Raw genomic sequence first — 115,343 nt, 5'->3', positions numbered from 1 at the left:
ATCGGATGGGGCGGCGGATCGTACTTCCATGCTGCCAATGTTCTGCCGCGGCAGTACGAAGGCGTTCAGAGCGTGATCTCATTCAGCTATCTCGGGTACTTTGTCCCCATCGTCGTCGGTTTTCTGCTCGGCCCCTGGCTGGATATCCAGCAATGGCAGCGCGCCATCCAGATCCGACGCGAGCACACCAACATCGGCATCTCGTACACGGTCGGTGGGATCATCTTCTTCGGAATCCTCCTCTTCCACGGAACGCTCGCGTTGGCGATCTGGGGCGAAGGCCTTCGCCTCGGCATTCCATTGGCCCAGATTAGCCCCGACGGCCTCTTCCATGCGAAGGATGCCATCGTGCGCTTCCTGTTCCTGAGTGGCGTCGACACACCGGTCCTGTTCCGCGTGATGTACGTCACGTTCCTGTGCCTCTGCATCGTCGCCACGCTGGACAGCGGCTACGTGGCGTTGCGTTGGTTCCAGGCCGACGCCGTGAAGAAGAGCGATCACATCCTGATGGCTCTGATCCCGAACAGCCTGCTCAATTCCCCGCTGCCCCCGTTCCTTCTGGCTGCCGCGGTTGCCTTCATCGCCATTCCGCTCGGGTTCGAGCTCGAGTACTTCATGGCCCTCTACGGCTCGTTCCTGGTGGGCTACGCGATGGTCTTCCTGTTCCGGACGACTTTCAAACCGCGCTTTACGGCCTTTACGCAGACAACCCTGCTCTCTCTCGCCGCGCTATCCATTGGCATTTTCGGGCTGGGGTATTTTGAGAGTCTCCCGCTGCTGATGATTGTCGGTTCATTGATCCCACTGACCCACGCGATCGTCACGATCATGAGCCGCAAAGCCGTGGAAGAAATTAAGCGCAGCGGTGTCATGGATCGTATTGCGGAAGGTGAGATTGGCAAGGCGGTCAGCAATCGGTTCAGACCGAAGGAAGGTCCGCAAAGCGAACGGGAGACCGCCGAGCGTGACGCGCAGGCTCGCGAGATGGAGCCCGCGCCGGATCTTTCGCCGCACGTTTCCTCCATTTCGAAGGGCGCGTCGTCCTGGATCGAAGGCAAGTGGTTCGTCCATTCGCTCACTGCGACTTACCAGGATACCAACTCCGTCGGGAACGTCTACTTCGCCCAGTATGGTATGTGGGTTGGCAAGACGCGCGAGCTTTTCTTCGCGCACGCCTTGCCGGACTTCGACTTGAAGACCTCCCCGTGGTACATCCTGACCCGCGCGTTCGAACACAAATTCCTGAAGGAAACCAAGGAGTTCGAACAGATCGAGGTCTGGGTTCGGATCCAGAGTGTGAACCGCAAGTTCGTGACTATGGAGCACCAGATCTTCGACTCCGCCCGAACGCTTCTCGGAAAGGGCAAACAGGTGCTTCTCTTCGTATCATCGAAGGACTACCACATTATCGACGTTCCAGGCGAACTGCACACGGCCTTCCTGCCTTACCTGTAACCGCGATGGCCTGCCCCATTGGCACTACCCCTGCTCCCCAATGGACTAATCGGGGCTGTCGGCTGATCTGCTCGGCCGTGCCGAAACTTGAGGAGAACCGCCTGTGAATCCCCCCATCGCGCCCGCCACGGAAGACTTCGCCCTGGATGAACGCCAGCAGGCTATCTTCAATTCTCTCAAAGTTGTGACGTTCTTCATTACGACCGTCTGCAATGCGCGATGCGAGACGTGTTTCTACTGGCAGCACCTCAACGATCCCGACGCGAATAACCTGACGCTCGATGAAATCACCCGGATTGCCCGCGGGATGCCCAACTTCCCGCACCTGCTGATCAGCGGCGGCGAGCCCATCATGCGCAAGGAGATGCCGGAGATTGTCGACATCTTCGTCCGCGAAGCCGGTGTCCAGACGCTCGACATGCCGACCAACGGACTGCTCGGTCGCAAGGTCGTCGAAGGCGTCGAGCGCTTGCTCGACCTGCACCCCCAACTGCTCATTACCGTAGGTCTTTCACTCGACGGCTTCGAAGAAACCCACGACCGCTTGCGCGCTGTCCCTGGCAACTTCCAGAAGCTCTGGCAAACGCTCGATGCGCTGAACGAGATGCGCTATCGACGGGTCAAGGCCGCGGAAGCGGGGGAGGGCCCGTACCCGATGCTTCGCGTTCTGACGTTGACCTGCGTGAACAACCAGAACCTGGACGAAGTCGAGGCGCTGGCCGATTGGGTCAGTGCGAACAAGGATGTCGACGGCATGATGTTCGAATGCCTGCGCGGCGAGCCGAAAGACCCAGACCTTGCGCCGCCCTCTCCTGCGCAGTTCGATCGCATCATCCAGAAATCCATGGAAGTGAACAGCGACCTGATGGGGCGCCGTTTTCCCGATGATCGTCCCGCGCGCCTCGCGTATGTTCGTGGCGTTTACCGCATGCAGCGCGAACACCTCGTCGGCGGCAAGATCCCGACGACTTGCCAGGCCGGAGTGAATCTCGCCGTCCTGGAGCCCGACGGGCGCGTTCGCCTTTGCGAACTGCTCGACGAAGTCGGCGACTTGCGTCAGAACGGGCTGGACTGGAAACGGGTGTTCTTCTCAGAGGAAGCCAACCGCCAACGGCGCTGGATCACAGAGGCCCGTTGTTCCTGCACCCACTGCGTGAACCTCGGACACTCAATCGATGCCGGAAAGAACACCCGGCTGCAGCGCCAGGTGGATCAGAAGATCTTCGATAAGACGCGTCTGTGAGCTGCCGCGGCAAAAGATTTGTCATAAATCCCATTAAATAGTAGTGAAGGTCCCGAACTCAGGAGCGTAGAATCTCCAAGTTACGGCCCAGACTTGTTCTGGGCAGTTGGCATTTTTTAGCCGCACATCATTGAAGCGGCAAGGTTTCGGAGGCATTGCATGAAGCGGTTTCAACGAACTGGAGCGTGGGGAGTAGTTGCGGCACTGGCCGTCCTGCTCAGCGCCTGTGCCGGGCTTGGGAAGTCCGGAGGCGGCGCCGACAAGCCGTTCGACTACGAGGTCATCACCCTCAAGAACGGAATGAACGTCATCACACTGGAAGACCACTCCACCCCCATCGCGGCCGTCCAGGTCTGGTACCACGTCGGCTCCAAGAACGAGCAGCCGGACCGTCGCGGTTTTGCTCACATGTTCGAGCACATGATGTTCCGCGGCACGGATCACCTTGGTCCGGAAGATCACTTCAAGTACATCCAGGCCAGCGGCGGAAATAACAACGCCTACACTGCCTTCGACCAGACGGTTTACGTCCAGGAAGTCCCCTCCAACCAGGTTGAGCTCGTCCTTTGGCTGGAAGCCGAGCGCATGGGCTTCCTGCGGATCGACGAGGAGGGCTTCAACACCGAGCGCGAAGTCGTGAAAGAAGAGTACCGCATGGGCGCCGAGCAGCCCTACGGCACCGTCGCCGACAAGCTTCTGGCGGAACTCTTCCAGGGCGGAGCGTATTCCTGGACTCCCATTGGCAAGATGGACGAGTTGGACGCCGCCACGGCCGCCGAACTTCAGGAATTTTGGAACACCTATTACGTCCCGAACAATGCGACTCTCGTCGTTGCAGGCGACATCAAGCACGATGAAGTCCAGGATCTAGCCGAGAAGTACTTCGGCTGGATGCCTCGCTACGATGATCCCCCCGCACTGGCAGTTCCCCGCGGACCGATCAACACGGAAGAGCTGAAGATCAAGATCAAGGAGAAGAACGGCCCCGCGCCGATCGTCGGTATCGCCTATCGCACCGTTTCGGCCGGCAGCCCAGACGAGCTTCCGCTCGAGCTGATGGGAACGATTCTCGGCGGAAACGAATCCAGCCGCATCTATCGTCGTCTCGTCACCGAAGATGCACTCGCCACTGTTGCAATGGGCGCTGCGTTCTCTCTCGAAATCGATGGCCTCGCAGCCGTCGGTGCTGTCCTGAGCCCATTCGGTGCGGACAAGGATGGCGCTCTCACCGCACTCCGCGAGGAAATCGAGCGCCTGCGCGCTGAAGGCCCGACTGAGGAAGAACTCGAGAAGGCCAAGAACAACGCCCTTCGCGACGCCGTCAAATCGCAGATGTCAATCTCCAGCAAGGCGCAGGTCCTCGGCAGTGCCGCCGTCGTCGAGCATGATCTCGAAGGCGTGAACCGGCGCTTCGATCGGATCCGCGCCGTCACGACTGACGACATCCAGCGCGTCGCCCAGGAATACCTCCTTCCCGAGCGCCAGATGGAAGTTATCATCGAGCCGAGCATGCTGGGCTTCCTGATGAACCAGATTTCAAAGACCGCACCCGAAGAGGAAGAAGAGACCGAAAGCGCCACCTCGACGACTTCCGAAGGCCAGGTTGGCAAGCCCGGCCTCGTTCGTCCCGACTACCTGCCGGACACGCCGCCGATGGCGGACATGCTGCAGGCGGAACTCGACGTCGAAACCTACGAGATCACGCTGCCGAATGGCCTTCGCGTTGTCGCGATTCCGAATCACGAAGTCCCCTACGTCACCGCAACTCTTGGGATGCAGGCAGGCGCCTTCACGGATCCCCCGGAAATGCCCGGTGCAGCGTCGATTGCCTACCAGATGCTGACGCGCGGCACCGATCTGCACACGTACGAAGAGCTGACCGATGAACTTGATCGTTACGCGATCTCCATCGCTGGTTCTGCCAGCATGGACACGGCCGACATCAACATGGGCGCCGTGACCGATCAACTTGATCGCGGCATGGAATTCCTGGCGGAAGTCGCGATGATGCCGACCTTCCCGAAAGAGGAACTGGAGGACTTGATCACCCAGACGCGCACCGGCAAGGCGATCGAGGAGAAGAACCCCGACTACCTGGCCGACCGCGAGGTGCGTCGCCGCCTGTATGGCGATCATCCATACTCGCGCAGCGCCGATCCCGAGCTGGCCGATCTGGACAATATCACTGCCGAAGGCCTTCGTTCCTGGTATGGCGAGTACGCTCGCCCCGACCTGTCAACGCTCTACATCGCCGGCGACGTCAGCAAAGCCAAGGCCTTCGCGCTTGCCACGAAGTACTTCGCCAAGTGGACTACCGAGGGTGAAGCCCCCGAGCTTTCTGTGCCGGATGTCCCCGCGTCACAGCCCACGCACATCTACCTCGTGGACAAGTCGGGCGATCAGTCTCAGATCCGCATCGCACAGCGCGGCATCACGCGTCGCGATCCACTCTACTTCCCGACGCGCATTCTGAACCAGGTGCTCGGAGGTGGATTCGGCTCGCGCCTCAATAAGTCCATCCGCGTCGACAAGGGCCTGACCTACGCAGTCTTTGGCGGCTTCTGGGCACAGCGCTTCGCCGGTTCGTTCTACGTCACAACCTTCAGCAAGAACGAATCCGTGGCGGAAGCCATCGTTGGCATTCTAGAAGAGATGGACAGTATGAAGACGAAGGCGCCGACCGACGAGGAACTCGATATGGCCAAGAAGTACCTGGCCGGCAACTTCGTGATCTCTCGCGAGACTCCTCAATCGATCGTCGGAGATCTCTGGATGATCCAGACGCAGAATCTGCCCGACGATTACCTGCGCAACTATCTCGCCGGCATCGGCTCCACCACTTCCGAAGATGTGAAGAGCGCCGCCAACAAGCTGATGAACGACGATGAGCTTGTCATTGTCGTCGTCGGACCGGCGGATGATCTGAAGGCCGATCTGGAGAAGATCGCGCCGGTCACCGTCGTCAAATGACCTCCTGCACATAACAAGTAGCAGCAACGGGCCCGGAGCGCACTCTGCTCCGGGCCCATTTTGTCGCTATTCAGTTTGCCAATCGCTCCTGCAATCCGCAATGATCGCTCTACTGTGTCGGGAGAGAAGACCAAACCTCTCGGGAGGCCGCACCATGACGCCGAGCAAGACAGCAAAACCGTCGAAAGCTAAGCCCGCTCGCAAAGCGACGAAGAAGGCTGCAGCAAGGGCTCGCAAACTTGTTGGCGCACGGGATCTGCAGGCCATGATCAAGGCGATGGCCGAAGACATCTGCGCCGAGTTTGAAACCAGCGAGAGCTTGATGCTCCTCGGCATTCGCACGCGTGGAATCATGGTGGCCGAGCGGCTGAAGGAAGTCCTCGACAAGCAGATGAAGAGACCGATCCCATTGGGGATTCTCGACATCACGCTTTATCGTGACGATCTTCCGGTTCTTGGTCCGCAGCCAGTCGTCGGCGAGTCAGAGATTCCCTTCGACGTCACCGCCGCAGACATCGTTCTCGTCGACGACGTGCTCTACACCGGGCGTACAATCCGCGCCGCATTGGATGAGATCGTCGACTTCGGTCGCCCCAGCGTCATTCGCCTTGCCGTCCTCGTCGATCGAGGCCATCGCGAGTATCCCATTCAGGCCGACTACATTGGCAAGGAAGTCGACGTCGCGGAAGACGAAGTCGTGCGCGTGCATCTGAAAGAAGTCGATGATGTGGACGAGGTGATAGCGAAGAAACGCGAAGTCTGAATCACTTCACAGACGACGGAATATTCAGCAGCCGGCGCGCGAGTTCCAACTCCTCCGCGCCGGTTTCGCTTTGCATATCGATGCTGCGCAGATTCGTCGTCAGATCATGAAGGACGGACCGCAGCAGGCTGTCCGAGTAGCGATCCAGCCATTCCGCTTCATCCGGTGAAACACGCTTTGCCTGCTTTTCCATGTGCTCGAGACGGATCGTCTCTACACGGCGTCGCAACGAGTCCACCGCCCGTGCGGTGTCCTGATTCACGAGCCAATGGGCGAAGCGCTGAATCTCTTCCTCGACGATTTCTTCCACCCGGGCGACCTCGGCTTCGCGCTGCGAGCGATTGTCATCTGCGACCGACTCGAGGTCTTCGATTCCGTAAAGGAACACCATCGGCAAATCGCCCACAGCCGGATCGATGTTTCGAGGCAGTGACAGGTCGATCAGTACCTGGAAGTCGCTTCGGCTCTTCTTTAGCATCTCCGCCGTCAGCAGGTATTCCTCGGAATTTGTTGCCGTCACGATGATGTCGGCATTGGCAAGCGCGCCGTTCAAATCGTCCAGCGCGACGGCTTTGCCATCGACGGCTGCGGCGAGTTGTTCCGCCCGAGACATCGTCCGATTCGCGATCGTGATCGACCGAACGCCTTGTCCTCGGAAGTGCATCGCCGCCAGCTTGCCCGTTTGACCGGCGCCAATCACCAGGACACGCTTGGGCGTCAGATCGCTGAAGACCTTCCGCGTGATGTTCACCCCGATCGATGCGACCGAGATATTTCCCCGGCCAATCTGCGTCTCGCGATGAGCGCGCCGACCAACGTGCAGCGCCTTCGTGAAGAGCTTATTCAAGACGCGGTGGCAAGTCCCTGCCGTACGCGCTGTGTCCAGCGCGCCGCGCAACTGGCCGAGAATCTGGCGCTCTCCGATCACCAACGAATCCACGCCGCTGGCGACGCGAAACAGGTGACGCGCTGCCGCTGCGCCGACCTTCGTGTAGCTGTGTTCCACCTGCAGCGACAGGCTCTGATTCGCTGTCGCTGCCAGGCAGTTGAGCAATTCCCGCCGTGCTTCTTCCGGCTGTTCGCCCGCGATGTAGAACTCCGTGCGATTGCACGTCGATACACCGATTGCTTCGCGAACGGCGTCGGATTTGCACAGCGATGCCAGGAACTCCGCCATCTGCTCGCTATCGAAGCTAACCGCTTCGATCAACGCCAGAGGCGCACATTGATGACTGAGTCCGAAGCAAAGAACGCTCATCGTCGTTTCCCCTTCTTGGGATCCTCCGTCGGGCTAGATCAAACGTAGCTGTGCAGGCCCGGGAGCAAGTAGTTCACACCCAGGTACGTGAACAGCATGGCAGCAAAGCCGATCAGTGCCAGCACGGCCGCGCGCCGTCCCTTCCATCCTGCCAGATAGCGCACATGCAGATAAATCGCGTAGATCAGCCACGTAATGGCCGACCAGGTTTCCTTCGGGTCGAAGCCCCACGGACGTCCCCACGCCGTTGCCGCCCAAACCGCTCCGAGCACAATGCCCAACGTCAGCAGGGGGAACCCCACCGCGATGATGCGGTAGTTGAACACGTCTAGCGCATTCATCGATGGCAGGCGCTTGATCAGCGCATTCTGCGACCGATCGCCATGGAACAGAAGATCCTTCAACAGGTAGATCACCGACACGAAGAAGGACAGCGTGAAGGCCGAGTAGCTGAGCATGATCGTAACGACGTGATAGGTCAGCCAACTCGATTGCAGAGCAGGCATCAACGGACGGATCTGGCTGTGGAAGATCGGTGCCTTGTGAGCCAGCACCATGAAGACGAAGCCGAGGAATGCTGCGCCAAGCCCAAAGAGCCGCGTTCGATTGATGGCCTCGAAGACCAACGCCACCAGAACCATTCCGCCGATGGCGAATGTGAAGGACTCGAACATATTCGACAGTGGCGCCCGGCCGGAAAGAATCCAGCGGGCCGTCACGCCGATGATCTGTTCGATGAATCCGATGCTCAGCAGGCTGAATCCAACCCAACCAACCTTCGGGCGGCCAAGGATGTACGAGGCGGCGTAGGCAATCATCGCCAGTACGTACCAGAAGGCTGACTTCTTGAAAGGCTCGTGGTTGTGATAGAACACGTCCAGGCCGAGGTTGGGCAATTCATAGCCATCCGCTTCGGCTGTCGCCTTCACGGAAGCAGACAGTTCATCAGCCGCCTTCTTGGTGGCCTCCGCATCGCTCGCATTCATCGCTGTCTTGAGAGCTTTCCACTCGCCGGCGATCTTCTTGCCGCTCTCGTTCAGCTTCGATGCCGGCGTGTTCGCCGCCATCCACTCGCCACCTTCTTGTGGGATGATGGCAAAATCGGACTCCAGGCCTTCCAGCAGACGCGCCTTACTTTCGAGTTCGTTGATCGGTTTCGTCCACTTGTCGGAATCCTGCTGAATCAGCTTGATGAGCTTGGGACGAACCTCCGGCTTGCGGTATTCGGCCAAACTGATCCGGCTCGAGCCAAACGTCTTCGCCAGTTCCGGATGGCCAACCTTCAGCAGCGGAAGGTTACGAACCTTATCCGGAGAGACCATGATCTGCAGAACCGTCTCGAAAGCGTCCGCGCCTTCGAACGACTTCTTGCGAGAGATCTCCATCAACTGGTTGTCGCCAAACGTGAAAGCGCTGCGGATAAAACCGTAGTACTGCACCGGCATGCCGCGCAGCGGCGCGATGGCTTCCCGCATCTCCGGCGACAGGCCCAGGCTGTCCTTTTCCTGCGCCGGGGCGACGTTCGCCAATCCGATCAGCACGATCAGAATCGCCAGGATGTCCTCCCATCCTCTACGGCGAATCACTCGCGTCCATGCATTCATTTCTCGAATCCTTTCAAAGTGGCCGCATTTGCCGCGGCCTTCAAAGACCGTCCGTTGAATCTTCAACCAATCCTCAGGGAGTTACCGAAAGGTGTTTCACAACGCTGTTCGTTTGCGGATCCAGTTCTTCCCGTGGGTGCCGGTAGACGGCCGCAACGCTCAGTTGTTTCGCGTTCGGGTCCACCATGAACCAGACATCCTTGCGACGAATGAAGAAGGCCACCAGCAGCCCAACCATCATCAGCCCGCAGCCGAAGTAAATCGGGTGAATCGCCGGGTTGCGTGTCACACTCAGCACCGTGGCGTACATCGGACCGGTTCCTGCCAGCGTTACATTCCATTCGTCAGCCGGCTTCTCTTCTTCGTCCGAAGAGGTCGCGCCGACGGCGATTGCGCGCGTATCTCCAACGCCGAAGTGCACCGTGCCGAGCGGCACGCCGGAGGAGTTCTGCGTGATAGCCACATTGAAGTGCCACTTCCCGCCTTCTTTGTGGATGTCGCTCAGATCCATCGCGTATGCGCCGCCCTGGCTGTGCGAGAATGCCTTCATGTCCTCGCGACCGAACAGCCACTGACTGGCGATGACCTGAGTTCCATCGCGCAGCGTGACCTTCAGCGCCGGATTCTCCAACTCTTCGGAGCGACTTGTCGCAACCCCGTCGGGGCCGATCACGAAATGCGGTTCGAACTGCTCGGCCGTCACCATCAGGTGACCGGATGAACTGCCAGCGCCCAGCGACCCTGTCTCGATTGTCTCGCCACCCTTGGTGATGTACCAGTTGGGTGGCATGCCGGTGTGCAGGCCGATTTCCATCCCATCCAACCCCGGGATCGAGCGCGACTGGCCCATCGAAAGTTCGATGGACGCGGGTTCAGCCAGATCCGGATGCTCAACAGCCAACGTGTAGCGCGTGTATTGCTCGTAAGTCTGGTAGCTGGTCTGGTGGAAGATCCACCCGTCGATCACCGGCGAGTTGTTGACCTCAACGTTCTCCGTACGAGGCGCTTTGCCATCTTCAAGGAAGGTCACCGTCGAAATGAAATGGGAGGGAATCCGTGTCTGTGGGAAGAAGTCCGTGTCGAAATCATCAATGCGAACGGTGAAGCCAAGATCGTACTTCTCATTTTCCTCGTCGCCGCCGACGGTCAGCATGAGTTGATTCGTTTCGCCGCCCTCGAACTGCTGAACGACCCCTTCCTTCGCCACGAAGCTTGAAGCGAAACCGCCCAGCAGGACAATGATCAGCCCTGCGTGCGAAATCGGCGCGCCGAAGCGGCTAAAGAAGCCGCGCCGCGCAAATCCGAAGTTGCCCTCGACGAATGTCTTATAGCCTTTCCGGCGGAACGCCGCGGCGACGCCTTCGGCGTTTCCTTCGTAGGCGACAGATGCGCTTGTCTTTGCAGTCTTGTAGAAGCCAGGAGCTTTCTGAAAACGCGGCTTCAGCAGGGGAACAATGCGCTGCACAATGTTCAAGCATGTTGCGCATCCCATGTTGAGCGCCAGGGCCAGCAGCAGCCCCTTGTACCACCACGAGTAATAGACCTTTGCCTGCGCCTCAGCCAGTTCCGGGATCAACGTTCCATAGATCGAAGCGATCGTCAGGAGGATCAGAATGGAAATGCCGATGTGGAGTGAGAAGAAGTACTTAAAGGGGGGACGATTGTACCACGGAATCTTGACGGCCATCGTAGCCTTTCTTGCGGGTGGGAGTTCGCGGTCCTTGGCGGTCGAAACCGGACCCTTCAGGGCCGATGCAGGGGACGAGCTCTTCATGACTAGGCATGCCTTCCCAGTGTAATGCCTCCTCTCCCCGTCGGGCTTGGATTTGAGCAAGTCCTACACCCAGAATCCGCGCCGCAGGGGGAGTACAAGGGCATCTGGCATGGCATGGCAAGACAAATCCGACACGAGTTATCTAATTTGTCGCATTATATCCAGCCGGGCATTATCGACCCGTATGGGTATATCCGATTTGTAGCACTGAAAATAGAGAGGTTATGCCTACCGTTTGTAGGTCTTCTCGTCGTGACAGGGAGTATTGCAGCTTCCGCCGGTTTCGCTCGGTTTCCAGACCAGCGGGGCCTCCCATTGACCGTAAATGAAGCTCTTTCGGATCAAGTGATCTTGGTCCGATCCGTGCGCAGCGTGACACAGGTGGCACGCTCTGCCCTTTCGCATTTCCACTGTGTGCGTCCGGTGCAGATTCCTCTGCCCATCCCGGAACTCAGTCAGCCCCACGCCATTCGAGCTTTCAGCCAGTCGGGCATCATGACATTGCCAACAAAGGGCATAGTTATTTGTGTCGTACTCCCCATAGGTCCCCGCCGGGTAGCCCTCCGTTAAGAGGGCCGGCTGCTGCGATCCATGCGGAGTGTGACAGGTGGGGCACGATCCCTTCTTCAGCGGATCGTGCACGACTTTGGCCTTCTCGATTGTGCGTGCAATGTTCTCCAGCTTTCTCCCCCGATGCTCGATCGCCAGATCGTGACAGGTCAGACAAGTCTCCGCGACGTTCTCCCGCAAATAGACGTTTTGTTCGCCATGATGTGCATAGTGGCACGTTCCGCACTGTGTTTGCGGGTCGAAGTATTCGTGGCGATAGGGGGCCGTCTGCCCTTCTTCCAGAAACTCCGCATGGCATTCTGCGCACGCATGCAGATCGTCTTGCTCGCGCAGGAAGTGTCGCACCTGGCTTTCATGAGGATTGTGGCAATCCGTGCAGGCCTGTTCGCCGGGGGGATGAATCAGCGTTTCCGAACCTTCCAGCGTTGAGACATCAGTGTGACAGTCGAGGCACATGCCATTCCCGCGGTCGTCGAGCAACTGGGGTGCGGATGAACTGTGATCGACGTGGCAGGAGAGGCATGCTCCCTCAAGGTAGGGCGAATGCTGAAGGACGTTGTGGGAGATTTCCACGGGATGGCATTCGCTGTTCAAACACGTCTTGTTATAGTGCGAATCCATATCGGGAGAGAGGGACGCATTCAGTTCAACGGCCACGGCGATCGATCCGCAGCTCATGCAAAATGCAAACGCGAGGGCCAGACTTGCTCGGCCCATAGAAGTCATCCAGCTTGTCTTCACGGCGGCGTTTTCTCCCGTGGGAACTCTTCTTGCTCGAATCGGAATACTACTGCAGCGTCCTTATTGTAGCGGTTCTCCTGCCAATACGCTGACGACGCAGTCTCCATTCCCGCCAACAGAGACTTCCCACATGGCGACTTCACCCTCTGATTCGGAATCCGAGCGCACCGAGAAACCGGCCGAGAAGAACGGCACCAAGGGGACTCCACCACCGCTCTCCCGCAATGTGATCAGCTACTTCGGGTACGCCGTCACGACGGTTGTCTTCATCGTGCTCGTCGTCCTTGTGATCTACGATCTGTTCTACCATCACGAGAACCCCTACAATAGTGTCGTCACCTACCTGGTCCTGCCCGGCATTCTGACCGGCGGTGTGGGGCTTGTGTTCTTTGGAATCTGGAGAGAGTGGCGCCGGCGTCACAAACTGGAGCCGGACGAGTATCCGACTCTTCCAATCGTGAACCTCAATCAAGGCTGGCAGCGTCGCCGCATCTTCATCGGCGTCGTGCTGTTCACCCTTTTCTTCACGCTGTCCGCAGTGGGAACCTACCAAGCCTACCACTTCACAGAATCGCCCGTCTTCTGCGGCAAGGTCTGCCACATGGTGATGGAGCCTGAGTACACTGCCTATCAGTACTCTCCCCATGCGCGAGTCACCTGCGTCGAGTGCCACATTGGATCAGGAGCCAATTGGTACGTGAAGTCGAAGATGTCCGGCCTTCGCCAGGTTTGGGCTGTGGCGACGGACACCTACCATACGCCGATCGAAACCCCAGTGCACAATCTGCGGCCCGCGCGTGAAACCTGCGAGCACTGCCACTGGCCCGGGAAGTTCTCCGGCTCAAAAGAGAAGGAGATCTGGCACTTCTCTCCGGATCAGGCCAACACCCCGATGCGCTACAACATGCTGCTGAAGGTCGGCGGCGGCGAACCGGAGGTCGGTCTTGGCCAGGGGATTCACTGGCACATCAACGAGAACGTCGAAGTCAAGTATTGGGCACGCGACGAAGATCGTCTGGACATTCCGTACGTCGAGATGACCGTCTCCGGCAGCAAACCGCAGATCTTCCGCACGGATGATTGCCCCGATCCGCTGCCCGAGGGCGCCGAGCTGCGCACGATGGATTGTATCGATTGCCACAACCGGCCGTCGCACATCTATCGCTCCCCGCGACAACTGATCGACCTCTCGCTCTCAACGGGTCAGCTCGACCCCTCGTTGCCTTACTTCAAGCGCTTCGCATCGGATCTCCTCGAGCGGAAGTACGAGTCGACGGATGAAGCTCTGAAGACGATCGAGACAGTCTTGAAGAAGGAATACGCCGATCACATCCAGGGGCCGCGCCGCAAGGAACTCGTCGAGCGCAACATCAAGTGGTTGCAGGAACTCTATCAGCGCAATTTCTTCCCCGAGCAGGGGGTTGACTGGCGCGAGTACCCGAACCACATCGGGCACTTCGAGTGGCCGGGCTGTTATCGCTGCCACGACGGCAACCACAAGACTCGCGACGACGTTGCGGTCTCGCACGAATGCAAGAACTGCCACGACTTCCTCGACCAGGCCGAAGGCGAAGCCGCGTACGAGGAGCCGGTCTACACCGGCGGCGAGTTCAACCACCCGCGCAACCTGGGCGACATCTGGAAGGGCCACAACTGCACGGAATGCCACGGCATCGAGGCGGGTGAAGGCGACGAGCCGGCGCTAGAAACAGCCGACGCGAATTAGTCAGAGGAAACTGACAGCAACTTGACCGGCTGGAGCCACGGCCCGTTCAGCCGGGCCAGGCTTGCCGGTGGGCGACTTGGCGGCGCGGGGATGTACTTCGCGACCGCGACGGCATCCTTCCCTGGCGGACACAAGAAGCACAAGTCATCGACCTTTGCTGAGGGCGACTCCGCATCCAGTTCCACCATCGGCGCCGGAATCGCCTGGCCGCGATGAATCCACTCTTCGGCACCGGCGTTCAGGTAGAACAGCGGCCAACTCGTCAGCCCGTCGACCATCGGCAGGACATGCTCTTCCATCCCATCGTGCCCGTCTGCCTCGAGCTTGTCCAACGTCACGGCCTCGCTCAGATCGAAATCCCCGACCCTGGTACGCCGCAGCGACGACACAAGCGCCCCACAGCCGGTCTTCTGGCCCAACTCATGGACGAGCGATCGCACGTAGGTTCCGGACGAGCAGGCAATCCGAAAACGCAGTTCCCCATCGCCGTTCCCCAGGATGTCGAACGAGTCTACCCTGACCTCTCGGGGTTTGGCCTCCACCTTTTCGCCGGCCCGGGCGTACTCGTACAGCTTGCGCCCCCGCACTTTCACGGCACTGTAAGGGGGCGGCGTCTGGAGAATCGTCCCCGTGAACTCCGCGGCCAACTCCTGCAGCCGAGCTGTCTCTGGCACGGCACCTCCCGGGCCGGATTCCACGTTGCCCTGGGAATCGTACGTATCGGACTGCACGCCGAGGCGCATCGTGCCTTCGTAGGTCTTGTCGAAACCGACAAGGTACTCGGACAGCTTGGTGGCTTCGCCGAGCAGAACGATCAAAAGGCCGGTTGCCAGGGGATCGAGCGTTCCGCTATGGCCAACGCGCCGAGTGGCCGCGACCCGGCGAATGACGTCGACAACACCCTGCGACGTCAGGCCGCTGGGCTTATCGACCGCCAGAATACCATGATAACGGGACTGCTTCTTTGAGCGCTTCGGCGTCATCTTCACCCTCGATAGAATCAGGCGCGCCCCGCCCGGAGCGCGTCGAACTCGACAATTCGGTCTTCGTTCTTTCGGGATCCATGGCCCTGGCTTTCGCCATGATCGGCCTCTATTTCCCGATGTTTCCCCTTTATTTTCGAAGCATCGGTCTGAGTCCAAGCCAAATTGCGATCCTGATGGCAGTTCCCGGCGTCAGCACCCTCCTGGCCAACCAAATCTGGGGCTACCTGACCGACGTTCAACTGAACCGGCGGACAGTCATCGCGCTGATGTGCCTGGTCGCATCGGTCACCGCCGTCCTCTTCCCGCGATTCGAGACATTCGGCGCCCTCCTGATCATGATGGGCGTCAATTCGTTCTTCTCCGACGGGCGAATCCCCATGGTCAACGCGATGGTCTTGGCCAATCGCAAGGGCGAGGAGCGCTTCGGCCCAATTCGGTTGTGTGGATCGATGGCTTTTGTCCTCTCGACAATCCTTGCGGGCAGACTGAGCGACATGGAGGGCGGCCCCGGCATCCGCGTCATTTTCCCGATGCTCGTGGTCGTAAACCTCTCCTGGGCAGCGATGATGTACTTCGTGAAGGACTTCCCGCTCGGCCAGGGCCGGAAGGTCGCTCCCGACCGCCGTGTCAGTATTCTCCAGGTTCAGCGCATCCTGCTGCGCAAGCCCGTGGTGCGCTCCTTCCTGATCTTCGTTCTGATCTTCCAACTGGCGCATCACATCTCGCTCATATTCCAGGGCCTCCTCATCAAGGACGTTGGCGGTTCCACGACCGATGTTGCCATCGCCTATTCGATCGGTGCCGTTGCCGAGATGATCATCTTCATCTTCAGTCGAAAACTGCTGGCGAGCGTCCGCCTGATGCCTCTCCTTCTGGCGGCGGCGCTTGCCCAGATCATTCGCTGGGCGCTTGTTTTCACGTTCCCGACCGTGCCGGTCATCTTCGCGACGAACTGTTTGCACATGTTCACATTCGGCCTGATGTACCTGACGGCCGTTGTCTTCATGAATCGCGAAGTCCCCCCGGAAGTCCGTTCTTCTGGCCAGACGATCCTGGCCATTGTCTATGGCTCCTTCGGAATGATCCTGGGGCCCCTGTTGGGCTCGATCATCTTCCAATTCCTCTCAATCCGCTGGTGGTACGCGTTTGCCACGATTGTTGCGTGCCTGGCCTTGCCATTGTGGTACCGCGTCCGCACAGGATACGAGCGCGAGCACAACGTCAGCGGTTTCTGGGTCCGATAGCATCATGACTGAGTTCCTCTTCATCGTTCATCCCATCTGGTACCTGATCCTGCTCGGATTGTGGGTCTACTGCCTCGTGGACGCCCTGCGTTTCCATCGAACCTGGTTCTGGGTGCTGTTTGTTCTGTGCCTCGGCCCACTGGCCGCGATCGTCTACATTCCGAACTTCAAACTGAAGCGCCACCGCCGCGAAGGCCTCCTGGACGAGTATGTTGCCGATGCGGTGCAGTTGAAGGACCTGCAGCAGCAGGCCGCGGAGAGCAACATCCCTGCGCTCCATCTGCAAGTTGCCGAGATCCACGTTCGTCGCCAGCGCTGGCAGGAAGCCCTGGAAGAACTCGACAAGGCCCTGGCCAATGACGACGAGGACTTGCGCGCCCATCATCTGGCGGGCGTCTGCTTCCGCGAACTTGGGCGCCCCGAAGGAGCATTGGCGCATCTCGAGTACGTTCTCGGCGAAGATCCTCGCGCAGGTTACGGACACGCTCGGCTTGTCTACGCGAATGCGCTGCTTGATCTGGGGCGCAAAGAAGAAGCGGCCGAGCAATACGATCGCGTGCTGTCCGCCTACAGCATCCCCGAGGCCGCCGTCCGGCGCGCCCGATTGCTGGAAGAATTCGGAGAGCGCTCCGCCGCGATGGAAACGCTCGAGGATTCCATCGACCGCGCCAAAGACTTCCCCGCAGATCGCAAGGCCGACGAAGGCCGCTGGATTCGCACCGCTCGCGAAGAACTTGATCGAATGCGGAAAGCACCCAACGCATGACTCCCAACATCGCAGCGCATGACGAGGAGCCGGGAGCCTATCGCCGAGGCGTGTTCTTTGTCGTGCTGGCTGCGTGCCTTTGGAGCACCGGCGGCGTCGTCGTCAAAGCAGTCGAACTCTCGCCCATGGCGACCAGCGCGGCCCGTTCGATCTTTGCAGCGCTTGTTTTCCTTGTCGCCGCCCGCGGTCGTGTACTTCCGCCGCGAGCCGGAAGACGCTGGTTTCTCCTCGGCGCATTTTCCTACGCTTACGTCGTGACCACGTTCGTTATTTCGACGCGTTGGACCACGGCCGCGAACGCCATTATCCTGCAGGACACCGCACCCCTTTGGGTGATGTTGTTCAGCCCCGTGCTGCTGGGCGAACGAACCCGTCCGCGGGACATCGTGGCGATTCTGATCGGCGGCATCGGCGTCGCCTTCTGTATGCGCCAGGGCCTCAGCCTGCCCCGCGGCGATTCGCTCTTCACGAAGCAGACGCTCGGCGACCTGATGGCGATTTCCAGCGGCATTGCCTTCGCTGCCCAGATGATCGTGTTGCGCAAGATGAATCGCTCGACGCCGGGCCGTACAGCCTCGCCCGGCGATGCATATCGTATGCTCTTCACCGGCAATCTGATTGCGGCCGTCGTTGGTCTGCCTGCGCTCTCGGGAGACCTTCACCTGATCTCGGGAGCGATCCCGTTCATGCTTCTCGTGTGGCTGGGAATTGGCCAACTGGGCTTCGGCTACTTCTGCTTCCAACGAGGTGTGCGCCATGTGCCGGCGGTGCAGGCCTCGATCCTCTCACTCACCGAGCCCATCCTGAATCCGATCTGGGTCGCGCTGGCCGTCGGCGAAATCCCCTCACTCTCAACCATCGGTGGGGGAGGGCTGGTTCTGGCTGCTGTCATTGTCGGTGTCTGGCCGAGGAAGTAACTTCCGTCACTTCACTTGCGTGATCATCAGCGTCAGATCATCCGCCTGATCGAGCGCCGCGCGCCACTTATCGACGTGCGAGGCGATTTCGGAGCACGCGCGTTTCGGCGGCAGATCGACCGATTTGCGCACGGCTTCGCGGAGACGCGGAATGCCGAATTCCTCGCCCGAGGAATCCTGCTGCTCCACAATACCATCCGTGAACAGGCAGATGCGATCACCGGGCTGCAAATCCACGCTGGCCGTTTCCGAGAACGCGAAATCTCCCGCCAGCCCCAAAGCCACTCCACCCGGCGGCAGCGAGATGAACTCGTCCGTCGAGTTGCGGTACAGCAGCGGCGGCTCGTGTCCGGCTGCCACGTAGCGCATTCGTCGCGCGTCCTCTTCCAGGCGCAGCAGCAACATCGTCACAAACAGCCCCGGCTCGACATCCGCTGCCAGCAACGAATTGAGTCTGCCCATCAGGGACTCCAGCGGCGGATCCGAAGAGGCGAGGCTTCCGACAAGGTACGCGCGAGCGGTACTCATGATCATGGCGGCGCCGATCCCGTGTCCTGTGCTGTCGCCGATGGCCAGCATCGGTCCGCGCGGCGACTCGAAAATGCCGAGATAATCGCCACCGACGGAACTGCTCGGACGATTCCAGCCGAACACGGAAAGGCGGTTCGTCTCGAGACCTTGATCCGGCAACAGGCGGTCGTGAATTCGTCGCGCCATCACGAGCTGCATTTCGATCTCGCGCCGGCCCAATTCCTCGCGGTGGTGCAATGCATTCGCCAGCGCCATGGCCGCCTGGTTCGCGATTCCTGTCGCCAACTCCAGATCGTGCTGACTGAACTCACGCATGCGGCCGATCGTATCGAGATAAACCACGCCGAATGCATCATCGCCACTGACCAGCGGGCAACAAACGGCGGAAACGATACCGCTCATGATGATGCTGTCCGAGTCGGAGAAACGGGCATCCGTCCGCGCGTTCAAGACCGTCAGCGAGACGCGCTCATTCAGACAACGTCGAACAATGGAATCGCTGATGCGAATGCGCTCATCGCCTTCCGGTGGATTCAGCAGACGCGATGCGATGGGTTCCAGGGGCCCTTCGCGTTCCATGCGCAACAGCACCGCACCGCGGTCCGGCTCGAACACCTGGAACAAGGCATCGAGCGTCAGATTCACCAGCGTATGCAGATCGAAGCACCGCCGCATCTGGTCGGCGTAATGATAGATCACGCGAAGCCGCGTCAGCGGATCAGTCAGATCCTCGCGCCGCGGTTCTTCAACGCGGAACGATGCCAGCGTTCCGCCATCTCCCACCGGCATGTGAGACAACGGGACGTCGCCTTCGTCGCGCGCGACCAAGTCGATGTTGCTCGCATTCAGCGGATCGAAAATCAGGATCGTCTTCCCGACGACAATTCGATCGCCCGACAGCAGACGCCGCGGCGCCTCGATCCGCCCGCCGTTCACGAACGTGCCGTTGCTGCTGCCAAGATCTTCGATCAGGAAATGCCCGTTCTCCGGGCTGACGCGCGCATGGTGGCGAGACGCGTGATGGTCGTCCAGAAAGACCGCGTTGTCCGGCTGGCGTCCGATCGTCGCCGGATCCGCGCGCAGACTAAACTCCCGCCCGGCAGCCGCCCCCGATTCCACAATGAGCTTCGGCATCAGACTGCTCCTGCTTCTGTCAGCGTGGGATCAACCTGCCACAAAAGCCGAGCAGGTGTCGAGGCCGGATATTGCCTCGTCTATTCTCCCAAGAGGGCCTCGGCCAGCGCCCAATCCTCTGTCGCCAGTCGCCATCCATTGTGCAACGGAACGAATCGGCAGGCATTCCGGTCCAGGCCGGAAAGGTCAAGGCTCTCCTCCTTCCTGAAGAGGACGACTCGGAAGTTCAAATGCTCCCGCAGATCCGGCTCCTTCCGCAGCCGATCACCAAACCATTCCCCGGCCATCAACGTGATCTTCGGCTCGTTGCAGGCGCGGAAGAACTGCAGGTCGTACTCCGCCTCGGCTGAATCGCCAAAATCATAGATCATCGCAGCCTCCCCCTTGCGCAATTCCTCCGCGATTCGCTTTGCCCGGCGATGCGCTTCGCGGTCGTGGGTCGGGGGAGGATCGAACGAGCTCAGAAGAATGGCCAGGACAGCGCCTGCGACGGGAACGCACCACCAGACGTCCAATCGCCTCCGGCTGAGGGCTTTGCCGATGGCTTCGTACCCTGCGATCCCAAATGGCAACAGCGCGACCAGGATCGGCAATGCGAAGCGCTCCGGATAAACGCATCCCACTTGATTGGAGAGCATCATGTACAAGTAGGGGAGCGATAGACACAACAGGGGCAGCGCCATCACGTATCGACGCTTTCTTTCCACCTTCAGAAATCCCCAAATCGCAAGAGGGAGGAGAATCATCGCTCCGCCGGCAATCGACCGGAATGCCAGCATCAACCGATCGGCGACGCTGAGCGCCAATGCCCGTTCCTCAGCCAACTCAAACGGATGATGCCAAGACCCTTGAGCGTAATGATTTACCGCCAACCATCCCAATGGCAGGAGTAACAGCAGGACCATTCCGCCAATTCCGATCGGCAACACGTTGCCCTGTTTTCTCCGCAAGAGGAGAATGAAGAGCACCGCCCACAGCGCGATGGAACTGATCCACGACTCGTAGCGGGATAGCTCTAATCCCGCCAGCACAACGAGCAGCAGTGCGGCGCGTCCGAGAGAGAATTCCTCCAGCAGCGCGAAGAACAATCGCAGAGCGGCGCAAAGCAACAGCAGGCAGAGAGGCTCGGCGAGGAACGAAGTCGTGAATCCAAACACCATCGGAATCGTCAGAAGAAGGCAACTCCCCGCCGGTCCCCAGTCCCATGTGTCCGCCCGAGACTTCGACGGAATCCCCACAATCAACAGCGCCAGGATGATCGCAACCAGTGAAGATACCGCCTGCAATGCCGGACCACCGAACGGGATCGACTTCATGAACGCCGCTTGCCAGAAAAGCGGCAAAGGCAGCCAGAATGTATCCGGGGTCAGAATGTAGTCGCCCGCCACGATGCCCCGTGCCATGACAAACCGCACGAGACCATCCGTCGAGATCCACACGATGTCGTGTGAGATCCGAAAGGCCCAGGCCGCCACCACAAGAACAGCGGCTGCCAAAACAAGCAACCGATCGCGTCTTTGCATGGTTGGACGCAAACTCCGACAGATTTGAACGTAGCGCTCATCTATCGAAGTGCGAGCCTCGCGTCGAGGGGGAATGAGGTAGCGAGTTCAGGCCACTCCCTACCTCACCCAAAGCGTCACTTCCTCCAACTCGCCGACCGAGTTCCATTCCATCACGAGTTCATACTTGTCTTCGGGGAAATACGACAGGCTGCGCTCGCCGCCATGGATTACCTCGTTGACTTCGGGTTTCCCCAGAAGATCGGTGACTTGCTCGAAGGTCGTCGCTGCCGACAGCGCCAGCTCCTCGGGCCCGACCTGCAGCATGGCCTCGGCGGGGGAGATGTCGGGGATGTGCGCCTGGGGCGTAAAGTAGAGGTCGATGCTCTCCAGCCCATCCCGGCCGAATCCCAAAACCAGTCCGTGTTGGGCGAACTGGAGTTCGGTTTCCTGCGTCGCGGCGAATCCCCCGGTGGGCCTGCCAAAAGCCCGCGCCATCGAGAGTGGCGAGCCGAATTCCATCCGATTCACCTTTGGCGGAGATACGGTCAGCGTCAGCGGACATTGCCGTGTCTCCGGCCAATCCTTGAACCGCCGCATGAAAAGCCATTGCCTCAAACCCATGGGACACGTCCTCCGTGCGCTTATTCCATCGTGCGATATCACCGGGCGTCAATGTTTTGGCGTCCACTCAGCAATGGGAAAACCATTGACCTCTGCCGCCGGATTGGAGCGGGATAGGAGGCGAAAGCCAGTCGCAAGGATTGGGATCAAATGGCGCCTGAAAAACCAAAGATTCTGGCAGTGGATGACGAGAACGACGTTCTCCTCATTCTCAAAACGGCTCTTAAAGAAGAGTACGACGTTTCGACGGCCACCAATGGCCCCGACGCGCTCGCTCAGGCACAGGAAAATGTGCCTGATCTCGTCATTCTCGACATGATGATGCCGGAGATGGACGGCTTCGAGGTCCTGGCAGAGCTCAAGAACAACGAGCGCACTGCTGCCGTCCCGGTCGTGTTTCTGACCGGCATCTCGGATAAGTCGAAGATCCGCAAGGCTTTGGATATGGGAACCCAGTACTATATCGTAAAGCCCTTCGACTACAATGACTTGCTGACCAAGGTGCAACTTGCACTACGCGATTCGGAGACAACACTCCCCTGAACGGGGAGTGACGGAACACCGCTTGGTCCGATAACTCCCCCGCGCTAAAGGGTTCATCCCGGCGCGGGGTTTTTCGTGGTCCGGCGGGAACAATCGACCAGTCCAACACGCAGAGGGGACACACGCAAAAATGAGTTCTCAAGAAACGCTTTCCAAGGTGGTGATTACGCTCCCGGATGGGAAGACCATCGAGTTCGATCACGCGCCGACTGGCCGTGAGGTCGCCGAGGCCATCGGCCCCGGCCTGGCCAAGGCTGCGCTTGCCATCCAGGTCAACGGCGAGGCCCGGGATCTCAATGCTCCGATCGCGGAAGACTCCGAAGTCGCCATCCTGACGGCCCGCCAGCCGGAAGGACTCGAGGTCCTGCGTCACTCCTGCACGCACCTGATGGCTCAGGCGGTCAAGCGCCTGTGGCCCGATGCGATGCTGGAAGACGGTCCGCCCACCGACGAAGGCTACTTCTACGATATCCGAATGCTGCCGCCTGCCACGACCGAGGACTTCCCGCGGATCGAGGCGGAGATGGAGAAGATCGTGAAGGAGAACCTTCCGATCGAGCGCAGCGAGCTGTCGCGCGAAGAGGCCATCGAGCTCTTTCAGAAGCGTGGCGAGAAGTACAAAGTCCACATCCTCCAGGCCATCCCCGAGGGCGATACGATCTCGGTCTACCAGCAGGGCGAGTTCATCGACCTGTGCCGCGGGCCGCACGTCCCGAGCACCGGAGTGTTCCAGGCGTTCAAGCTTCTCACGACCGCCGGCGCCTACTGGAAGGGCGACGCCCGCAACGATCAGTTGACCCGAATCCGAGGAACCGCCTTCGCCAACAAGAAGGAACTGAAGCAGTACATCAACTTCCTCGAGGAAGCGCGCAAGCGCGACCACCGGCGAATCGGTCGCGAGCTTGGCCTGTTCATGCACCACGAATGGACTCCCGGCGAGACCATCTGGCTTCCGAAGGGGAAGATCCTCTACGATGTGCTGAAGAACATGAGCACCGAACTGCACGTCCGCGAAGGCTACGATGAAGTCTTCACGCCGATGCTTTTCCGCAAGGATCTCTTCGAGTGTTCCGGTCACTGGAAGCACTTCCGCGATGACATGTTCATCGTCCCTGGCCAGGAGCATCACATCCTCGACGATGCGGAGATCGCCGAGTGGGCAGAGAAGCTCGAAGCCGAAGCGCGCGAGGACGAGAAGGATTGGGCCCGCATCGAGCCACATCTTGAGGGCAAGTCGGCCCCCGGCGAGCGTCTTTCCGTGATGCTCGACAAGAGCGCCGTCTTCAAGGATCGCTACTGGAACCTGTTCGAGAAGCGCGCCGGCATTTTCGTGACGCTTCGCAGCCAGGAAGGCGACATCTACGCCCTGAAGCCAATGAACTGCCCATCGCACATGCTGATCTTCCGCGACCGTCGGCGTAGCTATCGTGAGCTGCCGTTGCGGATCTCCGACCAGGGCGTGCTGCATCGCAACGAGCCCTCCGGAACGCTCTCCGGCCTGACTCGCGTGCGTCAGTTCTGTCAGGACGACGCGCACATCTTCGTCGAGGAAGAACAGATCGCCGAAGAGATCAAGCGCGTCATCGGCATGGTGCGCGCCGTCTATGGCACCTTCGAGATGGAGTTCGCCCACGTCTTCCTTTCCACCCGCCCGGAAAAGGCGATGGGCACCAAGGAGCAATGGGATCACGCCGAGGCCGCCCTCAAGGAAGCCATCGAAGCGAACGGCCTCGACTACACCGTCAACGAAGGTGACGGCGCGTTCTATGGCCCGAAGATCGACTTCATTGTCCGCGATGTTCTTCGCCGCGAACACCAGGTTGCAACCATTCAGCTCGATTACCAACTGCCGGCGCGTTTCGAACTGCATTACACTGCTGCGGACGGCTCGGAGAAGACGCCAGTCGTCGTGCACCGTGCGCTGTACGGTTCGTTCGAGCGCTTCATGGGAATGATGATCGAGCACTACGCCGGCGCGTTCCCCGTCTGGCTGGCACCGGAACAGGTTCGCGTCCTGACCATCAGCGAGAAGTATCTCGACTACGGCCGTGAAGTGTACGACATCCTGCGGAAGGAAGGCGTTCGTGCGCAGGGCGATTGGCGCGATGACAAGATCGGTGCAAAGATCCGCGATGCGCGCATGGACAAAGTGCCCTACATGCTCATTGTCGGGGAGCAGGAAGAGGCGAATCGCGCCGTCGCAGTGCGTTCACGCAAAGGCGACGAAGGCTCCACGCCGTTGCAGGAATTCCTCGATCGCATCAATAGCGAGAAGCAGAAACTCTTCGAGTCCCAGTAATCCCGCAGGCGATTTCATCGCCTCGGAAGACAAGCCGACAATTGGAACGCGAATCGCTCCGGACATTCCGGGGCGATTCGTTCTTGCTGGGTGTTCCGAGGTTGCAATTGACACCCGCTGACGGCGAATGCGCTCTGGACAGAGCATCGGGCGGTTCCAAACTTCAGACGGTCCAATCCGGTCCATCTTCAACGGGATCCGCCCATCACATTCTGGGAGAGTGAACATGCAGATTTCACCGAGGGCTTGGAGGCCTGCAGCAGCCATTGGGGTACTGCTGCTGAGCATGGCAATCTTCGCGGTCGGTTGCGCAACCAGCTCGGCAGAGCTGACCCGCGTCGAGCGCGCGCAACTCGAGAATGCCGTCGATCACGTCAAACCATCGCTGGTTCGTATTCAGGTTGTCGAACCCGCCTACTACGAAGGGCGCGAGTTCAAGAGCGTCGCATTCGGCAGTGGCACGATCATCACGCCGGACGGCTACGTGATGACGAATCATCATGTCGCAGGAAACGCCGTGCGTCTCCTCTGCACGATGCCGAATCGCGAAGAGGTCCCGGCCATTTTGATCGGGACCGATCCCGCGACGGATATCGCAATCATCAAGTTGCAGCCCGACACACCGCAGACCTTTCCAGTCGCGCGATTCGGCAACTCTGATGAACTCGAAGTCGGCGACCGCGTGCTGGCGCTCGGCAGTCCGCTCGGCCTTTCGCAGTCCGTGACGCTCGGCGTGATCAGCAACGCCGAAATGATCATCCCTTCGATCTTCGCCAACTCGGCCTTTCGACTCGACGGCGAAAACGTCGGCGAACTCGTTCGCTGGATCGGTCACGACGCCGCGATCTACGGAGGCAACTCCGGCGGTCCGCTCGTGAACATGAACGGCGAGATCATCGGCGTGAATGAACTCAGCTGGGGCCTTGCGGGAGCCATTCCGGGCAACCTTGCAAAGAAGGTCGCCTTTGAACTGATTGAGAACGAATACGTTCGTCGCGCCTACATCGGTTTGAACTTCCAGCCGCAATTGAAAGACGCACCGATTCGCGAAGGAGTCCTGGTCGCCGGCGTGCAAAGCGATTCCCCCGCCGAGAAAGCCGGATTCCAGAGCGGCGACATTGTGCTGTCGATCGCCGGCCAGCCCGTTGAGGCGCGCTTCCTCGAAGACATGCCGACGTTGAACAACGTGATCGCAAACTTGCCAATTGGCAAAGCCGTTCCCGTTGTCATTCTGCGCGATGGAAACGAGATGACGATTGATCTGACTGCGATCGAACGCGAGCCGGCGCTTCCTCCAACGGAGGAATTCCGGGCATGGGGTCTGACTGGACGCGACTTGTCCTTGTGGACACAGCTTTCCCTCGCCCGCGACAGCCGCCAGGGCGTCATCGTGACTTCAACACGACCGGGCGGTCCGGTTGCGAAGGCCGAACCCGAAATTCGCGGCGGCGATGTGATCGTGCGCGTCGGCGATCGCGAAATCAACAGCGCCGACGATTTGATTTCCTGGACGGAGGAAAATGTCGGCGATTCGGAAGAGACAGTACCGACGCTCGTTGAGTACGAACGCAAGGGTGAGAACTTCCTCACCGTCGTGGACGTCGGCATCGATGAACTCGACGATCCTGGCGTGGAAGTGCGCAAGGCCTGGCTGCCGATCGAGACGCAGGTACTGACGAAAGACCTTGCCGAGAAGCTCGACCTGAAAGGCAAGAAGGGCGTTCGTGTCACGCGCGTCTATGGCGACATTCCAGAGGACTTCCCGCTCGAAGTCGGTGATGTGATCACGCAACTGGATGGGACCGTGATCGAAGCCAGTCAGGCACATGACACGGAAGTTTTCCGCACGATGATTCGCGAATATCGCATCGGCACCGAAGCCGAATTCACCGTGCTGCGCGATGGCGAGAAGATGAATGTCACGTGGAAGCTTGGCCCCTCGCCGGAAACCGTTCGCGAGATGGCCCGCTTCCGGGACTTGGATTTTGAATTCATCGTTCGCGAGACGACATACTATGATCGCCAAGACCCGCAAAATGGGGACGCAGACGTGAACATCCTCGTCGACTCCGTTACGCGCGGGGGATGGGCCTCACTGGCTGGTCTGCATGTGGGCGATGTTCTGCTGGCGATTGACGCCCACAAGGTCACAACACTGAAGGACGTGGAAGAGCAGATGGACCGTGTGCACGAGACAGAGCCGAACTCCGTCGTCTTCGAAATCCGTCGCGGCACGCAGCAGGCGTTCATCGAAATCGAACCGAGTTGGGATCGCACAGCCGGCTCATCGAAGTAACCCGTGGGGGAGGGAGAAACTCCGCGGCACCTCAAATCCGGAAAGGGACTTTCCATGATGATTCGCAAGGCAAGTACGACAGCTCTCTGGCTGCTGGCTGCAGTCCTGACCCTCACCTCAGTTGCCTCCGCCGAAGTTCACGACGCGGCGCGCAAGGCCCTGAAGGAAAAGGGGGACGCAGTCATTACGGTCGAGGTTGTCCTGAGCGTGAAGTACAGCTACGGCGGCAACCAGCAGGAACAGGAAAACAAGGACGAGGTGTTCGGTGTCGTGATCGGCGACGATGGCCTTGTCATCACGTCGCTGTCATCGGTCGATCCAGGCGCAACCTACGAGCGCATGATGGGCTCCCGCACCGAGGACATGAGCTACACGAGCACCGTGAAGTCCATCAAGTACATCATGCCGAACAACGATGAGATCGATGCAACGGTCGTCCTGCGCGATCGCGATCTCGACATGGCGTTCCTGCGACCGATCGAAAAGCAGGACGAGCCATTCAGCTTCATCGACCTCTCGAAGCATGCCGAAGCCGATGTCATGGAACCCATCTTCACGATCGCGCGCATGGGAAAAACGGCCAAGCGCATCGCCATCGGAATGACCGGCGAGATTCAGGGCGTGATCGAGAAGCCGCGCAAGTTCTACATCACGGACTCTGAGATTGTGACCGGCGGTCCTGGCGTTCCTGTTTTCCGGGAAAACGGCGATCTGCTTGGCATCGTCCTGCTCCACGTTCTGCCGGGAGCCGCAAAGGACGACACCAATGATGACCCGGTGATCCCGGTTGTGATTCCTGCTCTCGACGTCGAAGAAGTCGCTGCCCAGGCACCGGAAGAGGCGCCGAAGGAATCCGCTCCCGCACCGGAGGAGAACGAACCGGCTGCCGAAGAAGATACCGGCGACATGTAATCCCTGTGAGCCAGTTAGGAAATGAAAACGCGCCCCGTCGATCAGTGACGGGGCGCGTTGCGTTCTAGTCTATTGGTGTCATTCCCGCGTGAATCGGTTGATGATCTCTTGGCACTCCGGATAGCTGAGCGTCAGTTCCTTCCGGCTCGCCATCGAGAAATCGGCAAACTCAAATCCCGGTGCAACCGTGCAGCCGCACAGAACCCACTCCACATTGGGAGCGGGGCACGCTGCCTGCCAGACATTTGCGTCGACTGTTGTCTGAGGCGAGAATCCGGCGCCCAGGTCCCGACGCAGGATCCGCTGCTCATATTCACCATGCTGGTGAATCAGGTGCAGTTCCAATGGTCCGCCGCCGTAGAGGTGCCATGTCTCCTCAGACCGCACTCGATGGAACGCCGAGAAGTCCTTCGCTTCCAGCAGGAAGTAGATCAGCGTGCTGGCTGCGCGCTCTCGTTCCTCGCCCGGCGGCACATTCGGGTGTTGCACGCGCACGTCGGAACGAAAGATCTCCCGATAGAACCCGCCTTCCGGATGCGGGATCAGCTGGAGTGTCTTGATGACTTCCTCTGCTGACAATCGGAGCACCTTTGCCTGTCTCTAGCCTCTTTTGGGTGACTTCCGACCCCTTGCCGAGCCTCTTCGGCCTCCTGCACGCCTCGCCCGGCGCCGCCCCGCCTCCTCTACATCGCTTGGAACCGGTTCCTGCTCGTTGCGCGTCGTGCGCAGGCGAGCCAGAACGCTTTCATTGTCGATCCAGGGGAACTGCTGCAAGGCTGCTCGATCGTCGAAGTCCTTGATCTCCAGCTTCAACAGCCCCTTCATCTGGTCGATCATGTCCAGGGCAACCTTGGTGGGAGCAGGCTTCGTGCCGTGCGCCAGCACAAGATGGCGTCGCTCCTGCAGCACCTCGCTCAAACGCTGATTCTTGATGAATGCGTTGCCCACGGGATTATCCAGGATCGCGAGCAGTTCGTACGATTTCCGCAAGCCCAGCTTGATCTTTACGTCATCCATTCGGCGCAGAGCCTCGAAGACCACGCGGTCGCGCGGGGGCACCTTGCGGATGTCCACATCGTCTGTCCGAATCTTGTGATGCGCCAGCAGAACGTTCTGGGCGAACAATTCTGCAGCACGGTAAAGGCGCGTCAGTGCATCATCAGTGCGACGTTCCATCAACCGGCGGATCGCGTTATTGTAGAGATCGAAAATCAGCTCGACCGGATAAACGCCGACCGACTGTTCTACTCGAGCGACCTTGTCCAGCGCACCAATCGCTTCTTGAGAGAGCTCAAATTCACCCGCTGCCCGGCCCTTTGTCCGAGCCGCGCGATAGTGCCGCAGGAACGTGCGAACGCGGAAGTTGTCCCAAGCCGCATAACCCGGCGCCAGATCGGTCAGTGCCCGGTAGAGATTCGCATCGTCCTTCGTCAGAAGCTCCGGATCGAAGCGCTGCAGAATCTCCGAGGCGGCGCGGAAACGCAACTCGCGCATCAGCATTCGCGCCATGCGCAGATCGCCCTCGGCGCGAACGGCCTTTGCAGTTGTGATCACCGGCTCCGAACCCGCCCCCGGGCCACGCGAATACAGGTAACGCAGCGACTGGCACCCGCTGCTGGCCGCGGCCAGCACCATGCCCGACGCCATGACCTTTGTTCCTGCCGTGTAATGCACAACGAGGTGCCCAGCGTCGTAGCCCAATTCTTCCAGTCGATTAATATAGGCGCTGGTCGCCGTGTATGCCTCGTTCAGGCTCTGGGCGCTCTCCAGCTCAATAATCTCTGTTCGCCGACGATTGATTCCGACGCCCTTGATCAGGCGCTCCGCATTGTCGTGGCTATCGGCCGTCGCCAGCACACCCAGGCGCTCCGGCTTCATCGACTTGATATCCGCGATCAGCGTATCTACCAGATCGCCCTCGCGCGGTGCGCTGAAAGAGGTTCCGATCGAGACCAGGTGGGCTGTGCCATCGGCCTTGGAGCGGCCAGTTTGCTTCTTTGCCATATTACGTCTTCTTCCTTTCTCATCCAATCCCACACGCTGACAAGACTCCCCCCCCGAGCGCAAGTGCCTTTCGTCTTCGTATATGATGAGGTTCCCGTTACCCCGTGCCATTCGAGTCGCCCACGGTTCCGCCTACAGTGACATCTCTGTCCCACTTTTTGGAACGCTTCCCTTGACTCCAGTTCGGACAATCCGGAGGATAAATATCGTGATATGCGCAAGGAGCAACAGCGAGGCAACGATGTCACACTGACTTGCGCTTGCATTCGCCGCCTACTTGGTAATATACGCACTGAAGCATAGGTGGCTCTGCCCGCGCTGGGTTCCCGGATAACGATGGCAACAATCGACCCCTCGATTAGAGAAAACTATTCCTTTGGTCTCCTCCAAGCCTATTGGAGCGCGCAGCCTCGTGCCGTGCGCATCTTCGATGTGCGCCTGAACGTCATCTGGGACAACACGCCCGACCGCCGGGAAGCCTATCCGGCCTATCGAGATGAGAACAGGAAGATTCTGGATATGCCACCGGACGGAGCCGAGCGGGTCGTTTGGCCGGTCGGCCAGGTCTTGCGTGGCCACTCTCGGGCACAGCGATTCTACCGCGCCCCACACGAGTTCGATGGCGCGAATTTCTTCCATGTTCGCGCGTGGCCGATGCGCGACCCCCAGGACAACAGCCTGCTGATCGTCGAAGAGATGGAGCCTGTCCCTACGGACGAGGGATGCCAGGGTGCAGTGAAGATGCTCGATCGAGAGGTCGAGAACCTGGTCGGCAAGGTCATCCAGTATCTCGAGACAGGTCCGAACGGAAACATCCTTCGGCTTCGACTGACGAACGATAACCTTAAGCCATGTCAGGACGTGAAGGACTGCACCCGGCCCGAATGTCCGGCCTTCAACGGCGAGAGCCTGCGGTGTTGGGAATTGCCCAATACCCTCTGCCCCGATCATGCGGACGAGAAGGATCCGATTTCGAAGTTCCGCTACTGCAGCAAGTGTGAAGTCTTCCTGCTTGCCTGCCCGGACCCGCTGACGCGAGTGGCCGAGAACTTCAACCGTTTGATTTCTTTGCTGCAACTCAAGTACCAGGAGAACCTGGAGGCGCAGCGCCAAGTCCAGCAAGCTGACAAGCTTGCCGTGCTCGGCGAGTTGCTCGCCAGTGTCGCGCACGAGATCAAGAACCCGCTGGGGATCATCACGGGCCGGCTGGAACTGATAAATATGGAGATCGGCAGTCTCTCCGAAGAGGAGCTGACCGAAGATTTCGAGGTCGTCCACACGCAGGCCAGTCGGCTGCGGCATATCATCGACCACCTGCTTAATATGGCGCGTCCCCAGCCGCTGAATCGTACCGAGGTGCGGATCCCCGATATCATCCGAGAAACGCTTGGGATGGTCCGTAAAGCATTGAAAAGAGAAGAGATAGAGACCGAAGTTCGGATTCTGCAGGATCTTCCTACCGTTCAGGGCGATTCGATCCAGTTGCAGCAGGTCCTGCTGAATCTGGTGCTCAACGCGCGTGACGCCATGGAGCAGGGCGGCACCCTGACGATCACGGCGTATGAACAGAATGACGGCGTCCTGCTCAGCGTTTCCGACACCGGGTGCGGCATGTCGGATGAAGACGTCAGCCGCATCTTCTCGCCGTTTTTCTCCACGAAATTCCACAAGGGCGGAACCGGACTGGGCCTGGCGGTCTGCCAGCGCCTTGTGCGAGCGCACGACGGACGGATCGAGGTCCGAAGCAAGCCGGGCAAGGGGAGTGAAGTCTCCGTATGGCTGCCGGTGAGGAAGACCAGGAAATGAACAAGAACGGCAATCGAACCAACGGAAAGAACGCGGCCGGCGCGACTCACATCCTCGTGGTCGATGACGAAGTCGAGATGCTTAACAACTACCGGCGCCTGTTGAGCCGCGCTGGTCACGAGTGCGTCACGACCGACGATCCGACCCGCATCGAATCGATTCTGACGGACTTCCGGCCCGATCTGGTTATCACCGACCTGATGATGCCGAACGGGTCGGGGATGGAAGTGCTCGAATCCGTCCATCGGTTCGACAAGGACATCCCGGTCATTCTCGTGACGGCGTTTGGATCGATCGAGAGCGCCGTCGAGGCCATGAAACACCACGCGGCCGATTACCTGACCAAGCCGTTCTCGATGAACGAGTTGATGACGAAGATCCAGGAGGCGCTGTCCCGCCGCCTGTTCAGCCAGGAAGAAGCGGCGACGCCCGTTCCCGAGGATGAGGAATCGAAGGGATGGCGCCAAGGGATCATCGGCATCAGTCCGGCCATGGAGCGCGTTCTGGAACTCGTTCGCAAGGTCTCGCGGACCGACGTCAACGTGCTGGTGACCGGCGAAAGCGGCACTGGCAAGGAAGTCATCGCTCGTGCCATTCACCGCCTCAGCGCGCGCCGGAACGAGATCTTCGTCCCCGTCGATTGCGCCAGCCTCCCCGAAAATCTACTGGAAAGCGAGCTGTTCGGCTACACGAAGGGCGCCTTCACAGGGGCCATTTCGGAGAAGAAAGGCCTCTTTGAGTTTGCCCACAAGGGCACGCTCTTCCTCGACGAGATCGGCGAAATGCCCATTTCGCTGCAATCCAAGCTGCTTCGCGTCCTCCAGGAACGCCGGTTCCGGCGCATCGGCGGGCGAGAGGAAATCGATGTCAACGTTCGCGTGATCGCAGCCACAAATCGCGATCTTGTCGAGGCCGTGAGCGAGAAGACCTTCCGCGGCGATCTCTACTATCGATTGAACGTCGTGACACTGCATCTGCCTCCGCTGCGCGACCGCATCGAGGACGTCCCGCTGCTGGCCAACCACTTCCTGCGCCAGTTCACCCGCGACAATCATCTGCCATCGATCAATATCTCCGTCGAATCGCTCGAGAAACTGCGAGCCTATCGCTGGCCGGGCAATGTGCGCGAGCTTCAGAACGTCGTCGAGCATGCGGCCACACTGACCGGCGCGGCGGAGATTCAACCCGGCGATCTCCCCCTCGAAGTCCGCGATATTCAGGGCATCCCGGGGGCACAGCCTCAGGATCCCGGCAGCGATTCGATGTTCGACATCAAGGATCGCATGGTTGGCAGCTTCGAGCGCGAGTACCTGATCTCGCTGCTGGTCGACAATAACTTCAACATCTCGCGGGCGGCCGAGGCTGCCGGCTGTCACCGTCGCACACTCTATCGCATGATTCATCGCCACAATATCGACCTGGAAGTCATTCAGGAGCAGCGCAAAGCAGCCCGGACGGGCACAGAGACAGGGGAGTAGGCGGTATTCGCGGGACGGGGCTGTCACACTTTTTGGCACGAAACCCTTTTATCTCGCGTTGCGCCTCTTTCTATTCCGCAACGGCCATAATAGAAATCTCCAAATAAACGACTTAGAGTAATAGCCTTACCCCTCTCTACTGGAGGGGTTTCTTTTTGCTATATTCTTGATACGGAAAATAATGTCCGTTCGTACGGATGTTGAAGTTTGCAAGACGACTCCATTTAGTGGGAGGGCGCGCTGGTGAAAAGCCGCAAGAATTTGCTCCAAGCACTAGTAACCGCGGGAGCCGCCGGGCTGTTGAGCAGCCTGCTGGTTTCCGCAGCCCCCGCGCAACCGTTGGCAGACATTGAACTGCTGGCGGTTTCGCCGCGTGACATCGCTGCCGCACCCGATGACGAGTTCACGGAGGTCTACTCAGGCCTGCCGATCGTCGGTATCGGGCAGCTAGTCTACCTGGAGGCCGATCCGGCTTCCGGGGCAACAATCTCCGGCTATGAGTGGGCCCTGACGCCCTCCATGGTCGGCTCGTCCGCTGCCCTGAGCAGCAATACGGGCGATATGGTGACCTTCCGTCCCGACATGCGAGGGGACTTCACGGTGACCCTGACCCCGTTGGACGGGAGCGCAAACCCGACCGAATCGGTCAATGTGCTCATTCGGGCGGGCGAGTGGATGGGCGCAGGTGTTTTTAACACTTGGGAACCCCCGGCACCTTATCCCCCCAATTGCGGCACCAGTTGCTGTCACGATGACAACGCCAACGATCGGCTGAACAAGCTGGGCGATTGGATCACATCGGGACACGCCGTCAAGTTCCAGCGGGACCTGAACGGCGAGACAACCAACCATTATTCGGAATCGTGCCTCGAGTGTCACACCGTCGGCTTCAATCTGAACCCGGCGGCCGTGAACAACGGCTTCGACGACATCGCGGACATGCTCAGCTATCCGCTGTCGAACATTCCGGACCTGGTCAACGATGCCTACAACAACAACGATCCCCACTGGGCCGACCTTCCCGCCGAACTTCAGGGCCATGGCTCGATTCAGTGCGAGAACTGCCACGGTCCGGGTTCTCAGCACCTCGGCAACATCCGTGAAGATGACTCGGGCATCGCCGGCGTGGACTTCGGTCTCGGCCAGTGCGCACAGTGCCACGATTCCGCTTCCGGCCACCAGCAGGGCTTCTATCAGTGGGGCACTTCGGCTCACATGATTTCTGCCGAAGCCGCGGGCGGACACGCCGGCGAGACCGGCAGTTGCACGGCCTGTCACACAGCCGAAGGCTTCAAGAACATCCAGGTCGACGGCGATGCGCCGGTCGATCTGCACGGTGCTCTTGGCGTGACCTGTACCGGCTGCCACGATCCCCATAACTCGGACAACCCGCATCAGCTTCGCCTGGCCGGCGACTTCGATCTGCCCTCCGGCGATACGTTCGAAGATCCGGGCCTGGGCGGCCTTTGCGGCCGTTGCCACAACTCGCGCGTCGAAGACGTGGACGCGACGGCGCTCGGCAGCTTCCGTGGTGCCCACCACGGCCCGCAGGCTGACATGCTGCTCGGCAAGAACGCCGCGGACTTCGGGCTGGACTTCGTTGGAAACTCGGCCCACACGACGATCGTCGAAGACACCTGCGTTGCCTGCCACATGGCGGACGGCGTGGGCAGCGGCCTGACACCGCCGCTTGTGGGTGAGCACACCTACTCGATGCGTGACACCAATGGCACAGCCGACGAAGGCGACGACACGCTCAACGTCGTGAACGCCTGCGGCGAGTGCCACTCCGAACTCGCGACCACCTATGACCGTGAAGCTCGTGGCGATTACGATGGCGACGGCACGGTCGAAGGCATTCAGTCCGAAGTCGAAGGCCTGCTCGAGATCATCGCCGACGGTCTGTTGAACGACCCGACCCATGGTTCGAAGTTCTCCCTGGGCAGCGACGGCACCATTGGCATCAGCCAAGGCGACTTCGCCACGCTTCCCGACGGTCTCAAGTACGCTCGCTACAACTACAACTACGTCGTCGACGACGGCAGCCGTGGTATTCACAACACGTCTTACGCTGTCCAGTCACTGCAGCGTGCCTACTTCGGCATCTTCAACCGCCCGATCACTGACGACTATCCCGAGATGGACCTTCGCGGCCCGGTGCAGCCCACGACGCTGCCTCCGACCCCGACTCCGACTCCGAGCCCGACTCCGACTGCGACCCCAACTCCGGCGCCCGAATCGCTGGCCCACATCGTTATCGAAGGTGTGTCCCCGCGTGACCTCGCTCTGGATCAGAGCGGCAACTACACCGAAGCCTCTTCTGGCCTCGATACAGTTGGTATCGGCAACCTGATCTACATGCACGCCGTGGAGGCTGGTGGCACCGTCCACCGCGCCATCACCGGCTACACGTGGAGCATCGCTGAAGCGCCCGCTGACTCGGTTGCCACACTGACCGAGATCGACAACACCTTCGTGACGTTCCGTCCAGACAAGAAGGGCACTTACAAGATCCACCTCGAGATCCACACGGACGTCCGCGAGGGCCTGTCCGAGACGCTCTATGAGCAGGTCATCTACGCCGCCAACTGGCAGGGCGCAGGCGTCTTCGAAGACGACGGCGCTCACCTGCCCGAGTGCGCCACTGGCTTCTGCCACGGCGACAGCGCTGGCCAGGATCGCCTGAAGGTTGCGAGCGACTGGGTGCAGTCTAACCACGCACAGAAGCTACAGAAGCACCTCAATGGCGAATACGGCTCGCACTACGACGTGTCCTGCCTCGAGTGCCACAGTGTCGGCTTCGACCAGAATCCGCTGGCTGACAACAATGGCTTCGACGACATCGCCGAAGACATCAAGTTCGACCTCAATCAGATCCCGCAGATGGTTCATGATGCCGTCACATCGGGCATCCCGCAGTTTGACAATCTGCCCGAAGAACTCAAGAGCCACGCCTCGATCCAGTGCGAAAACTGCCACGGTCCCGGCGAGATTCACCCCTACGTGCTCCGTGCTGGAAACGAAAAGGGTGTTGATGGCGTGAACCTGAACGTCGAGCAGTGCGCGCGCTGCCACGACTCGAACAATGGCTACCAGCAGCTCGTCTGGCAGTGGGAGAACAGCGGTCACAGTGCGGCTACCCCGGGCCATGCGTCCACCGGTAGCGGCTGTATCAAGTGCCACTCTGGCGACGGCTTCGTCGACGTCCAGGTCAAGGGACTTCCCGCCAACCCGATCGATAATCCGATCGGCCAGACCTGCTCGACCTGCCACGATCCGCACTTCAGCGACATTCCGCATCAGCTGCGTCTCGAAGGCGACCTGGAACTCCCGAACGGGACCGACACCTACGGCGTCGGCCTGGGCGGTCTGTGCATGCGCTGCCACAACTCGCGTCGCGGCGATGCCGATGACGTTTATCCGACAGAGTCTCACGGCCCGCACCGCGGACCGCAGGGCGAAGTCCTCATTGGAACGTCCGCAGTCTCCTTCGGCCTTGATTGGGCTCCCAGCTCACCGCACTACGTGGCCGTTGAAGACACCTGCGTTGCCTGCCACATGGCCCCGCCGTCTGAGTCAGGCCCGGGCGTCACCACACCGCCGCTTGTTGGCTCTCACACCTTCAGTCTTCGTGACACGATGGGTACCGAGGACCTCAGCGACGACGTTACCAACCACGAGAACGCCTGTAAGCGTTGCCACCTGGACATCCAGTCTCTCGACTATCCGTCCCACGGCGACTACGACGGCAACGGTCTCGTGGAGGGAACACAGACCGAAGTTCGTGGCCTGATGCTGATCCTTCGCGACGAGTTCATCGCGGACGTGCCAGGCACGACCTACGATGAGGAGTACGGACCGCTTCACGCGCCGGACTTCAACGCTCTGACCGATACACAGAAGGCAGTTCTGTGGAACTATAACCTGGCCGCCCAGGACGGAAGCTTCGGCGTCCATAACACCTCCTTCACCGTCCAGTCCCTGCAGCGGGCTTACTATCCGCTCACTGGAAACGTCATCACCAACGACTTCCCGAGCATGGACCTTCGCGGTCCGGTTCAGGACGGCTTCGGTGGTGTGATCACGGAGACGTGGTTGGTGCGCTAAGCACCAGGAACGGTAAACGGAGGATAGCAAACCCTCCACGATAGCAACAACGTGCACGCGGAGGTTGCGCAAGATGATGATCGGTGGGGACGGTGGAACGGTCTGGATTGTCAGCCAGGATAACGACCTGGTTCAGATGATCGAGCCGCTCCTCCGTCCCCTCGCCGATTCTGTGACCGAGGTAAATCCCGAGCAGCTCATGACTGAGCGGTTCTGGTCTCCTCGGCCGGAAGTCCCGGGCCTTGTAGTTCTCGATGTTGGGAGCGATCTGGACGGTGGCCTTCGGGCGATTCGGCGAATTCGAAAGGCACGCTTCCGCATGCCAATCGTGGTCTTCACCTGCGACTTCTCTCGCGAGTTCGGTGTCAAGATTGTCTCAGAGGGTGTCCGGTACTACTTCGCAAGGGATTTCTGCCAGAGCGAGTTTTGCGAAGTGGCAGAGAGCTTGCTCAAGAATCGTCAGAGTTCAGTCTGATTCGGGCATGTCCCGATATACGAAATGGATAGAAATTCCTACTATAAAGCAAGGAGTGAGGTGGACCCCATGATTCAATCTTCACGCAATGTTATCCGCAGACTTCTGGGCATTCGCCCCTGGTTAGGTGCAGCGGCCATTGGCGCCGTCGCCGGCTTCCTGGCGATGACAACGACAACAAATGCAACGATTCAGGGGTCGGCTCACGACTTCTCGACGCTCGACGCAACCGGCCAGATCTGCATCTTCTGCCACACCACGCACGGTGCCGATACCACCGTCACCGATGCTCCACTGTGGAACCACGCACTGACCAACAAGACCTATCAACTCTACAACAGCCCGACCATGGATGCCACCACTTCGCAGCCCAACGGCCAGTCTCGACTGTGCCTCAGCTGTCACGATGGTACTGTGGCCGTGGACAGCTACGGCGGCGACACCGGCATCATCACGATCGGCCTTCCATCGGCCATCGGCGCAGATGAATTGACCAACGATCACCCGATCGCATTCACCTACGACGACCCCCTGGCGACCCAGGACGGCGAGTTGTTTATGCCAAGTTCCAGCGCATCCGGCCTCGGCAGCACGATCGCCGACGACTTGTTGTTCAACGACCAGTTGGAATGCAGCTCCTGCCACGACGTGCACAACGGCCCTGCCGCTGCCGCCGTCAATGACAGCCTGCTGGTAATCACCCGGACAAACAGCCAACTGTGCCTGACCTGTCACAATAAGTAAGATTGACCGTCCGCCTGGCGAAGCAGGTGGAGACAGGGGAGCGTCGAAAGACGTGCTGTTTCGCCAGAAAACGGGGGCAAACCCGGGAGTTTACTGGCTCCGGGTTTGCCCCCGATTCTTTTTGCCCCCGTCGGGCATGATCCTTTCAATACGAGGACCGAATGCTCTCGGGGGGCACACTTGGCGATGAGATACTTTCACCACAGTTCTTTCAAAGATTTCACCCGAGGACGAGCCCGCGCCGCGCTTTGCTTGCTGGCTGCGCTTTCCTCGCTGATTTTGAGCGGCTGTGCCCCGACTAAGAACGAATCGGAACAGATCCTCGTTCTCTTTCCGCCGCCCCCGGAAATCGCCCGCGTGCAATACCTCGGGCAGATTTCCTCCCAACTCGACATTCCGAAGCAGCGCGGCGGTTTCGCCAGCTTCATCCTCGGCGATGAGCCGGCCAACTTCCCGCTCGTCAAGCCGTACACAACTCTCTTGGTCGATACGCGGCTCTACATCTGCGACACGGTCCTCAATACCATCACGGTGTATGATTTGAAGACCGGCGAGGCTCGGCTCTTCGGCGGTGACCAGGGCGTTGGCAAGATCAGCCAGCCCAACAACATCACCATTGACCGCCAGGGGCGCTTCTACATCGCGGACAAAGTCCGCGGCGCCGTGCTCGTCTACGATGCGGACGAGAACTTCCTGGCCGCCTTCGGTCGGCCCGGCGAGGTCAAGCCCGTCGATGTTGCCGTCGGGGACGGTGTTCTCTTCGTCTGCGATTTCCCCGAGAACGAAATCGAGGTCTGGGACCAGGAGAACGGGTCTCTGATCCGCACCATCGGTGAACTCGGCGACCAGCCGGGTCAGTTCTTCATGCCGACTCAGGTCGAAACTGACGAGTACGGCAACCTGTGCGTTGTGGATACCGGCAACTTCCGCGTTCAGAAGCTCTCTCCGACGGGCGAGCCGCTGCTGGTCTTCGGCGGCCACGGTCAGGAACTTGGCCGCTTCGCATGGCCCAAGGGCATGGCCCTGGATAATCACGGGAGAATCTACGTGGCGGACTCACGGTTTGCGAACGTGCAGATCTTCGACCCGCTCGGTCGCCTGTTGCTGTTCTTCGGCGGCCCGGGGCCGAATCGCGGGAATATTGAGCTCCCCGCCGGTGTCAGCGTCGGGCCCTGGCCCAAGGATATTCCGTGGCTGAACGAGCGCCTGGAAGAGGGATTCGATCCCGAGTCGCTCGTAATCGTCGTGAATCAGTCCGGACAGGCGCTGATCAACTTCTTCGCGGTCGCTCGCGACACCAAGGAGGGGATGTGACTCGGCTGCCTCACACGCGGTCTGCCTGGTTGGCGGGTCTTGTGATGTCGCTTTCGGTGTTGTTGGTGGCTTGTGCGCCTACAACGCGATATCGCGTGTTGAGCTTTTTCTTTGACGGGGTTCCCGTGCCCGAAGGTGTCGAGAATGGACGGCCGGGAGATATGGAGTACGCCTCGACATCGCTGACGCCATTCGAGGTTTCGATGCGTGCGATGCGCGAGCAACGGGGCCCGATCGAATCGCCGCAGCCGGTCTTTCTCTCGATCCATCAGCCCGTAGCGGAGAATAAGTGCATTCAGTGCCACGACCCGCGCCAGAGTTTTGAGGAAATGCCGCGCGACGCATCGTTGTGCGATCGATGCCACGAGGATCAGCGCCGCGAGGAGGGATGGGATCACGGACCGATCAATATCGGAACCTGCGTTCCCTGTCACAATCCGCACCAGTCACAGTACGAGCATCTGCTGCAGGAGCCGATCCCCGATCTGTGCCTGTATTGTCACCGAGCCGATTTGGCCGATGATGAAGAATACCACGACGTGCCCAATTTGGACGATTGCACGGCATGTCACGACCCCCACCGGATGTACTAGGCGGAAAACACAGTGAACGAAATGACAAGACACACCTCACACTTCTTGACCCAAAATCGGACAAACATCCTCCGGCTTGTAGCCGTTGTTCTCTTGCTCGCGCTCAGCCATCCCGGCTGGGCCGCGGGATTCGAGGACAAGGAGTGCATGAAGTGCCACGGGCAGAGTTGGATCGCCCAGACAAGCCCGAGTGGCCTGGCCGGCATGGTTCGCATCCGCGAGGGTGAAACCCGCGTGATGCGCCCCGAGGATGAGATCGCGGCGCTCTACATCTCCGACGAATCGCTGAAGCACTCGGCGCACGCCGGGCTGAACTGCACCGACTGCCACTCCGGCATCGAGTCGCTTCCCCACAGCCAGCGCCTTGCCGCGCTGAACTGCTCCGACTGTCACGTCGAGACGCAGGATGCCGTGGCCGCCGGTCCGCACGGAAGCAAGGTAGACGACGGGCTTCGCCGACCGAACTGCAACGACTGCCACGGTGATCCGCACGAGATTACCCTGTTCTCCGATCCTCGAACGTACACCGAGGCTTTGCAATCGGTCGAAAACTGCATGACCTGCCACGATGAAGAGGCCATACACCCGTTCAATCCGGGCGAGTCTTATCGTGACAACGCCCACGGCGAGGCGCTCTACCTCAAGGGCCTCCCACTGACAGCGACCTGCGTCGACTGCCATGGTCACCATGAGATGCTGCCAGCGGAGGATCCCGAGAGCCCGCTGAATGCGTTCAATGTTCCCGATACGTGCGGCAAGTGCCACGAGGGTGTTGAGGACGTCTACTACACCAGCGTCCACGGCCAGCATCTGGCGGACGGCGATGAAGAAGCCGCCACCTGCACGAAGTGTCACCACAGCCACGGGATCAAGCCGATCGGCGAGCCGTTCCTGATGGATGTGGCGCAGGAGTGTTCGCACTGCCACATCGATCTCGGCCGCACGTACATGCTGAGCTATCACGGCAAGGCCGTTGAGCTTGGCTACGGCAACGCGGCGGTCTGTTCGAGTTGCCACGGCGCTCACGACATTCTTCCGCCGGACGATCCCCGCTCTCATGTTGCTGCGGAGAACCTCCAGGAAACGTGCAGTAAGTGCCACGACAACGTGAACGCGAACTTCGTCAAGTACATCGCGCACGTCGACTTCACCGATCGCGAGAAGAACCCGATTGTGTTCTGGACGTTCGTCGTGATGACGACGTTGCTTCTCGGAACGCTCTCGGTCTTCATCCCCCACACGTTCTTGTGGTTCCAGCGCACACTGGTCGGTCGCCTGAAGAACCCGCGCGGTCCGCATGGCCAGTCGAACGGCGAACGCATGATCGAGCGCTTCAGTTGGATTCACCGCTTCACGCACGCGTTGATCATCATCAGCTTCATGGGCCTGGTGGCGACCGGCTTCCCGCTCAAGTACAGCTACACCGAGTGGGCGCATCAGTTCGCCAACCTGTTCGGCGGCATCCCCGTGATGGGAATGATCCACCGCGTTCTGGCGGTCATCACGTTCATGTACGCCGGCACGCACGCGGCTTTCCTGGTCTACTTCTTCTGGAAGAAGTGTCCGCGTCCAATCTGGCGCTATATCATCGGGCCGGATTCAATGCTCTTCTCCTTGCGCGACCTCAAGGACTTCATCGCGATGGTTCGTTGGTTCTTCTGGCTTGGGCCGCGCCCGAAATTCGATCGTTGGACCTACTTCGAGAAGTTCGACTACTTCGGTGAAATCTGGGGCGTGTTCGTGATTGGCGGCACCGGACTGATGCTCTGGTTCCCGATGCTGTTTACGCGTTGGCTGCCCGGCTGGGTACTGAATTGCGCGATGGTGGTCCACAGCATCGAAGCTCTGCTCGCCGCATCGGTTATCTTCCTCGTGCACTTCTTCAATACGCACCTTCGGCCAGAGAAGTTCCCTGTCGATATGGTGATGTTCACCGGCCAGATGTCAGAAGAAGAAATGAAGGAAGAGCGCGGTCAGGAGTACGACCGGCTTGTCAAAGAAGGTATACTCGAGTCTCGCATCGTCGAGCCGATGGCGCTGAAATGGCGCATTCTCGGTGCGATCCTCGGCATCATCGCATTCGTCAGTGGTATTGTTTTGATCTATCTCGCAATTCGCACCGAGTTTACACAGTTCTTCGGATGATCCTACTCAGGGGAGAAACACCAATGACAACCTCTGCTGCACACCACACTCTTCGATTCCCGGTCATGGCGCTTGTTGCGCTACTTCTGGCGGTCGGCGCATTTGCTGCCGATGCGCCGAAGATGCTCCCCGCGGACAAGAGCTGCTCGGCGTCGGAATGCCACCAGGACTTGACGGCATTTGAGTTCAATCACGGTCCCGTGAACATGAACCAGTGCGAGCCTTGCCACATTCCGATCAATGGCGAGCACCGCTTCGAGGCCGCCGGCGAAGGCCGCGACCTTTGCCTGGTCTGTCACGATGCGGAAGCTGCCATGCCGGTGCAGCACGCACCATTCGAGACGGACTGCGCGGTTTGTCACGATCCTCACGGCTCGGATAATCGTTACTTCGTTCGCGGCGGCGCCGGTGCCGAAGGTTGCATGCGCTGCCACACGGACGTTCGTGAAGGTCTCTCGCACCTGCACGGCCCGGTGGCGCTCGGCGAATGCCTCGCCTGTCACACGCCGCACCAGTCGGAATACGAAGGACTCCTGGTCGAGCAGCGCACGGCTCTCTGCACCGGCTGTCACGTCGACATGGAGCAGCGCATTGAAGGCGCCGTGTCCGTTCACCCGCCCGTCGAAGAGCAGTGCGCCGGCTGTCACCTTCCTCACGGCGGCGACCGCGAGTACTTCCTCGTCGATGAAGGCCGCGCGCTCTGCAACGAATGCCACGGCGATTTCCTGAAAGAGACCGAGACCTTCAAGTTCACGCACCAGGCGATGGTCGAAGGCGAAGCCTGCCAGAATTGCCATGACTCCCACGCGTCGAACCAGGAGCGACTGCTCGCTGCGAAGTCCGAGGATCTTTGCCTGAACTGCCACAACGAGCCCATCGATGGCCCGCACGGCATGATCGATAACATCGCCGAGCAGGTTGAGAACTTCGAATACCTGCACGGCCCCGTTCGCCAGGGCAATTGCTCCGCCTGTCACGATGCGCACGGTTCCGATAATTCGTTCATTCTCGACAAGGCCTTCCCGGAGGACTTCTACGATTCCTACTCGGAAGACAAGTACCAGCTCTGCTTCGATTGTCACGATCAGCGACTGGTGCTGGACGAGATGTCCGAAGAAACCGGGTTCCGGAACGGCAAGGTCAACCTGCACTACCTGCACGTGAATCGCGAAAAGGGCCGCACGTGCCGCGCTTGCCATCACGAGCACGGCAGCAATCAGCCGAAACACATTCGTTCCGTCGTTCCGTTCGGTCGCTGGGAAATGCAGTTGGAATACACGATGACCGATACGGGCGGCGGCTGTGCCACGGGCTGCCACGTGCCGTATAGTTACGATCGAGAAGACGCGGTCGATAATGCTGAATCAAGCGCTCCCTGAAGAGGCCAACCATGGACTTCAGCAGCAAGAGCAGACTACCGATTCTGATCCTGGCAATTGTGCTGCTGGGAATCGGATCGGCATCGGCAGGCACGGAGACACTGGCTCTCATCAAGGTCGGTATGAAGGCGCCTCCTCTGCTCGTTGAAGGAACTGACGGCGAGGTCGATCTCTGCGATCAGGCGACTACCAGCCCCCTGCTGTTGCTGTTCCTGAAGCCGGAAGACCGCTACGCCGCCCAGACCGTTCAGGCCATCGAGGACCTCTTCACACGGTTTCCGATGGTGAGAGAAGGATATCGGCGGGCAGTGATCTATTCGCGCTTCACGCGCGAGAACAAGAGCGAGATTCCCGAGACTATGGGTCCCGACTGGCCAGTCTATCGTGACATCGATGATAAGGCCTATCACGACTACAACATCATCGCGACGCCTTCGATCGTGATCGTCGACGAGACGCAGCACATCGCCGCCGTCCAACCGGGCTACGATCACTCTATGCCCGAGTGGCTGCTGACGTCGTTGGCCGGCGTCCTGGATGTGCAACTTCCCGAAGCCGTCACCAAGAAGCCCGAGCGGCCGAACATGGCGCTGCAGATGGGACGCCGAATGGCGGAGCGCGGTTTGTGGCAGCGCGCCGCGAAGTACTACGCGAAGGCGGCCGAGGAGCAGGCGCTGTCAACTGAAGCACAGATTGAACTCGCTGGGATTCACCTGGAACTGGGAGAGAAAGCGGAAGCGCTGGCGATCATTGACGCCCTTCCGGAAGAAGCGAAGGGAAGCGATGAGGTCGCCGCATTGCGCCAACGCGCAACGAAGCAGGAGCCGCGGCAAGAGGAACTCGGGGCGCCACCGAAAGTCAATCGGTAGCTCCAAAGCAGTAGGCGGCGGGGGAGAACTTGCCTCGCCACAAGAACCGGGAAGGCATTCGCCAATTGGTCGCTGCGACTCGACATAAGAGACTGCTCGTTCTGTGTGGGATCTTCCTGGCATTGGGACTCGTCTCGACCGCATATGCCCAGCGCGTTCGCCGGGAGTATCCCGTCGCGCCGATCCGCGTTCTTGAGCACGGCGGCGAGGTTGGCGTCGAGTACAACTACTGGGGCGAGAATCAGCGCCGCGACAATGGTAGCCCTTCACGATTCCGCAACCACACTTTCCAAGAGTACTTCCTCTATCGCGCCAAGGGCTACATCTACCACCCCCGCTTCCTTGACTATCGTGCAAAAGTGAAAATGGGGTTCGCGCAACAGCGCATTCGCCGCTCTTCCGGTGGCGATACGGACCGTTTCAGCGACGACAGCTTCCTGAGCGAATACGATCTGTTCGTGACGTTGCTGAAAGAGCACCCTGTGTCCTTCACGCTGTTTGCAACGCGAAAGGAAAGCCCAATCTTTGGTCTTTTCACCGATCGCTACATGGTCCAATCGGAGACATACGGCGGTGGCATTCATTGGGCGAACGACTACGTCCCGATGAACCTGAACTATACGCGCAGCAAGTTCAAGGAATGGGGCGTCGACAGTCGCAGCGAGACGACCATGGATACCGTCGAATACAATGCCAGCAATCGTGTCGGCGACTGGATGCGAAGCGAGTTGCGCTATCGCTATCAGGACTACACGCAAGACTTCCGCGCGAGCAATGGCATCACCAACATCGACCGCGAGACGGACTTCAAGTCTCACGATGTCAGCTTCACAAACACGATTTTCTTGAACGAATCGAAGCGCAGCAACCTGACCAGTATCGGCCGCTACTTCCATCAGCGCGGTTCCCAGGATTTGGACACCTACTCCTGGCAGGAGCGCCTGCAACTGCAGCACACGGATAATCTGCGCTCATACTACCTTGCCAGCTTCCACAGAAACGAGTTCGCCAACAACAAGGTCGATACGTACCGAGCCGAAGCGGGAATCGATCATCAGCTTTACCGCAGTCTGGAGTCGCACCTGGATGTGCACTGGCGTCGGACGGACTTCGATCCGATCGTCGAGGACGTCTACGGTGTAACCGGACGTCTGGATTATCGCAAGCAGACCGGCTGGGGCTTCCTGTCTGCCGGCTACGCGCATACACTTGATCGAGTCGAGCGCACTGGACAAACTGGAACGCGCTTCATCATCGACGAGCCGATGAATATCTTTCTCGGCGTCACGACCTATCTGTCGAATCCGGATGTGATTCCTACTTCCATCGTCGTGACGAACCCCGCCGGGACGACCACCTTCACAGAGGGATTCGACTACGTCGTCATCAAGACCGGCAATAGAACAGGTCTGCGAGTACTTGCCGGCGGTCTGATCGCAGACGGCGATCCGGTTCTGGTCGATTACTCGTTCACGTTTGACAGCGACTTCGATTATCTCACCAGCGACCAGAACTTCCACATTCGCCACGACTTCCAGAAGATCATCAAGGGCCTCGCCGTCTACTATCATTGGCGCGACGTGACAAACTACAACGTCCCGAGCGATCGTAACTTGAACCTGCTCGAGTACACGGATCAGATGGCCGGATTCGAGTATCGTTGGAGGGACCTGACCTGGACCGAAGAGTACCAGAAGTACAGATCCACCTACACGGATTACGATCAATTCCGTAGCCGCCTGGAGGGCAGTCATCGCTTACGCCCCGACCTTCGATTCACCTGGAATGCCGGGCTGACGTTGACGGATTACGATGACAACATTCCGAATTCAGGCGGCAACAGGGATCGGTTCTACTACGGCGGCCTTGGCCTGGATGGCCGCATCAAGTCTAACGGCTACTGGAGTCTCGAAGGTCGCGCGCAGCACGAATCTGGACGCACCGACCGAACGATCTATGGAGCGGTTGCAAGACTTGGTTGGCACTGGCGCAAGGTCCGTCTCGAAGCCGGCGCGCGTTACGAAGAGTACGATATCTACGACAGCAATCGCGATCGCACTCACGTCTACGTTCAGATCGCGCGCATTTTCTGAGGTCTGCGATGAGAACGCCCACACACATCGCTCGACGCATCGCGGCAGTCGGCTTACTGGCCGGCGCTATGATGATGTGCGCGTGCGCATCGGCACCCTGGGAGGGCTTTCCTCCGGCGGGCGCATCGGAACTCGTCTATCCGCCCGCGCCATTGCCCCCGCGCGTTGAATACGTGCAGTCCATTCGCTCGCACGAAGACCTCTACCAAACGCCCACAGGTTTCGCCGGCATCAAGACCTTCCTTGCCGGGGCGAAGGACTCGCAGATTGCACGACCGTACGCCATCGCAATGCATCCCGATGGCGGCCTGCTCGTGACTGATCCCGCGCGGCAAGGCGTGCATTACTTCGAATGGGCGAAGTCAGACTATCGGTTCATCGGCGACGACTTGGAAGGTGGGCTGCCGTCTCCCGTAGGCGTTGCGGCGTTGCCCAACGGGGACATCCTCGTCAGCGACTCACGCCTCGAGGCGATTGAACGGTTTGCTCCGGACGGCGAATGGAAGGGTGTGTTCGCCGATGGCTTTGGGCGACCGGCCGGGCTTGCCATCGATGCACAGCGCGGACGCGTCTATGTCGTCGACGTTACTAATCACCAGGTCGACGTCCTGGACCTGCAAGGGAATACCCTGCAGACCTGGGGCGAACGCGGCGGGGCTCCGGAACAATTTAACTACCCGACGCACATCGCCGTCGCGCCGAATGGGAATGTAGCGGTGACGGACTCGATGAACTTCCGCGTGCAACTCTTCACTCCTGGCGGCGACTACCTCGAATCGTTCGGCGAGATCGGAAATTCGCAGGGCCAGTTCTCAAAGCCCAAAGGCGTAGCAGTCGACGGCAGCGGGAACGTAATCGTCGTTGAAGGCCTTTACGATGCGCTGCAGTTCTTCAGTCCCAACGGAGACCTGCTTTTGAGCATCGGCGGCCCAGGGCCGGAACCGGGAGAGTTCTGGTTGCCCGCGGGTTTGGCATTTGACGCGAGCGATGGACTCCTCTTCGTGGCCGACAGCTACAACAATCGTGTGCAGGTATTTCGACTTCTCGAAACGGGTTCGCCGGCCTTCTCCGGCGAGGAAGCGACGCAACAATGAGACGGTTTCTAGCGATCACAGCCCTGAGTCTGCTGGCCGGCGCGGCGCTTGCCCAGTCGCACAGCATCATCGGCACGAAGCACAATCTCTCCGTCTCCGGCCCCGGACCCGTGCGCGCCGTCTCGGAGGATCGCGTCTGCGTATTCTGTCACACGCCGCACGGCGCACGTGACGTCGCTCCGCTTTGGAATCGGCTTGATTCGAACGCTTCCTACATCCCCTACGACAGCCCGACACTGAACGCGCAGCCGGGACAACCGACTGGGTCTTCCAAGCTCTGCCTGAGCTGCCACGACGGGACGATCGCACTCGGCGACCTGGTTTCGGAGGACATGCCGATCACGATGTCCGGCACGACGAACATGCCCGCCGGTGGGGGATTGATCGGTACGGATCTTCGCGACGATCATCCGATTTCCTTCGATTACATGGATTCGTGGGGACAATCAGGCGGAGAGTTGACCGCGCCCGGCTCTTGGGATCCGCACGTCGAACTGGACGACCAGGGGATGCTGCAGTGCACCACTTGCCACGATCCGCACCATGACGATTGGGGCGATTTCCTGGTGCTCGATAATGCCCAGTCGCTGCTTTGCCGCCAGTGCCATCAGCCGTTCGGTTTCGACCAGACGCCTCATGCGATGTCGCCGCGCACGTGGAACGGCAGTGGCGACGATCCGTGGCCGCACACGGAATACGGCGATGTGGCAACGAACGCATGCTTGAACTGTCACCAATCCCATCACGCCGGTGGGCAGGAAGAACTGGTGACCAGCGATGAGGAAGAGCAGGTCTGCTTCGTCTGCCACAATGGCAGCGTTGCGACCGGCGATCTTGAGTCTGTCTTCAACAAGACCTACAGCCATCCTGTGACGATGACGAAGGGCGTTCACGAAGCGGGCGAGGACCCGCTCAACATGTCGAGCCACGTCGAGTGCGTCGATTGCCACAATCCTCACCGGGCCCGCAATGGAGCGGCACAGGCTCCGTTCGTCTCCGGTGTGCTCGAAGGCGTCAGCGGTATCGACGCCGGCGGCCAGGCCGTTGATGAAGCGGCCTACGAATACGAGATTTGTTTCAAGTGCCACACGGGCACAGTGACGCCGCCGCTCGGAACGATCACACGCAAGATTCCGTCGACTGACCTTTCGCGCGAATTCTCAACGGCCAGCCCCTCCTTCCATCCCGTGGAGACGACAGGGAAGAACGCCTTCGTGCCAAGCCTGATCTCGCCGATGACGCCTGCATCGATGATCTACTGCAGCGATTGCCACGGCAACGACACGCCGGGTTCCGGCCCCGGTTCGCTTCGCGGTCCGCACGGGTCGAGCTACGAATTTATGCTCGTGCGCGAGTATCAGACCGGCACCGAGGCCACTTACAATCCGCAATCCTACGCGCTCTGCTATCAGTGCCACGACGAATCGAGCATCCTGAATAACGAGAGCTTCTCCCTGCATTACAAGCACATCGTCGAGCAGCGCACGCCCTGCTCCGTTTGCCACGATCCACATGGTATCGACTACGGCGAAGGCAACGCTACGAACAACGCTGCGCTGATCAACTTCGACGTCGACGCCGTGGACCAGGAGCCCTCGACGCTGCTGCTGGAGTATCAGTCGAGCGGCCCCGGCGCCGGAACGTGCACGCTGCGATGCCACCAGAAGGATCACGTCGGATTGACGTATCCCTAGCGATTGACATGCGCGCGCCCGCTGCGTGTTCATCACCGTATGAGTACGCCGCCCGACAGCCTCGGCCTCTACATTCACGTGCCCTTCTGCAAGCACGCCTGCCCGTACTGCGACTTCTACAAGTTGGAGCTGCGTGACAGGCCCGCGCGTGCTCGGCTCGATTTTCCGGAGTGCGTTGAGCGCGAACACGCCCTCCTTCTTGAGGTCCATCCTGAATTGCTGGACCACCCGCTGGAGTCGATCTACTTCGGCGGCGGTACTCCGAGCGTTCTGGTTCCAGCGGCCGTTGGGGAGTTAGTGCGGCGGCTGCGCTCCCGGCATCCCGACTCGGATCCGGAAGTTACGCTCGAGGCCAATCCGGAGAACCTGACCGCCGGGCGCGCACAGAAGTGGTTCGGTGCCGGAATCAACCGTCTTTCGATTGGTGTGCAGTCCTTCGCCGAGGAAGACTTGAAACGCCTTGAACGCCTGCACGAGCGCGACACGATTTACGAGGCCGTTCGCCATTCGCGCGATGCCGGATTCCGGAATCTCTCGCTCGATCTCATGTTCGCACTGCCGGGACAATCGTTGGCGAACTGGATGGAGAATCTGAGACTGGCAGTTGAACTGGAGCCAGAGCACATCTCCTTCTACGGTCTGACGATTCACGAACGAACGCCCTTCTTCGACGATGCAGAGCGGGGTTCATTGATTCTTCCGACCGATGACGAACTGGCCGAGATGTACTTGCAAGGCGCGGCGTATCTCTGTGCGCACGGCTTCGAGCACTACGAGATCAGCAACTTTGCCCGTCCCGACTTCCGCAGTCGCCACAACCAGCGCTACTGGTCGGCTCGCGATGTGGTCGGCATGGGGCCGGGAGCGCACAGCTCGATGGGCGCGCTCCGATGGGACAATCCGGACGATCTCGATGGATGGGCGGCTGCCGTGGACGAAGGGCGCCTTCCGCGGAGCGAGGCGGAAGAACTGGCCCCCGATATCCAACTCGAGGAGGAACTCTTCCGCCGCCTGCGCCGGGCGGAGGGATTTGCCCTCAACGGGGCGCGAGGCAGTGCCGACGAGATTTTTCAGGATTGGCTGGAAACAAGTTCCGGTCGCGGCGCCGCCGAGGAGGGCTGGGTGGCGCGGGATGACGAACGCGTGTGGCTGACGCGCGAGGGATGGCTTGTCTCCGATGCGCTGTTGCTGCGCGTGATCGAGTTTGCCCGCAGCCGGTGAGCTCATCTCAGGCGCGAATCTTTCTAAGCATCTTCCGAAGATGAGAGGAAGAGTACCCGACTATGAAGATTTTGACCCGCCCGAACGACAAAGCCGTGTTCCTGATCGCTGCATTCGGCGTGCTGATGGCCGGTATGGCGCTATTCCTCGTGCCCCCCAAGGCTGTCAGCGCCGGGGGAGAGGATGAGCCCGCCACAACTATCACGGAGGCTACCACTCGTCCGACGAGCCGGCCGACCAGTGGTCCAACCAGCGGACCCACGAGCCGCACATCTTCGGATCAGCCCGTGCGGCGGAAGGCGCATCAGTCACCTGGATTGCTGGCACCGGCGGGCTTCCCGACTCGAACCTACGCCGACCTGTTGAGCAAATACCTCGCTGATGGTCGTGTCGACTACGCCGGATTGAAGGACGATCCGGTCGAATTGAAGGCCCTGATTCGCGCGATCGAGACCACCGATCCGGCCGCGTTAGACAAGCTCGACGATGCCGCGAAGATGGCCTGGTACGCCAATGCGTACAACATCCTGACGATCGATCTGATCGTTCGACACTATCCCATCGACAGCATCATGGACATCGAAAAGGCCTGGGACACGTCGATGATCGTGGCCGGCCAACCGATGACACTGAACGAAATCGAGCACGACGTGCTGCGTTTGCGGGATGAGCCCGAGGCAAAACGGCGCGCCTTCGTCGATCCGCGGATCCACTTTGCGCTGAATTGCGCCAGCGTCGGGTGCCCGGATCTTGCGCCGGCGCCTTTCGAGGCCGGCAAACTCGAAACGCAACTCGATAAGGCAACACGCCGCTTCGTACAGACGCCGTCGAAGTTCCGCTTTGAAGATGGCACTCTGTATCTCAGCCAGTTGCTCGACTGGTACGGCGAAGACTTCCAACTGCTTTACACGGACGCGACGAAAGAGCAGGCTCTCGGCAGGTTCTTCGCCGACTACGTCGCTGACGACGCGACAGCCGAAGCTCTTCGCAACGGTGACTTCACGATCCAGTGGCTGGACTACGATTGGGCCCTGAACGCAGCGCAGTAAACGAAACGGGCCCGCGGACATCTCAGCCGCGGGCCCATCTTCTTCGGAACCACTTCGACCTCAGCGCGTCAGAACCTTCTCGATCCGTTCCAGTGCCCAGTCGATCGTCTCGCGGTCGATCACCAGCGGGGGAGCAAAGCGGATTGTTTGCGCGTGCGTTTCCTTCGCCAGAATGCCGAGTTCCATCAGCGCCTCGCAGAAGGGTCGTGCCGTGCCGGACTCGCGCTTGATTTCTACGCCAATCATCAGGCCCTTGCCGCGCACTTCTCTGACGTGCGGCGAATCGATCGCCAGCAGGCGTTCCTGGAAGTAGTTCCCGAGGAGGAGTGACTGCCCCGGCAGGTCTTCCTCGATCACAACGCGCAACGATGCCAGGCCCACCGCCGAGCCGAGCGGATTTCCGCCGAACGTCGAGCCGTGATCGCCCGGATTGAACACACCGAGGTACTCGTTCGAACCGAGTACTGCGCTGACCGGGTAGACGCCGCCGCCGAGGGCTTTGCCGATGACGACAAGGTCCGCCTTTACGTTCTCGTGGTCACAGCAGAACATCGCTCCCGTGCGACCAAAACCGGTCTGGATTTCATCTGCAACGAACAAGACGTTGTTCTCGCGACAGGCATCGTAGCACGCCCGCAGGTAACCGCGCGGAGGAATCACCACGCCGCCCTCGCCTTGGATCGGCTCCACGAGAAACGCGACCGTGTTCGGTGTAATTGCAGCCGCCAAAGCTTCTGCATCGCCGTAGGGAACGACGTTGAAACCCGGAGTGAACGGACCGAATCCGTCGCGGTATTGGTGCTCGGTTGAGAACCCAACAATCGTTGTCGTGCGGCCGTGGAAGTTGTTTGCCGCCACGATGATCTCGGCTTGGCCCTCGGGCACTCCCTTGATTTTGTAGCCCCACTTCCGGGCAGTCTTGATTGCGGTCTCCACGGCCTCCGCGCCGGTATTCATCGGCAGCGCTTTTTCGTAGCCGGTGGCGTTACAAAGCTCCTCGATGAACTCGCCCATCTGATCGTTGTGGAACGCGCGCGAAGTCAGCGTGATCTGCTCGGCCTGGGCCAGCAGCGCAGCAATGATCTGCGGGTGGCGATGTCCCTGGTTCACGGCGGAGTAAGCCGCCAGGCAATCCAGGTACTTCTTTCCCTCAATATCCCAAACCCACACTCCTTCGCCGCGGGTCAACACGACCGGCAGAGGATGGTAATTGTGTGCGCTGAATTTCTCCGCTTTCGCGATAATGTCCGACGAACAGGCATGAGCGAGCATTGTGTGCCACCCCAAAATGAAATTGCGGCCCCCCGGGATCGCCGGATGGGACCGCTGGGTTTATGACACAACTTCAATCTGCTCGGCAACCCAATTTGGACGGAAAAAAACGCGATTTCAGCTCATCTTGTCGGCGTAGTTTCGCTCGTAGTAATCCCGATAGGCGCCTGTAACGCAGGCCTCCAACCATTCGGAGTGATCCAGGTACCAGCGAATCGTCGAACGCAGTCCTTCTTCGAACGTGAAGCGCGGCTCCCAATTCAATTCCCGGGCGATTTTCGAAGCATCGATTGCGTACCGGCGATCGTGCCCGGGGCGATCCTTGACAAACGTGATCAGGCGCCGGCGAGCACCTTCCGCGTCCAAGCCGAGGGCCTCATCGACCAGGTCGCAGATCTTCTCGACGACATCCAGATTCTTCCACTCGTTGTTGCCTCCAACGTTGTATGTCTCGCCGGCAACGCCCTGGCGGAAAACCAGGTCCAGCGCTTCGACATGGTCCTGGACGTAGAGCCAATCTCGCACGTTCGCACCATCGCCATAGACAGGCAGCGGCTCGCCGCCGCGCGCGTTCAAGATAATCAGCGGGATCAGCTTTTCCGGGAACTGGTATGGGCCGTAGTTGTTCGAGCAATTCGTCGTAACGACGTTCATTCCGTACGTGTGGTGGTAGGCTCGCACGAGCATGTCGCTGCCGGCCTTGCTGGCGCTGTAGGGCGAGTTTGGTGCGTAGGCGGTTGTTTCCGTGAACGCGCCCGTCTCGCCGAGAGAACCGTACACCTCGTCGGTCGAGACGTGATGGAAGCGTCCTTTGCGCCCACCAGACCACGCAGCGCGAGCCGCTTCCAGCAACTCGAACGTGCCCGTGACGTTTGTGCGAATGAACTCCTTCGGCCCCAGGATCGAACGATCCACGTGGGACTCCGCCGCCAGGTGAATGATTCCGTCGAGTTGTTCTTCTTCGAACAACGCCGCCAGCAGTTTTCCGTCGCAGATATCGCCGGCGACGAAGCGGTAATTCGGAGCGTTTTCGATATCCGCCAGCGACGTCAGGTTGCCCGCATAAGTCAGCGCATCCAGATTCACGATCCGGTTGTTGGGATAGGTCTGTACCAGGTGTCGGACGAGATTGGAACCGATGAATCCGGCGCCACCCGTGACGAGGATATTCATGTCGGATGACTACTCCTCACTCAGATCTTGATGGTGCCGTCCTTCATCAGGACCACCAGCACCGCATGAATCGATGCGGGAAGCCAAAAGAGCAAGCACAGGATGATATTCAGCCAGAAGTGAAGACCGAACCCCTTGGTCAGAGCGACGGCAACGGGCGGAATGACGATAGCGACGATGATCATCAGGATCTTGTTCATGGAGGAGCCTCCAGGGGAATGTTCGGCCACCTTCTGCCTCGTCAAACTGCTGAAGGGCAAGCCATTCCCTCTGCCAAACCTCTGCACCCCCAGAACAACCAGTCGTGCCCGCTCGGTGTAATCTAGTTTCTTGACCACTGGAGCATGAGTACGATGGGGCTCCTACCCGACCAACGGTACAGTCAGCCCCGAAAGACCTTCTGCCAAACCTGCAGCATTGCGAATGGGTCTTGTCAAATGGAAGGGAACGGGTACATACTTCCATCGATATCGCCCCATGGAGGGCTTTGAAAATGCGTAAGTTTGCACTCTTGTTCACAATCCTGGTTGGTCTCGCGTTTGTTGCCCCGCCGGTTTCGGCGGGGGATTGGGGAATCTCCGTCAGTTCTCCCGGTATCGGCGCCTACTACAGCAGCCGCGATCGCGACCACCATCGCCCGCACTCGTCACATTGGAATCGTTCCCCGCGGCATCACTGGAGGCCCGTGTACTACCGCCCGACGGTCCGCCACTACTACCCACGCTATCGCTCGTGCTATCCGTCCTACAGCCGTGTCCGGATCGGTCTGGGTTACTGGGGCAGCCACGGTAGCATCGGGATCTCTACGACGTTCCCCCACGACTACTTCTGGTACAATCGTTCGCGCGTAACTCCGACCTATTACGCCGAAGATTACCCGTTGCAGACCCGGCAGATCGACGAGGGCGATTACTACGATTCGCAGTACCGCGCCCCCCGCGGCCGCACGGTTTATGAGCACCAATCGAATCAAGATGATCGGACCATCCAGCAGCGCGCCGTCTACAAGGGCGACAAGCTGTTGCGCTCCGAGACCTACGTGGATGATCGCCGGCCATCAGGCGACGAGCTTCAGCCCGGGACCAATTACACGCGCGACGGACGGTTGCGTTACCGGCCCGAGCAGCCGCAGCAACAGGAAGAGAAGGAGCAGGAGAAGGCGGCCGAGACGGAGGCCCAGCAGACCTCGACGGTCTCGCCCCGCGCCACCATCCCGACTCGCACCGTCGCCGTGCCTTCGTACTTCAGGAATCGCATGGTGAACGTCCAGGTTCCGCAGGGACAGCAGGAAAGCAAGTCCACGAGCCGGATTCAGGCGGTTCGGTTTGGCCAGAACCCCCGCGAAGAGATGAACTCGCCGCAGATGCGAGTGATCCCGGCGATCCAACCCGCCGGCGTGGGCAGTCGCTCCGTCCGGACGATCGAGTTCTGACCATGTTGCAGTACTGATTTGTGCGCCGGTGGTTGATCTGGCCGATGAACCTAAGCGCCCCTTAAGGCGCCCCGCCGCATACCCGAGGGCCCGCTCCGGCGGGCCCTTCCTGTTGGTTCCCCAGCACTCAGAAATCCATCTTCCTTCTTGCCACCCAGCCTCAATCCTACCTAGCATCACGGATTGTTCGTCATAAGCGAACGGCATTTCTTCCACCGAGGTTACAAGCCGTGTTCGAAGACTCTCCATTTTATCAACAGTCGCTCCGCCAGTTGGAATCGGTCGCCGATCGAGTTGGCGTCGAGAAAGGCATCATCGATCGCCTGAAGTATCCCAAGCGCAGCATTGTGGTGACCGTCCCCGTCCGCATGGATAGCGGGGAGACCAAGGTCTTTCACGGCTACCGCGTTCAGCACTCGCTGACTGCCGGCCCGGGCAAAGGCGGTCTGCGTTTCAGCCCCGAAGTGAACCTGGGCGAAGTCGCCGCTCTGGCCATGATGATGTCCTGGAAGTGCGGTCTGACAAACTTGCCCTTTGGCGGCGCCAAGGGCGGCATCAACTGCGATCCGAGCAAACTCAGCACCGGGGAAATGGAACGTATCACGCGCCGTTTCACACAGGAAATCCTACCCTTCATCGGCCCGAATACCGATGTCATGGCGCCGGATATGGGTACCGGAGAGCAGGTGATGGCGTGGATCTACGACACGTACTCGGCCCACACGGGCACGAACTGTCCGCAGATCGTCACCGGCAAGAGCACGGCCCTCTATGGAACCCTGGGACGTCGCGAGGCCACTGGCCGCGGCACAGTCTACTGCATTGAAGAAGCCGCCCGAGTGCAGGGAATCAACCTCTCCGAATCGTCCGCGATCGTGCAGGGCTTCGGCAACGTGGGTTCCGTCGCAGCCATCGAGTTGGCCATGCGCGGCGTGAAGATCAAAGGCGTCGCCGACGTCAGCGGCCACTACGTCCGCGAGGAAGGCTTCGACCCCGTCGATCTGACGACCTACTGCGAAGCCAATAAGACGCTCGAAGGCTATCCCGGAATCGATCGCGTTACGAAGGAAGAGTTCTTTGCGACGCCTGCGGAAATCGTGGTGCCTGCCGCCATGGAACGCCAGATCGACGAGAAGATCGCCAAGAACCTGAAGTGCCGCATCATCGCTGAAGGCGCCAACGGCCCGACTACCAACGAGGCTGACGAAGTGCTGGCGGAGAATCCGGATATCCTGATGATCCCGGACATTCTGTGCAACTCCGGCGGCGTGATTGTGTCGTACTTCGAGTGGGTTCAGGACATCCAGATGTTCTTCTGGTCGGCGCAGGAAGTCGACAGCCGCCTGCAGCAATTGATCCGGCGCGCGTTCATTGGATGCCACCACTATGCAAGGAACAACAACGTCTCGATGCGTACTGCCGCACTGACGCTCGGCATTCGCGAAGTGGCCATAGAAAAGCAGGTTCGGGGACTCTATCCCTGATTCGAGACGAGGGCTGGGTCCTGCGGCATCTACCGCCGGACGTGCAGATTGTCTCGATGGACAAGTTCTTCATACGGCGGAGGCGCGCCGGATTCGTCGCGGAGTTCTCGGACTCTGCAGCCCATCAGGCGCCTGACCTCCGCCGTATTGTAATTCGTGATGCCGCGTGCGATCTCCTGCTCCTGACCATCTCGGATGGAGATGACGTCGCCGCGCTCGAAATCTCCTTCTACAGCCACAACGCCGACCGGCAGGAGGCTTTTCCCCGCCGTGAGGAGCATCTTCGCCGCACCGTCATCGACCTGCACCGACCCACGCGGGCGGTGCGTCGAAATCCAATGCAGCCGAGCCCGGCCTTTTCCTCTGCGGGTGGACTGTGCGAGGAACAATGTCCCGCGGAACTGACCGGAGGCCACTTCGTCCAGGATCGAGTCGCAACGCCCGTTCGCGATAACCGTTGGGATGCCGAACCGCGTCGCGTGGCGAGCGGCGGACAGCTTAGACGCCATCCCGCCGCGCCCGAGTCGGGATCCCGGTCCGGCACCGAGGGCCTCGATCTCCGACGTCACTTTCTGAACAACCTCGATCAAGTGCGCGTCGGGCGACTTCTGCGGGTTGGCGGAGTAGAGTCCATCGATGTCCGTCAAGAGTACCAGCAATTCGGCAGAACTCTTCACGGCGATGAAGGCGGACAGGAGATCGTTGTCGCCAAAAGTCAACTCGTCCGTCGTCACCGTGTCGTTTTCGTTGATGACCGGAACGGCTCCCATCTCGAGGAGCGCTTCGATCGTCTCGTGCGCATTCAGGTAGCGCCGCCTGTCTTCCAGGTCCCCCCGCGTAAGGAGGATCTGCGCCGTCGGGACCCCATACTGATGGAAAGCGTCGCTGTAGGTCCGCATCAGCCGGCTTTGGCCGACCGAGGCGAGCGCCTGCAGGCGTGGGAGTTGTCGGGGGCGTTCCTTCAGCCCGAGGCGTCCCATGCCGGCTGCCACGGCTCCGGAGGAGACGATAATCACCTGTGCACCGGACTCGTGCAGTCGCCCGACGGCGGCAGCCAGGGTCTCGATACGGGTCGCGTCGAGAGTCCCTTCCGGCGTCGAGAGGATGTTTGACCCCAGTTTAACCACGAGTCGCCGCGGGCGTTCCGTAAAAGGCCAGGCTTCGGCGATAGTCTGGGGAGCATGAGTCATGGGTTGCGCGGTCACCTCCGGCAAGTCGTTGCTAGGAGCCGTACCCACCTGTCCGCTCGCCGTCCAGCCCAGAGGTTGTCATTGATCGTTTTTTTCCTGCAAGATTCGGCGATTCGGGTTTTTTGGCTCGACACTCCCGCCCGCGGTTTTGCCAATAGGCCGTTTGACAGCAGAGCCCTGGTGGGGGCCGGAATTCTTCGGATTTGGGAGGATTCTCGCTGTTTTCCGATCCACATCGGCCCGCCAGAAGAAACACTCGTCATTTTTCCTTCGCCCTCACAAGGGATTGCGAAGTCTTCATAAGGAGAACATTGGACCCATGAATGTTTGCGTGATTGGAACCGGCTACGTCGGTCTCGTGACCGGGGCGGTCTTCGCCGACCTTGGCAACGACGTAATCTGCGTCGACAAGATCCAGAAGAAAGTCGACATGCTGCGCCGCAACCAGATGCCCATCTACGAACCGGGCCTCGAGGAAATGGTGCGCAAGAACCAGGAAGACGGCCGGCTCAACTTCACCACCGACATCGAGGAAGGCGTCAAGAAGTCGAAGGTGATCTTCATCGCCGTGGGCACGCCGCCCGCCGCCGATGGTTCCACCGATCTCTCCCAGGTCGAGGGCGTGGCCGCCGAGATCGCCAAGTCCATGGACGAGTACAAGATCATCGTCAACAAGTCCACCGTCCCCGTTGGAACCGGCAACCTGGTCCGCCGCGTGATCGAGTCCACGAACGCAAATGGCATCCCGTTCGACGTGGTCTCGAATCCCGAGTTCCTTAAAGAAGGCGACGCCATCAGCGACAGCCTCGAGCCGGACCGTATCGTGATCGGCGCACCGACCCAGAACGTTGCCATGGCGCTGCTTGAGCTCTACGCACCGCTCGAGCGCCCGATGCTGATCACCGACGTCCCGAGCGCCGAGTTGATCAAGTACGCAAGCAATGCATTCCTGGCCACAAAGATCTCCTTCATCAACCAGATCGCCAACATCTGCGAACGCACCGGCGCCGACGTGACCCTCGTCGCGAAGGGCATGGGCTACGACCACCGAATCGGCCTCGAGTTCCTGAACGCCGGTCTCGGCTACGGCGGCTCCTGCTTCCCGAAGGACGTCGATTCGCTGAATCACAAGGCGAAGGAACTGGGCGAAGACCTGGGTCTGTTCGATGCCGTCACGCACGTCAATGAACTGCGTACCCCGCGGTTCATCGCCCGCATCAAGGAGACGATGGGCGAAGTTGCCGGCAAGCGCGTCGCCGTGCTCGGCCTGGCCTTCAAGCCGAACACCGATGACATGCGCGAAGCCAAGAGTGTTGAAGTCATCCACGCACTGCACAAGGACGGCGCCAAGATCGTGACCTACGATCCGATTGCGATGGAAAAGGCCAAGGAAGAGGCCCAGCCGCCGCTGCCCGCTGACATCGAATACGTCGACAATGCCTACGCCGCCGCCGAAGGTGCCGACGCCCTGGTCATCATGACCGAGTGGAATGAGTTCAAGCTCCTGAATCTGGAGCGCATTCGCGACACGATGAAGCGTCCGCTGATCTTCGATGGTCGCAACATTCACTCGCTGGAGCGCATGAAGCGCCTGGGCTTCGACTACGTCAGCATCGGTCGTCCGACCTCGCTACGCGAAGGCGCCTGATCCTGGATCGGCCATTTCGAAGACAATCCAAGGCGCCCCCTTCTCGGGGGCGCCTTTTTTCCTGGTGGCGAAAGTGCCATTGCAGCCCTAACCGATCTTCCGGCAACCTTTTGGGCATCCGGTCGGCGGTTATGCCTCAGGTTCCGGTTGCCGCCCGGCGACGGGTGTACACATAGTTTTCACTGGCGCCCATCCCTAGCGGGACGCACCTAGAGAGACGATCGCCATCCCTCATCACGACCGAGGTCCCATGCGTCGCTGGATTTCTCACCTGCTCTTCTGGATTCTGCTTCCCATTTCCGTGGCTGCGGCATGGGTCATCTGGCGGTATTTCCACGATCCCGAATTCTACGACCTGATCCTGGACAAGTATGCCTGGAAGGACGAGATGTTCGCCCTTCGGTTCTTCTACGTCGCAGGTGCCGAGGCGATTGTTGCCCTGATCGCCTACGGCCTGGGGCTGGATGCCCGGCGCGGGCGCCCTTGGCTGTCCATGATCGTGGGTGGGCTCGCACCTGGCATCACAGCCGGAGCAGCGCTGGTCACCTTTGTGCAAATGGACGAGGCACCGCTTCCCTGGTATATCACGGCAGCCGCGGGTGGCGCCATTTTGTCCGTCCTGGTTCTGCTCGCGATCGAGTTTTTCAATCGCTGGCTGTGGGGTCGTGTGATGGAGACGCTGGATCGCAAGGACATGGGCGGCGCTGCTTTGGCCGTCAGCCGCCTCGCATTGCTGTGGCGCCCTGGCCAGACGCAACTGCTTCGGTCGGTCGCCATGGAGCGCTTCCGCCGCGGATCCAGGGGCGAAGTCGCCACCGAACTTCGCGCTTTGCACGCGGGCGGCGATCGCTCGCCGGAGCTGTTGGAACTACTCTGCCAGTTGTCGAATGAGGAAGAGAAGCCCGCGGAGTTCCTGGTTTATCTCCGCGATCTGTTCGAGCAATTTCCCGACGACGAGCAACTTCGCAGCGCCTACAGCGAGGAGTTGCTTTCTCAAGGCCATCGCGCTGAAGCCCTCGAAATCATGCGCCGCCACGGCATTCCCGAGACCGAGGAAGCCCTGGGCGTATACGCGACGCTGCTCGCCGAATCGGGCGATCTGGACGAGGCCGTCTCTCTGGCTGAGAAGCTCGGCGAGTTGGAGGGCATTCCGATGCAACGCTCCGACAAGGTCCTGCGCGAGGTTATCGCGAAGTCACCCGAGCACCTGGAAGCAGTCAACCTGCTGGCTGCACATTCGGAGAGGATGGCTCGACGGGATCAGCAGATGCGCTGGCTGGAAAAGTCGCTCTCGATCAAGCGCCGCCAGCCTGCGGTGCGCCGCAAGCTCTTGAAACTCTACGAAGCAATGGACCAGACCACAAAGGTCGAGGACATGCTCTCTGAGATGGTCGCGGATCAGCCGGCGGACTTCGCGCTGGGGCTCCGTTACGCGAATGTGTTGTTCTCGAATGGCAAGTTGGACGAGGCCGCCGAATACCTGGGCCAGATGGGCGAGCGCGGGTGCACGGACCCCATGCTGTACGTCCTGCGTTCGCGCGCGCTGCTTGAGCTTCAACGTCTCGATGAGGCGCGGGAAATTGCAGCCAAGGGTCTTGAGGCAAAGCCCGACGAAGAAGTGGGCGCGAAGCTGGAGAGCATCCTGAAGCAGGTTGAGCGGGCCGCGCTGACGGCTGAGCTGGCGCAACTCGTCGAGGAATCGCGAGAGAACCCGCAAGACCTGCCGCTGGTGTTGCGGGTGCTGGATCGGCTGGCCGGAGCCGGACACAGCGATCGCGCTGTTGGCCATGCCGACTTGATTCTGAATCACCATCCCGACGCGCGCACAGAAGTCATCCGTGTGCTCACCGAAGCCACGGGTCGCATCGAAGGCGGCTTCCCGATGCTCAACTACCTGGCGGACTTGCAGGTGGCCGAGGGCAAGTACGACGATGCCCTGGCGACTATCAAACGAATGGCCGAGAGGTCGCTCGATCGGCTGTCCGCCATGCGCGAAGGGTCGCAGAAGATCCTGCGGCGAAGCCCGCATCATCTGAATACGCTAAGGACGCTCGGCGAATTGTACGAAGAGCATGGACAGTTCACCGAGATGGTGCATTCGTACTCGTTGTATCTCGGCAATGGCGGCGAAGGCGATGCGCAGATCGATCGGGCATTGGTGCGCGCCTACATCTCACTTGATGATTACGAGAATGCTGCGAAGTTCCTTCCGAAGTTGCTCGAAGAGAGCGAGGAGTTAGAAGAGCATCAGGAGCTTCTTGAGAACTTCATTCGCCTCGCAATCGATGCTGGACACGCCGAGACGGCGGCCGAGTTCCACGAGAAGCTCACAGCCATCGCGCCGACCAGCGAAACGGCTCAAGGCCTCCAGAAAGAAATCGACAGCGCCCGGTCGGATCAGCGCCTGGCTTTCCTGAAGAACGAAGTCGACCAAGGCAAAGGCGACTCGAAGATGCTCGAGGAAATGGGAGACATCTGCCGTGAGCAGAAGGATCTAAATCAGGCCATCGCCTTCTATCAACGCGCAGCGCGCCAAAGCGGGGCCACACGGATCCCCACTGTCAAGCTCGCGTGGTGCTTCGCCCAGAAGGGCATGTACGATCTGACCGGCGAAACGCTATCGGAACTGAAGCTCTCGCTCGGCGACTCCAGTGGTGAACTGAGCGACCTGATGAGCTGGCTCTACATGACGGCGCAAACACTCGAGGAAGCTCATCTCTTTGAACGCGCGACGAAACTCTACAAGCAACTCATGAAGATCGATGCCGGCTACAGCGATGTCCTCGAGCGCGTCGAGAAACTGACGCGGCGGTAGGAGCGTCGACTCTTGTCATGAAAAGACTCCGGCTTTCCCTCACGATCCCAGCCCTCCTTCTGACGACGACGTTGCTTGCGCGCCCCTGGTACCTCACCAGCTTCGAAACTGAATATCCTGAATCCACGTTGCCGGCCTCGTATTCCTGCGGCGTCTGCCACTACGACCAGAACGGCGGAGGAGATCGGAATCCGTATGGGCGAGACTACGAGTTCTACTTCGACTTCGCAATCATCGAGCCCCTGGATTCGGATGATGACGGGGTGACGAATGCGGTGGAGATCGCGGGAAATACGCAGCCCGGTTCCGCTGGCGATCCCGCGCCGACTACGGAGTTCATTGTGCAGGCATTCTTGAAGGCAGACGGGGCCCCGGACGTAAACTCTGACAGGGCGTTCGATGTGGCCGATGCAATCGCGACTCAAGCATTGCGCGAACAGGCACGCGTCTGGCAGTCCGTAACCCCTGTCCGGGAGCACTGAGCCCACCCGAGCACTCGTCCAATCACTGGGCTTCACCCGACTGGAGTTGGGTTTTCGTTGGTCGACCGGACGATCGGCCCAAGCGCTGAGAAAAACGCAGATGAGATCATCCGCTAGTGGATATTGGTCCCGGTACATTTCTCCGGAGGGACCGGCGCGGCTTTGGGTGCGTCCGAGCTGGAGCGGCGACGCCGGCCTGCGTCACTTGTTGATCGTGGCGCTGCCGATGATCCTGAGCGCCCTGTCGGCCTCGGTGAACCTGTTCTTCGATCGTCTCTTTTTGGCACATTTTGATCGCAATGCACACCTGCCCGCCTCGATGAGCGCCGGCACGGTCTGGTGGACTTCGCAGACCCTCGTTATGGGCATCGTGACATACGTCGGTACCTTCGTCGCCCAATACCACGGCGCGAAGCAGCCCCATCGGATCGGCGCGTCTGTCTGGCAAGGCATCTACATGTCGATCCTGGGCGGAGCGATCGCGATCGCGATGATTCCGTTCGCCGGGCCGTTCTTTCGATTCACCGGACATGCCGGGAATCTCCCGGCGCTGGAGGCGGAGTACTTCGGCGTGCTCTGCCTGGGCGCCGTCTTCCTGCATGTGAACGGGGCGCTCAGTTCCTTCTACACCGGCCGCGGCAAAGTGAACTTGGTGATGGTCATCAGCTTCATCATTGCCGGGGCGAACATCGGGCTGAACAAGTGGCTGATCTTCAATCCGCCGTCTTGGGCGCCGTTTATCCAGCCCGGCCTTGTGGGAGCAGCCTGGGGGACGATTCTCAGCATGGCGTTGGGCACGGTCATCTTCACGGCCTGTGTGCTGACTCCGCAGAACCGTCGAGAGTTCGGGACACTTTCCGCGTGGCGATTCCGCCCCGATCTGTTCCGCCGCCTGCTGCACTATGGCATGCCCCAGGGCTTTCAGTTCATCATCGACATGTCGGCGTTTTCGATCTTCATCCTTGCCGTCGGTCGAGTCAGCCAGGAGGCGCTGACCGCTACGACGATTGCGATGAACATCAACATGCTGTTGTTCATTCCGATGGTCGGAATGGCGCAGGCGCTGAGTGTCCTTGTTGGTCAATTCGTCGGCGCGGAACGAGTCGATCTGGCCGAACGCATCACCTGTGTTGGGTTCCTTGTGTGCTTTCTCTACATGGTGGTCGTCTCGGCCTCGTATGTGCTGATCCCGGGAATCTACATCGACATGTTCCGCGACAAGACGACGGTGGATGCGAGCTTTGCCGCGGTGGAGAGTATGGCGCGCGTCTTCCTGATCTTCGTCGCCGTCTATTCGCTCTTTGACGCGTTTGCGCTTTCCTATTCCGGTTCGATCAAGGGCGCGGGTGACACGCGCTTCGTGCTGAAGCTCTCGGTCTTCAACTCGCTGCTTGTGATGATCATCCCGATTATCGTTGCCGTGAAGATGGGTGCCCCTGCAACGGTGCTGTGGGGATTCATCACGCTGTTCATTATCATCATGGGGACGGGGATGATGCTGCGCTATCGCAGTGGATTCTGGAAATCGATGAAGGTGATCGAGACTGAGCCGCCGCTGTCGCTTGATGAACCGCCCAATGACGCTGCAATGGCTACGGGTTAGCCGATCACCGTCGGGACTCCGTTTTCATCGACATTGCGCTGGGCCCGTGCCGTGTAGCCACTCGGCTCTTTCGTTGCCTGGAACTGCATCCAGATGCGCGCCCCGCCTTCGCGGCGATTCTCGGCCAGGATCTTGCCGCCATGCTCCTCGACGATGCGCTTCGCGATCGCGAGGCCGAAGCCCGACCCACCCTTTCGGTGCGACACGAACACGTCGAAGATATCTTCCTCCTGCCCCGGGGGGAAGCCTGCCCCGGTGTCCTCGATGCTGACCAGCCAGGTATCCGAGCCGCGTGATTCGGTCTTCACAGTGATCTCGCGGGTCGAGCTGTTCTCAACCGCCTGGGCAGCATTCATCAGGATATTGATAAAGACCTGCCGCATTGTCGAAGGATCCGCCTCGATCCACGCATCCTGTGGAACGTCGGCATAGAATGTTGCGTTGCGGCGGCTGAATTCGGGAGCCAGCAGATCGGCTGTTTCGGTAATCAGCGCCCCCAGCCGCACCGGCTCTGTTTCGAGTCGACTGGGCAGCGCGTAGTTCATGAAGTTCGTCAGCACGTGGCTGAGAGACGAAATCTGCCTCTTCACGCCATCGAGGATGTGATTGGCGTGGTCGACTGACCCATCGCCGCCTGCCTCCAGATCGTCCATCGCGGCTTCGAGATGCAGGTTCATCGCGTGCAGCGGATTCCGAATCTCGTGCGCGAGGCCGCTCGCCATCGTACCGATCTGCGCAAGATGCTGTGCATCGTCGTGGCGCTTCTGGAGAGCGAGGTGACGATTCGCAACCCGGTAGAGCAGGAACACCGTGGCGGAGAGGAACAGCACGACCACCGCGACCATATACGTCAAGCCGACGGAGATGTGGTGACTGATTCGCTCCAGGTTGCCGATCGCTTCTTCTTCCGAGATTCCATACTCAACAAAGCCGAGTGTCTTGCCCTGGTGTTCGATGGGGATTCGTTCCGGAGTCACGCCCTCCGGGTAATCGTGGACTTCCAGGGCCCAAGTCAGATCGTCCGTCCCCGGGACGCGACCTTCCAACTCTCCACCGGCGTTTGTGTGGCTGCGGCGAACGAGAGTCTCGTCGCCGAACTGCTGGTAGATGCAGTTGCCTTCGCTGTCGACCATTGCGGCCAGCACCACCGCCCCGTCGCGCGTCATGAGCCGGAATGAGGTGCGAACCTCCGGGTCCTGGAGGATCTCGTTCAGCGAAGAAGCGTCCTTTGCCCGCAGCGCGCGCTCGATCTCGCGCCGGGCTTCGTTACCCAGGTTCTTGGCGTTTTCCTCCGCCATCGAGACCAGCTCGTTCTTCATCTGGTTCACGACCAGCGCGGAGAGCACGACGGTGATCGCGCCGGCGAAGAGCAGAGCCGCGGCCGTGAGCAGGATCGTCTGGACGCGGAAGTTTAGTTCCGTCGCCCAATTCCAGAACCGCTTGGGGGCCGAATCGTGGGGCTTCTCGAAGGGTTGTTGATTCTCGCTCATCGCTGCCGCTCTTGGACTTCTGAAAGGCCTTACTCACCTCAATCTGATAACAACTCTTGTACCCGGCCGCGCATCTTCGTCAATACTCGGGCTCGGCAGGCCGTCGACGCCGCGAGACAGCGAGAAACCGATGCCCCAAGACGTTACAGCCAGCATGTTCCTGCGTTGGATTGGCCTGCACGGCCGCCTGGCGGCGCAATTGGCGTCTGCGGATTCGGGCGGAATTGCGTCGAAATGGCGCCATGAGGCCAGCAGAAGTGCCGCCCGCCCACTCCTTCTGTATTCCCAAGTAGCCTGGGATGACGTCTGGCAGCGCCCCCAGGAAATGGCGGTCGGCCTCGCGAAGCACCGGCCCGTTCTGTTCTGCTCGCCCGTCCAATTGCATCAGGTCGCCGGTCCTCTGCAGGGTCGTTGGCAATCGTCGCGTGTGATGGCCGATGGCAAGCTCCTGGTCGCGTCGCCGCTGATCTTGACCGGAGAGTACCGCGCTGCCCCCGTCCGAGCACTGAATCGGCGAATTCTCGTCGCCTACCTGCGGAAAGTCCTCGGCGGGCTCGAAGTCGACTTCCTTACAAACTCTCCATTCGCCGATTACCTGGTTCCGGCGCTTAGGCCGAAACACGTCGGGTACGATTTGATCGATGACTTCTGCGCCTTCGACTGGGCTCCATCGGATGGGCGCGAACGCGAGCAGCGATTGTTGAAAGCGCACGACTTTGCCTTCGCCGGCACGAATTCGCTTAAGGAGAAATTCGCGCCGCAAATCGCCGGGCTGGAATTCCTTCCCAGCGGCGTCGATTTCGACAAGATGACTCGCCCCGCGAAGGAGCCCGCCGAGCTGATCGACCTTCCGCGGCCGCGCTTGCTATACGTCGGGACGCTCAACGATCGCCTTTCGGGCGAACTGATTGACGCAACCGCCCGGCGCTTTCCGCAAGCCTCCATCGTCTTGGTCGGCCCACGCCGAGCGGCCTTTCGGGCGCCTCGCTTTCCAGACAATGTCCACGAGATCGGTCTGAAACCGCACGGCGATCTGCCGGCGTTCTACCAGCATTGCGATCTGGGCATCATGCCGTTTGCCGACAACGAGGCCGCCCGCGCGATCAATCCGGTGAAGACGCTCGAGTTTCTTGCCTGTGGGTTGCCGGTAATCTCCACGCCAGTTCCGGATGTCGAGCGTTTCTACGTTCCGCCGGTTGTTATCGCACAGCCCTCGGATTGGCCGGACCGGATTGCAGAGATGCTCGCTGAAGACTCCGATGAGGCACGTACCGCAAGGCGCGATTTCGCCCGTGGGCGCTCATGGGAGGCGCTGGTGAAGAAAGTGGAAGCGAAGCTTCGAGCGCTCGACGGCGGGGGAGCGGCGCCGTGAAATTCCTCTTCGTGACCTATCGTTGGGGACAGGAACTGATCGGGGGTGCGGAGATTCACCACCGGCGCCTGATTGACGATCTTGTGGCGCTTGGGCACTCGGTCGAGATCTGGACGACGACGGGATCGAAGATCGCGCCAGTGGGTCACTGGGGAGTCCGTTGGGAGGAAGGCTATCCGGCCGGTTTCATGATGGAGAACGATGTTGCTGTCACGCGCTTTCCACTCGCACAACCGGCAGAGTGGCGCCTGAAGGCCGCTGCGAAGTTTTTGCAGCGACGCATCGAGGCCGAGTGGGCAGACATCAAGGAGGAGTTCCTGGACCAATTGCTGGCGGCCAGCGACGGAACCGATGTGGAACTCCTCGACGGCTGGCATCATGCGGAAATCCAACCGAACCGTGAGACGTGGCGGTGGAGTTGGAAACGTGCCCGAGTGTCTGTGCCGGAGGGATTTCGCGGAACCGTCTGGATCAATGGAATCGCACCCAAGTCCGGTCGTTTGTCAGTGCATTGCGGCGGTCGAACCCTTGCAGAAGCACAGGTTCACGATCACTTCTCGTTGACTGTCCCCATCGATGAGTTGCCATCGCGTATTCTCGAAATGCGAATCGGCAATCCCTTTCAGCCGATCCGGGATCACCGCACGCTTGGCGTTCTGGTCAAAGAGATCCTCTTCCGCCCCCCGGATGAATCGACGCCCATGCAGCGCGCGGACCTGGCGAATGACTACCGCGCACTTGGCCGGCGGAATGGCAAGACCTGGTGGGATCACCTTTGGAATGCTGCGACTCGCCGGCCGCCATGGATGTCGCGCCTGTTCGACTGGCTGCGTGGCCCGAGGTGTCCGGAACTTTGGAATGCGCTGGGCACGCCGCCGGAGGATGTGGACTACGTGATCGCGGCGAACCTGCCGTGGGCTGTGATTCCGAACGTTTCGCAGGCTTGTCCGTTGCCGGTGCTCTCGATGGCGCTCTGGCACATGGACGACGATTACTACTACTGGTCGGGATACATCGATGGACTGCGCGCCAGTCGATTCGTCTTGGCGAACACGGAATTCTCTGCTCGCGAGTTCTTCACCCCGCGAGGCATTCGTGCCGAATTTGTAGGTCCAGGCGTACCGATGCCCGGCAGGGTTGCAGCGGATTTCTCTTCCGCGTCTTGGAAGGAATCGCATGGCATTGCGTCGGATGAAGCCGTGGTGCTGACGATTTGTCGGAAGAGCGCGGAGAAGCGCTATCAGCTCGTCTCGGATGCCGTCGGTAAACTCCGCCAACAAGATCGACTCGTGCGACACGTTCTGATCGGTCCCGATGCCGATCGACGTGAAGTTTCTGATCATGTTGTCTATCTCGGGCGCGTGTCTGACGATGAGATCGAACAAGCCTATCGTGCGTGCGATGTGTTTGCGCTGATGTCCGAAAGCGAGAGCTTCGGCATGGTGCTGGCCGAGGCCTGGTTGCGCGGCAAACCCGTGATCGCAAACGAGTTCTGCGGCCCTGCGGCATCGCTGATCGCGCCGGGCGAAGATGGGCTCGTCGCCCGCGACGAAACGACGCTGGCGGATGCGATCGCGTTGCTGCTTGATAATTCGGAGCGGGCGAAAACGATGGGCGAAGCCGGTCGCAAGAAGGCCGAAGAGCGTTTCGTTCAACGCGCGGCGACGGAGCGATTACTCGCGGCCATTGACGATTTGCGCCGCTGACGAATCAGCAAGAACAACCCCAGCCCAAACCAACTCACGATCGAGATCGCAAACGCAATCCTCGCTCGCCAGTCAACGTATTCGTAGTGAATGCGATGCTGGCCGGGAGAGAGCCTGCCATGACCGGACTCTCTCAATTGACCATCGATATCATAAGGCGGCACACCAAAATTCCAGAAGGCCAGTGTTGTCGGCTCATCCGAGTTCGTTACGGCCGTGAGCTCATCATCGGTCCACTGGAGAATGTCCACCTCGCCGGCATCTGCAGGCTGAAGTTCGATGGCAGAATGCCTCTGAGGGAAGAATCGAATCCAGTATCCGTCAATCTGTTGCCACTCCCCCCCCACAGGGGGGCTAAAATCATCGCCTTCGACAACAACCTGGGCCCCGGTCATGTTGAGAGCCAGATCCGAAGGAACCCCAAAAACCATCGAATCAAGCTCGTAGGCGCTATACGAAATTCCCTGCAGTATGTTCAGGAACTTCAAGCGTCTAGAAGACATATCTGCGTCAACACCGCTAAGGCTGCGAATGCCATCCAGGTGCAGAGCGAAGTTCTTCAGTTCGCGAGCATTGAATGTCACCGTCAGCGGCGCCGGCGCGACACCAGCCCGACGCCGATCAATGAAGTCCGCTAACTCAGGAACCGACTCGGGCGTCAGTACTGGGGAGCGCTCGCGGAAGACGAACCGTTGGAAGGAGAACAGCTCTGCAGCCAGCAAAACAGCGATTGCGATCGTCGTCCATTGTCTCCTGCCTCGGACTGCAATCGCCAGAAGCAAAATTGTCCAAGTTCCGTAACAGAGCAAATCCCGAATCAGGATATCGGCCTTCACTGTCGAGAAGAATAGGCCATCCATCTTAATGGGGAATCCCTGATGGATCTTTGCACCCCAGGAGCTCAGTTTCTCCGGTCGCCAAGGCTCGGCTCCCATTGAATCCCAAAGTGCCGAGGCGAAAGCCGCAAGCGCACCCATCCCGAGGAGTATTCCTGAGCGAGCTTCCCGCTTCGAACGGCCAATGTTCAGGCGATCGATGCCCTCCGCCGCCAGTAGCAACAGCCCAATCACGACAGCGATCAATGCACGGCCCCAGGCACGGAAACTCGTGAAGAAAGGCAATTGGGCAACGATCCCCCGGCTGTTGGGGAACTCGGGTGCGATTCCGATCGCGAGTCCACCAAGGATCAATATCAGCGGAAGGGCCGCGCGTCCAGAGAGCCGCTTCGGGGTTCGCAGCAGAGAGATGAAACCGATTCCAGCGAGCAACATGGTTCCTCGACCAACGATGGCGACGGACTCGTTCGGCCACCATTTGCCGCTGAATTGCCAGACCTTCTCGCCGAAGTAATAGTACGGTGAGATGAGAGCCAGCAGATTATCCGGTGCGAGCGTCCACAAATCGATGAATCGCATTCCGGCACTAGCAGCGCGGGCCGAATCGCCTCTCCCGAGAATCGCCGGCAAGTAACCCGCCGCACCCAGGAGGAGTGCGCCTACAGCGATCAGCAGCAATCCCCCCCAGCGCCTGAGCGGAGACAGCCGATGATGACGGCGGACCGTTCGGAGTGCCTCGAGCGGCGCCAGTAACAACGCGAACAGGTAGAGCCACTGGGGATTCTGCGCGAGGAGCATCAGTCCGAGAACGATGGCTAGGAGTACGCGTGATCGGACGCAATTCCCTGACGAGCGCCAGTTGTCGAGGCTTTCCCACAGCCCGAGCATCCAGGGGAGCAGCGCGGCCTGGTGGAGCAGCGTCCAGTGCCCGTCGGTGCGGAGCAGGAACGCGGAACTGTTTGCATACACCCATCCGATCAGCAGCGCGGCAAGCATCCTGTGCCCGCGCCGGCGAACCATCCACGCCATGCCCGCGGATGCCAGCGTTGCGTGGATCCACAGATCGAGAAAGAAGAACGCATGGTGGGGGAGAGGGATGATCAGGCCGAGCAGATTCGTTGGATAGAGCATCCCCGTCTGGCCATAAGTCAGAATCGGATGTCCGAGGTACATCCCCATGGCGCAATCGGGGAAGTTGAACGCCCAGAACTGGCGCAGCAGAAATGCCCGGAATGGCACGAAGAGCCGGTTTGTGTCGGCACCGAGACTGCCCAGACTGCCCGGCAGCGTGCCTTCGATTGCGAACGGTGCGAGGCATGCCAACCAGACCAGCGCATACAGCCCGACCATCCGCCACGTGAAGTGGCGCAACGTCTGATCGGGGTTGAGCGGATTCATCGAGCGCATGCTCGACGGTAGAAAGGGGATGGCATCGGGCACAACCGGGAACGCGTTCTTCAGCTCGGAGCGATTGCATCCTGTCCGGCGACAGTTTCGTAGCGGCACGCGCACGCCGGGCATGTCCAGTGCCCATCTTCCTCACGCAGCCGAACGCCGCAGCGACACATCCAGCCGGTACGCTTCGCCGGGACGCCGGTCATGAGAGCATAGTCGGGCACGTCGCGCAAGATCACTGCTCCCGCGGCGATGAAGGCGTGGCGGCCGATCGTGATTCCACAAAGGATCGTGCAGTTCGCGCCGAGCGTGGCGCCGCGCCGAATCAGCGTCGGGCGGAACTCATTCTTCCTCTCAATGGCGGCGCGGGGATTGATGACGTTTGTGAAGACCATTGCCGGCCCGCAGAAGACTTCATCCTCAAGCGTCACTGCTTCGTAGACGCTGACGTTGTTCTGGATCTTGCAGCGGTTGCCGACGTGAACATCCTGGCCGATGTAGACCCCCTGGCCAATGTTGCAGCCCTCACCGATCACCGCGCCCGAACGCACATGAGTGAAGTGCCAGATGTTTGTTCCTGCGCCGATCGCACATGGCTCGTCGACATAAGCGCTTTCGTGGATTCGTGCAGATGGGTCGATCGACATAGGGACTCCAAGTGAATAGTCAGATGGGCTTGAAGCGGAAGACCAATTCCGCAGGGGCATCGTCGCGCTTACCCTCCAGCGTTGCGGTCAGGTTATCGCCTTCGCGGCGATAGGTGATCGTCCGCGGGAACTCGCGGCGGCGATTCTCAAAGACGGCCAGGCCATCTTCCATACGCACCAGTTTGTAGGCGAGAGGCTGACGTTCCAGGACTCTCATTTGTGGGGCGAAGTGCTTGATGTACATGACGATCCCGCGGTCAGTTCCTTCGATAGAGAGCACTTCCATCAGGCGCAGCTTGTCGTCTCGAATGAAACGCGTGACGCCGGACATGGAATTTCCCATCGGTGCCGCCCAGAATTCCTCCATTACTTCCCCATCGAACTCCGCCCGCCAGTTCCCCGCCATGTAACCCAACTGCGAAATCTTCTCTGCGACCTCTGCCAGCATTTTCGCATCTCCCGGTTTGGAACCGGTATCCTTCGCCGAAGGCTGTGAGGCTTTTGCTAACAGATCATGAAAAGGCTGTTCGGTCATAACATGCACTCCATCCTATGGAAGAAGCTCAATTGGCAAACCGTTGGACTCCAGAGAATTCTGACATGCTTCCAGGACTCGCAGCACACGCAGACCTTCTTCGCCATCCGATCGCGGTGTTTTGCCATTGGCGATACAATCGGCGAAGTGTGCGATCTCCTGCGCCAATGGCTCGCGGAACTCGAAGTCGGAGACCTGCTCGCCGCCCGTTCGGATGTGGTGCTGGAATTTCTTGAAGCTGCCCGAAGGATCGTCGAATGGCACGCTGTCGACGGACTTCTCGTACACCACGATCATCCGATCGCTGGACACATCGTCGTACACGAGCATCTTCTTATCGCCGACCACTGTCATGCGGCGGATCTTGATTGGATTCAGCCAGGAACTGTACACATTCACGAGCGCACCGGACGGGAATTCCAGCGTCGCTATGACCACGTCATGCAGTTGTGATCCAGGCAGGAAGACTCCGCCCTTCGCCCAGACACGCCGCGGCATTTCGCCGAGCAGGTGCAGCACGATCGAGAAGTCGTGGGGGCTGAGGTTCCACATCGCATTTACATCATCGCGAATCTTGCCGAGCGACATGCGCTCGGCCATGATCGAGTAGACACGGCCCAACTCGCCGGCATCGACGAGGCGCTTCATTTCGGCGACTGCATCGTTGTAAAGGAACGTGTGTCCGACCATCAGGAGGCGATCCACTTCCTTAGCGCGCCGGACCAGGATGCGCCCTTCTTCCGCCGTCAAGGCCATCGGCTTCTCGACAAGCACATGCTTGCCGGCTTCGAGAGCAGCGGTGGCGTGCTGAAAGTGCAGGCCCGCCGGAGTGGCCAGAATCACCGCATCGACATCCTGGCGCGACAGAACGTCCACCAATTCGGTTGTTTGATCGAACGATTTCTGGGCCTGCGCCACGGCCGCCAGGCGATCGGCATTCGCGTCGCACACGATGCGAACTTCCGCGCCCTGAGTATTCGCTGCGTTTCGCAGCAGGTTCGGCCCCCAGCCGCCCAATCCGACAACTCCCAACCCAATCATAGAATCCTCCGCGAGTAAGCTGACCCCAGGATGCTGCCGTCGCGGCCCTCGGTGCAAACTGAAACAAATGGACTGAAGCGGCCTGCGTGTCCGCCAGGCAGACAGATCTTCCCGTACCGTCGCACACTCCGCGAAAGACCGTCGCATTCGACGTTGCATCGCTTGGGCAGCCAACCCGCGATAGGGCGCAGAATATTGAATTTGTTCGACTTGCCACTCTCGCTGTCTCGGCATGTATCTCGTAATGATATGGGGCGCAAGTCGCGGGGTGCGACGCACTCCCAGACAGGAGGTAACGAAAATGGGTAAAGTTGTTGGAATCGACTTGGGTACTACGAATTCGGTGGTTGCGGTGATGGATGGCGACCAGCCGACAGTTGTGACAAACTCTGAAGGTGCGCGGACCACACCATCGGTCGTCGCGTTTACGAAAGACGGCGAACGCCTCGTCGGTACGGTGGCGAAGCGCCAGGGCGTCCTGAATTCCGAGGCCACCGTGTACTCGGCCAAGCGCTTCGTCGGCCGCAAGTACGACGAAGTCAGCGAAGAAATGAAGATCGTCCCCTACAAGGTGAAGGCGGGGGAGAACGGCGCGGTGCGCTTCGAGATTCGTGGCAAGGACTATGCGCCAGAGGAAATCAGCGCGCAGATCCTGCGGAAGCTCGTCAAGGACGCCGCCGCGCATCTGGGCGAGAAGATCACCGATGCCGTCATTACGGTGCCGGCGTACTTCAATGATGCCCAGCGTCAAGCCACGAAGGACGCGGGCAGGATCGCGGGGTTGAATGTCCTGCGAGTTGTGAACGAGCCGACGGCCGCCGCCTTGGCCTACGGTATGGACAAGAAGAAGAGTGAAACCGTCATGGTCTTTGATCTCGGCGGCGGAACCTTCGACGTGTCCGTTCTGGACGTCGGCGACGGGGTCTGCGAGGTTCGTTCGACCGCCGGCGATACGCACCTGGGTGGCGACGACTTCGACAAGGCCATCGTCGATTGGCTGGCTGACGAGTTCAAACGCGACCAGGGAATCGACCTTCGCCAGGATCGCCAGGCACTGCAGCGACTCTACGAAGCTGCCGAGCGCGCCAAGTGCGAGCTGTCCTCGACCATGACGACGACGATCAGTCTTCCGTTCATCACCGCCGACGCCAGTGGACCGAAGCACCTGAATATCGAGCTGACCCGCTCGAAGTTCGATCAACTGACGGCAAAACTGGTTGAGCGCTGCATGGGGCCGGTCAAGCAGGCTCTCGCGGACGCGAAGCTGGCCGCCCCGGACATTGACGAAGTCATCCTGGTTGGTGGCTCGACTCGAATCCCGGCTGTTCAGGACCTGGTCAAGAAGCTGACAGGCGGGAAGCAACCCAACATGTCCGTGAATCCGGACGAAGTGGTTGCCATCGGAGCGGCCGCTCAGGGCGGCATCCTCTCCGGCGATGTGAAGGACGTGCTGCTGCTGGACGTGACGCCGCTCAGCCTGGGTGTAGAGACCCTCGGCGGGGTGATGACCAAGATCGTCGAGCGCAACACGACCATCCCCGTGCATCGGTCGGAGATCTTCTCGACAGCCGACGACAATCAGCCTGCCGTTGAGATCGTGATCCTGCAGGGCGAACGCGAAATGGCCCGCGATAACCGTGTGCTTGGAACGTTCAAGCTCGAAGGCATTCGTCCGGCGCCGCGGGGCGTGCCGCAGATCGAAGTCGCGTTTGACATCGACGCCAATGGCATCCTCAGTGTCTCCGCCCATGACAAATCCACGGGCAAGGAACAGAAAATCACCATCTCCGATTCGGCCAATCTGGAACAGGGCGACATCGACCGGATGGTGAAGGACGCCGAGGCGCACGCCTCCGAAGATAAGAAGCGGCGCGAAGCCATCGAAGCCCGCAACCAGCTCGATTCACTGGCCTACCAGGTTGAAAAGGCCCTGAACGAGATGGGAGATGCCGCTCCTTCGCACGAGAAGGGACGCGCCGAGATGCTGATTCAGGAAGCGCGGCAGGCCATCAAGGATGAGGCCCCGATCGACAGGATTCGCAGCCTGATGAGCGATCTGCAGCAGGTGGCCGCTGGCTTGCAACAGGGAGCCGCGCACGCACATTCCGGTGCAGAAACACCGGCTGGAACCGGAGCTCGCAGCGACTCCGATGTCGTCGATGCGGAGTTCAAGGAAATGTAGAAGCAGTGGCTAGTGGCTAGTGACTAGTGACTGAAGAGGAAACGGGATGACCCAGGGGGCAGGCGATTTGTCCCCCTGGGTCTCATCTGCCCCATCAATCAACAAGGAAACCGCATGAGAAAGAAGCGCAAAAAGAAGCCCGAAGAGCAGCCATTACCGGAGGCGACCATCGAAGACATCTCGCCGGAAGGCGCGGAGGAACTGCCGTCCGAAGAAATCGCCGACGAGTTCAAGGAGAAGTGGATGCGCGCGGCCGCCGAGGTCGCGAACTTGCGCAAGCGCATGACGCGCGAAGTCGAACTGGCGCGTCTGCGCGAGCGTGAATCGGTGCTGCGAGGGTTCCTCGACGTACTGGACAACTTCGACAGAGCACTCGGAATGCAGGGCGCCGAGGCGAACGAGTGGATCGACGGCTTCGGTGCAATCCGTGCGCAGATGCTCGAGACTCTCCGACGGTTCGGAGCGGAACCCTTCGATGCGATTGGCGAGCAGTTCGATCCGAACATCCACGAAGCCATTGCGACGGCCCACATCCCGGAAAAGGACGAAGGCGAGGTCGTCGACGAAATCCAGACCGGCTACCGGTTTTCAGATGGGACGATCCTCCGGCCCGCAAAGGTCATCGTCGTCCGGCACGGGTGACATCGAACAGTTGATCACATGAGGTCGGGCGCGGAAATTGCCCACCGGTCCGCGGATGCCCGTGGGACGGTGGGCACACTTCGTTTCAGGACTGCCGGAGAGCGATCATGACAGCTCCAGTTTCTGCCTTGGCACAAGACATTCGCATCGCGCACGCGCTGCTGGACATCAGCCACGCGGTGGGATCCGTCATGGAATTCGATCGGATTCTGGATACCATCTGCGGAATCACCGCGCGCGTGATGGATACGCAGACCTGCTCTGTGTACCTGCTCGACGAGGAGAAACCTGATTTTCTTGTACTTCGAGCGACGCACGGCCTCAGTCGGGCGGAGGAGCTGGGCGTACGCGGATTCGATCTTGGCGACGGCGTGACCGGTTGGGCGGCATCGCATAACCAGACGGTTGCGCTGGCCGACGCCCGCCATGACGAGCGCTACGCCCGGCTGGACGACACGCAGGAGGAGACGCGCCTGATGGCGTACCTCTGCACCCCGCTCCGCATCCAGGAAGAGGTCGTTGGAGTTCTTTCGGTGCGGCGCGAGCGGTGTGTCGAATGGAGTCAGGAAGAGATCGTATTCGCAGAGATTATCGCTAAACAGGTGGCAATCGTCCTCGAGAAAGCCCGTCTGTACGTTGAGAAGATGGAAGCCGAACGATTGGCGGCCATCGGCATCTCCCTCAGCGAAGTCGCCCACTACATCAAGAACGTCCTTCAGACCATGACGGGCGGCGAGTACTTCGTCGAGTCCGGCCTTCGGAATGGCGACGTCTCAAAGACCGAGCGGGGCTGGCAACTGCTGAAGCGAAGCAACGGCAAGATCCGGGCGCTTGTTCTGAACATGCTGAACTACTCTCGCGGCACACAAGTCGAGTTGGAACGCGGCGACTTGAATGCGCTGATTGCGAACCTTGCGCGCGAGGTCGAGGAGAACACGATGCAGCGCGGCGTGCGCCTTGGCGTCGCAATTGATGAACTGATCCCCAGCATCATGTTCGACGAGCAGGCACTCTACGACGCACTGCTCAACCTGGTGACGAACGCCCTGGACGCGTTGCCCGCGGGGCATCCCGATCCGGAGGTCAAGATCGTCAGTCGCCTCGATCTCAGCGCTGGCTGCGCGCGCATTCAGGTCAGCGACAACGGCTCCGGCATTCCCGAGGAAGTGCAGGCGAAGATGTTCAACCTGTTCTACTCCACAAAGGGACACGGCGGAACCGGTATCGGCCTGGCGGTGACGAAGAAGATCGTCGACGAGCACGGCGGACGGATTTTCTTCGAAACGCAGAAGGATGTCGGCACGACGTTCACGATCGAATTGCCAATCAAGCACTAACGGCCAGTCAGGCCAGGCTTCGTCCGCCATCCACGACGACATCACTGCCTGTTATGTAATCGGATCCGAGCAGAAAGATCGCTGCCCGCACGATGTCTCGCGGAGTTCCCCAACGATTCACGAGGGTCTTCGCGATGATTGCGTCGCGTTCTTTGTCGCCGAGATCGGCCGGCTCGAGCACCGGCCCGGGCGAGATGGAATTCACGCGTACATCCGGCGCGAGTTCCTTCGCGAGCGCCTTTGTCAGCGTCGCCAGGCCACCCTTGGCAGCCATGTAGGCCGCGTATCTGCGGTACGGGCGCTCCACGGACCAGTCTACCAGATTGATAATGTGCGAAGGGGGCTTCTTCCGCAGCAGCGGAAGCGCGAGCTGGCTGCAGAGGAAGGCTCCGCGCAAATTCGAATCGATTGCGCGATCGAAGTCCTCATCCGTGGCCTTCTCGAAATCCACGCGCGGAAAAACCGCAGCCGAATTCACGAGGCCATCCAATCGACCAAAGACACGGTCGATTTCTTCGACCATTCGCCGTACATCGGCGCGGACTGCATGGTCCCCCTGGACTAAGATTGCACGGCGTCCCAGCGCAGTGATCTCCGCGGCAGTCGCTTCCGCTTCATCGCGCGAACTGCGGCAGTGAACGACAATGTCCGCCCCAGCCTCGGCGCAGGCGAGTGCGATCTCTCGCCCGACTCGCCTGGCCGAGCCCGTGATCCACACAACCTTGTCCGCGAGGGAGAAAAACTCCGTCATCTCAATAGCCTCCGACGCCTGATGGGAGTTCGTTTTCCTCCAGAGCCTTTAGAACGCCGCGGGTGCCGTCTTTCAACTCAACCTGCTGCATTGTGCGGAAGGCGAGACCGTAGAAGTCCTCTCGATTCCGCAGGCGATCAAGCGTCGTACGATGGTATGTCTTGTAACAAAGCTGCTCGGCCGTCCACTGGGCGAAGCCCTCGACAATCACCGGATCCCGTGACATGGGATGCTGCTGATAATGCCAGGCGTGGGCCAACTCGTGGGCGACTGTTTCCCACGCCATGTCTTCGGGCATTGTGTCGAGGATCAGAATCTCCTGCACGCCATCTCGCACACGGAAGAGGCCCATCTCACGGACGATGGGGACCTTCCCTTCTTCATCCTCGGGCAGATAGATCTCTCCTTCAACCATTGCGCCGCGCAACTCGGAGGCGGCGACGGCTCGGATCGGTGGGGGATGCACCGGACGGCCGAAGAGCTTCCGAAATTCCGGGACGAGCTCATCCCGGATCTCTTCCAGCTTCTCCGTTCCCGTCACGCTGGTCTTATAGCACTCGCGGCAGACGTGTCGCCCATCGAAGAGCGACGCCGCCGGTTCATCCATTGGCCGACCGCAGGTGCTGCAGTGCAGTTTGTGCTCGAAGCAGTCGGCGCACCATTGCCCATCCAGGAATGGGATCTCGTAGTATGATCCGTTGATTGGGTTCTTGCAGAGATTGCAGATCTTTGCCTTTGCAAGGCAATCGGTACACCAGATCTGTCCATTCGGCGATCGGCGCAGATCCGTCGCCTTGTATGGAACTCCGCAAACCGAGCACTTCAACAAGGCCTGCTCGCAGCGCTCGCACACACGAATCTCACTCTTTCCTGCGGGACGGTAGGTGACGTACTTGCCCGTGATAAGATGCCCGCACCGGTCGCAGGACATCGCCGTGCGTCGGCAATTATCACAAAGGGCGGGTTTGCCCCCACCGGCGCGATTGTTCGTTGGAATGCCGCAGAGTGCGCACTTGGGCTTCGTGTCGGCGCAGTGCTGGCAGACGCTCAATTTCTTTCCGTCCGCCGTCTTGTACTCCATGTACTGGCCGCTGATAATCTGGCCGCAGAGACTGCAGTGGATTTCGTCGGCCATCGCGTGCGGTGCGTTCGCAGCGAGCAGCAACAAGCAGATCGTGATGGGGAGAATCGCAATTTGCTTCACCAGTGTTCCTCCAGGCAAAGGGACTGTACGATGCGGGATGGGGTTTGACGAGGGGGAAATCAGCGGCGAGCAGGGAGAGATTTGCCGCTTGCCGTGGCGGGGTTTTTGCTCCAGGATGGGGTACGATTGACCCGGATTCTCCCCAGGCGGCGAGAATCGACGAGATGGAGCATTGGATGCAGCCGACTTGGAAGGAATTTGAAGGCCAGGAAGTGACCCATAGCATGGCTCACTACCTGATGGCGATTCAGGACCTCCTGAAGCGTCAGGGCTATGCCCGCGTCACCGACGTGGCCCGGGAACTCGACATCACGCCGGGCTCGGCTTCGGTTAGCCTCAAAGCCCTCAAGGGCAAGGGGTACGTCTCCGAGGACCACAATCGGTTCTTGGGGCTGACGGACGAGGGTCTGCGCGTGGCGCACGATGTCCATGTTGCGAACCGTTCCTTCGTGCATTTCTTCACGGATGTGCTGGGGGTTTCTGAAGAGCAGGCAAGCATCGATTCATGCAAGATCGAGCATCTCGTCAGCAGTGAGACGCGCGAGCGCTTGCTGACCTTTCTGCAGTACGCCCGCAGCGATCGCAAGATCTCCCGCGAGTTTCTAAAGCAGTTTGCCGACTACCACTTCTGCTGTCCCGGTCCGGAGCAGTGCGAGCTTTGCGAGACCGATACGTGCGATCTCCAGTGTGCCGGTGATGGAAACAGGTCCGGCGAAGAATGACATTCTGCAAAGATCGTTCTTAAAGAAATCGCGGCCCGTCGAGGCCGCGATTTCTGTTTTCTGGGGCGTTGGAACCTCGATCAACTGACGCCGACCTGGCTCTTCCGGCTCTCGTAAGCTTGCAGTAGATCATTCCGGAACAGATAGCCCAGCAGTCGGCGATCCTGAAAAACCGGCACCGACGTAATATTGGTCCCAGCCAGCAATTGCAGTGCATCCAGGGCGCCCAGCCCGGGAGGGACGGAGGCTTCGCGGCGGAATGGCCGAGCCACTTCTCCGGCGCGGACCCAATCCCACTGGCGCTCCGGCACGGCATCGACCTGGGCCCGTGTAATCAGACCAAGCAGACGCTGGTCCTCTACCACCGGGAATTGGTCGCCGGGCAGCGCTCCGAAGTAGTACTTAATCACGTCTGAGATTAGCGTATCGGCCGGCACGACAGCGTGAATCGGCCGCATCAGGTCGCGCACCGTCAGATCGCCGAGCACCGCTGACACCTCGGCATGCCGCTGCTGCGCCTTCGCCAGGCCCATCATGAACCAGCCGATCAGGGCCGTGAACGGGCCTGCGGACGACACGACCGGAACATTGGCTCCGGCGAGCATCGTCAAGGTTCCCGCGATACCCCAAAACAGGAGAAACCCTCCAAACGCGCGGCCGATACCGCCGGCAATCCGCGACGCCAGCAGATAGCTGCCCGACACTCCCCAGATGGCGGCACGGAGCATCATACCTCCGTCCAGCGGAAATCCCGGGATGAGGTTGAAGAACGTCAGGATCAGGTTGATGGAGCCTAGATAGGCCAGGATGTTGAGCATTCCGGGGGATATGCTTGTGTTGCGCAGAAGATACCACGCGACGCCAAAGGCGACACCTGTTATGAAGGACACGGCCGGACCGGCGAGCGCGATGCAGAACTCGGCGGTCGGACGCTTCGGCCCGCGTTCCATTTGGGCCGCGCCGCCAAACATGAAAAGCGTGATCGCGTGGGTCTTGATGCCGAACGCGCGGGCGGTGAATGCATGCCCGAACTCGTGGGCCAGAAGGCTGAGGAAGAACAGAACCACGCCCAGGATCGCAAAGACCCAGGCCTGTGTCCCCGTAACGGTTGGGACTTCGCCCAGCCAGTTGGCCGCGAAGAAGATCAGGATGAAGAAGATGAAGAACCAGGAGACGTCTAATTGGACGTCGACTCCGAAGAATCGCCCCAGCCGAATACCTCGTCTTCCGAGCAGACCGAGCACGTTTGTCGAAGCCTCCGTTGTGTCTTCCTGACCCGTCCGTGTTGCGGGCGGGCGCCGGTGGCGCGGCATTGGAGTTGCACCAGCCCTCGCTGGGGCACTCAACTGTCTTCCGCACCTTGCAGCTAAATACTGGTGCAATTTCCGAGCCGAGGCAGCAGGAAAACGAACCATGCCGATTATTCCATTCGAGGGCCGAGTGCCCAAGATCCACCCAAATGCCTTTGTCGCCCCCACGGCCGTAATCATCGGAGAGGTCGAAATCGAGGAAGATGCCTCCGTGTGGTACGGTTGCGTCCTGCGCGGCGACCTCGAGCCCATCTATGTCGGGAAGCGCTCGAACATCCAAGATAACAGCGTTCTGCACACCGGCGAAGGCGAGCCCTGTATCATCAAAGAAGACATCACCGTTGGACATCTGGCGATGATCCATGCTTGCGAAATCGAGCCCGGATGTCTGATCGGAATGAGTGCCACGATTCTGAATCGCTCCGTCATTGGGAAGGAGTGCATCGTTGGCGCAGGCGCCGTGATCGCGGAAGACAAGAGGATCCCGGCGCGCAGCCTGGTTCTTGGCGTTCCGGGGCGCGTTGTTCGGGAACTCACCGAGGAAGATGTGAAGGGTTCCTACTACAACACCGGGAAGTACGTGAATAACGGGAAGCGGCACCTCGCCATGATGCAGGAGTGGACAGCAGGAACGGGCTGGAAATTCTAGCCCTTCGGGCAAAGGCAATCCATGCACTATCGTAGCGCTCAAGTTCTGATTCTCGCGGCCCTGTGGGTCCTCCTGGGGCTCCTCGTCATCCCGACGTGGGGGCTGACCTATTGGGACTTCGGGGATGGGAATTACCTGTACGTTGGGCAGCGCATCAACGATGGGCTGGTCCCCTATCGCGACATCCTCGCGCCGCAGCCGCCGATGCATCTTCTTATGAGCGCCATCTCACAGCGCGTCGGATCCTGGTTCGGCAGTGCGATGACCGGCGCGCGTGTCTACCAGATGCTCCTTCGCATTGCGGCGTCGCTGATGGTTTACCTCGCAGCATTGAGACTCTTTCGTTGCGGATTCCGAGCGGTTCTCGCCGCAGCGCTGTACCTTGCGCTGCCGATTGGATTCTGGTGGAGTTTTGCCCTCCAATCGGAGAACCTCGAGGTTCCGCTCCTGCTACTCGCATTCTGGGGAATCCTCGGATTGAACAAGCGCGATGCGATCATTGCGGGTGTCGCTTCGGCGTTAGCGATGCACACCAACATGACCGCCGTGCCGTACTTCGTTGTGAACGCGATCTTCCTGGGATTCCGGAGACGGGAATTGCTCCCGTGGTACGCGGGGATCGGCCTGGGGATCTGGGGCATCGGTGCACTGGGCGCAGCGCTTTGGGCAGGGGAGCCCTACTGGACGAATGTTGTCTTCAACCAGGTGGGCAGCTTCCCGCGCGAGGAAATCCTCGGCTATCCGTTCGCCGTCTATGCGAAGAACAAGGTGATCAGCCAAAGCGCGAGCGTTTTGCATCTGGAGGGCTTCTACATTCTTGTGGCGGGCGCGGCGCTGGCAATCGGGACGCGCGACGCGATGGCACGAAGGAAGGAAGACGCCAAAGGCGACGCATGGTTGCGCTGGGAATACGCCGCGTGGTCGGCCATCGGGATGTGCCTTTCCATCGGTTTCGTCATGAAGGGCGGAACGATGGACTACATCTTCGTAATCGGCGAGCCGGCCATCGCGATCTTCGCGGCGGACGGCATTGTACGTTTCATGCGCTGGACATTGCCGAAGCGCGAAGAGTTGAAGGAACTCAGCCTGCGGAACACGCTGCCTTTCCTTCGGCTTCTTTTTCCCGTGCTCGTTCTAGTCGGCCTTGTTTGTCTGAACCCCGGCGTGCGGAATGTTCGTCTGACCCTGAATGAACAACAGGCGGAATTGCCCGAACCGCAAGTGCGCATGCTCAAGAGCTTGATCGAGACGTACACCCAGCCCGGGGATCCGATTCTTGCTCCGCCGTTCTATGCCTATATCACGGGGCGGACCGTGGCCGCGGAGCTTGCGGAGAATTATCTGTGGCAAATCAAGTGGGTGAATGAAACGCACGATGGAATCGAGGGCGAAGGCGTCTTGAAGATGAATGAACTCGGCGCGATGCTGCGCCGCCAGGAAGTGCCGCTCGTTCTTCTGGACATGGAACAGACCGGCCAAATCCCCGTTGTGCGCAACGCCATTGAGACGCATTATCAGCCCATTGAGCCGCAGCCCTTCCCCACGAGGAACACGAGCCTCGGTCTTTACATTCCCAAAGGGCAGCCCATCCTGCACGATCCGATTCTCGAACCGAGGTGAACGCCATGCCGCTGAGTCAGTTTTCTTTGGAAGGCAAGACGGCGTTGGTAACGGGCGCCAGTCGAGGTATCGGCCAAGCGATCGCAATCGCCTTCGCCGAAGCCGGCGCCGACGTCGCGCTCCTCGCGCGCAACAAAGAGGACTTGCTCGAAACGGCCGCACAAATCGCGGACAAAGGGCGTTCGTTCGTTGTTGTACCGACCGACGTCAGTAGCTCCGACGACGTCACGCGAGCCTTTGAAACCGTCGCGAACGAGTGGGAGAAAGTCGATATTCTCGTGAACAATGCGGGGACGAATATCCGCCGCCCCGCGATGGAAACCAGCGACGAGGACTGGCACGCGGTTCTGCGTACAAATCTCGATTCCGTCTTCTACTGCTCGAGAGCCGCTGCGCGGATCATGTCGCGCAATGATGGGGGACATATCGTCAACATCGGTTCCGTTGCCGGTCTTGTTTCGCTCAAGACAGGCGTGGCCTATGCAGCCTCGAAGGGGGCGATCGGCCAGATGACGCGCACGCTTGCGCTCGAGTGGGCACCCTACGGGATCAATGTCAACTGCATCGCGCCGTGGTACTTCCGCACGCCATTGACCGAGAAGCTTCTCAAGGATGAAAAGTACATGTCCGCAATTCTGCGGGCGACTCCGATGAAGCGCGTCGGCGAGCTGCGCGATCTGGTTGGACTCGCGATCTTCCTCGCATCGGACGCATCGGCCTACATCACCGGACAGACGATCGCCGTCGATGGTGGAATGTCCACGATGGGTTTTGATCCGACGTCTTGATCCATCGCGCTACGATTGCAGGTTCTTTACTAGTGCTTCGCCGATGCGATTCCCGTTCGCCATCAGTGTGAATGTCAGGCCCTTTGCAGGCAGGTGAGGGAACGTGGCGCCGTCGGCGAGCGTGACCAGCGGCGCGGCGCGAAGCGTGCCGTCGGGCGTTGTCGTCAGGTCGTCCCCTTCAACCGACATGGGGAACGTTCCGCCGTAATGGATGCTCGAACCAAACCCTGGGTCGATGCGCTTCAGTGGCAAGCAACCGACGCGCCGCAGGCAAGGCATCAGGCGTTTCTCCCGGGCAATGCGCATCGCTTCCTGATCGGGGTCAGTCGGCCCGCGCAGCTCCAACTCGTCTCCGTCCTCCTTTTTGAGGAGGCGAGCGAACTGGCCAGAACGTGGGCAATCCTCGTGAAAGACTCCGACGATCACGAAATACTCCTGCAGCAATCGCATCAGGCGGATGGATTCTCGAACGGGTAGGGGAGACTCTTTGACCAGTTTGAAGAGCAGCAGCGAGCGATACGAATAGAGCTGCGGCTGCAATGGCTTGCCATTCTCACCGCTCGGATCGAACACCATCAGCAATTGCGTGAGGCTGTGGCGCCTGTCGATTGATGGGCGCCCAAGACGCGCAACGTTCAGGCATGGGAAATACGTGTATGGGTTGCACACAAACGGTACGCATTCATCGTAGCGATTCAGAGATCGGAGAACGATGCGTGCCGTTCCGATCGCTCCTGCGCCAATGACCAGGCGACGGGCAGTGAAACTCTCGCGCGCGCCGGTGCGCGTGTTTGTGCAAGCCACTTCGACATGACTCCGTCCCTCATTTTCCTGGAAGCGCTCGACCAGGCAGCCGTCGCGGTACGTGAAATTCTCGAAGCGCTGGAGTTCCTCGACTGTGTACTTCGGCCGATAGACTGAGCGGTCTGCGTCGCTCCAGAATTCCATGTCATTGTACGCGACCGGACCGCGTCCTCGGAATTTGTGAGTCGCAAGAGCAAGCCGCGGGATTCCCATGTAGAAGCCGCGACGATTCAACTCGGCTCGATGTGCTCTGTAGCGTTTGAAGATCGAGCGCGCATTGGAATCGGGCTTCGCAGGCGAAAGCATTCCCTTTACGGGACCGAGGAACTCCGCCAGATCATCGTGATTGGTTCCGCAGACGCCGATGCGCGCGGCTACTTTTTCGTAGTGCGGCTGCAGGTCCGTTCGTCCGATTGGCCAGTTTTCGATATCTCGATCATTGAAGGGCACCGTCGAGGCCCCCCAACCTGCGCCGAGCCCCCCGAGTGCGAGGCTTTGCATGACGTGCAGATCGGTTGCCAGCGGAGTCAGTCGTTCGACATCGCGCGTGATGAACTGTCGCGGAGGCGTAAGTTGCGCACCCACGCGCACCGGACCAAACGGCACGCCTTCGAATCGTTCGCCCAGCAAGTAGCGATGCTGCTCCTCGTCTGATTTGCGCAATGTCAGGAAGTCCTTGGCTGGCACGCGCTCTTTGTCGGTGCTGCCGACGTCCAGCATCGCGACACGCAATCCTGCTTCCACGATCGGCCACGCCGCGTGGACAGCGCTGGCGCCAGAGCCTACCACGATGACATCGAAGTCGCTCATGGCGTTTCCCTCGCGACGAGAGGCAGCAATACAAGGCCGATCATCGTCTTCAAGACAGCCCGGCATCCGTTCCATCCGAGACCGATTATCATCACAGGCAGCGAACGATGGCGCGGCAGGAAGAGGTCGGAATTTTCCACGGATGCTTCAAGGATCGCAGTCAACAATATCAGCTTTCGCCGCAACGGATCGTCCTTGCGTCGCAGCGCGCACGCGGCATCCAGAAGGGGCAAGAGGGCCGGATGACGTTCGACGGCGCGCAAGGCTGCGCTGTCCGATTCACCTTGCGAGCGCACACGCTTCCATCCCTCGACATAGCGTGCTGCAATCGCATCACTGGGCCGACGCCCGATCAGGTAGCGAGCGAACAGGTCGCACTCCTGGCGCAAGCTCGTGGATTGGTCGGGGCCGCGAGGGCACACGGTGTTACTCGGCCGAGCCCTTTTCCGCGGCAACGGCGGCCTCGGGCCGGGGCTGGAGGGGATTGTCTTTCGTGCTGGTTTCCGTCGAAAACTCATCCTTCACACGATCGATGAAGTCCGGCATCACATCCAGTTCCTTCGCCTTCTGCAGATCGTCCGTGAGCTCACCCTTGAAGGCCGGATCGTACAGATGGCAGGCGACGCGCGTACCGTCCGCCAGGGGAAGCAATTTCGGAACGACCTGATCGCATGGGCCGAACCGCGCGGGACAGCGCGGGTGGAAGTGACATCCAGGAGGCGGATCGACGGGAGATGGAACATCGCCCGGCAGGATAACTCGTTGGCGGCGCTGGTCTTTTTCGATCACGGGCACGGCGCTCAGCAGTGCTTTTGTGTAAGGATGCCGCGGCGCGTTAAAGATCGTCAGCTTCTCGCCCTTCTCCACGATCCGGCCCAAGTACATGACGGCGACACGATGGCAAAGGTGGCCAACGACGGACAGATCGTGGCTGATGAACAGGAAGGCGAGACCGAATTCGCGCTGCAACTCCTCGAGCAGGTTGATGACCTGCGCCTGGATCGAGACGTCGAGTGCCGAAACCGGTTCATCTGCGATGATGATCTCGGGCTCGACGGCGAGTGCACGAGCAACGCCGATGCGCTGGCGTTGGCCGCCGGAGAATTCGTGCGGGAAACGCTTCGCGCTCTCCGTTGGCAGTCCGACAAAATCAAGTAACTGGCGAACGCGCTTTTCACGCTGAGGGCCTTTCGGAACCAGTTTGTGAATCGCCAAGGCTTCGGCGATCATCGTTCCGACGGTCATGCGCGGGTTGAGCGAAGAAAACGGATCCTGGAAGATCATCTGGATCTTCCGGCGGTAGGGGAGCATCTCGCGCGGCGAGAGCTCGCACAGGTTCTTCGAGTTGCCGATGCGGACGTCGCCTTCGGTGGCCGGGATCAGGTTCATGACCAATCGGCCTGCAGTTGTCTTGCCGCAGCCGGACTCGCCCACAAGACCCAGCGTCTCGCCCTTGCACAGGTGAAGCGACACACCGTCCACGGCCTTCACGTGAGCAACCACGCGCGAGAGCAGCCCCTTGCGAATGGGGAACCACTTCTTCAGGTCGCGAACTTCGAGAACAACGTCTTGGGTTCTTGCGTCGTCGGTCATGGAGGACTGTTCCTGTGCTTTTCCCAGCGGCTACGAACAAGGAGTTGACCCGATGCCCCCCAAGCGATGCAACCGCCAAATGAGCCCAGCGGACGATCCGCGGCAGCCAGTGGGCACTTCGCTGAAAGTTTAGCTTTTCCAACGGCCTGCGTCTGGATTAGGGTCTCAGCGACGAGGCAAACTCCGGCAATACTCCGCATCCCAGGAGCTGAACCATGGCCGATGTACGGCAGGAGGACATGGGTCTCCCGAAGGAACTGCCCGATGATCCGGGCATGTCCTACGATCCGGTGCGTTCCGTGGCCAGGCGTGACCCGATGGCACTCCATCGGGAAGTCACGATCATGTACAAGACCGGGATCCTGAGCCAGTGGCGCGTCGACGAGCCCGCGAGTCGCGATCTGGCCGAGCAGGAAACCGGTCCGCCGCCATCGGATGAATTCGGCCTTCCGATGCCGATTGCATTCACCCTCCAGCGTATCGTCGGGACCGGCGGTTTCGGCGAAGTCTGGGAGGCCACGCAGCAGTCCCTTGGCCGCACGATTGCCGTCAAACGCCTGAAAGACAGTATCTATCAGCGAGCCGCCGATACATGGCAGTCGCGCCAACTCGAGGTCCTCTTCCGCCAGGAGGCCCTGACGGCGGCCAGCCTCGAACATCCCAACATCGTTCCGGTGCACGACCTCGGGCTCGATGAATCGGGCCGACCGCTCCTCGCCATGAAGATGGTGAAGGGCAAGCCGTGGCACCAGATGATCCGCGAAGATTTCGAGCTCTCGACGGGCGAGTTCCTCGGCCGCCACCTTCAGATTCTGATCGATGTGGCCCAGGCCGTCGCCTTCGCTCACTCCCGCGGCGTCGTTCACCGCGACCTCAAGCCATCTCAGGTAATGGTCGGGGAATTCGGCGAAGTGCTGCTCATGGATTGGGGACTGGCACTCGTCTACGATAAGGACAAGGCTCGCCAGGGGGATACGAATCTCCTGACGACGGGGCTGGCGCCGACCAAGGAGAACGCCCAGAATCCGGCCGGCACTCCTTGCTACATGGCGCCGGAGCAGACCGAAGAGACGATGGATCGCATCGGTCCTTGGACAGATGTCTTCTTGCTTGGCGGCATTCTCTATTTCCTCCTGACGCGAAGCGTTCCCTATCCAGGTGGAAAGACATTCGAGACGTACAAGCAGGCCATGGTTGGCGACGTTGAGCCGCCCCGGTATCGTGCCCCCGGACGCTGGATTCCAGCCGAACTGAACGCCGTTTGCACAAAGGCAATGGCCCCCGAGCCGGAGGATCGTTACCAGAGCGCCACCGAGTTCATGGAGGGTATTCAGGATTACCTGTCCGGCGCCGGCAAGCGCCGCGAATCCATGGCATTGACCTCCGAGGTCGCCGGCCATGCCAAGGGCGACGGAACCTCCGGCTACCAGGTACTGACCGGCTGCATGGAGAAACTGGAACGTGCGGCCGGACTTTGGCCCGAGAATCCGGACATTCCGCCGCTGCGGCGCTGGGTGCTGACGGAACTAGCACAAACCGCCGCCGCGAATAACGATCTGGCGCTGGCCAGGGCGATGATCGAACGCCTTGAGGAAGGCCTGCGCCGGGAGACGTTGCTCGAACAAGTCGCAAAGCGCGAACAGTCTATCCGTGATGTCCGCCGTCAGCGCTGGATCTTCCTGGGGTTGACGATCGTGCTTCTGGCGGCCGTGTACGGCCTCGTTTTCGGCTTCTTTATGCTCACGCGCGAAACGCATCAGGCAACCGAACGCGGCGAGGATCTGATGAACTACATCTTCGCCCGGGCCAATGGCTTGCCGCCCGAGCAAATCACCCCCGAGGAACTGAACAACGCATTGAGCCAGGTGATGGCCTTCTACGACAAAGGATCCATTGCGAACCTGCACGAATCGACGCTCCAACAACGTGGCCGCGATCTCGACGCATTGGCCGATCGCCTGATCGATGCCGGGCAGTTGCCTTCGGCGCTGATGGCGCAACAGGTGCGTTTGAATTTCCTGGAGGCGCTGGATGCTCCAGTCACGATGTCGCAGTGTCTCGTGGAAATCGCGCGGCTGCAGATGCTGCTCGGTTTGACGGACCAGGGGCGCATGACATTCCGCCAGGGCATGAATCTCAGCGCCAGCCAGGGGACCGAGGCGCAACGCACAATTCGCGAAGCCTATCTGCGCGAGGATTTCGCCGATTCGCTCAATCAATCCGGGCTCTATCAGGAGGGAATCGACGTCATTACGCCAGCTTATGATTTCTGGCGGCAACGCGTCGACAAGGACGATACCGACGAGAATCGCATCTCACTTGCCGAAATCATGGTCAAGAAGGCGCGAATGCACAACGCTCTGGGGCAGACGAAGAGCGCTAAGACGGTCTATTCCGGTGCATATCGGATCCTTTCCCCGATGAAAGTCCGGATGTCGCGTCCGGCGAGTTTCGAGCGTTACTTCGTTGAGGCCTGCGTGGGCTCCAGCCGGAATTCAGAGGCCGCCAAGTTCGTGGACGACGCAGTCCGCTCTGTCGAGCCGGACGATCCGCTGATCGCGATTCTTCGAGCGCAACACTTGCTTCCGCCGAGTTGGGGACGGTAGGCAGTCGGCGACGGCGCAAATCGGCCGTCACGACGATTGCGTATACGGGCAGGTGACAAGGCGGATCGCGCGGATGATCGACTTCATCAAGAAACTCAAAGCTCGCAGCGCACGTGTGCGCCGCCATGCGGCGGCCATGTTCCGTTATCCAACCATCGGGCGGTTCTGGAATCTGGCTGTCGTGGAAACGGAACGCATGCTTGGCCGCGAAGTCGTCCGCGGCCGCCCGTACATTCTGCTGATCGATCCGCTCAACACCTGCAATCTGCGGTGCCCGTTCTGCGCGACCGGCCAAGGCAACCTGCCGCTGAAGCCGGGAAAGATGAAGCTCGATTCCTTCAAGAGTCTGATCGACGAAATCGCCCCGCACACCTTCAAGATCGACCTCTACAACTGGGGCGAGCCTTTCCTGCACAAAGACATCCTTCCGATGGTGGCACACGCGCACAAGCGGCGCATCTCCACCGCGATCAGTTCCAATCTGAACGTCTTGCCCCAGGGCGGGGGAGAGGCCGTGGTTCGCAGCGGGCTCGATGATCTGGTTGTTTCCTGCGATGGCCTGACTCAGGAGACGTACGAGCAATACCGCGTGCAGGGGAAGCTCGAAAACGTCGTGCGCAACTTGAAGGAAATCACTGATGCGCGCCGCCGGCTCGGTCGAAAGAATCCACACATTGAGTTTCAGTTCCTCGTCTTCAAGCACAACGAACACGAAGTGCCCCGCGTGCATGCCTTTGCGAAGGGACTCGGCGCCGACATCGTGCGCATTCAGAAGCCCTTCGTGAACATCGAATCCGAATCGATCCGCCCCGCTGACAATCCGGACTTCGTGCGCAGCGAGTACTTGGATGAAGAAAAAGATCAGTCCGATCGGCTCGACATCTTCAGTCCCAAGGCAGATCAGGAAGCCTGCGCGGCGGCCAATCCTCCTCCGATCAAGTGCTTCTGGCCATGGCGTTCTACGGTCATCAATTGGGGCGGTCAGGTCGATCCATGCTGCGGCAAGAATTACCTGGATAGCTTCGGAAATGTCTTCGAAAAGCCCTTCGCCGAAATCTGGAACGGCCCCGAGTATCGCTACGCCCGACGCTGGATCACTGGCAAAGCCGGGGAAGACGAAGAGCAAGCTGTGGTTTGTCGTGGATGCGGCGGGTACGGGTAAGGGGTGGAAGCGGCGAGTGACCCCGGGCCATTCGGAGGGGAAGAGTCCGGGGTCAGGTCATAGGGTTGTCACGGCGGGTTACTTACCCTGACCGCTCTTGTTCTTTGTCGGATCATTGAGCTTATAGCCTTGACCCGGTTTCGACGTTGGCGGCAGGACTTTGCCCTTGGGAACGGTGACTTCTTTGCCAGTATCACCGCCTCGGGGACCCACGACTCCGTATTGCCCGGATCGCGGGGCTTCCTGCCCTGGCTTGAGTTTTTCTTGCTTGGCCATTTTTCGTTTCACCTCCTTCCTTTGTGGGATGGCAATCGATGTGCAACTCCTTCTTCCGTTAAGGAGTCGGAACACACAGTCGAGCAAGAAAATAGCCAGTTCGTCAAAGCTGTAATTGACGAACTGGCTCTCTTGTATCAGATGACATTTTGCACGTGAAATCACACTTGAAATGTAGGCGAGATGCCCCTCTTGCGTATCTCCGATTCGGGCTGTTCTTCTTCTTGAATTGGGGACAAGTCCCGTTCATTCACGGATGGGCGGTTCCTGGCGTTTCAAAAGGAAACACCGGGATCCGTATTGCGGCCCTGGTGTTTCGTCTTGCCTGTGTGTGAACCTTACCGCGACTTGGCGATTTCCACGGCCATCTTTGCGCCTTCGGCCATATTCGGGGCCATCTTGAGGGGTGACCCTTCAAGCATCTGGCGCGCCTTTTCTTCGTTTGTACCGCTGAGGCGAATGACGATCGGGTAGTCGAAGTCCGGCAACTGCTCGAGCGCGAGCAGAATGCCCTTCGCGACGTTATCGCAGCGCACGATTCCGCCGAACACGTTGAAGAAGATCGTGTTCACGTGCGGGTCGGACGTGATCAGCTTCAGCGCGTCGGCCACCTGCTCGGCCTTGGCGCCGCCGCCGATGTCCAGGAAGTTCGCCGGCGATCCGCCGAAGTGCTTCACGACGTCCATCGTACACATGGCCAGCCCCGCGCCGTTTACGATACAGCCGATCTGCCCGTCGAGCTTCACGTAGTTCAACTTCTTCGCGCGCGCCTCGACTTCCAGTGGCTCTTCCTCGCCGTCGTCGCGCAACTCATCGAGTTCCTTGTGCCATGGCAATGCGTTGTCGTCGAAGTTCATCTTGGCGTCGCAGGCGATGACCTGGCCCGAGCCGGTGATGACGAGCGGGTTGATCTCGGCCAGCGAGCAGTCCTTCTGGAAGAATGCCTTCACGAGGCCCTTCACGATCGCGCCGAAGGACTTGCGCGCGGCTTCCGGAATATCCAGGAACTCCCAAAGGCGAACGATGTGGTGGCTGCGCAGGCCGGTGAAGGGGGGGACGCCCAGCTTCAGGATCTTCTCCGGTGTCTCCTTGGCGACTTCTTCGATCTCCACGCCGCCTTCGGCGGACGCCATGATGACCGGCCGCTTTGTGCCTCGATCCATGATGATGCCCAGATAAATCTCGCGCTTGATGTCGATGCCCGGCTCGATCAGGACCTTGCGGACGACGATTCCCTTGATGTTCAGCCCAAGGATCTTGGACGCGGCGTCTTTCAACTCGTCCATAGACTTGGCCAGCTTCACGCCGCCGGCCTTACCACGGCCGCCCACATGGACCTGGGCCTTCACCACCACCGGCCATGCGCCGATATTCTCGGCCGCGGCCACCGCTTCCTCAACGGTCGTGGCGACTTCGCCCAAAGGGGTGGCCACGCCAAACTCGGCAAGGATTCTCTTTGCTTGATATTCGTGAATTTTCATGATCTTCCACCGGCTCTTCGCGTTTAGGGACTAGGTCGTGCATTAATACCGATGGCTACCGGGCAAGCCTCACGGTGTCAACCTGTCATAACAGTCGGTTTGGCGCCGAAAGGTCTCCTGCAAACATCCGCGGACCAATCTCGTGCGCGTGCTCAGCGAAGCGGTGCTCGTCATCGCAATCGAGACTTGCGTGTGTCCAATCGGGGGGCAGCCTCGATATTCTTCTCGCATCGCAGGCGGAAACGAATAACACTGGTGTCGATGTCGAACCGCTGGGGGCGGGAGGAGCTTCCGATGTTCGCAAACCGACGTGCATTCTGGGGGACCGCAATCCTCGGAGCGATTGCCTTCGTCGCGGTCGCCTTTACTGGATGGACAATTCGCAGCGAAGCAAAGCGCAAGGCTCAGTTTGAAGAACTTGATCGGGCGTTCGAGAGAATCGACCTTGGCATTATGGAGTATGGCATCGACTGGTGCGGGATTTCCATGCCACCCGACAGCCCCGATTCCAGCGGGACTTCTTTTTACCTCACGGAACTAACAACGCCGGCCGCGTACATCGAGTCCTTCCCCAGAGATCCATTCTCTCCCAGCAGACCATTGGGGTATATCTGTCCCAAGAAGGCCTCCTGGCGTATGATGGGAATGCTCGTGTCCGCTGGTCCCGATGGAGACTACGATCTTGATCAGGCCGCGATCCATAATCTCCTGCCACCGCCCTCAGGGTACAGTTCGCTCAAGCACTATCCCGAAGGGGAATTCTGGCTCGGCCACATCAACGCCATCCTATCGCCTGCAACATACGATCCGACAAACGGGACAAAGAGTTCGGGGGATCTCTTCCGAGTTTACGATTCCAACATGTCTGTCCACGGTTGGGGGATGCCGAATGAAGCCTTTTTCAAGGCGCGCGTGATGTCGCCAATCAAACTGAGGGCGGAATTTGCCGCGAGCGGGATTCCGTGGACCGAAGGAGATCCACTCCCACTTGCAAAGAACAGAATGCTTGGCGAGATGCGTGACTATCAAATGTTCTGGCCACGTCCAATGATTGAAGCGTTCTCGACACGCAAGAGCGAAACGTCGCGTCAACTCCTGGCGCAGGCACAGAGCCGTCTCGGTCACCATTTCGCAGCCTTCATAGAGCGGCCTGCCCCCCTTCTGTTCGATGAGACGAAGGCTTACAAGGCATGGAGAGAAGAATCCCCGGAGTGGTGGGCATTGATGGACGAACTCAGGACCAACGAGTATCGGAAAGAGAATGGAAGCGAGGCTGTTCTTCTCGGCACCCTTCCCTTGATTGGCAAGAGCGCTGCCGTGCGCGCCGCCGCGGAAATGGCGGAGGAAGACTGGGACGCGGCCGCGCGATCGCTCGAAGTCCTCCGCATGGCGCACGACCTGGCCCACCTGCCCATGCAGGCCGACCCATGGGCGTACCGCATCGAAACCGAACTCGGCCGCATCTACGAGGAGTTGGCGGAGCAGATGCCGCGCGGCGAAATGGCAGCGGATTGATTCTTGATGTTTCAGTGCGACACCACCGTCGTCGCCACGATCGCCGGCATGATCGTGGCCACCATGATGGCGGCCTGGGCGGCTTGCACGGCTTCCTTCGCGCCGGAGACGGCGGCGTTGCCGTTCGCGAGCGCCTCGATCCGTTCCTTGTGCGTCTTCAGCGCGGACTTGTCGAAGAGTTGGCGCATGAGGCCGGTGTGCTGCGCGAGGCCGACGATGACGGCCGTGCGCGGATCGACGGCATCGGTGCTATGAATCGCGCCCCAGATGCGCTGCATCAACTGCTCCTCGGGCTTGTGATCGATTTCGGGGAAGATCGTGCGCTTGAAGATGAGCAGAATCGATTCGCGGTCGATCCGCAGGATTCCCCGCTCGGCCAGGCCCTCGGCGATGCGCTGAGCCAAGTCGCGCTGATTGCCGAACTTCGACACCCAATGCGAGGCGACGCAGGGCTTCTTGGCGGTCGCGATCGCCGCGTGGCACTCCGCCAGAATCGGATTGATCGGGGATGCCTCGGTCGCGGAGATAACCATCTCGCGACCACGCTTGGTTTCTTCGACGCGGGCATAGCCATCGAGGAGCAATTCCGACAGCAGCGCCGCCCCCAGGGCGATGTGTCGCCAGGCATTGTGGAACGTGCCCTCCTCGTCCTTCAGCAGCAGGAGCAGCATCTCTTCGTGCAGGTGCAATTGCATGTCGGCCATCGGCGCTCTCCCTTTCCGTTGTGTTCAGTACTTATACGGCGGAAGCACAGGAACATTCAATTGGGGCTGGGCGGGCGGGCGACGGATTTGCACCACGAAGGCACAGAGATCACGAAGAAGTGCAGAGACTTCCTATTTTAGTGTCCGCTGATTATCATCCCAGGAGGGCAAAGCAACTGTTCTCAATTCTGACTTCACCTTCGTGTCCTTCGTGCCTTCGTGGTGATCACCTCCGCTTCTCCTTGCGCTGCGGCATGGTTCATGCGCTAATGGGTGTCGCTGGCGTCGAGAGGCGTCGGCGCTCTCCAAAACTGTCGCGCAATGCGACGGCCACTCGAATTGTGGGGCCGACGGGTTTCGACGGGGATCGACGGAGAGTACGATGATACGGGCAGTGGATGATCGTTGGCCACTTTAAACATCCGATCACCCTTATAACTGTCGCCAATAACGTGGTGGACATCAACGGAGAGGTCGCACTCGCTGCGTAATCTCCAAGGGGTTGGGCGCTGACCTGGCAACAGAATAGCGTCGCCGTTCTCCTCCGGTAGAGGAGAGATGACAACCCGGACAGACGGGAGACAGCTTGGAAAGACAGGCATCCGACGCCTCGGAAAGACGAGGTGACGGGCGGGAAAGACCGCCAGCCCCGCCGATAGGGATAAATGTCGGCTACGCCCGTGAACGAGTCGTGCTTGAAGGATCTTCGGACGGGGGTTCAACTCCCCCCGGCTCCACCAGGAACTTCAGATAGGAGGCATCCATGGCCAGAGTTACACGAATCGCAAACTTGCCTGAGGGCTTGAGCGAATCCACGTCGGAAGTTGAGCTGGAAGCCGGGAAGTTCGGGGAGTTCTTTAGGCTACGCTCGGACAAGGCAGGCGGAGCTGGGACCTCAACCAAGCAGTTGTTTGACTTGAACAGGGCACAATGTGCCGAGTTGGCGAAAAGGCTGATCGATTTCATTGCCGCCCATTAAGCCCAAATGCTGCAGAGGTCTTCCCTGTTGACCATTTCATCGGGGGCATTTCATTTCCCCACCTCAGTCCCGCTGCGGCTCCCCGTGATCTTGCGCTCCATTGCTCGTGGAATATCCTCGGACGGCCCTTACCCTGGACCCAGAGCTTCTTCCGATACAGTTCGCATTTTTCTATCTCTTACACTGAACCTGCCAGCCGAGCATTTTCTTACGTGAAGATCTTTGTGGTTGAGATTTCTGGACTTATGATGGCCGGGCCGAATCCTAGACTGAGTCATGATCGCTTGGATGGGGGTAGCGGAGGCGATTCGGAAAGAAGGAGAACCGTCCAGCAGCCAGATCCCGCGAATTTCTGGGGGGAGGATTCAACACGCAGTTGACCCTTTGCATACGGGGCCTGGACAATGCTGTCCCGTGTGTTTGGGACATTATTCGCTTGGCTGGGGAAACGACTTCCTCCGTCATCAGGAGGGCAATCTGGCGACGCACCATCGGCCAGAGAACTTAGTCTGGCAGATCGCTGATCTGTTTCGTGGTCCTCTCCGGCCGCCCGGCCCCGTGCGAGAGATGATCGAGTTATCCATGCAATGATGGTTGCCCTTGATTGTGGAGCCGGTGACGCGTAGAACAAAATGGGAGAGAGCATGAGGATTCATGAACTACATATCGCGGGTTTCAAGTCCATTCTGGATCAAAGAGTCCAACTAGGCCGGTTGAACTGCTTCATTGGGGCGAACGGTGTGGGGAAAAGCAATATTCTTGAGGCGTTGGGAGTCCTGGGCGCCGCCGCGGGAGGACATGTAGACTCGGAAGCAATGATTCGGCGCGGGGTGCGGCCCGGCTTGCCTCGCCTTTTCAAAGCCTCTTTTTCCAGCGAACGGACTCCACCGCATATCATGTTGGAGGCGAAGGGAGATCCGGATGCGACCTTCCGAGTAACGCTCCTGAATCCGCTCAAGGATCCGGAGCCGGCATGGAGTTTCAAGACGGAGTATCTCTCTTCTGGAGCGCAAGAAATAGTGAGCGCTGGGGTTCGGCGTAGTAACAAGAATCTGGATCCTACGGCTGGGCTTTCCGCCTTGAAGGTCGTTGACCTGCAATTAGACGATCCTGCTTCGCTGCTGCTAAAGGCGCTTCAGGCTTACGCGATTTATACGCCCGAGACGGCGCCTCTGAGAGGAACCGAGCAGGATTCGCAGTCACGCGCTCCGGTTGGCCTATCTGGAGGCGGTTTGGCGGATGGTCTCGCTTCTCTCAAACGGCAAGTCAGCGAGGAGAGGCTGGACGAAGTTCTGGAGTTAATCGACTGGGCCAGTGAAATCGGCTCAACAGATTCGGCGGGTGCACTCCTCTCACCGGCAGTCCCCCGCCCGAAGAATGTTTTGAAATTCACGGATCGCTTTATGAAACCATCGCGCAATACTCTTTCGGCCTTCGACGCGAGTGAGGGTGCTCTATACGTCTTATTCTCAGCTGTACTTTGCCTGGCGGCAAAATCCCCCAGTATCTTTTCTATCGATAATCTTGATTCAGCTTTAAACCCCCGCCTCGTGACCCGACTGGTATCGCGAATTGATGATTGGCTGAAATCAGCATCTCCAGGACGGCAACTGCTCTTCACCGCGCACAACCCAACAGTGCTCGATGGTTTGAATCTCGACGATGATGAAGTCCGACTTTTCGCGGTCGAGCGGAATAGCAATGGGCATACAATAGTGAGGCGAGTCGAGGTCTCTCCGGATTTGGGGCAGTTGAACGAACAGTATCCCCTCTCACGGCTTTGGGCTATGGGCCATTTAGGAGCAGTTCCCAATGTCTGAGCTCAGAGTTGCCGTTGTAGGGGAAGGTCCCACAGATACCGTAATCATTGAGGCCGCGCTGAAGGCGTTACTTCCTGACTCATTCGTGATTACCCAAATCCAACCCGAACCCACTCGACCGAAGCTTGGAACTGGATGGGGCGGGGTACTTCGATGGTGTCAGGAGTTTGCAACGCGCGGGTTCAATCGCATTGAAGATGATCCGACCTTGCCGGGCTTTGATCTCTTCATAATTCACCTGGACGCGGACGTGGCAGAATACAGCTACGAAGATGTCAGTCCAGGAATCGCTCAGCAAGCAATGAATAATGGCTGGCCTCCCTTGCCAAACAGCACCAACTGTCCCCCAGCGACCGGAGGTGCCGGTGTGGTCCGCGCACTACCTATCGCATGGGCAAACCTAAGCGGCTTGGGTCCAAAGACTGTACTTTGTGTGCCGTCGAAGGCGACTGAAGCATGGCTCGTGGCGGCGCTCTTCAGCGACGGGCACCGCATGCTGAATGATCTCGAATGCAATTTGAACCTGGAAAATCGGCTGAAACAGCTACCCTTGGCCGAAAAGGTGAAGAAGAAGAAGCGTGAATATCAGGCGCACGAGCAGAGGGTGCGGGATCAATGGGGCATCGTTCGGCAACGGTGTTCACAAGCCGAGCGGTTCTCCCTGGATGTTTTGGCGGCGCTTCCATGACCGCATGTTGCGCACTGCTCCTGAGTTCTTCCGTCTGTGGCGGGCAATGTCGAGCTAGGGAAGGACGACTTCAAGCAAACTACTGGATTTGTCCCCGAATCCGCCATCGAGTCGGGCTTGTTTGGCTGTCGATTCAAGCCTATTTCTCAACAGCCCACGGGGCGGATGAGGATTCTGATGCTCGGGAGGTGGGGATATTCCTTTTCTTCCACCGGCCACCCAGGTTCCCGCCGTGTGCGTGCCAGCTTCAGACACATCACCGCAAGTCCGCCGCGTCCACGACTCCGTCCCCATTTCTGTCCGGAAGACCCGTCGTCGTTCGACCCAGCAGGCGATCAATCACCTCTATGATTGATGGATCCGAGACATCGAAAATGGCAGTGAGGCCGAGGTCCTCTTGCAGGTTGCGGTCGAGGCGCGGATTCTGAGTGGACCCATCGCTCCATCGGAGGAACACGGACCCGGAGGCAGGGACGGCCTCGATTGCGCCGCTGCTGGCTCCGGGGATGCGGGTGAGCGTGGCGCCGGGGACGTACGCACCGCCGTCGACGCGAAGCTGGCCGCCGGTGCCGGCGGCGTAGGTCGCAGTCACACGCGCCGTCTGCCACGTGTGGTACGGGTATCCGTTGTTGGGACCGGTCGGGGCGCTCGGAGATCCGGCGGCATCGTAGACCCAATAGCCCTGCCCCGGCTGCCATTCGGGCGATACGTAGCACGTCGTGTAGTCGTACGGGAATGTCATCTCAGCCGTCGTGCGCCCCTCGGTGTCGCTGGCGGCGAGGCCACTTACGGTGAAGTCCCAATAGGAATCCTTCACATCTGCTGCAAGGGGGATCGCGGTGGTCGCGCCGAGAGCAAACACGCTGGCGGAGAAGGAATAGGCCGTGATGTCCGTGTCTCCGGCGCAGATGCCCGCGGCGGTACCGGGGCTTGTGAGGGTTCCCAGGGAATAACAGAAACCGGCACTCGCGCCTTTGCCGATGATTCCTCCCGCCGACTCGCCCCCAGTGACATTGCCGGTGGCGTAGCTGGCATTCGCTCCCGCATTTCCGCCCGCATCGCCAGCGCCGGCGAGCCCGCCGGCGACTTTTGTCGAAATGACATCGCCGGTTGAGTAGCTATCGAGGATGACTCCGTACAAGCCGCCAACGAGTCCTCCGGCGTATGCGGTGCCGACCTCCACGGTCACGTTCCCGCTGGCAGAACTTGACTCGATGATGGAGATCTGAAGGACTCCAACGAGCCCGCCTGTCCATACCGGGACGGTTCCGGACTCGCCACCTGTGAAGCCCGTGGCGAGAACGCTGGCGGACGAGTGGCAGTTGTCTACGTTGGCGTCGAAGACTCCTCCGGCAAGGCCACCCAAACCCATGAGGCACGACCCAAGATTGCCTCCCGACACGCAGTCCACCGTCAGCGTCGAGTCGACGCTGCCGCCCTCCACGACGCATCCGGAAATGATGGACCCTGCGTTTGCGGCACCTGCGAGAATGCCGACGAAGTTACCGCCCGTGACGGTGGCATTGCGGATCGTCAGGTCTCGGATCTCCCCCGGGCCTTCCAGGTTGCCGAAGAGCCCGACCATCATCTCCTGCCTGTCGATGACAAGATCGTCGATGGCAAACCCGTCACCGTCGAGAACTCCGCGGAATGGGGACATCGGGTCGGCTCCGATGGGTTCCCACCCGAGCCCGCCGTTGTAGCCCGGATCACTGGTCGGGGACGCGTCGATGTCCGCAGTCAGGATATAATCCCATGAGAGATTGTTCCGAATGTCGTCCAACTCCGCCAGCGAATCGATCTCAACGGGCGGCGCGAGGAACACCACTTCGCCGTCCTGCAGGTTTGTTGCGCGGGTCCGTGTGATGCCGGCTTGACTGCCCTCAAAGACAGCGGGGACTGGAGCTCCGGGATTCTCGGGAATCAGCGTGACAAAGAGCGCCCCTGACGGAAGCGCGTTGATGTCCTGAACACCGGGACCGCCGAATTCCGTGCGAAGGTCTCCTCCACGCGCCAGCGGAATCGAAACCAGATTGGAATCAGCACCAGCTTGCAGGCCCGGATCTTCAATAGACTCGGAGGAGAGGTTGGCATAGACGAGCCATTCGTAGCCGGGCTCGGCAAATCCAAAGAGGGTGTTCGTGCGATAGAGCGCGACGAAGGCTCCGGGAGGTGCGTCCACTGTGAGAATGGGAAGGTCCGCGTATGTGTGCCCATCCATAATCCCAAATGCCTCCGCGCCGCCTTGCAAGTCTGAGATATAGGGAGTGCTGATGGGATCGGAGGAGGCAGGTTTGAAAAAGGGATTGGATTGCAGGACGCGACGTGACGTCGATTCGCCGACTGCTCCGCCCGGGACTCCGGGCTGCACGTTTGAGCGGAACAGAGGTCCGTCGCCCGCTCCGAATTCGAGAATCGCCGAGCCACCGGCACCGCCGCCTCCGGTTGCGTTGCCGCCGCGTCCTCCCGGGGCGCCATTGCCGCCGCGGCCGACGCTGCCGCTGGAGCCGCCGGCGCCGCCAGTCTCAGTGGGGGAGCTGGCAGGACCGTTGGGCCCGCGCGCCGGATCGCCGCCCTGTCCTGGGGTGCCATCCGTTCCGCCGGCGTTGGTGCCATTCCCGCCCGCGGCATTGATTGTCACTTCGGTTGAGCGGCCACGCACGCTGACCCAGAGGGCCCCGCCGCCGCCGCCGCCGTCAGCGTGAGAGGCTCCATCGCCGCCTTTGCCGCCAGCTCCGCCGTTGGCGCCCACTGCACCGCCACCGTTGCCGCCGCGTCCGGTAATGCCGCTGCCGCCACCCGCCCCTCCGCTCCCGCTGGCTGCAGTGCCTCCTGCGCCACCGCCGCCGCCCGCTCCACCGGCGGCTCCGGCGCCGCCGCCGCCTCCTGCGAACTCGACACTGGCAGTGCGTAAGCCTGGGGCACCGATTTGATCTTCCCCATGATCGCCGCCGGTTGCGTCTCCCGCATTCAATCCATCGCCACCATTGCCGCCGGGAGTACCGGCGACGAGGACCCAGAGTCCTCCGGCGCCGCCTCCGCCTGCTGTTCCTGCGTCGCCACCGTCGCCGCCATTGCCAGCACTCGGAGTCCTTGCCACGCCGCCGGAACCAGGCATCCCGAAACCGTCGGCGCCCGATTCGGGCGGAGTTCCCGCGTTGCCGGCCAGACCATTCTCGCCGACTTTGACGGAGCCTGCGAATCCACTGCCTCCGTTTGAGCCCGGGACGCCTTGCCCGCCAGCCGGTTGAATGATCTCGATCCGCCGGCCCCCATCTCCCCCCGTCCCACCGATGCCGCCATCGCCGCCGCGTCCCCCGCCCGGTCCAGGTTGCTGTCCCTCGGCGCTGCCGTCGAACTCCGTGGGCGCCAGCACGTTGCCGCCGATGGTTACGCGGCAGGGCCTTGACCCCCGTACCGTCACCGTCGTGCTGGAGTCACCGGCATTGGGCAGCAGGTCGCCGGCGAGGTAGAACTCCGCCACGCCGGCATTCTCGATTGCACGAAGGTGAACGCCGTTCAGGGTATCCGTGGCGGCGTCATCGTCCCCCATCCAAGTCAGCGCATCCGTGTCGATCACGAGTTGCGTTGATGGGGGCACGAGACTCCGAAACCCCGAGACATTGCTGGAGGGGAACCCGAGCCCCGTTCCAGCGGGCGCCAGTGCGGCAGAACCACAGAGGACCATTAGAAGTGAAACTCGAAATAGCGACATCGGCATCTTCGGACGAGATTGAGTCGGAAAGGTGATCAAGGGAGATAGCTCTGCATGGAAGATAAATGGGCCACAACATCCTGCAAAGCCTGTCAGGTCGTTAGAAAAAAGCAATCCGTATTTTCAAGGGCCGCGGCCGTGATGTGGGCGGGCTCTGCTTGTTCCGTTCGGCAGAAGAAATCAGATAAGCAGAGCGGGTGGGGGGTATCTACTGAGTCCTACCGGCCGGGCAGGGAATCCGTGATCCAATCAAGCCGGCCGGGTTTCTTTGTGGTTCCTTGGGTCGTAAAACCGTCGGTCGGTCGGCCGATTTCAGAATATTGAATTCCATAGCCATACACTGGCTCCGAAGCGGCATAGAATCGCAAGATATCTCCCGAACTCGTTGCTCCGTTTGTTGGATCGTACGATTCCGGGGCAAGGAGCGTATGCACTTGCCCGCGGAGTTCCGGATCCACGAAATACCAGTAACCCTTTAGGATCTTGCCCAATTGCTTTCGAGTTGAGATCTGATCCAAATCGAAATCGCCGTCCGGACCGGCAGAAATCACCAGTCCGAAGCTCGGGTGTTCGCCGGTTGGTGGATGGATGTACGAATACGGGCGAACTAGATAAAACGGGTCCGAAGGAATCTCCTTCAAATAGACGATCGGCGTTGTGATGGAGGGCGGTGCGCTTCCATTTCTCCTCGGCACATCTGGCTGGCCCCCGAATGTCACGAAACCCCGCGCGGTGAGTTTGGGATCCGACGAGTAGGAATCAGGGGGAGGTCCGCAAGACCAGTCAACAAAACGACTGAAGATGGCCTCATCGATCAGGCGAAAGTCTGCGTTGAGCTTCTCGAACGCAGTGTTTCGCTGATGCCTCTGCGCCACAAGAACCGTCAGAGAGCCAATGAACAAGGCGCCCAGAATCAATCCCGCGATGACTCCGAGCTCTCGTTTGCTTCTTTCGAACACGGTCAGAGCCTCCCCCCAGGAAGCTGAATCAATCACAACAATGTATGCTGCAAATGCGGATGTCTGCGAGCAGAAAGGGGTGGCACTGTCCGGGAAACACCCGATTTGGGTTTGAATTCGCCACATTTCTCTTCAAGTCACCGAAACCATCCATGCCGCTCCCGGAATGGACTTGACTTGGAATTCTGGACTCTGGAATTCATTATCCACAATCCAGAATAGCAGGTTTTATTATGAAACGTGTGCTCATAGTTCCCATTTTGATATCGCTCGCCGCTTTTGCGGGGGCACAGTTTCCCGCGGCCATCAACATTGACCAGTTTTCGAGTAGCGACGGCGTCATCATTCCAGGCGGTACTGATTATGAGTTCGGCTACCCGACCGTGCCTTTGGGCGATTTCAATGGCGACGGGATCAGCGATATCGCTCTGGGCAGCCCCAATGGAGAGGGCATCGCGAATAACGTCAGCCGTGCCGGCGAGGTGGTGGTCGTTTACGGCAAGTACCCAGGTCTCTCGTCGACCATCAACCCGGCCAGTATGTCGCCATCGGATGGTTTCGTCATCTACAACACGGTCAGCTCTTACTCGAGCTTTGGACGCGACATCGCGGGTGGCGATTTCAATGGCGATGGCCTGGCTGATCTCGCGATCGGTGAGCAGACCTTCGACTCCTCCAACAACGGCCAGGCGAACTTCGACGGCATTTGCTATCTGATCTTCGGGAAGCCCGGCGGCATTCCCTCCACCACCGTCGACTACCTGTCCTCGCTGAATGGGAACTCGGGTGATCGCGGCTTCATCGTCATTGGGCGGCAGGCGGACAAACGCCTCGGGCTCGACGTCGTTCTCGAAGACATCAATGGCGATGGTCTCGACGATTTGATCATGGGTTCGTGGGGCGACAGCTTCACCGGTGTGCGGGCGAACTCCGGCGAAATCTATGTGATCTTCGGTAGCCGGACCAACTTTGGTCCGGGCTTCGACTTGAATGGTATCAACGGATCGAACGGCACCGTGCTGGTTGGCCCGGGGAGCGATTACACAGGCCGCGATCTTCGTCCTGCGAAGGATGTGAATGGCGACGGAGTTAATGACCTGCTGATTCTGAACGGAGCAGGCGCAGGTCCAGGCGATGCGATGAGCAACCGCGGCGAGTTCTTTGTCGTACACGGTCGTCGTGCGTGGCCGCAATCAGTGGACCTGTCGACGTATTACTCGGAGAACGGCGGCGACGGGTCGCTGGGATCGGTTATTCTCGGGGTCGAAACGAATTTCGCCAGTTTCTCCAATGCGCCACAGTTCTTCAGCGCCGGGGACTTGAATGCGGACGGCTATCCGGAGCTTTCCATCAGCAATTCCAACTACGATACTCCCGATGGAAACACCGGGGTGGGTGCCGGTTGGGTGATCCCCTCCGGGCCGGGAGGAATCGGACCCGGGTTTGCGCTCTCTTACAACAACGCGGTTATCGGCCAGGGATTCCAACATCGCTTCGCATTCTACGGACGGGACCCACTCGATTTGAATGGCGACGGAATCGCCGATCTTTTTGCCGTGGCCGGCGGTGCAGATGACGTACGGCTCGATTCGGGGAAGATCTACACGATCTACGGTGCACCGGGTCTCTCGGTCAGTTCCTCGACGCTTGGCGCCATCGATGGCAATAACGGCTTTCTCTTCCGCGGGGTTGAGCAGGGCGAGCGCTTCGGCTCTCCTTTCCCGATCGGCGACATCAACGCCGACGGCATTGGCGACCTGGCTGCCTATCGCGGAGAAACAAACTCCGTCTATGTTCTGTACGGCAAACGTTCTCCATCGGTCACGTCCAGTTCCGCCACCGCGTTTGCAGCTTCCGGCGGCTCAGGCGATTCGATCCCGCCGATCGACTTCGGCCCGACCGTTCGCGCCATCGTCGATTTCGAGGATATCAGTTTCCGGACAAGCGGCTTCGACAGTTCCTCTTCCGTAACCGCAGAGATTGTCTACTCGAACACGTCGCTTTCGGGACTCGATCCCCTCGATCAGGTCGCGACATCTTATTGGATTCTCGATTCCGATCGCACAGGCTTCGGCTCCGCCGATGTGACATTCCACTGGGTTCCCAGCGAAGTGGAACTCCTTGAAGGCGATCCTTCAACATGGAGCCTCCACCAGTCGCCGGGAACGAGTGGTCCTTGGACGATGCTCGACACGACGATTACGACCGGAACGGCCACGGCAACGGTCACCGACCTCGGAGTCTTCGCGCTCGTTTCCCCCGGCGCACCGCCCCCGCCGTCGATTGAGGTTTTCCTGGTGCGGTAGGGGAGGGCTCTCCCGTTACACCCGATCGGTGTCTCCCATTCGCCTTGCGAGAGGGCGGTGGGGTTCATAGTGTCTTGGCCATCGCACGCCCAGAGGCTTGCCCGTGACGCTGGATGGGAATTTCCCAGAAACTTCGTCAGTTTACGATCTGCCAGAAGTTGCAGATTGGCAGCCTTCTCATATCTGGATCGAGCCGACAAATCGGTGCAACACGCGGTGTACGCATTGCGGCCATTGGGCAAGTCAGTTCGGCGAGGACATGGAACTCGGACTCTACGAGCGCATCGAGGCGGATGTTCTCGATCACGTCAACTCCGCGGAACTGATCGGTTACGGCGAACCGTTCATGGCAAAGAACTTCATGCGGATGTTTGACGCGTGTGTGGAGCGCGGCATTCACATCCTCACGACGACGAACGGCATTTTGCTTCGCAAGGAAGAGTTGGCCGACAAGGTTGTTCGCAATGACGTAACGTTGGTTCTGTCCATCGACGGTGCAACGAAGGAGACGTTCGAGTTTGTGCGGCCTTACGTGCGATGGGAAGGCATCATCAAGACGCTCGAGATGCTGAAGCAATGCCGAGAAAAGGCCGGCGATGCGGCCCGCTTTCGTCTGCGATTCAACTTCGTCGCCATGCACCAGAATCTCGGCGATCTGCTGGAGCTTGTTCGACTTGCTCACCGATACGGGGCGTCCCAGATCCTCGTCCTGCCACTTGGCAGCGAAGAAGATCTCGAACTGATGGAAAACCAGTCGCCGTTCCATCACCCCGCGGAATTGTCGCGCGCCTTTATGGAGGCAATACCGCTCGCTGCCAGGCTGAATGTCGAATTGCTGATCCCCAAATCCTTCACGGATGTCATTATAGATTCCGGCGAGACTGGCCTGGGTGGATCGGCGCGTCGATGGGTTCGCCGGGTTCGCCTCGGTTATCACTACGTTCGGAAGCACGGCGTTGAACGGACGCGGAAACGGTTCGTGCAGGGTGTTCACCAGGAAGATCGAAAGGCGGCGGTCACGCACTGCAACATGCCATGGAAGGACAGCTACTTCGCCTCCGACGGGACCGTGTTCCCCTGCTGCATCATGCAGGAGAGACTGGGAAACATGGGCACGCAATCGTGGGCTGAAATCTGGAACGGCGCGCCGTACCGAAATCTTCGCCGGACGGTTCACAGTTGGAATCCATCAGACGTCTGCCGCAACTGCGGGCTGCCCACCGGAATCAATGGTGGCAACGAAAGGCAGTACACACAGTTCTTCGAGAAATTCCGCGCCGAGGCGTTGGCGCTCGACGACCCGAACATCGATTTCGCGGAGGGTTTTCACAAAATCGAGCGCAACAAGTCCGGCGCTCCGAGTCACATCTGGATGACACGGCGTGGCACGTTCACGATCCCGCATCCCACTGCCGCCAGGTTCCTACGCATCCGAATCATTCCGCGCGTGCCGGTTCCGGAAACCAATCCCGGCATGGCGACGCTCGATGGCGACCAAATCGAGCCCTTCGATAACACGTGCAACGTCTTGCATTTCCCAATCCCTCAAGGCACAAGCGGGCCCCTCACTCTGCGACTCGAGATGGAGAACAGCCACTGCCCCGAAGGCGATGGCCGAGAGTTAGGACTGGCAATTGCAGGCCTGGAGCTCTTGCATTGAGAAGGGCGCCCCTTGCGAGGCGCCCTTGTTGTCCGGTCGTTTCCAACTTCGATTAGTCCACAAACGCCCACAGGATCTGACGGCTTCGCTCATCCAGGGCATCCGGTTGGGCGATGTAGAACATGTCGCCGGCAACGTCGCGGATGATCAGTCCTCCGCCCGGTGCCTGCAGCGGCCAATGATCGCGCGCCGTCTGGAACGTGCGTTCGCCTTGCTTCGTGTGAACGTGCCACGTGCGGATTTCGAATTCTTCCTCGATGGATTCGATGCCTTCCACCTCGAAGAGGAATCCGATTTCCGCGAGCGCCAGCTCGAGGACGCCGCGCGACTCATCGTCCAACTCGGCAAGGTCTTCGACCAACGCGATTTCCTTGTCGTCGCCATCGCGCAACGAAATGAAGCGCGTTGGCTCGGACCACGGAAAGCACCGGCTGACCGTCACCGGAACCGCCTGCCCCTGGCGTTGCAGCATCAACTGGCCGTTGTCGGCACGATGTAGCGCAACGATCTCCTCCGGTTCCGTCACCGCGGCGGGAGTGGGATGCTTGATATTCATGACTTGCTCCTTGGTATTCGATCGGTCTGTCAGTCGATGCTTTCCATCGTACTCGTACTCGGTCTCGATGCGGCCGAGGTCCCGAGCACGAGCACGATGGGATTACACTGCATAGGCTTCGTGCAGTTCCTGCTGCAGACGATGGAGTTTGCGGTACACTCCATCCTCCTTTTCGAGCAACTCGCCGTGGGTTCCTTCCTCGACCAGGCGGCCGTCTTCGATCACGAAGAGGCGGTCCGCCGCGGCCAGGGTGGAGAGGCGGTGCGCGATGGCGAACACCGTGCGGCCGGCCACCAGGCGATCGAGCGCTTCCTGGATTTTGCTTTCAGTCTCCGTATCCACGCTCGAGGTCGCTTCGTCCAGAATCAGGATCCGCGGATTGGCCAGAATCGCTCGGGCGATGGAGACACGCTGGCGCTCGCCACCCGACAGAGTCTGTCCTCGTTCACCCACGATCGTATCGTATCCGTGGGCCAGTTTGCAGATGAAGTCGTGCGCGTTCGCCGCCTTCGCTGCTTCGATCACTTCCTCCGGCCGCGCATCGGGTCGCGCGTACCGGATGTTCTCCACAATGCTGCCGTGGAACAGGTAGGGGTCCTGGAGCACCATGCCGACCTGCTGGCGATAGTGCCCGGTGTCGAGCTGCTTCAAGTTCACGCCGTCGATGCGGATCTCTCCGCCGGTCGCTTCATAGAAGCGCGCGATCAGGTTCGTGATCGTCGTCTTGCCGGCGCCACTGGGGCCGACCAGGCCGATCATTTCGCCGGGCTTCACGTCGAAGGTGATGCCCTTGATCGTCTGGCGGACTCCGTCGTAGGCGAACGACACGTTGTCGAACGTCACCTGGCCTTCCACCGGTTCCAGCTTCACCGCGCCGTCGACGTCGGTGATCTGGGGTTCCGTATCCAGCACTTCGAAGATTCGGTGGGCCGAGCTGGTCGCGCGGTTCAACATGCGGGCCATTTGTCCGATCACCTCAATCGGCTGGAAGAACATCGTCGTGTACAGCAGGAACGAAACGAACGTTCCCACGGTGAGCGGTGCGCCGCCGAATCCCATCAGGCGGGGGAGTGACAACATCCACACTGTCAGGACCAACGCGTGCACGCAGAGCAACAGCTTCGGCCAGAAGACCGTCCAGACCTGGTGAATGCTGTTGAATTCGCTCACCACGACCTGGTTGCGGTGGTTGAAGCGCCGCGTTTCGCGGTCCTCCTGGTTGAAGGCCTTGACCACCCGCATGCCGGGGATCGTGTCGCTTAGCACGTCGGTCAGGTCCGACCACTTGCGCCAGGCGCGCAGGAAGAAGCGCTGCATCGTCTGGCCATGCCGGAAGATCGACCACAACAGCACCGGCACCGGCAGAATCATCACCAGGCCAAGCGGCACGTCCAGCCAGAGCAGAACCGCGCCGAGCGCCGTCAGCTTGATCACCGAGAGCGAAACCTCCACCACGCCGAACGCGATGAAGTCCCACAAGCGGTCGGTGTCGCTGCTGACGCGACTGATGATCGAGCCCGTCTGCTTGCGGCTGAAGTACGACATGCTCAGCGTCTGCAAGTGACCGTACAACTCGTCGCGCAAGTCCTGGGCGACCAACTCGCCGAGCACCGACATCGTGCGCAGACGGACCCAGGCGAACAGTTCCATCACCAGGTACGCCACGGCCAGCATGACGACCAGCGGCCACAACATCGGCCATGCATCGTGGAACGCGAGCGTTCCGGCCTCGTACGGCGAGAGGATCTTGTCGATCAGTCGCCCCGTCACAAGAGGAGGCAGCAGGCTCGTCAGCGTCATCAACGCGGCGGCGATCATGCCTGCAATCAATCGGCCCCTGTAAGGGCCGAGGTAGCTGACGAGGCGCCACACGACCGCGAGCTTGTTCGCTGCGAACGCGGCCTGCGCGTCGTTCACGGCCTGCGAAACGGAGTCCGCGTACAGTGCATCCGCATCGGCGGGCGATTCTACCGCGTAACCCTCGATCTGCTGATCGAGGATGTAGCGGATGTTCTCCACCGCCCGGCGCTGGCGATGGGTGAACCGGATCGTCAGCAGAGGCGCGTCTTCCTTGCCGGCCAGGAACGCCAACGTCGTAGCGCTCAGGCCCGGCGTCTCGCGGATCTCGCGCACGGCATCGCGACGGACCGAATTGATGGTGCCGGGCGTGCCGTCGGGGCGCTCTTCGACGAGCGCAACGCGGCTCGGCCCCAGGACCAACCACCGGCGGGCCAGGCGCATGGAATCATCCAAGTCCGTCAGGGCATAGAGCTGGACTGGCTCGCCATCCCACTCGGCCTCGACCAAACGACGCAAGCCGGTGGGAAGTTCAGTGGGCTGCTTCAGGTAACGGTGAATGAGAGCTTTGTTCTCGGGAACTGACATTGTCCTGTCTCAACTTTCACTTCGGGCGAGGTTGCGGGTGAAAGGGAGGCAAAAGAAAACCTCCCGAGGTGGAGGACCCCGGGAGGCGATGGATGTCAGTGGATATCCAGTCTCCTACGGAGTTCGCTCCAAGGTCCAGTCGGCCGTAACCGAGGTGGAGATTGCGAAGTCGCCGTTCGCGACAGGGCGCAGTCCACCCTTGGCCATGTGGCCGTTGGACGGGATTTGATTGGTATAGTTATTCATCGAAACCAACCTTGGTTGAAGCAAATGAACTCGCGGGAGGGCGAAAGAAGTGCGCTCACGTCAAGTATGACAGTCTTCCTGTTCCGCCCGTGCACGACAAGTCAACAGCTTTTTTCCAGGATATTGGAAATACTTCATCTTGCTCTCACTGAGCGACTTCCGATGCCCGAGAATCAGACGCGCAGATCTAGGAGGCTGTGTACGAATTCTTGAACAGGGCAATGAGCTTTCGGTGTGGATCTGACAAGTCTTGATTCTCGCGTTCGATTCTGTCGACGCGAGCTTGGACCTCCCGGGGATCGCAGAATTGTCCCAATTCATCGAGGCGGAATTTCTGGTGCTTCGTAGCGACCCTGTCTCCAGCAGTCCAGATCTCGCTGGTGGCAACGAATAGTGCCAGGAACGGGGGAAGCAGGCTATCGTGATCCAGAATTCGACTCACTAATGATTCCCAGCCTCGATTCGCATCCCATTCCCTCCAGGCCCAGAGGAGGTATTCTGCATTTGACTGATTTAGGAACTCTTCCGGCGTCATCCCTTGGAGACGGGCAACGCACTTCGCCTGGAGATTCGGGAGGCTTTCGCTGGGCAATATCAAATCATGTTCAGAGTGCTGCTCCCCCTCTCTTGGTGTTGCCATTCACACTTCCTGTAAGGGGCCTATCAACTGTGTGGATTCTTCGATCATTCGGCGAATGAACTCAACGACAGATGTGGGTTCATGATTGCGGAGAAGCTTTGTTGTCAGACGCGATATTAGTAGGCGAGTACTTACTTGCGCAAAGGCTCCGTCGTCATTGGGCAGAAGATGGAATGAATCGTACAAGGCGTGCAGGAGGTTACGTCCTTCATCCTCACCTATCTCGCCTGGCGATGTGTAATCCTCAAGTTTCGACAAAAGAGGGCGCAATCTCCCCGAAAGAATCCACCTTCGCAGTTCCTTTAGGCAGGAGCTAAAAGAACCCAGAGAAGATCGAATGGCATCGATCTCCCACTGACAAATCGAACTGCTGGAGCCACCTGGAGCAAGCGCGAAGTAAGTCTTGTATAATTCTGGTGAACATAACATCAGCGTACTTCGCCAGTGCTTCGCATTGCTGTCAGAATAATGACCCACCTGCTTTCGATCAATGTCTCTGACTTTTGGAAACAGTTCGCCCAGCAATTGGAGAATGCGTTTCGAACTCTGGCCTTCAAGACTCTTGAGGTATTCCGCAAGTGCTTTCCGGGACTTTGCCTCCGATTCAGCCTCGTCAAGGCCCACGGTAAAAAGCTCCGAGTGATTTCTCATGAAGGAGTACACATCAGGTTCGAATACCCTGATGCCCTCCAGGGCAATGAAATCAATTGGGTTAACCTCCAAGACGGGCCTCTCGTGGAATTGCGCGAGATTGAATTCAAGACTGCCAGTAAATCGTTTGACATCGCGCAGATTCCCAAAGAGTTCCCTGAAACCGGAATGGTACACATTCCCCCACCGAGAATCTTGCGGAGAGAAGAAGCCCCATGCCCTTTCGGGAAGGGACCCGATGATACGATCGAGCTCAGTTGTTAATAGGGAGTAAAGGGAATCAGCAGGTATGGCAGGTAGATTGAAGGATTGCTGCACGATCTTCTCCAAGAAACTCCTTCCGCATATCCCAAGTTGAGAAGTCAAACTCTCTTCGATGACGACGCGATCGTATGCCAGCAGATACACCATTCTGGGGAAATCGGCATTGATCCGAACGAGCTTGAACACTTCTCTGACCTCGTCGGGCATCAGGCGATCAACATCATCCATCACAACGAGGATATTCCTGCTCCTCTTGCTGATTTCTCCCTTGAGTTGCAACTTCCATTCGTGAATCGACTTCTGACCTCTGGATGATTGTCGTTCGAAGTACTCAGCGAGCCACAGAGAAATGTTCTTGATGCAACCCAGTGAGAAGAGTACCACTGTGGTAATCATAGATAGGATGACTAGCCAGTTGATGCTGCTGAGCAATTGGACTGCACTCAGGCTACTGAAACCAGCGACAGTGGCGATCACAAAGAGTATCCGCCTGATATCCTCTGGGGAGAGCTTCGCCGCTGGAACAAATCTCAGGATTTCGCCCCACTCCAGGAGCATAGCAGCGAGTTTCGCGGCCTCTTCCGATTCATCCTTCAGGCGCAGTTGCTCGGAGAGTTCAGTGAAGAACCTCTCAGTGATATCTCCCTCTCCAGAGATTGTCCAAGGGTTGAAGTTGATCACAGTCGGGCTTGATTCGTCCTCTTCGGGAAGTCCATCTAGTTCCTCAAGCACGAGATTGATGATGGATGTCTTGCCCGAGCCCCACTCCCCGCAGAGCCCGACCACGATGCTCTCATCGCCGGACCATCCAGATAGCGCCGACGCCAAGCCTTCTGCGAAATGGTATCTGCCAAGAAGATCCTCGGCCTTTCCGCGAATAGGTACTTCTTCCTTTAGCATTGGCATCAGCTTTCTATGATGTTCACGTGCAGGTTGGATTCCATTCACGTAAGTAATATTGAGTGGGAAGTGCAGTCAATCTGAACGGCCTCTCTCCCGTAGGATTTGGCAGGAGATCCATCCCTATTGACTACGACAAAACCCCCTTGCACTTCCGAGCGAGGGATTCCAAGCTAACGATAACTCTCACTCGCCGGAGGGGTGGCATGGGCTTTCTTCGTCGCGTTGTCCTTGGATCTGCATTTCTCGTTGTTGCAAGCGCCGCACCTGCGCCTGCCTGCACAACGTTTCGCATGGACACTCCCGATGGACCGATCGTTGGGGCGAACATTGATTTGTTCATTCCGGGCGACGGGCTGGTGTTTGTGAATCGGCGCGGTGTGGCCAAGTCGGGTTTCGGGCCGAGCACGACGGGCGAAACGATCGAGTGGGTCTCCCAATACGGCAGCGTGACCTTCAGCCTGGCAGGGCGCGAGTTCGCGGTGTCGGGAATGAATGAAGCGGGTCTCGCAGTTTCGTCGATGGAGTTGCTTGCATCCGAGTTTCCCGAGCCGGACGCGCGGCCTCCGTTGCCGATCGGGCCGTGGGAGCAGTTCATGCTCGATAATTGCGCGACCGTCGAGGAAGTCATCGCGATGGAACGCGTCGTGCGCATTCAGGACGATGCGCCGCCGTTGCACTTCCTGTTCACCGATGCGAACGGAAACAGTGCGGCGATCGAGTGGTTTGACGGCCAATGCGAGGCGCGCACTGGAGCCGATTTGCCGACGGCCGCAATGTCCAATATGCCATACGGTCGCGCTCAGGAGGCTCTGGAACGTGGCGGAGCACGCTGGTGGTGGTCGAACCCCGGTCAGTCGGCTGAGCGCTTTGCCGCATGCGACGCACGCGCGAAGGCCTTCGATCCATCCGGCGAAATCAGCGCCGTCGACTACGCGTTCGGAACACTGACGGGTCCAGTCGCCGCGTCGCACACGAAGTGGAGCATCGTGTACGACATCGCGAATCGCGAAGCGTGGTATGGCACCGTGGTCAATCAGAAGGTCAAGCACGTCGTGTTCGCGGATCTCAGCTTCGAGTGCGACGAGCCGTTGCTGATGCTCGACATCAACGCGCCGATCGAGGGGGATGTGGCTGACGCCTTTGTGCCATACGATCCCGATGTCAACGGCATGGTCTTCCGCCGGTTTTGCGCGCAGTACGGACTGGACGTCCCGGAAGAAGTCTCCGTGGCCGTGACGTCGCATGTCGATGGATTCAAATGCGCGGAAGAGACAGCGGCAGACCCGCGTCTAGTCCCAGGGCCTTCGCGCCCGCAATTGCAGGCATTGACCGAAGGAGCAACAATCTCTCGGCTGAGTGAAGCGGCCGTTG

General features: G+C 59.8%; 83 protein-coding genes and 1 other RNA gene (2 of these 84 only partly in view). 51 read left to right on the top strand and 33 right to left on the bottom strand.

The features are described from left to right. From KQI84_02755 to pyrR, 4 genes are all read left to right on the top strand, one after another. A protein-coding gene (locus KQI84_02755; GenBank protein MCB2153782.1) for an acyl-CoA thioesterase crosses the window boundary here: on the top strand, positions 1-1,455 show its 3' portion. It extends 459 nt beyond the left edge of the window; 1,455 of the gene's 1,914 nt are visible here — the last part of the coding sequence; its start codon lies beyond the left edge, outside the window; it ends in the stop codon at positions 1,453-1,455. A 103-nt stretch (positions 1,456-1,558) separates the two neighbouring features. Then, positions 1,559-2,698 (top strand): radical SAM protein, encoded by a 1,140-nt coding sequence (locus tag KQI84_02750; GenBank protein MCB2153781.1) that lies wholly within the window; start codon positions 1,559-1,561, stop codon positions 2,696-2,698. A gap of 159 nt (positions 2,699-2,857) precedes the next feature. After that, complete coding sequence (locus KQI84_02745; GenBank protein ID MCB2153780.1) at positions 2,858-5,668, top strand: insulinase family protein; 2,811 nt, start codon at positions 2,858-2,860, stop codon at positions 5,666-5,668. 154 nt (positions 5,669-5,822) lie between these two features. After that, positions 5,823-6,431 (top strand): bifunctional pyr operon transcriptional regulator/uracil phosphoribosyltransferase PyrR, encoded by a 609-nt coding sequence (gene pyrR / locus KQI84_02740; protein ID MCB2153779.1) that lies wholly within the window; start codon positions 5,823-5,825, stop codon positions 6,429-6,431. A 1-nt stretch (position 6,432) separates the two neighbouring features. On the opposite strand, the gene hemA is transcribed toward pyrR, so the two are convergent. The 4 genes from hemA to KQI84_02720 all read right to left on the bottom strand — a co-directional run bounded on the left by hemA (position 6,433) and on the right by KQI84_02720 (position 12,354). Next, complete coding sequence (gene hemA / locus KQI84_02735) at positions 6,433-7,689, bottom strand: glutamyl-tRNA reductase (GenBank protein ID MCB2153778.1); 1,257 nt, start codon at positions 7,687-7,689, stop codon at positions 6,433-6,435. 38 nt (positions 7,690-7,727) lie between these two features. Next, positions 7,728-9,293, bottom strand: a complete 1,566-nt coding sequence (ccsB, locus tag KQI84_02730; protein ID MCB2153777.1) for a c-type cytochrome biogenesis protein CcsB — start codon at positions 9,291-9,293, stop codon at positions 7,728-7,730. A gap of 73 nt (positions 9,294-9,366) precedes the next feature. After that, positions 9,367-11,067 carry a cytochrome c biogenesis protein ResB gene (locus KQI84_02725; protein MCB2153776.1) on the bottom strand — a complete coding sequence of 567 codons (1,701 nt, stop codon included), beginning with the start codon at positions 11,065-11,067 and terminating at the stop codon, positions 9,367-9,369. Positions 11,068-11,295: 228 nt separating this feature from the next. Continuing rightward, positions 11,296-12,354 carry a hypothetical protein gene (locus KQI84_02720; GenBank protein ID MCB2153775.1) on the bottom strand — a complete coding sequence of 353 codons (1,059 nt, stop codon included), beginning with the start codon at positions 12,352-12,354 and terminating at the stop codon, positions 11,296-11,298. A 154-nt stretch (positions 12,355-12,508) separates the two neighbouring features. Here KQI84_02720 and KQI84_02715 point away from each other — a divergent pair, with 154 nt between their 5' ends. After that, positions 12,509-14,104, top strand: a complete 1,596-nt coding sequence (locus KQI84_02715) for a NapC/NirT family cytochrome c (GenBank protein ID MCB2153774.1) — start codon at positions 12,509-12,511, stop codon at positions 14,102-14,104. On the opposite strand, the gene truB is transcribed toward KQI84_02715, so the two are convergent. Then, complete coding sequence (gene truB / locus KQI84_02710) at positions 14,101-15,087, bottom strand: tRNA pseudouridine(55) synthase TruB (GenBank protein ID MCB2153773.1); 987 nt, start codon at positions 15,085-15,087, stop codon at positions 14,101-14,103. The genes KQI84_02715 and truB overlap by 4 nt on opposite strands. Positions 15,088-15,167: 80 nt before the next feature. On the opposite strand from truB, the gene KQI84_02705 reads away from it, so the two are divergent. Genes KQI84_02705 through KQI84_02695 form a run of 3 tightly spaced genes read left to right on the top strand, consistent with a single transcriptional unit; the run spans position 15,168 to position 18,017 of the window. Continuing rightward, positions 15,168-16,334, top strand: coding sequence for an MFS transporter (locus tag KQI84_02705; GenBank protein ID MCB2153772.1), 1,167 nt, complete (start codon positions 15,168-15,170; stop codon positions 16,332-16,334). Between the two features lie 4 nt (positions 16,335-16,338). Continuing rightward, positions 16,339-17,100, top strand: coding sequence for a tetratricopeptide repeat protein (locus KQI84_02700; GenBank protein MCB2153771.1), 762 nt, complete (start codon positions 16,339-16,341; stop codon positions 17,098-17,100). Next, positions 17,097-18,017, top strand: coding sequence for a DMT family transporter (locus KQI84_02695; GenBank protein ID MCB2153770.1), 921 nt, complete (start codon positions 17,097-17,099; stop codon positions 18,015-18,017). Before KQI84_02700 ends, KQI84_02695 begins: the two co-directional genes overlap by 4 nt. A 6-nt stretch (positions 18,018-18,023) precedes the next feature. Here the strand turns inward: KQI84_02695 and KQI84_02690 are convergent, their stop codons facing one another. From KQI84_02690 to KQI84_02680, 3 genes are all read right to left on the bottom strand, one after another. Beyond that, positions 18,024-19,682, bottom strand: coding sequence for a SpoIIE family protein phosphatase (locus tag KQI84_02690; GenBank protein MCB2153769.1), 1,659 nt, complete (start codon positions 19,680-19,682; stop codon positions 18,024-18,026). Positions 19,683-19,762: 80 nt separating this feature from the next. Continuing rightward, positions 19,763-21,205: a hypothetical protein gene (locus tag KQI84_02685; protein ID MCB2153768.1), complete on the bottom strand. Its 1,443-nt coding sequence runs from the start codon at positions 21,203-21,205 to the stop codon at positions 19,763-19,765. Positions 21,206-21,304: 99 nt separating this feature from the next. Beyond that, entirely contained in the window at positions 21,305-21,808 is a 504-nt protein-coding gene (locus KQI84_02680; GenBank protein MCB2153767.1) for a hypothetical protein, read from the bottom strand. A gap of 150 nt (positions 21,809-21,958) precedes the next feature. On the opposite strand from KQI84_02680, the gene KQI84_02675 reads away from it, so the two are divergent. From KQI84_02675 to KQI84_02660, 4 genes are all read left to right on the top strand, one after another. Continuing rightward, positions 21,959-22,351: a response regulator gene (locus KQI84_02675; protein ID MCB2153766.1), complete on the top strand. Its 393-nt coding sequence runs from the start codon at positions 21,959-21,961 to the stop codon at positions 22,349-22,351. A gap of 130 nt (positions 22,352-22,481) precedes the next feature. After that, positions 22,482-24,650: a threonine--tRNA ligase gene (gene thrS, locus KQI84_02670; protein ID MCB2153765.1), complete on the top strand. Its 2,169-nt coding sequence runs from the start codon at positions 22,482-22,484 to the stop codon at positions 24,648-24,650. A 226-nt stretch (positions 24,651-24,876) separates the two neighbouring features. After that, complete coding sequence (locus tag KQI84_02665) at positions 24,877-26,946, top strand: PDZ domain-containing protein (GenBank protein MCB2153764.1); 2,070 nt, start codon at positions 24,877-24,879, stop codon at positions 26,944-26,946. Between the two features lie 54 nt (positions 26,947-27,000). Then, the gene (locus tag KQI84_02660; GenBank protein MCB2153763.1) at positions 27,001-27,858 is read left to right on the top strand and encodes a serine protease; all 858 of its coding nucleotides are present in this window, start codon (positions 27,001-27,003) and stop codon (positions 27,856-27,858) included. 78 nt (positions 27,859-27,936) lie between these two features. On the opposite strand, the gene KQI84_02655 is transcribed toward KQI84_02660, so the two are convergent. Then, entirely contained in the window at positions 27,937-28,437 is a 501-nt protein-coding gene (locus KQI84_02655) for a cupin domain-containing protein (protein MCB2153762.1), read from the bottom strand. A 21-nt stretch (positions 28,438-28,458) separates the two neighbouring features. Further along, entirely contained in the window at positions 28,459-29,862 is a 1,404-nt protein-coding gene (locus tag KQI84_02650; protein ID MCB2153761.1) for a TIGR02710 family CRISPR-associated protein, read from the bottom strand. 336 nt (positions 29,863-30,198) lie between these two features. Here KQI84_02650 and KQI84_02645 point away from each other — a divergent pair, with 336 nt between their 5' ends. From KQI84_02645 to KQI84_02575, 15 genes are all read left to right on the top strand, one after another. Beyond that, on the top strand, positions 30,199-31,668 hold the full coding sequence (locus tag KQI84_02645) for a hypothetical protein (protein MCB2153760.1): 1,470 nt from the start codon (positions 30,199-30,201) through the stop codon (positions 31,666-31,668). Continuing rightward, a complete protein-coding gene (locus KQI84_02640) occupies positions 31,638-33,146 on the top strand; it encodes a sigma-54 dependent transcriptional regulator (GenBank protein ID MCB2153759.1) in 1,509 nt (502 codons plus the stop codon). Before KQI84_02645 ends, KQI84_02640 begins: the two co-directional genes overlap by 31 nt. A 243-nt stretch (positions 33,147-33,389) precedes the next feature. After that, positions 33,390-37,253 carry a hypothetical protein gene (locus KQI84_02635; GenBank protein ID MCB2153758.1) on the top strand — a complete coding sequence of 1,288 codons (3,864 nt, stop codon included), beginning with the start codon at positions 33,390-33,392 and terminating at the stop codon, positions 37,251-37,253. Between the two features lie 73 nt (positions 37,254-37,326). Continuing rightward, a complete protein-coding gene (locus KQI84_02630; protein MCB2153757.1) occupies positions 37,327-37,728 on the top strand; it encodes a hypothetical protein in 402 nt (133 codons plus the stop codon). 165 nt (positions 37,729-37,893) lie between these two features. Continuing rightward, a complete protein-coding gene (locus KQI84_02625) occupies positions 37,894-38,472 on the top strand; it encodes a cytochrome c3 family protein (GenBank protein ID MCB2153756.1) in 579 nt (192 codons plus the stop codon). Positions 38,473-38,658: 186 nt separating this feature from the next. Then, on the top strand, positions 38,659-39,786 hold the full coding sequence (locus KQI84_02620) for a hypothetical protein (protein MCB2153755.1): 1,128 nt from the start codon (positions 38,659-38,661) through the stop codon (positions 39,784-39,786). Next, a complete protein-coding gene (locus KQI84_02615) occupies positions 39,783-40,379 on the top strand; it encodes a cytochrome c3 family protein (protein MCB2153754.1) in 597 nt (198 codons plus the stop codon). The genes KQI84_02620 and KQI84_02615 overlap by 4 nt, the downstream gene beginning before the upstream one ends. A gap of 21 nt (positions 40,380-40,400) precedes the next feature. Then, complete coding sequence (locus KQI84_02610) at positions 40,401-42,524, top strand: hypothetical protein (GenBank protein MCB2153753.1); 2,124 nt, start codon at positions 40,401-40,403, stop codon at positions 42,522-42,524. 23 nt (positions 42,525-42,547) lie between these two features. After that, a complete protein-coding gene (locus KQI84_02605; GenBank protein MCB2153752.1) occupies positions 42,548-43,903 on the top strand; it encodes a cytochrome C in 1,356 nt (451 codons plus the stop codon). Positions 43,904-43,914: 11 nt separating this feature from the next. Further along, positions 43,915-44,772, top strand: a complete 858-nt coding sequence (locus tag KQI84_02600; protein MCB2153751.1) for a tetratricopeptide repeat protein — start codon at positions 43,915-43,917, stop codon at positions 44,770-44,772. A gap of 29 nt (positions 44,773-44,801) precedes the next feature. Beyond that, the gene (locus KQI84_02595) at positions 44,802-46,865 is read left to right on the top strand and encodes a hypothetical protein (protein MCB2153750.1); all 2,064 of its coding nucleotides are present in this window, start codon (positions 44,802-44,804) and stop codon (positions 46,863-46,865) included. 8 nt (positions 46,866-46,873) lie between these two features. Continuing rightward, the gene (locus KQI84_02590) at positions 46,874-47,959 is read left to right on the top strand and encodes a hypothetical protein (GenBank protein MCB2153749.1); all 1,086 of its coding nucleotides are present in this window, start codon (positions 46,874-46,876) and stop codon (positions 47,957-47,959) included. Then, positions 47,956-49,653: a hypothetical protein gene (locus KQI84_02585; GenBank protein MCB2153748.1), complete on the top strand. Its 1,698-nt coding sequence runs from the start codon at positions 47,956-47,958 to the stop codon at positions 49,651-49,653. The genes KQI84_02590 and KQI84_02585 overlap by 4 nt, the downstream gene beginning before the upstream one ends. A gap of 39 nt (positions 49,654-49,692) precedes the next feature. Continuing rightward, positions 49,693-50,874 (top strand): radical SAM family heme chaperone HemW, encoded by a 1,182-nt coding sequence (gene hemW, locus KQI84_02580; GenBank protein ID MCB2153747.1) that lies wholly within the window; start codon positions 49,693-49,695, stop codon positions 50,872-50,874. A gap of 62 nt (positions 50,875-50,936) precedes the next feature. Then, positions 50,937-51,923, top strand: coding sequence for a DUF547 domain-containing protein (locus KQI84_02575; GenBank protein ID MCB2153746.1), 987 nt, complete (start codon positions 50,937-50,939; stop codon positions 51,921-51,923). Positions 51,924-51,983: 60 nt separating this feature from the next. Here KQI84_02575 and rocD read toward each other — a convergent pair whose 3' ends face one another. From rocD to KQI84_02560, 3 genes are all read right to left on the bottom strand, one after another. After that, positions 51,984-53,195, bottom strand: coding sequence for an ornithine--oxo-acid transaminase (gene rocD / locus KQI84_02570; GenBank protein ID MCB2153745.1), 1,212 nt, complete (start codon positions 53,193-53,195; stop codon positions 51,984-51,986). Positions 53,196-53,312: 117 nt separating this feature from the next. Beyond that, entirely contained in the window at positions 53,313-54,368 is a 1,056-nt protein-coding gene (gene rfbB, locus KQI84_02565) for a dTDP-glucose 4,6-dehydratase (protein ID MCB2153744.1), read from the bottom strand. Between the two features lie 20 nt (positions 54,369-54,388). Then, the gene (locus KQI84_02560) at positions 54,389-54,568 is read right to left on the bottom strand and encodes a YqaE/Pmp3 family membrane protein (protein MCB2153743.1); all 180 of its coding nucleotides are present in this window, start codon (positions 54,566-54,568) and stop codon (positions 54,389-54,391) included. A 293-nt stretch (positions 54,569-54,861) separates the two neighbouring features. Between KQI84_02560 and KQI84_02555 the strand changes: the two genes are divergently transcribed. Continuing rightward, complete coding sequence (locus KQI84_02555; protein MCB2153742.1) at positions 54,862-55,800, top strand: hypothetical protein; 939 nt, start codon at positions 54,862-54,864, stop codon at positions 55,798-55,800. 230 nt (positions 55,801-56,030) lie between these two features. Continuing rightward, positions 56,031-57,284 (top strand): Glu/Leu/Phe/Val dehydrogenase, encoded by a 1,254-nt coding sequence (locus KQI84_02550; protein MCB2153741.1) that lies wholly within the window; start codon positions 56,031-56,033, stop codon positions 57,282-57,284. Between the two features lie 29 nt (positions 57,285-57,313). Here KQI84_02550 and proB read toward each other — a convergent pair whose 3' ends face one another. Then, complete coding sequence (gene proB, locus KQI84_02545) at positions 57,314-58,474, bottom strand: glutamate 5-kinase (protein MCB2153740.1); 1,161 nt, start codon at positions 58,472-58,474, stop codon at positions 57,314-57,316. Positions 58,475-58,793: 319 nt separating this feature from the next. On the opposite strand from proB, the gene KQI84_02540 reads away from it, so the two are divergent. The 4 genes from KQI84_02540 to KQI84_02525 all read left to right on the top strand — a co-directional run bounded on the left by KQI84_02540 (position 58,794) and on the right by KQI84_02525 (position 65,022). Continuing rightward, positions 58,794-60,122, top strand: a complete 1,329-nt coding sequence (locus KQI84_02540; GenBank protein MCB2153739.1) for a UDP-glucose/GDP-mannose dehydrogenase family protein — start codon at positions 58,794-58,796, stop codon at positions 60,120-60,122. Positions 60,123-60,372: 250 nt separating this feature from the next. After that, a complete protein-coding gene (locus tag KQI84_02535; protein ID MCB2153738.1) occupies positions 60,373-62,937 on the top strand; it encodes a tetratricopeptide repeat protein in 2,565 nt (854 codons plus the stop codon). 17 nt (positions 62,938-62,954) lie between these two features. Further along, positions 62,955-63,419 (top strand): hypothetical protein, encoded by a 465-nt coding sequence (locus KQI84_02530; GenBank protein MCB2153737.1) that lies wholly within the window; start codon positions 62,955-62,957, stop codon positions 63,417-63,419. Between the two features lie 100 nt (positions 63,420-63,519). Continuing rightward, positions 63,520-65,022 (top strand): MATE family efflux transporter, encoded by a 1,503-nt coding sequence (locus KQI84_02525; protein MCB2153736.1) that lies wholly within the window; start codon positions 63,520-63,522, stop codon positions 65,020-65,022. On the opposite strand, the gene KQI84_02520 is transcribed toward KQI84_02525, so the two are convergent. Then, positions 65,019-66,512, bottom strand: coding sequence for a GHKL domain-containing protein (locus KQI84_02520; protein MCB2153735.1), 1,494 nt, complete (start codon positions 66,510-66,512; stop codon positions 65,019-65,021). The genes KQI84_02525 and KQI84_02520 overlap by 4 nt on opposite strands. Positions 66,513-66,642: 130 nt before the next feature. On the opposite strand from KQI84_02520, the gene KQI84_02515 reads away from it, so the two are divergent. Both KQI84_02515 and KQI84_02510 read left to right on the top strand, forming a co-directional pair. Next, the gene (locus KQI84_02515; GenBank protein ID MCB2153734.1) at positions 66,643-67,884 is read left to right on the top strand and encodes a glycosyltransferase; all 1,242 of its coding nucleotides are present in this window, start codon (positions 66,643-66,645) and stop codon (positions 67,882-67,884) included. Then, positions 67,881-69,590, top strand: coding sequence for a glycosyltransferase family 4 protein (locus tag KQI84_02510; GenBank protein ID MCB2153733.1), 1,710 nt, complete (start codon positions 67,881-67,883; stop codon positions 69,588-69,590). Before KQI84_02515 ends, KQI84_02510 begins: the two co-directional genes overlap by 4 nt. On the opposite strand, the gene KQI84_02505 is transcribed toward KQI84_02510, so the two are convergent. The 4 genes from KQI84_02505 to KQI84_02490 all read right to left on the bottom strand — a co-directional run bounded on the left by KQI84_02505 (position 69,536) and on the right by KQI84_02490 (position 74,044). Continuing rightward, a complete protein-coding gene (locus tag KQI84_02505) occupies positions 69,536-71,824 on the bottom strand; it encodes a hypothetical protein (GenBank protein ID MCB2153732.1) in 2,289 nt (762 codons plus the stop codon). The genes KQI84_02510 and KQI84_02505 overlap by 55 nt on opposite strands. Before the next feature lie 59 nt (positions 71,825-71,883). Continuing rightward, positions 71,884-72,468, bottom strand: coding sequence for an acetyltransferase (locus tag KQI84_02500; protein MCB2153731.1), 585 nt, complete (start codon positions 72,466-72,468; stop codon positions 71,884-71,886). Between the two features lie 19 nt (positions 72,469-72,487). Beyond that, complete coding sequence (locus KQI84_02495) at positions 72,488-72,916, bottom strand: hypothetical protein (protein ID MCB2153730.1); 429 nt, start codon at positions 72,914-72,916, stop codon at positions 72,488-72,490. Between the two features lie 102 nt (positions 72,917-73,018). After that, a complete protein-coding gene (locus KQI84_02490) occupies positions 73,019-74,044 on the bottom strand; it encodes a Gfo/Idh/MocA family oxidoreductase (protein ID MCB2153729.1) in 1,026 nt (341 codons plus the stop codon). Positions 74,045-74,345: 301 nt separating this feature from the next. On the opposite strand from KQI84_02490, the gene dnaK reads away from it, so the two are divergent. The 3 genes from dnaK (at position 74,346) to KQI84_02475 (ending at position 78,205) form a co-directional block, all read left to right on the top strand. Further along, entirely contained in the window at positions 74,346-76,226 is a 1,881-nt protein-coding gene (gene dnaK / locus KQI84_02485; protein ID MCB2153728.1) for a molecular chaperone DnaK, read from the top strand. Between the two features lie 114 nt (positions 76,227-76,340). Next, a complete protein-coding gene (locus KQI84_02480; protein ID MCB2153727.1) occupies positions 76,341-76,868 on the top strand; it encodes a nucleotide exchange factor GrpE in 528 nt (175 codons plus the stop codon). Between the two features lie 107 nt (positions 76,869-76,975). After that, positions 76,976-78,205, top strand: a complete 1,230-nt coding sequence (locus tag KQI84_02475; GenBank protein MCB2153726.1) for a GAF domain-containing protein — start codon at positions 76,976-76,978, stop codon at positions 78,203-78,205. Positions 78,206-78,212: 7 nt separating this feature from the next. Here KQI84_02475 and KQI84_02470 read toward each other — a convergent pair whose 3' ends face one another. Beyond that, positions 78,213-78,956, bottom strand: a complete 744-nt coding sequence (locus KQI84_02470) for an SDR family oxidoreductase (GenBank protein ID MCB2153725.1) — start codon at positions 78,954-78,956, stop codon at positions 78,213-78,215. Between the two features lies 1 nt (position 78,957). Beyond that, positions 78,958-80,160 (bottom strand): hypothetical protein, encoded by a 1,203-nt coding sequence (locus KQI84_02465; protein MCB2153724.1) that lies wholly within the window; start codon positions 80,158-80,160, stop codon positions 78,958-78,960. A 176-nt stretch (positions 80,161-80,336) separates the two neighbouring features. Between KQI84_02465 and KQI84_02460 the strand changes: the two genes are divergently transcribed. Continuing rightward, a complete protein-coding gene (locus tag KQI84_02460) occupies positions 80,337-80,882 on the top strand; it encodes a metal-dependent transcriptional regulator (protein MCB2153723.1) in 546 nt (181 codons plus the stop codon). Positions 80,883-80,962: 80 nt separating this feature from the next. On the opposite strand, the gene KQI84_02455 is transcribed toward KQI84_02460, so the two are convergent. Further along, complete coding sequence (locus tag KQI84_02455) at positions 80,963-82,195, bottom strand: site-2 protease family protein (protein ID MCB2153722.1); 1,233 nt, start codon at positions 82,193-82,195, stop codon at positions 80,963-80,965. A gap of 100 nt (positions 82,196-82,295) precedes the next feature. Between KQI84_02455 and KQI84_02450 the strand changes: the two genes are divergently transcribed. Genes KQI84_02450 through KQI84_02440 form a run of 3 tightly spaced genes read left to right on the top strand, consistent with a single transcriptional unit; the run spans position 82,296 to position 85,249 of the window. Beyond that, on the top strand, positions 82,296-82,841 hold the full coding sequence (locus KQI84_02450) for a gamma carbonic anhydrase family protein (GenBank protein MCB2153721.1): 546 nt from the start codon (positions 82,296-82,298) through the stop codon (positions 82,839-82,841). Between the two features lie 21 nt (positions 82,842-82,862). Beyond that, positions 82,863-84,461, top strand: coding sequence for a glycosyltransferase family 39 protein (locus KQI84_02445; protein MCB2153720.1), 1,599 nt, complete (start codon positions 82,863-82,865; stop codon positions 84,459-84,461). A gap of 5 nt (positions 84,462-84,466) precedes the next feature. Beyond that, complete coding sequence (locus KQI84_02440) at positions 84,467-85,249, top strand: 3-oxoacyl-ACP reductase FabG (GenBank protein ID MCB2153719.1); 783 nt, start codon at positions 84,467-84,469, stop codon at positions 85,247-85,249. Positions 85,250-85,258: 9 nt separating this feature from the next. On the opposite strand, the gene KQI84_02435 is transcribed toward KQI84_02440, so the two are convergent. The 3 genes from KQI84_02435 to KQI84_02425 are packed head-to-tail and all read right to left on the bottom strand — an operon-like array spanning position 85,259 to position 88,456. Beyond that, positions 85,259-86,863: a hypothetical protein gene (locus KQI84_02435; GenBank protein MCB2153718.1), complete on the bottom strand. Its 1,605-nt coding sequence runs from the start codon at positions 86,861-86,863 to the stop codon at positions 85,259-85,261. Further along, a complete protein-coding gene (locus tag KQI84_02430) occupies positions 86,860-87,285 on the bottom strand; it encodes a hypothetical protein (protein ID MCB2153717.1) in 426 nt (141 codons plus the stop codon). Before KQI84_02430 ends, KQI84_02435 begins: the two co-directional genes overlap by 4 nt. A gap of 4 nt (positions 87,286-87,289) precedes the next feature. Next, a complete protein-coding gene (locus KQI84_02425; GenBank protein MCB2153716.1) occupies positions 87,290-88,456 on the bottom strand; it encodes a dipeptide ABC transporter ATP-binding protein in 1,167 nt (388 codons plus the stop codon). 215 nt (positions 88,457-88,671) lie between these two features. Between KQI84_02425 and KQI84_02420 the strand changes: the two genes are divergently transcribed. Beyond that, a complete protein-coding gene (locus KQI84_02420; GenBank protein MCB2153715.1) occupies positions 88,672-91,062 on the top strand; it encodes a serine/threonine protein kinase in 2,391 nt (796 codons plus the stop codon). 73 nt (positions 91,063-91,135) lie between these two features. Continuing rightward, a complete protein-coding gene (locus KQI84_02415) occupies positions 91,136-92,224 on the top strand; it encodes a radical SAM protein (GenBank protein MCB2153714.1) in 1,089 nt (362 codons plus the stop codon). Between the two features lie 78 nt (positions 92,225-92,302). Here KQI84_02415 and KQI84_02410 read toward each other — a convergent pair whose 3' ends face one another. Both KQI84_02410 and sucC read right to left on the bottom strand, forming a co-directional pair. Continuing rightward, complete coding sequence (locus KQI84_02410) at positions 92,303-92,500, bottom strand: YjzC family protein (protein ID MCB2153713.1); 198 nt, start codon at positions 92,498-92,500, stop codon at positions 92,303-92,305. Positions 92,501-92,838: 338 nt separating this feature from the next. Continuing rightward, positions 92,839-93,981 carry an ADP-forming succinate--CoA ligase subunit beta gene (gene sucC, locus KQI84_02405; GenBank protein MCB2153712.1) on the bottom strand — a complete coding sequence of 381 codons (1,143 nt, stop codon included), beginning with the start codon at positions 93,979-93,981 and terminating at the stop codon, positions 92,839-92,841. 294 nt (positions 93,982-94,275) lie between these two features. Here sucC and KQI84_02400 point away from each other — a divergent pair, with 294 nt between their 5' ends. Further along, the gene (locus KQI84_02400; GenBank protein ID MCB2153711.1) at positions 94,276-95,496 is read left to right on the top strand and encodes a hypothetical protein; all 1,221 of its coding nucleotides are present in this window, start codon (positions 94,276-94,278) and stop codon (positions 95,494-95,496) included. An 11-nt stretch (positions 95,497-95,507) separates the two neighbouring features. Here KQI84_02400 and KQI84_02395 read toward each other — a convergent pair whose 3' ends face one another. After that, positions 95,508-96,200 (bottom strand): GPP34 family phosphoprotein, encoded by a 693-nt coding sequence (locus KQI84_02395; GenBank protein ID MCB2153710.1) that lies wholly within the window; start codon positions 96,198-96,200, stop codon positions 95,508-95,510. Between the two features lie 343 nt (positions 96,201-96,543). On the opposite strand from KQI84_02395, the gene ssrA reads away from it, so the two are divergent. The 3 genes from ssrA (at position 96,544) to KQI84_02380 (ending at position 99,687) form a co-directional block, all read left to right on the top strand. Continuing rightward, positions 96,544-96,940, top strand: a transfer-messenger RNA (tmRNA) gene (gene ssrA / locus KQI84_02390). 871 nt (positions 96,941-97,811) lie between these two features. After that, positions 97,812-98,999 carry an AAA family ATPase gene (locus tag KQI84_02385; GenBank protein MCB2153709.1) on the top strand — a complete coding sequence of 396 codons (1,188 nt, stop codon included), beginning with the start codon at positions 97,812-97,814 and terminating at the stop codon, positions 98,997-98,999. Continuing rightward, complete coding sequence (locus KQI84_02380) at positions 98,992-99,687, top strand: hypothetical protein (GenBank protein MCB2153708.1); 696 nt, start codon at positions 98,992-98,994, stop codon at positions 99,685-99,687. Before KQI84_02385 ends, KQI84_02380 begins: the two co-directional genes overlap by 8 nt. Positions 99,688-99,943: 256 nt before the next feature. On the opposite strand, the gene KQI84_02375 is transcribed toward KQI84_02380, so the two are convergent. Both KQI84_02375 and KQI84_02370 read right to left on the bottom strand, forming a co-directional pair. Further along, on the bottom strand, positions 99,944-103,288 hold the full coding sequence (locus KQI84_02375; protein MCB2153707.1) for a hypothetical protein: 3,345 nt from the start codon (positions 103,286-103,288) through the stop codon (positions 99,944-99,946). A gap of 332 nt (positions 103,289-103,620) precedes the next feature. Then, positions 103,621-104,361, bottom strand: a complete 741-nt coding sequence (locus tag KQI84_02370) for a hypothetical protein (GenBank protein MCB2153706.1) — start codon at positions 104,359-104,361, stop codon at positions 103,621-103,623. A 233-nt stretch (positions 104,362-104,594) separates the two neighbouring features. Between KQI84_02370 and KQI84_02365 the strand changes: the two genes are divergently transcribed. Both KQI84_02365 and KQI84_02360 read left to right on the top strand, forming a co-directional pair. Beyond that, a complete protein-coding gene (locus KQI84_02365; protein ID MCB2153705.1) occupies positions 104,595-106,667 on the top strand; it encodes an FG-GAP repeat protein in 2,073 nt (690 codons plus the stop codon). Between the two features lie 103 nt (positions 106,668-106,770). Next, entirely contained in the window at positions 106,771-108,327 is a 1,557-nt protein-coding gene (locus tag KQI84_02360) for a radical SAM protein (GenBank protein ID MCB2153704.1), read from the top strand. Positions 108,328-108,379: 52 nt separating this feature from the next. Here the strand turns inward: KQI84_02360 and KQI84_02355 are convergent, their stop codons facing one another. The 3 genes from KQI84_02355 to KQI84_02345 all read right to left on the bottom strand — a co-directional run bounded on the left by KQI84_02355 (position 108,380) and on the right by KQI84_02345 (position 113,969). Continuing rightward, positions 108,380-108,883: a DUF1854 domain-containing protein gene (locus tag KQI84_02355; GenBank protein ID MCB2153703.1), complete on the bottom strand. Its 504-nt coding sequence runs from the start codon at positions 108,881-108,883 to the stop codon at positions 108,380-108,382. 102 nt (positions 108,884-108,985) lie between these two features. Further along, the gene (locus KQI84_02350; GenBank protein ID MCB2153702.1) at positions 108,986-111,268 is read right to left on the bottom strand and encodes an ABC transporter ATP-binding protein/permease; all 2,283 of its coding nucleotides are present in this window, start codon (positions 111,266-111,268) and stop codon (positions 108,986-108,988) included. A gap of 886 nt (positions 111,269-112,154) precedes the next feature. After that, positions 112,155-113,969 (bottom strand): KAP family NTPase, encoded by a 1,815-nt coding sequence (locus KQI84_02345; GenBank protein ID MCB2153701.1) that lies wholly within the window; start codon positions 113,967-113,969, stop codon positions 112,155-112,157. Positions 113,970-114,175: 206 nt separating this feature from the next. Between KQI84_02345 and KQI84_02340 the strand changes: the two genes are divergently transcribed. Beyond that, a protein-coding gene (locus KQI84_02340; GenBank protein ID MCB2153700.1) for a linear amide C-N hydrolase crosses the window boundary here: on the top strand, positions 114,176-115,343 show its 5' portion. The gene runs 8 nt beyond the window's last position; 1,168 of the gene's 1,176 nt are visible here — the first part of the coding sequence; the start codon lies at positions 114,176-114,178; its stop codon lies off the right edge, out of view.

This window comes from bacterium (genome assembly GCA_020444065.1).
GTDB lineage: Bacteria > Sumerlaeota > Sumerlaeia > SLMS01 > JAHLLQ01 > JAHLLQ01.
This window is presented reverse-complemented; position numbering and strand designations above follow the sequence as displayed.

Coding starts and splice junctions, on each gene's coding strand:
- KQI84_02650 (MCB2153761.1), bottom strand. CDS start 29,862: ATGGCAAAGAAGCAAACTGGCCGCTCCAAGGCCGATGGCACAGCCCAC.
- KQI84_02395 (MCB2153710.1), bottom strand. CDS start 96,200: ATGGCCGACATGCAATTGCACCTGCACGAAGAGATGCTGCTCCTGCTG.
- KQI84_02610 (MCB2153753.1), top strand. CDS start 40,401: ATGACAAGACACACCTCACACTTCTTGACCCAAAATCGGACAAACATC.
- KQI84_02745 (MCB2153780.1), top strand. CDS start 2,858: ATGAAGCGGTTTCAACGAACTGGAGCGTGGGGAGTAGTTGCGGCACTG.
- hemW (MCB2153747.1), top strand. CDS start 49,693: ATGAGTACGCCGCCCGACAGCCTCGGCCTCTACATTCACGTGCCCTTC.
- KQI84_02680 (MCB2153767.1), bottom strand. CDS start 21,808: ATGGGTTTGAGGCAATGGCTTTTCATGCGGCGGTTCAAGGATTGGCCG.
- KQI84_02490 (MCB2153729.1), bottom strand. CDS start 74,044: ATGATTGGGTTGGGAGTTGTCGGATTGGGCGGCTGGGGGCCGAACCTG.
- KQI84_02495 (MCB2153730.1), bottom strand. CDS start 72,916: ATGCTGGCAGAGGTCGCAGAGAAGATTTCGCAGTTGGGTTACATGGCG.
- KQI84_02540 (MCB2153739.1), top strand. CDS start 58,794: ATGAATGTTTGCGTGATTGGAACCGGCTACGTCGGTCTCGTGACCGGG.
- rocD (MCB2153745.1), bottom strand. CDS start 53,195: ATGCTCGCTCATGCCTGTTCGTCGGACATTATCGCGAAAGCGGAGAAA.
- hemA (MCB2153778.1), bottom strand. CDS start 7,689: ATGAGCGTTCTTTGCTTCGGACTCAGTCATCAATGTGCGCCTCTGGCG.
- KQI84_02350 (MCB2153702.1), bottom strand. CDS start 111,268: ATGTCAGTTCCCGAGAACAAAGCTCTCATTCACCGTTACCTGAAGCAG.
- KQI84_02535 (MCB2153738.1), top strand. CDS start 60,373: ATGCGTCGCTGGATTTCTCACCTGCTCTTCTGGATTCTGCTTCCCATT.
- KQI84_02475 (MCB2153726.1), top strand. CDS start 76,976: ATGACAGCTCCAGTTTCTGCCTTGGCACAAGACATTCGCATCGCGCAC.
- KQI84_02620 (MCB2153755.1), top strand. CDS start 38,659: ATGAGATACTTTCACCACAGTTCTTTCAAAGATTTCACCCGAGGACGA.
- KQI84_02385 (MCB2153709.1), top strand. CDS start 97,812: ATGGGAGAGAGCATGAGGATTCATGAACTACATATCGCGGGTTTCAAG.
- KQI84_02625 (MCB2153756.1), top strand. CDS start 37,894: ATGACAACGACAACAAATGCAACGATTCAGGGGTCGGCTCACGACTTC.
- KQI84_02505 (MCB2153732.1), bottom strand. CDS start 71,824: ATGAATCCGCTCAACCCCGATCAGACGTTGCGCCACTTCACGTGGCGG.
- KQI84_02720 (MCB2153775.1), bottom strand. CDS start 12,354: ATGGGCCGAGCAAGTCTGGCCCTCGCGTTTGCATTTTGCATGAGCTGC.
- KQI84_02685 (MCB2153768.1), bottom strand. CDS start 21,205: ATGCAAAGACGCGATCGGTTGCTTGTTTTGGCAGCCGCTGTTCTTGTG.
- KQI84_02525 (MCB2153736.1), top strand. CDS start 63,520: ATGAGATCATCCGCTAGTGGATATTGGTCCCGGTACATTTCTCCGGAG.
- KQI84_02470 (MCB2153725.1), bottom strand. CDS start 78,956: ATGACGGAGTTTTTCTCCCTCGCGGACAAGGTTGTGTGGATCACGGGC.
- KQI84_02440 (MCB2153719.1), top strand. CDS start 84,467: ATGCCGCTGAGTCAGTTTTCTTTGGAAGGCAAGACGGCGTTGGTAACG.
- KQI84_02640 (MCB2153759.1), top strand. CDS start 31,638: ATGGCTGCCGGTGAGGAAGACCAGGAAATGAACAAGAACGGCAATCGA.
- ccsB (MCB2153777.1), bottom strand. CDS start 9,293: ATGAATGCATGGACGCGAGTGATTCGCCGTAGAGGATGGGAGGACATC.
- KQI84_02665 (MCB2153764.1), top strand. CDS start 24,877: ATGCAGATTTCACCGAGGGCTTGGAGGCCTGCAGCAGCCATTGGGGTA.
- rfbB (MCB2153744.1), bottom strand. CDS start 54,368: ATGAATATCCTCGTCACGGGTGGCGCCGGATTCATCGGTTCCAATCTC.
- KQI84_02435 (MCB2153718.1), bottom strand. CDS start 86,863: ATGAGCGACTTCGATGTCATCGTGGTAGGCTCTGGCGCCAGCGCTGTC.
- sucC (MCB2153712.1), bottom strand. CDS start 93,981: ATGAAAATTCACGAATATCAAGCAAAGAGAATCCTTGCCGAGTTTGGC.
- KQI84_02425 (MCB2153716.1), bottom strand. CDS start 88,456: ATGACCGACGACGCAAGAACCCAAGACGTTGTTCTCGAAGTTCGCGAC.
- KQI84_02555 (MCB2153742.1), top strand. CDS start 54,862: ATGCGTAAGTTTGCACTCTTGTTCACAATCCTGGTTGGTCTCGCGTTT.
- proB (MCB2153740.1), bottom strand. CDS start 58,474: ATGACTCATGCTCCCCAGACTATCGCCGAAGCCTGGCCTTTTACGGAA.
- KQI84_02585 (MCB2153748.1), top strand. CDS start 47,956: ATGAGACGGTTTCTAGCGATCACAGCCCTGAGTCTGCTGGCCGGCGCG.
- KQI84_02690 (MCB2153769.1), bottom strand. CDS start 19,682: ATGCCGAAGCTCATTGTGGAATCGGGGGCGGCTGCCGGGCGGGAGTTT.
- KQI84_02715 (MCB2153774.1), top strand. CDS start 12,509: ATGGCGACTTCACCCTCTGATTCGGAATCCGAGCGCACCGAGAAACCG.
- KQI84_02455 (MCB2153722.1), bottom strand. CDS start 82,195: ATGCCGCGCCACCGGCGCCCGCCCGCAACACGGACGGGTCAGGAAGAC.
- KQI84_02605 (MCB2153752.1), top strand. CDS start 42,548: ATGACAACCTCTGCTGCACACCACACTCTTCGATTCCCGGTCATGGCG.
- truB (MCB2153773.1), bottom strand. CDS start 15,087: ATGACGCCGAAGCGCTCAAAGAAGCAGTCCCGTTATCATGGTATTCTG.
- KQI84_02590 (MCB2153749.1), top strand. CDS start 46,874: ATGAGAACGCCCACACACATCGCTCGACGCATCGCGGCAGTCGGCTTA.
- KQI84_02500 (MCB2153731.1), bottom strand. CDS start 72,468: ATGTCGATCGACCCATCTGCACGAATCCACGAAAGCGCTTATGTCGAC.
- KQI84_02365 (MCB2153705.1), top strand. CDS start 104,595: ATGAAACGTGTGCTCATAGTTCCCATTTTGATATCGCTCGCCGCTTTT.
- KQI84_02410 (MCB2153713.1), bottom strand. CDS start 92,500: ATGGCCAAGCAAGAAAAACTCAAGCCAGGGCAGGAAGCCCCGCGATCC.
- KQI84_02700 (MCB2153771.1), top strand. CDS start 16,339: ATGACTGAGTTCCTCTTCATCGTTCATCCCATCTGGTACCTGATCCTG.
- KQI84_02460 (MCB2153723.1), top strand. CDS start 80,337: ATGCAGCCGACTTGGAAGGAATTTGAAGGCCAGGAAGTGACCCATAGC.
- KQI84_02530 (MCB2153737.1), top strand. CDS start 62,955: ATGAAAAGACTCCGGCTTTCCCTCACGATCCCAGCCCTCCTTCTGACG.
- dnaK (MCB2153728.1), top strand. CDS start 74,346: ATGGGTAAAGTTGTTGGAATCGACTTGGGTACTACGAATTCGGTGGTT.
- KQI84_02445 (MCB2153720.1), top strand. CDS start 82,863: ATGCACTATCGTAGCGCTCAAGTTCTGATTCTCGCGGCCCTGTGGGTC.
- KQI84_02630 (MCB2153757.1), top strand. CDS start 37,327: ATGATGATCGGTGGGGACGGTGGAACGGTCTGGATTGTCAGCCAGGAT.
- KQI84_02645 (MCB2153760.1), top strand. CDS start 30,199: ATGGCAACAATCGACCCCTCGATTAGAGAAAACTATTCCTTTGGTCTC.
- KQI84_02725 (MCB2153776.1), bottom strand. CDS start 11,067: ATGAAGAGCTCGTCCCCTGCATCGGCCCTGAAGGGTCCGGTTTCGACC.
- KQI84_02705 (MCB2153772.1), top strand. CDS start 15,168: ATGGCCCTGGCTTTCGCCATGATCGGCCTCTATTTCCCGATGTTTCCC.
- KQI84_02675 (MCB2153766.1), top strand. CDS start 21,959: ATGGCGCCTGAAAAACCAAAGATTCTGGCAGTGGATGACGAGAACGAC.
- KQI84_02420 (MCB2153715.1), top strand. CDS start 88,672: ATGGCCGATGTACGGCAGGAGGACATGGGTCTCCCGAAGGAACTGCCC.
- KQI84_02695 (MCB2153770.1), top strand. CDS start 17,097: ATGACTCCCAACATCGCAGCGCATGACGAGGAGCCGGGAGCCTATCGC.
- KQI84_02400 (MCB2153711.1), top strand. CDS start 94,276: ATGTTCGCAAACCGACGTGCATTCTGGGGGACCGCAATCCTCGGAGCG.
- KQI84_02575 (MCB2153746.1), top strand. CDS start 50,937: ATGAAGATTTTGACCCGCCCGAACGACAAAGCCGTGTTCCTGATCGCT.
- pyrR (MCB2153779.1), top strand. CDS start 5,823: ATGACGCCGAGCAAGACAGCAAAACCGTCGAAAGCTAAGCCCGCTCGC.
- KQI84_02560 (MCB2153743.1), bottom strand. CDS start 54,568: ATGAACAAGATCCTGATGATCATCGTCGCTATCGTCATTCCGCCCGTT.
- KQI84_02480 (MCB2153727.1), top strand. CDS start 76,341: ATGAGAAAGAAGCGCAAAAAGAAGCCCGAAGAGCAGCCATTACCGGAG.
- KQI84_02515 (MCB2153734.1), top strand. CDS start 66,643: ATGCCCCAAGACGTTACAGCCAGCATGTTCCTGCGTTGGATTGGCCTG.
- KQI84_02355 (MCB2153703.1), bottom strand. CDS start 108,883: ATGAATATCAAGCATCCCACTCCCGCCGCGGTGACGGAACCGGAGGAG.
- KQI84_02450 (MCB2153721.1), top strand. CDS start 82,296: ATGCCGATTATTCCATTCGAGGGCCGAGTGCCCAAGATCCACCCAAAT.
- KQI84_02660 (MCB2153763.1), top strand. CDS start 27,001: ATGATGATTCGCAAGGCAAGTACGACAGCTCTCTGGCTGCTGGCTGCA.
- KQI84_02415 (MCB2153714.1), top strand. CDS start 91,136: ATGATCGACTTCATCAAGAAACTCAAAGCTCGCAGCGCACGTGTGCGC.
- KQI84_02520 (MCB2153735.1), bottom strand. CDS start 66,512: ATGAGCGAGAATCAACAACCCTTCGAGAAGCCCCACGATTCGGCCCCC.
- KQI84_02600 (MCB2153751.1), top strand. CDS start 43,915: ATGGACTTCAGCAGCAAGAGCAGACTACCGATTCTGATCCTGGCAATT.
- KQI84_02345 (MCB2153701.1), bottom strand. CDS start 113,969: ATGCTAAAGGAAGAAGTACCTATTCGCGGAAAGGCCGAGGATCTTCTT.
- KQI84_02380 (MCB2153708.1), top strand. CDS start 98,992: ATGTCTGAGCTCAGAGTTGCCGTTGTAGGGGAAGGTCCCACAGATACC.
- thrS (MCB2153765.1), top strand. CDS start 22,482: ATGAGTTCTCAAGAAACGCTTTCCAAGGTGGTGATTACGCTCCCGGAT.